Source organism: Nitratireductor sp. J20-h4, assembly GCF_056780505.1.
In genome coordinates, this window is the sequence record NZ_CM165557.1 from 3,146,514 (window position 1) to 3,260,512 (window position 113,999).

General features: G+C 65.4%; 105 protein-coding genes and 1 pseudogene (2 of these 106 cut by a window edge). 53 read left to right on the forward strand and 53 right to left on the reverse strand.

From position 1 onward, the window contains the following. From npdG to ACT2B0_RS15240, 7 genes are all read left to right on the forward strand, one after another. A protein-coding gene (gene npdG, locus ACT2B0_RS15210; protein ID WP_348414186.1) for an NADPH-dependent F420 reductase crosses the window boundary here: on the forward strand, positions 1-293 show its end. Its footprint begins 388 nt before the window's first position; the window shows 293 of its 681 coding nt (coding positions 389-681); its start codon lies beyond the left edge, outside the window; it ends in the stop codon at positions 291-293. Then, positions 293-1,069, forward strand: coding sequence for a coenzyme F420-0:L-glutamate ligase (gene cofE, locus ACT2B0_RS15215; protein WP_473458862.1), 777 nt, complete (start codon positions 293-295; stop codon positions 1,067-1,069). Before npdG ends, cofE begins: the two co-directional genes overlap by 1 nt. Further along, positions 1,066-2,043, forward strand: a complete 978-nt coding sequence (gene cofD / locus ACT2B0_RS15220; protein WP_473458864.1) for a 2-phospho-L-lactate transferase — start codon at positions 1,066-1,068, stop codon at positions 2,041-2,043. The genes cofE and cofD overlap by 4 nt, the downstream gene beginning before the upstream one ends. After that, positions 2,040-2,738: a 2-phospho-L-lactate guanylyltransferase gene (gene cofC, locus ACT2B0_RS15225; protein WP_473458866.1), complete on the forward strand. Its 699-nt coding sequence runs from the start codon at positions 2,040-2,042 to the stop codon at positions 2,736-2,738. The genes cofD and cofC overlap by 4 nt, the downstream gene beginning before the upstream one ends. After that, the gene (cofH, locus tag ACT2B0_RS15230; RefSeq protein ID WP_473458868.1) at positions 2,735-5,191 is read left to right on the forward strand and encodes a 5-amino-6-(D-ribitylamino)uracil--L-tyrosine 4-hydroxyphenyl transferase CofH; all 2,457 of its coding nucleotides are present in this window, start codon (positions 2,735-2,737) and stop codon (positions 5,189-5,191) included. The genes cofC and cofH overlap by 4 nt, the downstream gene beginning before the upstream one ends. A 122-nt stretch (positions 5,192-5,313) precedes the next feature. Then, positions 5,314-6,888 carry a Re/Si-specific NAD(P)(+) transhydrogenase subunit alpha gene (locus ACT2B0_RS15235; RefSeq protein WP_473458870.1) on the forward strand — a complete coding sequence of 525 codons (1,575 nt, stop codon included), beginning with the start codon at positions 5,314-5,316 and terminating at the stop codon, positions 6,886-6,888. 14 nt (positions 6,889-6,902) lie between these two features. After that, complete coding sequence (locus ACT2B0_RS15240) at positions 6,903-8,345, forward strand: NAD(P)(+) transhydrogenase (Re/Si-specific) subunit beta (RefSeq protein WP_473458872.1); 1,443 nt, start codon at positions 6,903-6,905, stop codon at positions 8,343-8,345. Between the two features lie 72 nt (positions 8,346-8,417). Here the strand turns inward: ACT2B0_RS15240 and ACT2B0_RS15245 are convergent, their stop codons facing one another. From ACT2B0_RS15245 to ACT2B0_RS15260, 4 genes are all read right to left on the reverse strand, one after another. Then, the gene (locus ACT2B0_RS15245) at positions 8,418-8,795 is read right to left on the reverse strand and encodes a RidA family protein (protein WP_473458875.1); all 378 of its coding nucleotides are present in this window, start codon (positions 8,793-8,795) and stop codon (positions 8,418-8,420) included. A gap of 194 nt (positions 8,796-8,989) precedes the next feature. Beyond that, positions 8,990-9,706, reverse strand: a complete 717-nt coding sequence (locus ACT2B0_RS15250; RefSeq protein WP_473458877.1) for a GntR family transcriptional regulator — start codon at positions 9,704-9,706, stop codon at positions 8,990-8,992. A gap of 256 nt (positions 9,707-9,962) precedes the next feature. Continuing rightward, positions 9,963-10,430, reverse strand: coding sequence for a DUF4149 domain-containing protein (locus tag ACT2B0_RS15255; RefSeq protein WP_473458879.1), 468 nt, complete (start codon positions 10,428-10,430; stop codon positions 9,963-9,965). A gap of 1 nt (position 10,431) precedes the next feature. Then, positions 10,432-10,902, reverse strand: coding sequence for a group III truncated hemoglobin (locus ACT2B0_RS15260; protein ID WP_473458881.1), 471 nt, complete (start codon positions 10,900-10,902; stop codon positions 10,432-10,434). A gap of 87 nt (positions 10,903-10,989) precedes the next feature. Between ACT2B0_RS15260 and ACT2B0_RS15265 the strand changes: the two genes are divergently transcribed. The 7 genes from ACT2B0_RS15265 (at position 10,990) to ACT2B0_RS15295 (ending at position 18,375) form a co-directional block, all read left to right on the forward strand. Next, positions 10,990-11,142: a GTP cyclohydrolase I gene (locus ACT2B0_RS15265; RefSeq protein WP_473458883.1), complete on the forward strand. Its 153-nt coding sequence runs from the start codon at positions 10,990-10,992 to the stop codon at positions 11,140-11,142. 83 nt (positions 11,143-11,225) lie between these two features. After that, positions 11,226-11,651, forward strand: coding sequence for a DUF5602 domain-containing protein (locus tag ACT2B0_RS15270; RefSeq protein WP_473458885.1), 426 nt, complete (start codon positions 11,226-11,228; stop codon positions 11,649-11,651). Further along, entirely contained in the window at positions 11,648-12,169 is a 522-nt protein-coding gene (locus ACT2B0_RS15275; RefSeq protein ID WP_481658410.1) for a plastocyanin/azurin family copper-binding protein, read from the forward strand. The genes ACT2B0_RS15270 and ACT2B0_RS15275 overlap by 4 nt, the downstream gene beginning before the upstream one ends. 28 nt (positions 12,170-12,197) lie before the next feature. After that, positions 12,198-12,896, forward strand: a complete 699-nt coding sequence (locus ACT2B0_RS15280) for an RNA polymerase sigma factor (RefSeq protein WP_473458889.1) — start codon at positions 12,198-12,200, stop codon at positions 12,894-12,896. Next, a complete protein-coding gene (locus ACT2B0_RS15285; RefSeq protein ID WP_473458891.1) occupies positions 12,896-13,630 on the forward strand; it encodes an MOSC domain-containing protein in 735 nt (244 codons plus the stop codon). Before ACT2B0_RS15280 ends, ACT2B0_RS15285 begins: the two co-directional genes overlap by 1 nt. 422 nt (positions 13,631-14,052) lie before the next feature. Continuing rightward, positions 14,053-15,240, forward strand: coding sequence for an efflux RND transporter periplasmic adaptor subunit (locus ACT2B0_RS15290; RefSeq protein ID WP_473458893.1), 1,188 nt, complete (start codon positions 14,053-14,055; stop codon positions 15,238-15,240). A gap of 15 nt (positions 15,241-15,255) precedes the next feature. Beyond that, positions 15,256-18,375 carry an efflux RND transporter permease subunit gene (locus tag ACT2B0_RS15295; RefSeq protein WP_473458895.1) on the forward strand — a complete coding sequence of 1,040 codons (3,120 nt, stop codon included), beginning with the start codon at positions 15,256-15,258 and terminating at the stop codon, positions 18,373-18,375. A 72-nt stretch (positions 18,376-18,447) separates the two neighbouring features. Here the strand turns inward: ACT2B0_RS15295 and ACT2B0_RS15300 are convergent, their stop codons facing one another. The 10 genes from ACT2B0_RS15300 to ACT2B0_RS15345 all read right to left on the reverse strand — a co-directional run bounded on the left by ACT2B0_RS15300 (position 18,448) and on the right by ACT2B0_RS15345 (position 29,168). Beyond that, a complete protein-coding gene (locus ACT2B0_RS15300; RefSeq protein ID WP_473458897.1) occupies positions 18,448-19,623 on the reverse strand; it encodes an ABC transporter substrate-binding protein in 1,176 nt (391 codons plus the stop codon). A 26-nt stretch (positions 19,624-19,649) separates the two neighbouring features. Further along, the gene (locus ACT2B0_RS15305) at positions 19,650-21,497 is read right to left on the reverse strand and encodes an AMP-dependent synthetase/ligase (protein ID WP_473458899.1); all 1,848 of its coding nucleotides are present in this window, start codon (positions 21,495-21,497) and stop codon (positions 19,650-19,652) included. 87 nt (positions 21,498-21,584) lie between these two features. Then, positions 21,585-22,397 (reverse strand): ABC transporter ATP-binding protein, encoded by an 813-nt coding sequence (locus ACT2B0_RS15310; RefSeq protein ID WP_473458901.1) that lies wholly within the window; start codon positions 22,395-22,397, stop codon positions 21,585-21,587. Continuing rightward, positions 22,394-23,182: an ABC transporter ATP-binding protein gene (locus ACT2B0_RS15315; RefSeq protein ID WP_473458903.1), complete on the reverse strand. Its 789-nt coding sequence runs from the start codon at positions 23,180-23,182 to the stop codon at positions 22,394-22,396. The genes ACT2B0_RS15310 and ACT2B0_RS15315 overlap by 4 nt, the downstream gene beginning before the upstream one ends. Continuing rightward, positions 23,179-24,279 (reverse strand): branched-chain amino acid ABC transporter permease, encoded by a 1,101-nt coding sequence (locus ACT2B0_RS15320; RefSeq protein WP_473458905.1) that lies wholly within the window; start codon positions 24,277-24,279, stop codon positions 23,179-23,181. Before ACT2B0_RS15320 ends, ACT2B0_RS15315 begins: the two co-directional genes overlap by 4 nt. A gap of 7 nt (positions 24,280-24,286) precedes the next feature. Then, the gene (locus ACT2B0_RS15325; RefSeq protein ID WP_473458907.1) at positions 24,287-25,162 is read right to left on the reverse strand and encodes a branched-chain amino acid ABC transporter permease; all 876 of its coding nucleotides are present in this window, start codon (positions 25,160-25,162) and stop codon (positions 24,287-24,289) included. A gap of 98 nt (positions 25,163-25,260) precedes the next feature. Next, positions 25,261-26,301: an alcohol dehydrogenase catalytic domain-containing protein gene (locus ACT2B0_RS15330; RefSeq protein ID WP_473458909.1), complete on the reverse strand. Its 1,041-nt coding sequence runs from the start codon at positions 26,299-26,301 to the stop codon at positions 25,261-25,263. Continuing rightward, entirely contained in the window at positions 26,298-27,281 is a 984-nt protein-coding gene (locus tag ACT2B0_RS15335) for an NADPH:quinone oxidoreductase family protein (RefSeq protein ID WP_473458911.1), read from the reverse strand. Before ACT2B0_RS15335 ends, ACT2B0_RS15330 begins: the two co-directional genes overlap by 4 nt. A gap of 7 nt (positions 27,282-27,288) precedes the next feature. After that, a complete protein-coding gene (locus ACT2B0_RS15340; RefSeq protein WP_473458913.1) occupies positions 27,289-28,527 on the reverse strand; it encodes an acyl-CoA dehydrogenase family protein in 1,239 nt (412 codons plus the stop codon). Next, positions 28,524-29,168, reverse strand: a complete 645-nt coding sequence (locus ACT2B0_RS15345) for a TetR family transcriptional regulator (RefSeq protein ID WP_473458915.1) — start codon at positions 29,166-29,168, stop codon at positions 28,524-28,526. Before ACT2B0_RS15345 ends, ACT2B0_RS15340 begins: the two co-directional genes overlap by 4 nt. Positions 29,169-29,312: 144 nt before the next feature. Here ACT2B0_RS15345 and ACT2B0_RS15350 point away from each other — a divergent pair, with 144 nt between their 5' ends. The 5 genes from ACT2B0_RS15350 (at position 29,313) to ACT2B0_RS15370 (ending at position 32,892) form a co-directional block, all read left to right on the forward strand. Beyond that, positions 29,313-30,134: an SDR family oxidoreductase gene (locus ACT2B0_RS15350; RefSeq protein ID WP_473458917.1), complete on the forward strand. Its 822-nt coding sequence runs from the start codon at positions 29,313-29,315 to the stop codon at positions 30,132-30,134. Positions 30,135-30,144: 10 nt separating this feature from the next. Then, positions 30,145-30,639, forward strand: coding sequence for a MaoC family dehydratase (locus ACT2B0_RS15355; protein ID WP_473458919.1), 495 nt, complete (start codon positions 30,145-30,147; stop codon positions 30,637-30,639). After that, positions 30,636-31,670: a phosphotransferase family protein gene (locus ACT2B0_RS15360; protein WP_473458921.1), complete on the forward strand. Its 1,035-nt coding sequence runs from the start codon at positions 30,636-30,638 to the stop codon at positions 31,668-31,670. Before ACT2B0_RS15355 ends, ACT2B0_RS15360 begins: the two co-directional genes overlap by 4 nt. Further along, positions 31,670-32,446 (forward strand): SDR family NAD(P)-dependent oxidoreductase, encoded by a 777-nt coding sequence (locus tag ACT2B0_RS15365; protein ID WP_473458923.1) that lies wholly within the window; start codon positions 31,670-31,672, stop codon positions 32,444-32,446. The genes ACT2B0_RS15360 and ACT2B0_RS15365 overlap by 1 nt, the downstream gene beginning before the upstream one ends. Before the next feature lie 92 nt (positions 32,447-32,538). Further along, positions 32,539-32,892, forward strand: a complete 354-nt coding sequence (locus tag ACT2B0_RS15370) for a YciI family protein (protein ID WP_473458925.1) — start codon at positions 32,539-32,541, stop codon at positions 32,890-32,892. Here the strand turns inward: ACT2B0_RS15370 and ACT2B0_RS15375 are convergent. From ACT2B0_RS15375 to ACT2B0_RS15405, 7 genes are all read right to left on the reverse strand, one after another. Then, complete coding sequence (locus ACT2B0_RS15375; RefSeq protein ID WP_473458927.1) at positions 32,882-33,826, reverse strand: fatty acid desaturase; 945 nt, start codon at positions 33,824-33,826, stop codon at positions 32,882-32,884. The genes ACT2B0_RS15370 and ACT2B0_RS15375 overlap by 11 nt on opposite strands. A gap of 28 nt (positions 33,827-33,854) precedes the next feature. After that, positions 33,855-34,418 carry a sarcosine oxidase subunit gamma gene (locus tag ACT2B0_RS15380; protein ID WP_473458929.1) on the reverse strand — a complete coding sequence of 188 codons (564 nt, stop codon included), beginning with the start codon at positions 34,416-34,418 and terminating at the stop codon, positions 33,855-33,857. After that, a complete protein-coding gene (locus ACT2B0_RS15385; protein WP_473458931.1) occupies positions 34,411-37,401 on the reverse strand; it encodes a sarcosine oxidase subunit alpha in 2,991 nt (996 codons plus the stop codon). The genes ACT2B0_RS15380 and ACT2B0_RS15385 overlap by 8 nt, the downstream gene beginning before the upstream one ends. Continuing rightward, on the reverse strand, positions 37,401-37,721 hold the full coding sequence (locus ACT2B0_RS15390) for a sarcosine oxidase subunit delta (RefSeq protein WP_473458933.1): 321 nt from the start codon (positions 37,719-37,721) through the stop codon (positions 37,401-37,403). The genes ACT2B0_RS15385 and ACT2B0_RS15390 overlap by 1 nt, the downstream gene beginning before the upstream one ends. A 13-nt stretch (positions 37,722-37,734) precedes the next feature. Continuing rightward, entirely contained in the window at positions 37,735-38,157 is a 423-nt protein-coding gene (locus ACT2B0_RS15395) for a hypothetical protein (RefSeq protein WP_473458935.1), read from the reverse strand. 2 nt (positions 38,158-38,159) lie between these two features. After that, a complete protein-coding gene (locus ACT2B0_RS15400) occupies positions 38,160-39,413 on the reverse strand; it encodes a sarcosine oxidase subunit beta (RefSeq protein WP_348414231.1) in 1,254 nt (417 codons plus the stop codon). A 211-nt stretch (positions 39,414-39,624) separates the two neighbouring features. Continuing rightward, positions 39,625-40,728 (reverse strand): AraC family transcriptional regulator, encoded by a 1,104-nt coding sequence (locus ACT2B0_RS15405; protein ID WP_473458937.1) that lies wholly within the window; start codon positions 40,726-40,728, stop codon positions 39,625-39,627. A 56-nt stretch (positions 40,729-40,784) separates the two neighbouring features. Here ACT2B0_RS15405 and ACT2B0_RS15410 point away from each other — a divergent pair, with 56 nt between their 5' ends. From ACT2B0_RS15410 to ACT2B0_RS15435, 6 genes are all read left to right on the forward strand, one after another. Next, positions 40,785-41,576 carry a class I SAM-dependent methyltransferase gene (locus ACT2B0_RS15410; protein ID WP_473458939.1) on the forward strand — a complete coding sequence of 264 codons (792 nt, stop codon included), beginning with the start codon at positions 40,785-40,787 and terminating at the stop codon, positions 41,574-41,576. Between the two features lie 183 nt (positions 41,577-41,759). Continuing rightward, the gene (rpsU, locus tag ACT2B0_RS15415; protein ID WP_348414228.1) at positions 41,760-41,993 is read left to right on the forward strand and encodes a 30S ribosomal protein S21; all 234 of its coding nucleotides are present in this window, start codon (positions 41,760-41,762) and stop codon (positions 41,991-41,993) included. A 140-nt stretch (positions 41,994-42,133) separates the two neighbouring features. Continuing rightward, complete coding sequence (locus tag ACT2B0_RS15420; protein ID WP_473458941.1) at positions 42,134-42,976, forward strand: tetratricopeptide repeat protein; 843 nt, start codon at positions 42,134-42,136, stop codon at positions 42,974-42,976. A 101-nt stretch (positions 42,977-43,077) separates the two neighbouring features. After that, positions 43,078-43,554: a DUF992 domain-containing protein gene (locus tag ACT2B0_RS15425; protein ID WP_348414226.1), complete on the forward strand. Its 477-nt coding sequence runs from the start codon at positions 43,078-43,080 to the stop codon at positions 43,552-43,554. An 82-nt stretch (positions 43,555-43,636) separates the two neighbouring features. Continuing rightward, positions 43,637-44,302: a helix-turn-helix transcriptional regulator gene (locus ACT2B0_RS15430; RefSeq protein ID WP_473458943.1), complete on the forward strand. Its 666-nt coding sequence runs from the start codon at positions 43,637-43,639 to the stop codon at positions 44,300-44,302. Continuing rightward, the gene (locus ACT2B0_RS15435; RefSeq protein ID WP_473458945.1) at positions 44,286-45,734 is read left to right on the forward strand and encodes an MFS transporter; all 1,449 of its coding nucleotides are present in this window, start codon (positions 44,286-44,288) and stop codon (positions 45,732-45,734) included. Before ACT2B0_RS15430 ends, ACT2B0_RS15435 begins: the two co-directional genes overlap by 17 nt. Positions 45,735-45,886: 152 nt before the next feature. On the opposite strand, the gene ACT2B0_RS15440 is transcribed toward ACT2B0_RS15435, so the two are convergent. The 16 genes and pseudogenes from ACT2B0_RS15440 to ACT2B0_RS15515 form a co-directional block, all read right to left on the reverse strand. Then, complete coding sequence (locus ACT2B0_RS15440; protein ID WP_473458947.1) at positions 45,887-47,284, reverse strand: NAD(P)(+) transhydrogenase (Re/Si-specific) subunit beta; 1,398 nt, start codon at positions 47,282-47,284, stop codon at positions 45,887-45,889. A 33-nt stretch (positions 47,285-47,317) separates the two neighbouring features. Beyond that, positions 47,318-47,713 (reverse strand): annotated as a pseudogene (locus tag ACT2B0_RS15445) (proton-translocating transhydrogenase family protein); the annotation flags it as partial. Beyond that, positions 47,713-49,020: a Re/Si-specific NAD(P)(+) transhydrogenase subunit alpha gene (locus tag ACT2B0_RS15450; RefSeq protein ID WP_473458951.1), complete on the reverse strand. Its 1,308-nt coding sequence runs from the start codon at positions 49,018-49,020 to the stop codon at positions 47,713-47,715. The gene ACT2B0_RS15450 and the pseudogene ACT2B0_RS15445, both read right to left, overlap by 1 nt. A gap of 76 nt (positions 49,021-49,096) precedes the next feature. Beyond that, entirely contained in the window at positions 49,097-49,324 is a 228-nt protein-coding gene (locus ACT2B0_RS15455) for an aa3-type cytochrome c oxidase subunit IV (RefSeq protein WP_473458953.1), read from the reverse strand. A gap of 113 nt (positions 49,325-49,437) precedes the next feature. Beyond that, on the reverse strand, positions 49,438-51,843 hold the full coding sequence (locus tag ACT2B0_RS15460; RefSeq protein ID WP_473458955.1) for a vWA domain-containing protein: 2,406 nt from the start codon (positions 51,841-51,843) through the stop codon (positions 49,438-49,440). 156 nt (positions 51,844-51,999) lie between these two features. Then, a complete protein-coding gene (locus ACT2B0_RS15465; RefSeq protein WP_473458957.1) occupies positions 52,000-52,833 on the reverse strand; it encodes an ABC transporter ATP-binding protein in 834 nt (277 codons plus the stop codon). Between the two features lie 69 nt (positions 52,834-52,902). After that, complete coding sequence (locus ACT2B0_RS15470; protein WP_473458959.1) at positions 52,903-54,198, reverse strand: ABC transporter substrate-binding protein; 1,296 nt, start codon at positions 54,196-54,198, stop codon at positions 52,903-52,905. Positions 54,199-54,272: 74 nt separating this feature from the next. Further along, positions 54,273-55,349 (reverse strand): branched-chain amino acid ABC transporter permease, encoded by a 1,077-nt coding sequence (locus ACT2B0_RS15475; protein WP_473458961.1) that lies wholly within the window; start codon positions 55,347-55,349, stop codon positions 54,273-54,275. Continuing rightward, the gene (locus tag ACT2B0_RS15480; protein ID WP_473458963.1) at positions 55,349-55,729 is read right to left on the reverse strand and encodes a VOC family protein; all 381 of its coding nucleotides are present in this window, start codon (positions 55,727-55,729) and stop codon (positions 55,349-55,351) included. The genes ACT2B0_RS15475 and ACT2B0_RS15480 overlap by 1 nt, the downstream gene beginning before the upstream one ends. Beyond that, positions 55,729-56,730 carry a branched-chain amino acid ABC transporter permease gene (locus ACT2B0_RS15485; protein ID WP_473458965.1) on the reverse strand — a complete coding sequence of 334 codons (1,002 nt, stop codon included), beginning with the start codon at positions 56,728-56,730 and terminating at the stop codon, positions 55,729-55,731. Before ACT2B0_RS15485 ends, ACT2B0_RS15480 begins: the two co-directional genes overlap by 1 nt. Positions 56,731-56,753: 23 nt before the next feature. Further along, on the reverse strand, positions 56,754-57,584 hold the full coding sequence (locus ACT2B0_RS15490) for an ABC transporter ATP-binding protein (protein ID WP_473458967.1): 831 nt from the start codon (positions 57,582-57,584) through the stop codon (positions 56,754-56,756). Then, positions 57,581-59,566: an AMP-dependent synthetase/ligase gene (locus ACT2B0_RS15495; protein WP_473458969.1), complete on the reverse strand. Its 1,986-nt coding sequence runs from the start codon at positions 59,564-59,566 to the stop codon at positions 57,581-57,583. Before ACT2B0_RS15495 ends, ACT2B0_RS15490 begins: the two co-directional genes overlap by 4 nt. A gap of 292 nt (positions 59,567-59,858) precedes the next feature. Further along, positions 59,859-60,533, reverse strand: coding sequence for a Crp/Fnr family transcriptional regulator (locus tag ACT2B0_RS15500; protein ID WP_348506566.1), 675 nt, complete (start codon positions 60,531-60,533; stop codon positions 59,859-59,861). A gap of 70 nt (positions 60,534-60,603) precedes the next feature. Continuing rightward, positions 60,604-61,260, reverse strand: a complete 657-nt coding sequence (locus ACT2B0_RS15505) for an N-acyl amino acid synthase FeeM domain-containing protein (RefSeq protein WP_473458971.1) — start codon at positions 61,258-61,260, stop codon at positions 60,604-60,606. Positions 61,261-61,613: 353 nt separating this feature from the next. Further along, the gene (locus ACT2B0_RS15510) at positions 61,614-63,923 is read right to left on the reverse strand and encodes a putative bifunctional diguanylate cyclase/phosphodiesterase (protein ID WP_473458973.1); all 2,310 of its coding nucleotides are present in this window, start codon (positions 63,921-63,923) and stop codon (positions 61,614-61,616) included. Between the two features lie 150 nt (positions 63,924-64,073). After that, positions 64,074-67,550: an indolepyruvate ferredoxin oxidoreductase family protein gene (locus tag ACT2B0_RS15515; protein ID WP_481658411.1), complete on the reverse strand. Its 3,477-nt coding sequence runs from the start codon at positions 67,548-67,550 to the stop codon at positions 64,074-64,076. A gap of 432 nt (positions 67,551-67,982) precedes the next feature. On the opposite strand from ACT2B0_RS15515, the gene ACT2B0_RS15520 reads away from it, so the two are divergent. Both ACT2B0_RS15520 and ACT2B0_RS15525 read left to right on the forward strand, forming a co-directional pair. After that, entirely contained in the window at positions 67,983-68,564 is a 582-nt protein-coding gene (locus tag ACT2B0_RS15520) for a TRAP transporter small permease subunit (protein ID WP_473458975.1), read from the forward strand. Beyond that, the gene (locus tag ACT2B0_RS15525; protein WP_473458977.1) at positions 68,557-70,365 is read left to right on the forward strand and encodes a TRAP transporter large permease subunit; all 1,809 of its coding nucleotides are present in this window, start codon (positions 68,557-68,559) and stop codon (positions 70,363-70,365) included. Before ACT2B0_RS15520 ends, ACT2B0_RS15525 begins: the two co-directional genes overlap by 8 nt. A 112-nt stretch (positions 70,366-70,477) precedes the next feature. Here the strand turns inward: ACT2B0_RS15525 and ACT2B0_RS15530 are convergent, their stop codons facing one another. Continuing rightward, positions 70,478-71,584, reverse strand: a complete 1,107-nt coding sequence (locus ACT2B0_RS15530; RefSeq protein ID WP_473458979.1) for a TRAP transporter substrate-binding protein — start codon at positions 71,582-71,584, stop codon at positions 70,478-70,480. On the opposite strand from ACT2B0_RS15530, the gene ACT2B0_RS15535 reads away from it, so the two are divergent. Genes ACT2B0_RS15535 through ACT2B0_RS15545 form a run of 3 tightly spaced genes read left to right on the forward strand, consistent with a single transcriptional unit; the run spans position 71,569 to position 74,029 of the window. Further along, positions 71,569-72,015 (forward strand): hypothetical protein, encoded by a 447-nt coding sequence (locus ACT2B0_RS15535; protein WP_473458981.1) that lies wholly within the window; start codon positions 71,569-71,571, stop codon positions 72,013-72,015. The genes ACT2B0_RS15530 and ACT2B0_RS15535 overlap by 16 nt on opposite strands. A 50-nt stretch (positions 72,016-72,065) precedes the next feature. Continuing rightward, a complete protein-coding gene (locus ACT2B0_RS15540; RefSeq protein WP_473458983.1) occupies positions 72,066-72,638 on the forward strand; it encodes a TRAP transporter small permease subunit in 573 nt (190 codons plus the stop codon). Beyond that, complete coding sequence (locus tag ACT2B0_RS15545) at positions 72,638-74,029, forward strand: TRAP transporter large permease (RefSeq protein WP_473466021.1); 1,392 nt, start codon at positions 72,638-72,640, stop codon at positions 74,027-74,029. Before ACT2B0_RS15540 ends, ACT2B0_RS15545 begins: the two co-directional genes overlap by 1 nt. 88 nt (positions 74,030-74,117) lie before the next feature. Here the strand turns inward: ACT2B0_RS15545 and ACT2B0_RS15550 are convergent, their stop codons facing one another. Further along, complete coding sequence (locus ACT2B0_RS15550) at positions 74,118-75,203, reverse strand: TRAP transporter substrate-binding protein (RefSeq protein WP_473458984.1); 1,086 nt, start codon at positions 75,201-75,203, stop codon at positions 74,118-74,120. A gap of 265 nt (positions 75,204-75,468) precedes the next feature. Here ACT2B0_RS15550 and ACT2B0_RS15555 point away from each other — a divergent pair, with 265 nt between their 5' ends. Then, a complete protein-coding gene (locus ACT2B0_RS15555) occupies positions 75,469-76,242 on the forward strand; it encodes a gamma-glutamyl-gamma-aminobutyrate hydrolase family protein (RefSeq protein ID WP_473458986.1) in 774 nt (257 codons plus the stop codon). A gap of 32 nt (positions 76,243-76,274) precedes the next feature. Here the strand turns inward: ACT2B0_RS15555 and ACT2B0_RS15560 are convergent, their stop codons facing one another. The 5 genes from ACT2B0_RS15560 to ACT2B0_RS15580 form a co-directional block, all read right to left on the reverse strand. Continuing rightward, positions 76,275-76,667 (reverse strand): hypothetical protein, encoded by a 393-nt coding sequence (locus ACT2B0_RS15560; protein WP_473458988.1) that lies wholly within the window; start codon positions 76,665-76,667, stop codon positions 76,275-76,277. A gap of 63 nt (positions 76,668-76,730) precedes the next feature. Continuing rightward, positions 76,731-77,702, reverse strand: a complete 972-nt coding sequence (locus ACT2B0_RS15565; RefSeq protein WP_473466023.1) for a 2-hydroxyacid dehydrogenase — start codon at positions 77,700-77,702, stop codon at positions 76,731-76,733. A gap of 226 nt (positions 77,703-77,928) precedes the next feature. Beyond that, positions 77,929-78,951: a LacI family DNA-binding transcriptional regulator gene (locus ACT2B0_RS15570; protein WP_473466026.1), complete on the reverse strand. Its 1,023-nt coding sequence runs from the start codon at positions 78,949-78,951 to the stop codon at positions 77,929-77,931. A 74-nt stretch (positions 78,952-79,025) separates the two neighbouring features. Beyond that, positions 79,026-79,967: a DMT family transporter gene (locus tag ACT2B0_RS15575; RefSeq protein WP_473458990.1), complete on the reverse strand. Its 942-nt coding sequence runs from the start codon at positions 79,965-79,967 to the stop codon at positions 79,026-79,028. A 111-nt stretch (positions 79,968-80,078) separates the two neighbouring features. Beyond that, positions 80,079-80,567 (reverse strand): MarR family winged helix-turn-helix transcriptional regulator, encoded by a 489-nt coding sequence (locus ACT2B0_RS15580; RefSeq protein ID WP_473458992.1) that lies wholly within the window; start codon positions 80,565-80,567, stop codon positions 80,079-80,081. Between the two features lie 151 nt (positions 80,568-80,718). Between ACT2B0_RS15580 and ACT2B0_RS15585 the strand changes: the two genes are divergently transcribed. The 3 genes from ACT2B0_RS15585 to ACT2B0_RS15595 all read left to right on the forward strand — a co-directional run bounded on the left by ACT2B0_RS15585 (position 80,719) and on the right by ACT2B0_RS15595 (position 83,713). Further along, positions 80,719-81,498: a creatininase family protein gene (locus ACT2B0_RS15585; RefSeq protein ID WP_473458994.1), complete on the forward strand. Its 780-nt coding sequence runs from the start codon at positions 80,719-80,721 to the stop codon at positions 81,496-81,498. Between the two features lie 112 nt (positions 81,499-81,610). Next, the gene (locus tag ACT2B0_RS15590) at positions 81,611-82,660 is read left to right on the forward strand and encodes a CobW family GTP-binding protein (protein WP_473458996.1); all 1,050 of its coding nucleotides are present in this window, start codon (positions 81,611-81,613) and stop codon (positions 82,658-82,660) included. Between the two features lie 78 nt (positions 82,661-82,738). Then, on the forward strand, positions 82,739-83,713 hold the full coding sequence (locus ACT2B0_RS15595) for a WD40 repeat domain-containing protein (RefSeq protein WP_473458998.1): 975 nt from the start codon (positions 82,739-82,741) through the stop codon (positions 83,711-83,713). A gap of 27 nt (positions 83,714-83,740) precedes the next feature. Here ACT2B0_RS15595 and otnI read toward each other — a convergent pair whose 3' ends face one another. The 3 genes from otnI to ACT2B0_RS15610 form a co-directional block, all read right to left on the reverse strand. Next, positions 83,741-84,529 carry a 2-oxo-tetronate isomerase gene (gene otnI, locus ACT2B0_RS15600; RefSeq protein ID WP_473459000.1) on the reverse strand — a complete coding sequence of 263 codons (789 nt, stop codon included), beginning with the start codon at positions 84,527-84,529 and terminating at the stop codon, positions 83,741-83,743. Between the two features lie 113 nt (positions 84,530-84,642). Then, entirely contained in the window at positions 84,643-85,947 is a 1,305-nt protein-coding gene (gene guaD, locus ACT2B0_RS15605) for a guanine deaminase (protein WP_473459002.1), read from the reverse strand. Next, entirely contained in the window at positions 85,944-87,170 is a 1,227-nt protein-coding gene (locus ACT2B0_RS15610) for a urate hydroxylase PuuD (protein ID WP_473459004.1), read from the reverse strand. The genes guaD and ACT2B0_RS15610 overlap by 4 nt, the downstream gene beginning before the upstream one ends. Before the next feature lie 139 nt (positions 87,171-87,309). Here ACT2B0_RS15610 and ACT2B0_RS15615 point away from each other — a divergent pair, with 139 nt between their 5' ends. Beyond that, positions 87,310-88,224, forward strand: a complete 915-nt coding sequence (locus tag ACT2B0_RS15615) for a LysR family transcriptional regulator (protein WP_473459006.1) — start codon at positions 87,310-87,312, stop codon at positions 88,222-88,224. Between the two features lie 29 nt (positions 88,225-88,253). Further along, positions 88,254-88,523, forward strand: a complete 270-nt coding sequence (locus ACT2B0_RS15620; protein ID WP_473459008.1) for a hypothetical protein — start codon at positions 88,254-88,256, stop codon at positions 88,521-88,523. Here ACT2B0_RS15620 and xdhC read toward each other — a convergent pair. Genes xdhC through uraH form a run of 4 tightly spaced genes read right to left on the reverse strand, consistent with a single transcriptional unit; the run spans position 88,471 to position 93,569 of the window. Then, the gene (gene xdhC, locus ACT2B0_RS15625; protein WP_473459010.1) at positions 88,471-89,322 is read right to left on the reverse strand and encodes a xanthine dehydrogenase accessory protein XdhC; all 852 of its coding nucleotides are present in this window, start codon (positions 89,320-89,322) and stop codon (positions 88,471-88,473) included. The genes ACT2B0_RS15620 and xdhC overlap by 53 nt on opposite strands. Positions 89,323-89,365: 43 nt before the next feature. Beyond that, entirely contained in the window at positions 89,366-91,711 is a 2,346-nt protein-coding gene (gene xdhB / locus ACT2B0_RS15630) for a xanthine dehydrogenase molybdopterin binding subunit (RefSeq protein ID WP_473459012.1), read from the reverse strand. A gap of 16 nt (positions 91,712-91,727) precedes the next feature. Next, positions 91,728-93,203 (reverse strand): xanthine dehydrogenase small subunit, encoded by a 1,476-nt coding sequence (gene xdhA / locus ACT2B0_RS15635; RefSeq protein ID WP_473459014.1) that lies wholly within the window; start codon positions 93,201-93,203, stop codon positions 91,728-91,730. A gap of 3 nt (positions 93,204-93,206) precedes the next feature. Further along, entirely contained in the window at positions 93,207-93,569 is a 363-nt protein-coding gene (uraH, locus tag ACT2B0_RS15640; RefSeq protein WP_473459016.1) for a hydroxyisourate hydrolase, read from the reverse strand. Between the two features lie 211 nt (positions 93,570-93,780). On the opposite strand from uraH, the gene puuE reads away from it, so the two are divergent. From puuE to ACT2B0_RS15660, 4 genes are read left to right on the forward strand one after another with little or no spacing between them, the layout of a single operon-like run. Beyond that, positions 93,781-95,223 (forward strand): allantoinase PuuE, encoded by a 1,443-nt coding sequence (gene puuE / locus ACT2B0_RS15645; protein ID WP_473459018.1) that lies wholly within the window; start codon positions 93,781-93,783, stop codon positions 95,221-95,223. Between the two features lie 11 nt (positions 95,224-95,234). Beyond that, positions 95,235-96,071, forward strand: a complete 837-nt coding sequence (locus tag ACT2B0_RS15650; RefSeq protein ID WP_473459020.1) for a bifunctional allantoicase/(S)-ureidoglycine aminohydrolase — start codon at positions 95,235-95,237, stop codon at positions 96,069-96,071. Continuing rightward, the gene (locus ACT2B0_RS15655) at positions 96,068-96,580 is read left to right on the forward strand and encodes an ureidoglycolate lyase (RefSeq protein ID WP_473459022.1); all 513 of its coding nucleotides are present in this window, start codon (positions 96,068-96,070) and stop codon (positions 96,578-96,580) included. The genes ACT2B0_RS15650 and ACT2B0_RS15655 overlap by 4 nt, the downstream gene beginning before the upstream one ends. Positions 96,581-96,626: 46 nt before the next feature. Continuing rightward, positions 96,627-97,166: a nucleoside deaminase gene (locus ACT2B0_RS15660; protein WP_473466029.1), complete on the forward strand. Its 540-nt coding sequence runs from the start codon at positions 96,627-96,629 to the stop codon at positions 97,164-97,166. Between the two features lie 15 nt (positions 97,167-97,181). On the opposite strand, the gene ACT2B0_RS15665 is transcribed toward ACT2B0_RS15660, so the two are convergent. After that, positions 97,182-97,805, reverse strand: coding sequence for a YybH family protein (locus tag ACT2B0_RS15665; protein ID WP_473459024.1), 624 nt, complete (start codon positions 97,803-97,805; stop codon positions 97,182-97,184). Between ACT2B0_RS15665 and ACT2B0_RS15670 the strand changes: the two genes are divergently transcribed. The 6 genes from ACT2B0_RS15670 to ACT2B0_RS15695 all read left to right on the forward strand — a co-directional run bounded on the left by ACT2B0_RS15670 (position 97,792) and on the right by ACT2B0_RS15695 (position 105,966). After that, the gene (locus ACT2B0_RS15670; RefSeq protein WP_473459026.1) at positions 97,792-99,807 is read left to right on the forward strand and encodes a CocE/NonD family hydrolase; all 2,016 of its coding nucleotides are present in this window, start codon (positions 97,792-97,794) and stop codon (positions 99,805-99,807) included. The genes ACT2B0_RS15665 and ACT2B0_RS15670 overlap by 14 nt on opposite strands. A gap of 152 nt (positions 99,808-99,959) precedes the next feature. Next, complete coding sequence (locus ACT2B0_RS15675) at positions 99,960-101,549, forward strand: ABC transporter substrate-binding protein (protein ID WP_473459028.1); 1,590 nt, start codon at positions 99,960-99,962, stop codon at positions 101,547-101,549. Positions 101,550-101,564: 15 nt separating this feature from the next. Beyond that, positions 101,565-102,524: an ABC transporter permease gene (locus tag ACT2B0_RS15680; protein ID WP_473459030.1), complete on the forward strand. Its 960-nt coding sequence runs from the start codon at positions 101,565-101,567 to the stop codon at positions 102,522-102,524. Between the two features lie 10 nt (positions 102,525-102,534). Next, a complete protein-coding gene (locus ACT2B0_RS15685) occupies positions 102,535-103,359 on the forward strand; it encodes an ABC transporter permease (RefSeq protein ID WP_473459032.1) in 825 nt (274 codons plus the stop codon). Further along, entirely contained in the window at positions 103,359-105,023 is a 1,665-nt protein-coding gene (locus ACT2B0_RS15690) for an ABC transporter ATP-binding protein (RefSeq protein WP_473459034.1), read from the forward strand. The genes ACT2B0_RS15685 and ACT2B0_RS15690 overlap by 1 nt, the downstream gene beginning before the upstream one ends. Positions 105,024-105,120: 97 nt before the next feature. After that, on the forward strand, positions 105,121-105,966 hold the full coding sequence (locus tag ACT2B0_RS15695; protein WP_473459036.1) for an alkaline phosphatase family protein: 846 nt from the start codon (positions 105,121-105,123) through the stop codon (positions 105,964-105,966). A 3-nt stretch (positions 105,967-105,969) separates the two neighbouring features. On the opposite strand, the gene ACT2B0_RS15700 is transcribed toward ACT2B0_RS15695, so the two are convergent. Continuing rightward, complete coding sequence (locus ACT2B0_RS15700) at positions 105,970-106,953, reverse strand: GlxA family transcriptional regulator (protein ID WP_473459038.1); 984 nt, start codon at positions 106,951-106,953, stop codon at positions 105,970-105,972. Positions 106,954-107,035: 82 nt separating this feature from the next. Here ACT2B0_RS15700 and bcoG point away from each other — a divergent pair, with 82 nt between their 5' ends. The 7 genes from bcoG to ACT2B0_RS15735 form a co-directional block, all read left to right on the forward strand. Next, a complete protein-coding gene (bcoG, locus tag ACT2B0_RS15705) occupies positions 107,036-107,953 on the forward strand; it encodes a 3-dehydrocarnitine:acetyl-CoA trimethylamine transferase BcoG (RefSeq protein ID WP_473459040.1) in 918 nt (305 codons plus the stop codon). Positions 107,954-108,014: 61 nt separating this feature from the next. After that, a complete protein-coding gene (locus ACT2B0_RS15710) occupies positions 108,015-109,052 on the forward strand; it encodes a 3-hydroxyacyl-CoA dehydrogenase NAD-binding domain-containing protein (protein ID WP_473459042.1) in 1,038 nt (345 codons plus the stop codon). A gap of 39 nt (positions 109,053-109,091) precedes the next feature. Continuing rightward, complete coding sequence (locus tag ACT2B0_RS15715) at positions 109,092-110,255, forward strand: acyl-CoA dehydrogenase family protein (RefSeq protein ID WP_473459044.1); 1,164 nt, start codon at positions 109,092-109,094, stop codon at positions 110,253-110,255. 9 nt (positions 110,256-110,264) lie between these two features. Then, positions 110,265-111,002: a DUF2161 domain-containing phosphodiesterase gene (locus tag ACT2B0_RS15720; RefSeq protein WP_473459046.1), complete on the forward strand. Its 738-nt coding sequence runs from the start codon at positions 110,265-110,267 to the stop codon at positions 111,000-111,002. Next, entirely contained in the window at positions 110,999-113,107 is a 2,109-nt protein-coding gene (locus tag ACT2B0_RS15725) for an acetate--CoA ligase family protein (RefSeq protein ID WP_473459048.1), read from the forward strand. Before ACT2B0_RS15720 ends, ACT2B0_RS15725 begins: the two co-directional genes overlap by 4 nt. Positions 113,108-113,121: 14 nt before the next feature. Beyond that, entirely contained in the window at positions 113,122-113,904 is a 783-nt protein-coding gene (locus ACT2B0_RS15730) for a carnitinyl-CoA dehydratase (protein WP_473459050.1), read from the forward strand. Between the two features lie 13 nt (positions 113,905-113,917). Next, positions 113,918-113,999: the start of an alpha/beta hydrolase gene (locus ACT2B0_RS15735; RefSeq protein ID WP_473459052.1), read on the forward strand. It continues 860 nt past the right edge of the window; 82 of the gene's 942 nt are visible here — the first part of the coding sequence; it begins with the start codon at positions 113,918-113,920; the stop codon falls past the right edge of the window.

Genomic DNA, 113,999 nt, shown 5'->3' on the forward strand with positions numbered 1-113,999 from the left:
AGGTGCGGCTGGTAACCGGTTTCCACAGCGTGTCGGCCCAGAAGCTGCGCAAAGGCGAAAAGATCGACGGCGACGTCTTGCTGTTTTCCGACGACGTGGCCGCCCGCGAGACGATCGTGGCGCTGGCGGACCGGATCGGCCTGCGCGGCATCCATGCCGGGCCGCTCGCCAACTCAGTCGCCGCCGAGGCGCTGACGTCGGTGCTGATTGGGATCAACAAGCGCTACAACATTCCGGAAGGCGCCGGCGTGGTCGTCACCGGAATCCGGGACAAGGCCGCCGAACGGGCGTGATGAGCGGGATGGCCCCGATCCAGATCCTGAAGCTGCCCGGCCTGCCGATGATCGGGCCGGACAGCGATCTCGACGCTGAAATCGCGGGTGCGATGGCGCGCAGCGCGATCGCCTTGCAGGACGGCGACATCGTCGTAGTGGCGCAAAAGGTCGTCAGCAAGGCGGAGGGCCGCAAGCGCGTGCTGAACGACTATCCGCCTTCGCCGGCCGCGCGCGACCTCGCCGGCACGGTGAACAAGGATCCCAGGCTGGTCGAGGCCGTCCTGTCGGAAAGCCGCGCCGTCATCCGCGCCGTCCCGAACGTGCTGATCGTCGAGCACAGGCTCGGGCACATCATGGCCAATGCCGGCATCGACCAATCCAATGTCGAAACAGACGGCGCAGACGGCGAGACGATCCTGCTCCTGCCCGAGGATCCCGATGCCTCCGCCCGCGCGCTGCGCGACCGGCTTCGCCCGCACGGTGTGGCACACATCGGCGTCATCGTCTCCGACAGTTTCGGCCGGCCCTGGCGGATCGGCACGACGGGCGTTGCGATCGGCGTCGCCGGCGTGCCGGCCGTCATCGACCGGCGCGGCGAAAAAGACATGTTCGGCCGGGTGATGCAGGTGACGGAAGTCGGCTTCGCCGACGCGGTCGCCGCCGCCGCGTGCCTGGCAATGGGCGAAGGCGCGGAAGCGATTCCGGCCGCGATCGTGCGCGGGCTCGACTGGCAAGCCGCCACATGCAACGCCCGCAACGGGCTGCGCGATCCGGAAAGGGACCTCTTCCGATGAGCCGCACCGCCTCCTCACCCACCATAGATGGCCGCGTCGTCGCGCTGTGCGGTGGCATCGGCGGAGCCAAGCTGGCGCTCGGCCTGTCGCACGTGGTGCCGGCCGACAGGCTGACCATCATCGTCAATACCGGCGACGATTTCCGCCATTTCGGCCTGCATGTCAGCCCCGACATCGATACCGTCACCTATACGCTCGCAGGCCGCTCCAACCGCGACAGCGGCTGGGGCCGCGACGGCGAGAGCTGGCGCTTCATGGAGGCCGTCAAGGAACTGGGCGGCGAGAGCTGGTTCGGGCTCGGCGACACCGATCTCGCCACCAAGGCCGTGCGCACCCAGCGTCTGGCGCAGGGCGCGCGGCTGACCGAGATCACCGGCGAGATCGCCCGCGCCCTCGGTGTAGGCTGCACGATCCTGCCGGCAACGGACGACGCCGTGGCCACGATCGTCGACACCGACGAGGGCGCCCTGCCCTTCCAGCACTATTTCGTCGGCCGGCGCTGGCAGCCGCGGGTCCGCGCCCTGCGTTTCGACGGCGCCGAGCGGGCGCGCCCGACCCGGGAGGCGCTGGCCGCCCTCGGCGCCGAGCCCCTCGCCGCGCTGGTGATCTGCCCGTCCAACCCCTATCTGTCGATCGATCCGATGCTGGCCATCCCCGGCCTGCGCGGCGCGATCCGCGCCGTACGCGCCCCGGTCGTGGCGGTGTCGCCGCTGGTCGGCGGCAAAGCCGTCAAGGGTCCGCTTGCCAAGATGATCGGCGAACTCGGCCACGCAGCAACGCTGCAGACGATCGCCGACCATTATGCGGATTTCCTCGATATCCTGATCGCCGACGAGGCCGACAGCGGCGCCACGGTGACCGGCCCGAAAGCCCTGTTCGCGCCAACGCTCATGCATGGCCTCGAGCAGTCCGTGGCGCTCGCCCGCACAGTGCTCGCAGCAGCCAACGCCCACGCAGCGGACGCGCAATCATGAGCCGTGGCGCCTGGGCCCTGTTACCCGTCAAGGAGGGCGCGCGGGCCAAATCCCGCCTTGCCGGCATCCTGTCGCCGCGACAGCGCGCCGACCTGCAGCAGGCGATGCTGCTCGACCTGCTCGACGGGTTGCGCGCCTCCCAGCTTGTGTCCGGCATCGCGCTCTGCGGTCCCGATCCGGCGACCGCTACCCTGGCCGCGCGATCCGGTCACACCTTCATCCACCAGCCCGCCGGCATTGACGGGCTCAACGCCGCCGTCGCCTTCGCAACGCGCGCCCTGTCATCCAGCGGCGCGCGGATCGTCGCCGTGCTGCCCGCCGACCTGCCGCTTCTGGACGGCGCTGAACTGGACATCGCCATCGCCGCCGCCGCGCTGTCGCGCGCCTGCGCGGTCGTGCCGGACCGGCGCGGCACCGGCACCAACGGCCTCGTTTTCCCGGCATCGACGCCGCCCGAGTTTCGTTTCGGCCCGGACAGTTTCCGTCGCCATCTCGACCGACCCAGCGACCAGCGCCTGCCGCCGAGACGCGCGCTTCGCCTCGCCTCGCTGGCCTGCGACATCGACCTGCCGGACGATCTGGAACAGTTGCGCGACAAGGTATCGGGCGACAGGGCCCGCAGGGCCCACGCCCTGGCGCTAACGTTGCAACGGGAACGCCGGACTCAGACCCCGACAAAGGAGATCGCGCAATGACCACGCTGCCGATCGCACAGTGGAGCGAGCGCCTCATCAAGGGGGGCAGGCTCGACGACGACGAGGCCCTGCTGCTTGCCGCTTGCGATGACCTCGATCGCCTGGTCGCGGCGGCCGGTGCTATCCGCGATGCCGGTCACGGCGCGGTCGTCACGGTCTCGCGCAAGGTGTTCATTCCGCTCACCCAGCTCTGCCGGGACGTGTGTCATTACTGCACCTTCGCGCAGGCGCCGCGAAACTGCGGCGCTGCCTTCCTGACGCCCGATGAGGTGCTGGCGATCGCCGAAGACGGCGTCAGGGCAGGCTGCGACGAGGCTCTGTTCACGCTCGGCGACAAACCCGAGCTGCGCTACCGGATCGCCCGCGAGGAACTGGCCGCGCTCGGCCACGAAACCACCGTCGACTACCTCGCCGCGATGGCCGACATGGTGCTTCGTAAGACCGGCCTGCTGCCCCATATCAATGCCGGCGTGATGAGCGAGGACGAAATCCGCGCTCTGCGCGCGGTCTCCGTGTCGCAGGGCATCATGCTGGAAACCGCGTCCGAGCGGCTGAGCGAACGCGGCGGGCCGCATTTCGGCTCACCCGACAAAAAACCCGCCGTAAGGCTGGCCACGATCGCAGCGGCCGGCCGCGCCAAGGTGCCGTTTACCAGCGGCATCCTGATCGGCATTGGCGAGACGAGGCGCGAGCGCGTCGAGGCGCTGCTCGCCCTGCGCGCGCTCCACGCCGAGCATGGCCACATCCAGGAAATCATCGTCCAGAACTTCCGCGCCAAGCCAGGCACCAAAATGGCCGACGCACCCGAGCCGAGCCTCGACGACCAGCTCTGGACCATCGCCGTCGCCAGGATGATCTTCGGGCCCGACATGGCGATCCAGTCGCCACCCAATCTGCGCGCCGAGGGGCTGAAGCCGCTGATCAACGCTGGCATCAACGATTGGGGCGGCGTCTCGCCGGTCACCCCCGATCATGTCAATCCGGAAGCGCCCTGGCCGGAGCTCGAGCGGCTCGCCGCCGAGACCGCCCGCGCCGGCAAGACACTCGCGCCGCGACTGGCCGTCTACCCGGCCTGGCTGGACGCGGCCGGCACTTGGTTGGCGCCGGAACCGCGTAAGGCCGCTTTGCGCCGTCAGGACACGTCGGGCCTCGCCCATGAAAGCGGCTGGCGCGTCGGCTGGAGCGAACGCGGCCATGATTTCCCGGCCGCCGCCACCCTGCCTTCAGATTCCGCCGCCGCCATACGCGCGATCGATCTGGCCGTCGCCGGCCGGCCGCTCGACGAGCAGGCGATCGTGTCGCTTTTCGAGGCGCGTGGATCGATGGCCGATGCCGTCATCGACGCCGCCGACGCGCTGCGCCGCGAGACGGTGGGCGACACGGTTGGCTACGTGGTGACGCGCAACATCAACTACACGAACGTCTGCACCTATGGCTGCCGATTCTGTGCCTTTTCCAAGGGCCGGACGGCAGACCATCTGCGCGGACGCCCCTACGATCTGGAATTGTCTGAAATCACCCGGCGGGTCGGCGAAGCCTGGGAGCGCGGCGGCGTCGAGGTCTGCATGCAGGGCGGCATCCACCCCGACTATACCGGCGAGACCTATCTGGAAATCTGCCGCGCGGCCAAAAGCGCCGCCCCCGGCATCCACGTTCACGCTTTCTCGCCACTCGAGGTGAGCCACGGCGCGCAATCGCTCAACATTCCGGTGCGCGAATTCCTCGAACGGCTGAAGGAGGCCGGGCTCGGCAGCCTGCCGGGCACGGCGGCGGAAATCCTCGACGACGAGATACGCGCGGCGCTCTGCGCACAAAAACTATCGACGGAGGACTGGCTCGGCGTGATCGAGGCCGCGCACGAAACCGGCCTGCGCACCACGGCCACCATCATGTTCGGCCATGTCGAGCGCTATCGGCACTGGGCACGGCACATTCTGCGCATCCGCGCCCTTCAGGAACGCACCGGCGGCTTCACCGAATTCGTGCCGCTGCCCTTCGTGCACATGGAAGCGCCGATCTATCTCAAGGGCGACGCCCGCCAGGGGCCGAGCTTCCGCGAAGCGGTAATGATGCATGCCGTGTCGCGCCTGGCCCTGAACCCGGTGATCGCCAATATCCAGGTCTCCTGGGTGAAGATGGGCGAGGAGGGCATCGCCGCCGCGCTGCGGGCAGGCGCAAGCGATCTCGGCGGCGTGCTGATGGACGAATCGATCAGCCGCGCCGCCGGCACCCGCCACGGGCAGGAGTTCCCGCCGCACCGCATGGAAGAGACGATCCGCGCCGCCGGCCGCGACCCGCGCCAACGCACAACGCTCTACGGCACGCCGTGCGAGATACAGCAACGCCGGTCGCGTCAGGCGCCGCCGCTGGCCGAGCGCGTCCAGGCGCCGGCGCTCAAACATGCCCGCATCGGCAGCCGGCACGCCCTGGCCGAAGCGGGGCTGGCTGGCTGAACGGCGCTCTTTCCGGCCGCACCGGCCTACGGCCGGCGCACAAACCGCTCCGAACCACGGCCGCGGGCCTGTCGGAGTGTCGTGATCTTCGCCGCCTCCACCAACAATAAGAGGACAAAAAAATGAAAATCGGAACGCCAAGGGAGGTGCTTGACGGCGAGGCGCGCGTCGCGATGACGCCGGACAGCGCCAGGATGCTGCAGAAACTCGGCTTCGCCTGCGCCATCGAGACCGGTGCCGGCGAGAAGGCCGGCTTCACCGACGCCGCCTATGAAGAAGCCGGCGTCGAGATCGTCAAATCCGCCGGGCGCCTGTGGGCGGATGCCGACCTCATCGCCAAGGTTCGGCCGCCGACCGGGACCGAGATCGAGCGGCTGAGCACGGGCAAGGTGCTGATCTCCTTCTTCCACCCCGCCCAGAACGAGGCGCTGATGCGCCAGGCCGCCGACAGAGGCGCGACCGTGGTGGCGATGGACATGGTGCCGCGCATCAGCCGCGCCCAGAAGCTCGACGCGCTGTCGTCGATGGCCAACATCGCCGGCTATCGCGCGGTGATCGAGGCCGGCAACAATTTCGGCCGCTTCTTCACCGGCCAGGTGACGGCCGCCGGCAAGGTGCCGCCGGCCAGGGTGCTGGTGGTCGGCGCCGGCGTCGCCGGCCTCGCCGCGATCGGCACCTCCACCGCGCTCGGCGCGATCACCTACGCCTTCGACGTGCGGCCCGAAGTCGCCGAGCAGATCGAATCGATGGGCGCTGAATTCGTCTTTCTCGATTTCGACAGCGACCAGCAGGACGGATCCGCCAGCGGCGGCTACGCCGCGCCGTCCTCGCCCGAATTCCAGGCCAAGCAGCTCGAAAAATTCCGCGCGCTCGCGCCCGAGATCGACATCGTCATCACCACCGCTTTGATTCCCAACCGCGACGCGCCGGTGCTGTGGACCAGGGACATGGTCGAGGCGATGAAGCCCGGCTCGGTCATCGTCGATCTGGCCGCCGAACGCGGCGGCAATTGCGAACTGACGGTCAAGGACGACAAGATCGTCACCGACAACAAGGTGACGATCATCGGCTACACCGACTTTCCAAGCCGCATGGCAACCCAGTCCTCGACCCTTTATGCCAACAATGTGCGCCAGTTCGTGGGCGAACTTGCGCCCGCCAAGGACGGCACGCTGGTTCACGACATGGACGACGACGTGATCCGCGGATCGACCGTCGCCCATCAGGGCACCGTGACCTATCCGCCGCCGCCGCCAAAGGTGCGGGCGATCGCGGCCGCGCCGCGCAAGGACAAGCCGAAGGAGCCGAGCCCGGACGAGAAGCGGGCGCTCGAAGTTGCCGCCTTCCGCGCCCAGACGCGGCGCCAGGCCGGCCTGCTCGTCGCCGGGGCGGCGCTGATCGCCCTTGTCGGAACGGTCGCGCCGGCCTCCTTCATGCAGCATTTCATCGTCTTCGTGCTCGCCTGCTTCATCGGCTTCCAGGTGATCTGGAACGTCAGCCACGCGCTGCACACGCCGCTGATGGCGGTGACCAACGCCATCTCGGGCATCGTCGTGCTCGGGGCGCTGCTGCAGATCGGCTCGGGCGATTGGCTCGTCGTGACACTCGCGGCCATTTCGATGCTGATCGCCAGCATCAACATTGTCGGCGGCTTTCTGGTCACGCGCCGCATGCTCGCAATGTTCCAGAAATCCTGAGGCGGAGGCAGCACATGTTCGCACAACCATTGGTTACCTCCGCCGCCGTCGCGGCGAGCGTGCTTTTCATCCTGTCGCTCGGCGGGCTCTCCAACCAGGAAAGCGCCAAGCGCGCGGTCTGGTACGGCATCGCCGGCATGGCGCTCGCCGTGGTCTTCACCGCGCTCGGGCCGGGTGTCAGCAATTACGGGCTGATGCTGGCCATGGTGCTCGTCGGCGCCGTGATCGGCACGGTCGTCGCCCGGCGGGTGGAAATGACGCAGATGCCGCAACTCGTCGCCGCGCTGCATTCCTTCGTCGGCCTCGCCGCCGTGTTCGTCGGGCTCAACGCCGAGATGGAGCGGCTGCGCGTTGACGGGTTGCGCGCGGCGGGCGAGAGCCTCGACGGCCTGGCCGCCTTCGCCGCCAGGCTCGCCACCAAGACGCCGACCGAGATCGCCTTTCTGCAGGTCGAAGTCGTGCTCGGCGTCTTCATCGGAGCGATCACCTTCACCGGGTCCGTGGTCGCCTTCGGCAAGCTCGCCGGCAAACTGGACGGCAAGCCGGCGCAACTGCCGGGCGGACATCTGCTCAACGCCGCCGCCGCACTCGCCTGCGTGGTGCTGGCGGTCTATTATCTGGCGTTCGGCGGCATGCTGCCCCTGATCGCGATCACGGTTCTGGCGCTGTTCATCGGCTACCATTTGATCATGGGCATCGGCGGCGCCGACATGCCGGTGGTCGTCTCGATGCTCAATTCCTATTCGGGCTGGGCCGCGGCCGCGATCGGCTTCACTTTGTCCAACGACCTGCTGATCGTCACCGGCGCGCTGGTCGGTTCCTCGGGCGCGATCCTGTCCTACATCATGTGCAAGGCCATGAACCGGGCCTTCGTGTCGGTCATTCTCGGCGGTTTCGGTGGCGCGAGCGGCCCGCAAATGGCGGTCGAGGGCGAAATGATCGCCACCACCGCCGACGAGGCGGCCGCCGCGCTGGACGACGCCGACAGCGTGGTCATCGTGCCGGGTTACGGCATGGCGGTCGCCCAGGCGCAAAGCGCGGTTTCCGAACTCACACGCAGGCTTCGCGCCAAGGGCAAAGAGGTGCGCTTCGCCATCCACCCTGTCGCCGGCCGCCTGCCCGGGCACATGAACGTGCTTCTGGCCGAGGCCAAGGTGCCCTACGACATCGTTCTGGAGATGGACGAGATCAACGAGGATTTCTCCGACACCGAGGTCGCGATCGTCATCGGCTCGAACGACATCGTGAACCCGGCAGCCCAGGACGATCCGAACTCGCCGATTGCCGGCATGCCGGTCCTGGAGGTCTGGAAGGCCGGTACCGTCATCGTGTGCAAGCGCGGGCAGGGAACCGGCTATTCCGGCATCGAGAACCCGCTGTTCTTCAAGGACAACGCCCGCATGCTCTATGGCGACGCCAAACAGTCGATCAACGAGTTGCTGACCAAGATCGGCTAAGCGGTTCCATCCGCAACGAAAAGGCCCGGCGCACGCGCCGGGCCTTTTTTGTGCGCGCGAGCGCGAAACCGGTCAGTCGAGTTCGATCACGGCTTCGACCTCGACCAGCGCGCCTTTCGGCAGGGCGGAGACCTCGTAGCAGGCGCGGGCCGGGTAGGGCTCGGCGAACGCCTTGCCGTATTCCTCGTTGATGGCCGCGAATCCACCCAGATCGGTCAGAAGGATGGTGGTCTTGACCGTACGCGAGATGTCGCTGCCGGCTTCCTTGGCGATCGCCGCGATATTGGCCAGGCACTGGCGCATCTGGCCGACCGCATCCGAGGCCGCGAATTCGCCCGTCTGCGGGTCGATCGGCAACTGTCCCGAAACGAACAGCAGCGGGCCGGTGCGCACGGCCTGCGAATAGGGGCCGATCGCTGCGGGTGCGGCGGCGGTGGAAACTGGCTTCATTCGACTTTCTCCGTGGTTGAACCGGGCCTTCGTCGGGACGAAAGCCCGGGCTGGGTGAGCTGGAATTGCGATGCGGGCCGACCGAGACGGAACACCGTGGGTGTTGCGGCCAGCCCCAATAGGCCCGCCGCGCAGCGATCTTGACGGCAACACCCCCGCATCGGCCGAATGGCCGCGCCCGTCGACCCGGGGATTCAGCGCCCGTTTCCGGCCGCCATGGCCGGGGCGATATTGGCCTCGCTCAGGCTCGAATATTGGGTGATGCCGTCCATCACCATCTGACGCACACTGTCGATATGCGCGATCGTGGTGGCGCGCGCCGTCGCCTTGTCGCCCTGCGCCAGCGCCTCGATCAAGGTGTGGTGCTCGGCGCGCACCTCGGTCGGGCGCTCGCGCAGCACGTAGCCCAGATGCAGGAGCCGTGTCATCTCGTCCAGAATCTGCTCCAGCAGTGCGGTCAGCCGCGAATTGTTGGCCGCGTGCGCAATCTCGAGATGAAACGCCTTGTTGGCGGCGATGAAACGGGCTTCGCTTTCCACCTCGCCCGGCACGTAGCCCTGCGCGCAGCGCGCATCCAGTTCCAGCAGCCGCTCGCGATCGACCCGACCGCAGGCCATCTCGCTGATCGCCGGCTCGACGATGCGGCGCAGCTCGAACAATTCGCGCATCGCCTTCAGTGTGACCGGCGCGATCACATGGCCCCGCCGCGGCTGCGGCATGACGTAGGATTCCTGCGACAGGCGCGACAGCGCCGCACGGATCGGCGCCTTTCCGAAACCGTAGAGAGCGCAAAGCTTGGTTTCGCTGACCTCCTCGCCGGGACGGAGCCGGCACCAGACGATGTCGTCCTTTATCTTTGCGTAAGCCTGTTCACTCAGGCCAATCCGCGGTAGCTCCTCGGACGTGTCCATAGGCCTGTTGGTCTCCTGTCGGCGGGCTTCGAGTCACCGTTCTTAGTATCACTGACCTTGCATCGAGGGCAAACTGACATGTGCAGTTTATTCACGTCGGAGCGTCGATGGCAGACCCTGGGATCACGCAATGGCGAGACACCGTCGGCACCATGCAATGGGAGGGATTTCGACCAAACACATGGTGCGGATCACAACAAAGCCGGGACGATGCTCAACGGTCGCGGATCAATCACCAGGGATGCCGGCCACGGCTCTACCCGGTCCTGCGTCCCCAGCCGAGCCGCCGCAGTGCAAGGACGGCGAGGACAGCGAGCAAGACCGCCTTGGCGGTTTCGGCGACCGCGTAGAGGAGATGATGCCAGCTTGCCGGCTCCGGCCGCCCCTGGATGACGGCTTCGACCCGCGCGTCGAGGGCTGGCAGCAGCCAGATCGCCTCCACCGCGACGAGCGCGAGCACGGCCGCAACAAGCAGCCGGGCGCCGCGTTCCGCGCCGGGCAGACCAACGGAAACCGCGAGCAGAACGGAAAGCACCCACTCGACCCGCGAAAACAGGCCAAAAGTGACCCGGCCGACCTCAAGCGCGACCGGCAGCGCAAGCGACGGCGCCTGGAACTTGACCGGTGTCGCCAGGAAGGACACGCCGATAACCATGCCGAGCCACACGGCCGCCGCAAGCATGGTCAGTGCCAGGGGCAGGCGGGCAGGCATTCGCTCGGCCATCTCAGCCCTCGCGCGACGACGCCGGATCGCCGGGCGACGCACCCCGGGTCGCCGGCAGCCGGTAAAACATCGCCAGTTTCAGGCTTGTGGCGATCCGTTCGGCCCGCTCGACGAACACGGCGGCGAGCGCCGGTTCGCAAGCCTGCGAAACCGTCTGCCGAAAAAGGCCGAGCCAGATATCGAAATCCTCCGGACGCACCTGTTTCAGTTTCAGGTGAGCCGGCACGGGGCGACCATCATAGGCACCGTTGCGCAGGATCACCGAACACCAGAAATCAGTCATCTTTTCCAGATGCGGCTCCCAGGTATGGCCGATCTCGCCGGCAAAGATCGGCCCCAGGCGCGGATCGGCGCGAACCCGGCCGTAAAAGTCGCGCACCAGCCGGCCGATAAAGGCGCGGTCGACGCCTGCGGGAACAGCGAGCTCGCGCGGCGGAGCCGGGCGGACGCGCAACGGAAAATGATCGGACATCGGCGATCCTAAAAGAGATATCTGAAATATAGCTTTTAGCCATCCGGGAGGCACGCCGCAAGTGCGCGTGTGTCGCACCGGCAGGCATTGGCCGTCGTCGTGGAGGCGCAGCACGACTGCATGAATTCGCGCGGCACACGGGCCTGCGGCACCAGCCTGGTGACGAAAGCCATGTCCGGCGCCTATCGCGAGAATGCCGCGTTGCGCGGCGAGTTCCTCGCCTCGCTGCGGAGGCGCTGAAAAGGCCGGGAACCTTTTTGCCCCGCGCCCATCCAATCGGCATCGCTCCACGACGGGGCGGAAAAACTGGAAAGGATAAACCGATGAGAACGATCCTTCCGGGCGCGGTTGCGCTCACCCTCGCCCTTACCGCGCCGGCTCTTGCCCACGGGCCCGACGAGGCGGTCGCGAAATCGCCGCCGGCCGCGCCCTACCAGCAGGTGTCCAAGCTGGTGAAGCTGCCCGACTTCATCCCCGGCCTCGGTCAGCTCTTCGTCGATCCGGCCAGCCTGCCCGCCGGGCCGTTCCTGGCCTATGACCGCGACGGCGCGCTGGTGAGCACCATCTACATGATCCCGGTCGCCGACCTGAACCCGGACACCACCTTCGACGACCTGGCCGTGCCCGGCGGCACCGTCGACCATGTCGACATCTACTACAATGCCGGCCACCCCGGCGTTGAGGTGCCGCACGCCCATATCGTGTTGTGGCATGTCGCGGCCGGCGAGGAGGCACGGGTCGGACAATGACGATCAGCAGACGTCGATTGCTTTGGGCGGGGGGCGGCTTGGCCGCCCTCCTGCCCACCCTCGCGCGGCCGTCCCTGTCGGCCGATATCGTCGAGATCACCATGGGCAGCCGCGACAACGGCGCGCATGTCTGGTTCGACCCGGCAGGACTTCTGATCGAGCCGGGCCAGACGATCCGCTGGACCAATCGGGATCCCGGGAACGCTCACACCGCCACCGCCTACCACCCGCAAAACTATGACCGGCCACGGCGCATGCCGCAGAACGCGACCGCCTGGGACTCCGATTTCCTGCTGCCGGAAGAGACCTATTCGCTCACGCTCACGCAGCCGGGCGTCTACGACTATTATTGCATTCCGCACGAACATGCGGGCATGGTCGGGCGCATCGTCGTCGGCGCCCCAGTCAAGGGCGGATGGACCGAGGACGACAGGAATGGCGACCTCCCCGAGGTTGCGTTGCGCGCCTTTCCGCGCGTCGACGAGATCATGGCGCGCGGCGTCGTGCGGCGCTCGTAACGGCGAAAGGCAAAAAATCGAGGTTGTGATGGAACAGCGTCTTGTCACCCGCACCGAACCGGCCCCGGCCGACGACGCAGCCCTTGTCGCCCGCGCCAGGAGCGGCAGCGAGGAGGCGGTTCGCCTGTTGGTCAGGAAAAACAACCGGCTCCTGTTCCGTCTCGCGCGCGGTTTCGTGCACGACGACGCCGAAGCCGAGGATGTCGTCCAGGAAACCTATGTCCGCGCTTTCAGCCGGCTCGACACTTTTCGCGGCGACGCGGCGGTCTCGACCTGGCTGTCCCGGATCGCCATCAACGAGGCGCTCGGCCGCCTGAGAAAACGCCGGCCCATGGCCGACCTCGCCGAGTTGGAGGGCCGCGCGGCGGGGCCTGCTGGAGACAATGTCGTCATGTTCCCAATCGTGCCGACCGCACCCGACCCGGAAACCGAGACCGCCCGCGAACAGGTCAGGGCGACGCTGGAACGCGCGGTGGACACGCTGCCGGCCGCCTTTCGCGCCGTGTTCATCCTGCGCGACGTCGAAGGCATGAGCACCGAAGAGACCGCCGTCCATCTGTCGATCCGGCCCGAAACGGTCAAGACCCGTCTGCACCGCGCCCGGCGGCTGTTGAAAAAGGCGATCGACAGAGAGCTCTCGGCCGGTTTCGCCGATCTGTTTCCGTTCGACGGCGACAGGTGCGCCCAAATGGCCGACAAGGTCATCGAACGGCTGAGGCAGACTTGATGACGAACACGGCAAACGGGCAAGGCACAAGGTTAAGCTTCGTGGCCGACGCCGTACTCGTCGGCCAGGTCGCGCCGCTCGGGCCAAAGCAGATTGCCAGCGGCATCCGCAAGGCGCCGCTGGCCGGTCCCGTGCGGCTGACCCGCGAAGGCCTGGTCGGAGACCAACAGGGCGACCGCAAGCATCACGGCGGCCCGGAAAAGGCGCTTCACCATTATCCGGCCGATCACTATCCGGCCTGGTGCGACCACCATCCCGACATCGCCGCCACCTTGGCTACGATCGGCGCCTTCGGCGAAAACCTGTCGTCGCGCGGCGTTACCGAGGCCGAGATATGCGTCGGCGACGTCTTTCGCCTCGGCGGCGCGACGGTTCAAGTCTCGCAGGGGCGACAGCCCTGCTGGCGTCTCAACGAGCGTTTCGGCGAACGCCAGATGGCGCGCCGGGTTCAAGAGAGCGGCCGCACCGGCTGGTATTACCGGGTCCTCGAGGAAGGCGACATCCAAGCCGGCATGACGGCCGAGCTGATCGACAGGCCGGCCGGCACCTGGACGCTGGCCCGGCTGTCGCACACGCTCTACCGCGACACGTTGAACAACGACGCGCTTGCCGAGATGGCCGAACTGGCGATCCTGTCGACCTCATGGCGCGATCTCGCACGTCGGCGGCTTGCCCGCCGCGCGGTCGAGGACTGGACATCGCGGCTTTCGACCCCGGACCACGGAGCGGCCTGACGCCGACGGTCAAAGACGGCGCCTTCGATCGCACCCCCCCCCCGCCGATTGCCCGCTTCTCGCGCCATGTCATTGCCGGGGGTACCGCGCTACCCGCCGACCGGGGCCCCTCGGCCGCGCCGTCAGTGATCGCCGAATGCCTGACCGGCAAATCCACGCGAGATGGAAACCGAAAGCGGAAAGCGGGGGCACATCCGCGATGTTGGAAGCGCTGAGCGGCGGCTGAAATCAACGCCGCAAAGGCGGTAAACATGGACAAGATTTAACATTTTTCGGCGTGCAGGCACGCCGGAGAATTGTCATAAAGACAGCCTATTGACCGTTCGCGGAGCCGGTCCGCCTGCGCGCGCATATTTTTTTGGGCGGCGCGATGGGCGCGAGCAAGCCAAAATGGCGAATATCCGGCGGTCCCGGAGTGATGGATGTCGATCTGGAAGCAAATCGGGCTAACCCTGCTGGCGCTGCTTGTCGCGGCGGCGATCTGGGTGCGTTTTTTCCCCGGTGCCGATCAGCAGCTCGCACGCTGGGGTCTGGACTGGGTTCCGGGCTCGGCGACCGAAACCGGCGACAGCGGCGGACGCGGCGGCAGTCCGACCAACGAGCGCCGCGGCCCGCCATCGCAAGGCGGTGTGGTGACCGTGGACGTTCTGGAAAGCACCATCAACGACCGTCTCGCCGCCATCGGGACCGGGCGGGCGGCGCGGTCCGTCACCGTGACACCCTTCACCAGCGGCCGCATGACCGAACTGCTGGTCGAATCGGGATCGGTCGTCGAGGCCGGCGACGTGATCGCCCGGCTCGACGCCGAAGCCGAGCAGATCGCCTTCGACCGGGCGCGTATCGCGTTGCGCGATGCGGAGGCCCGGCTCGAGCGTGCGCGCGCGCTGCGCGCCTCCAACACCGCCAGCGCGGTCCAGGTCACCGATGCCGAACTCGCCGTCGACAATGCGCGCCTGGCGCTGCGCGACGCACAACTGGAACTGTCGCGTCGCTCCGTCGCCGCGCCAATCGGCGGCACGGTCGGCATCCTGCCGATCGCGGCCGGCAACTATGTCACCGCGCAAAGTGAGATCGCCTCGATCGAGGACCGCTCGGAAATCCTGGTCGATTTCTGGGTTCCCGAACGCTACGCGGGCGCGGTCTCGGTCGGCTCGCCGCTGACGGCCGCCGCCATCGCCCGTCCGGGCGAAACAATCCAGGGCAGCGTCAGCGCGGTCGACAACCGCATCGACGCCGAAAGCCGCACCCTGCATGTCCAGGCCCGCCTCGACAATTCCGCCGACCGCCTGCGCGCCGGCATGTCGTTCCACGTTTCCATGCGCTTTCCCGGCGACACTTATCCGGCCGTCGATCCGCTCGCCGTGCAATGGGGCGCCGACGGCGCGTTCGTGTGGGCCGTGCGCAACGGACGCGCCGAACGCGTCGCCGTGCGGATCGTCCAGCGCAATGCCGACAGCATTCTGGTCGACGCGCCGCTGGCGCTTTCCGACGCCGTGGTCACCCAGGGCGTCCATGCCGTGCGCGAAGGCGCGGAGGTGCGCCTTGCAAGCCGTAACGGCAAAGCCGCGGCACCCGAGACGGGGACGCCGCGCCCCGCCAGCGGCTCCTAGAGCGGGCAGCGCGCCATGAACCCCAAAACCGATCCCGAACTCGGCCTGACGGCGCTTTTCGTCCGTCGTCCGGTGCTCGCCTTCGTGATGAACACGCTGATCGCGGTGGCCGGCCTTGCCGCCCTGCTCGGCGTTGAGATCCGCGAATTGCCCGAAGTCGACCGGCCGGTCATCACCATCCGCACCGAATATCCGGGCGCCTCGGCCGAAACCATCGATCGCGAACTGACCGGGCTGATCGAGGGCGCAGTGTCGCGCATCGCCGGCGTGAAATGGATCTCCTCGTCGTCCTCCTTCGGCCGCAGCACGGTGACGGTTGAATTCAACGACACGGCCAATATCGACACGGCCGCCTCCGACATGCGCGACGCCCTCGGCCGGATCGCCCACGAGCTGCCCGAAGACGCCGACGCCTCGCGTATCATCAAGGCGGATTCCAACGCCCAGCCGGTCATGCGGCTCGCCGTCACCTCGGCGACCATGTCGGTCCAGGACATGACGGTGCTGGTCGAAGACGAACTCGTCGACCAGCTTGCATCCGTCGCCGGTGTCGCAGATGTTCAGGTCTACGGCGAACGCGACAAGATCTTTCGCATCGACATCGACCCGGCCCGGCTCGCCAGTCTCGGCCTGACCGTCGGCGACGTCCGCAACGCATTGGCGTCGATGGCATTCGACGCGCCGGCAGGCTCGCTGACCAGCAATACCCAGGACCTGATCGTGCGCGCCTCCGCCACGGTCACCACGCCTGAGGCGTTCGAAAAGATCGTCGTCAAGGCCAACACGCGCCTCGGCGATTTCGCCTCCGTGACCCTCGGCAAGGATCTCGGCGAGACCCAGTTGCGCGCCAACGGCAAGACGGGCATCGGCATGGGCGTCATCCGCGCGGCCCAGTCGAACACGCTCGATATCTCGACCGGCATCCGCGAGGCGGCGGAGCGCATTCGCCAAAACCTTCCCGAGGGCGTATCGATCGACGTGACCAGCGACGACGCCACCTTCATCACCGGCGCCATCAACGAGGTCGAGATCGCGCTCGGCATCGCCGTTTCCGTCGTGCTTTTGATCATCTTCCTGTTCCTGTGGGATTTTCGCGCCACGATCATTCCGGCCGTGGCGATTCCGGTCGCCCTGATCGGAACCGTGGCCGCAATCTATCTCGTCGGCTTCTCGATCAACATCCTGACGCTGCTCGCGCTCGTCCTGGCGACCGGCCTGGTGGTTGACGACGCGATCGTGGTGCTGGAAAACATCGTCCGGCGGCGCAATCAGGGCCTCGGCCCGCGCGCTGCGGCCGTACTGGGCACAGAGGAAGTGTTTTTCGCCGTCCTGGCGACCACCGCCACCTTGATCGCGGTGTTCGTGCCGCTGTCCTTCCTGCCCGGCCAGACCGGCGGCCTGTTCCGCGAGTTCGGCTTCGTGCTGGCGATCTCCGTTTTTCTGTCGTCGCTGGTGGCGTTGTCGCTGTGTCCGATGCTCGCCTCGCGCTTCCTGCGCACCGGCGGGGAGGCGCAGAACCACGGCGCGATGGGTTCGCTCGGTCGCGGCCTGTCCGGACTTTACGCGCGGATGTTGCACGTCTGCCTCGACGCCCCACTTGTGGTGGTTGTCGTGTCAGCCCTGATTGCCGGATCGGCGGCCCTGCTCTATCCGACCATCAAGTCCGAACTGACCCCGCGCGAGGACCGCTCGCTCGCCTTCATGCGGGTCTCCGCGCCCCAGGGCGTCAGCCTTGATTATTTCGCCGAACAGATGCTGCGCATCGAAGCCCTGCTCATCCCGCTGCAGGAACGCGGCGAAATCGAAAGCACGTTTTCCATCGCCGGCTCCGGCGGCTCGTCCAACAGCGGTTTTCTGGTGATGCGTCTGGCGCCCTGGGACGCGCGCGAGCGCTCCCAGCAGGACATCCTCAACGAGGCCAACGCCCTGGTCGCTCAGGTGCCGGGCGTGCGCGCCTTCGCCTTCCAGCCCAACAGCCTGGGCATACGCGGCGCCGGCAGCGGCCTGCAATTCGCCGTCGCGGGCGCCAATTACGCCGTTCTCAACGAAACCGCTTCCGCGATCGTGGCCGAGATGGAAAAAGACCCGCGCTTTCGCCAGGCGCGCCTGTCCAGCGACACCACCCAGCCCCAGCTCGCCATCAGGATCGACCGCGAGCGCGCGAGCGACCTCGGCATCGAGATCGCCGGCATGGGCGAAGCGTTACAGGCCATGCTCGACGGGCGCAAAATCGGCACGGTGTTCATCGACGACCGCAGTTTCGACGTGAAGCTGGTTTCCACCACCAATCCGATCAACGACCCCACCGATCTGGAAAACATCTTCTTGAAGACCCGCGACAACCGTTTCGTGCCGGTTTCGACCATCGCCAGCTTGACGGAAATGGCGGTGCCGCCGTCTCTGTCGCGCGAGCAGCAGATGCGCGCGGTTTCCGTCACCTCGGCACTCGCCGCCGACTTCGCGCTCGGATCGGCCTATGAGCGCGCGCTGGAGATCGCCGAACCGCTGCTGCCGCCCGGCTACCGCATCATCCCGCTGGCCGAAACGGCCACGCTCGGCGAGCAGTCGGAAAGCATGACGACGACCTTCGGCTTCGCGATCATCATTATCCTGCTGGTCCTGGCGGCGCAGTTCGAAAGCTTCGTCAGTGCCCTCATCATCATGGCCACGGTGCCTCTCGGGCTCGCCTGCGCGGTTTTCGCCATGCTTTTGACCGGCACGACGCTCAACGTCTACAGCCAGATCGGCCTGGTCCTGCTGGTCGGCATCATGGCCAAGAACGGCATCTTGATCGTCGAGTTCGCCAACCAGCTCCGCGACCGCGGCCAAAGCGTGCGCGAGGCGATCGAGAACGCCGCCAATGTCAGGCTGCGCCCGGTGATGATGACCATGATCTGCACGATCGTCGGCGGTGTGCCGCTGGTGATGGCGAGCGGGGCCGGCGCCGAAGCGCGGATCGCGCTTGGCTGGGTGATCGTCGGCGGTCTCGGCCTGGCGACGGCGTCGACCCTGTTTCTCACCCCGGTCGCCTATCTGCTGCTCGGCCGCTTCGTCACGCCCAAGGCGGAAGAGGAAGCAAGGCTGCACAGGGAAATCGAGCAGGCGCAGCGCCCGGCCGCAGCTCCCGGCGAATAGAGCCGCCCTGGTCCCGGAAAGAAATGAGGCCGCACGACAATCGTCGCGCGGCCCCTTGTCGGGACTTGCCGATCAGTTCGAGGTCGACGGATCGATGCGTCCGACCTCGACCCACTTGTCGCCCACGATCTTGGAGATGATGATCAGCTCGCCGCCCTGGTGGTCGGGACCGACATCGACCGGGACGTCATTGACCACGTCCTCGAACTTCACGCCTTCCATGGCAGTGCGAAAGCTTTCCGACGTCAGGTCGGGGCCCGCGGCTTCGAGCGCCATGACCAGCGTCTTGGCCGCGCCGTAGCCGAGCTGCGCGGCGGTGTCCGGCGCCTTGCCGGCATAGGCCTCGTAGCTTTCGGCCCACTGCTTGACCTCGGGAACATCCAGCCTGGCCTCGAAATCGACCCAGCCGGCCGCCGCGTAATAGCCTTCCGTCACGCCGCCGGGCACTTTGGCAACGGCGGTGTTGAAGCCGGCCGACGAGCCGATGAAGGCGACATCGGTCCAGCCGAGTTTCTTGGCCGTGCCGAAGGCGACAATGGTCTGGCGCACGCCGAGCGCCGTGGCGACGATATCGCAGCCCGCATCCTTGAGCTTCTGGATCGAGCCGACGAAATCCTGCTCGTCGGGCTTGTGCGTGGTCTCCGCCGCCCAGGTCAGCCCCATCTCCTCGGCCTTGCTCTTGGCGCCCTCCTCGATTTCCTTGCCGAAATCGGAAGGAATGTACATCGCGCACACTTCCTTGGCGTCGTCCTGCTTGACCAAAAACTCCACGCCGGCGCGGATCTGGTCGTAATACGACGAAAAGCCGGTATATTTGTAGGAGATGTCGCCTTCGATCATCTGGCGCGCGGCCGTCAGCGGCGACACGTTGGCCACCTCCTTCGATTCCATGATCTTGAAACCGGCGATGTTGTGCGGCGTGCCCAGATTGAGCAACATGGCGAACACCTTGTCGGAATTCACCAGCTTGTTGAAGTTCTGCACCGCCTTGGGCACCTGATAGCCGTGATCCTCGACGACGAAGCGGATCTTGCGCCCGTGGATCCCGCCCTTTTCGTTGACCTCGTCGAACACCTGCTGCGCCGCCTTGATGGCGCCGACATTGAAGGCGGCGAACACGCCGGACAAATCACCGTTGGAACCGAGCACGATCTCGTCGTCGCTGACGCCCTGCGTGGCGTTGGCGGCCGAGGCCATCCCGGCCGCCATCGCGGCGGCGAGGATGGATCTGGTCAGTGTCTTCCTCATGGGTATTTCCTCCTTGGCAATTATGGTCAGGTTTCTGCATGGCCGGGCTGGCCATACATGTCGTCGATCAGTTTCTTGTGTTTTTGTTCGACAAAACTGCGCTTCAACTTCATCGTCGCGGTCAATTCCTCATCTTCGGCCGTCAGGAGCACGTCGATCAAGCGGAAATCCTTGATCTGCTCCACGCGGGCGAATTCCGCATTCGTCTCCGCAACGATACCGGCAATGAGATCGCGCACCTCCTGCGCCGCGCACAGCGACTTGAAGTCGTTGAACGGCACCCGTCGGTCCTGCGCGAATTTCTCGACATTCTCCTGATCGATCATGATCAGGCTGGTCAGATATTTGCGCTTGTCGCCGATGATCACCGCATCGGCGATGAAGGGCGAGAATTTCAGTCGGTTCTCGATCTCCGCCGGTGTGATGTTCTTGCCGCCGGCGGTGATGATGATGTCCTTGACCCGGCCGGTGATCGTCAGGAACCCCTGATTGTCGAGCCTCCCGACATCGCCGGTCTTGAGCCACCCATCCTCGGTGACGGTTTCAGCGGTCTTGTCGGGCTTGTTCCAGTAGCCCTTGAAGACGTTGGCGCCGCGATACTGGATCTCGCCCTCGGTCGAGATGCGGATTTCGCCGCCAGGCACCGGCTGGCCGACCGTGCCGGTCTTGTTGTTTTCGATCAGATTGACCGAGATCACGCCGGCGCTTTCGGTCATGCCGTAGCCTTCCAGAACGGTGATGCCGACGGCCCGGTACCACTTCAGCAGCGCAGGCGAGATCGGCGCCGCGCCGGTCGTCCCGCGCCTCAACCGGTCGAAACCGAGCATACGGCGCAGATTCTTGAGTACCAGGAAATCCCAGACCGCATAGGAAAGCCGCGTCGACACGGGAACGGTCTCGCCGTTTTCCAGCGCTTCGGCGCGCGCCATGCCCGCCGCCAAGGCGCGGCGGAAGGCCCATTTGCCGAGCGGCGTCGCCTCGTTGGCCATGATGGTGACGCGGGAATAGACCTTTTCCCAGACGCGCGGCACCGCCGTGAACACATGCGGCGAGACCTCGCGCAGATTGTCGAACACCGTCTCGGGGCTTTCGGCGAAATTGACCGTCGAGCGCAGGCCGATCGGTGTGAAGACGCTGATCAGACGTTCCAGGATATGGCACAGCGGAAGAAAGCAGACCTGCTCGTCGCTGTCGTCGACCGGCAGAGTCAGCACCGCGCCGGCGATCGACACGATGATGTTTTCATGGCTGATCATGGCACCCTTGGGCGGACCGGTGGTGCCCGAGGTGTAGACCAGGATCGCGGTGTCGTCGGGTTTCGATTTGGCGATCTCTTCCTCGAAACGCTGGGGATTCTGCTTCAGGAAATCGCGCCCGAGCCGGTAAAGCTCGTCGAGGAAGATAACCCTGTCGTCGGAAAAGCCGTGCAGGCCGTCGGCATCGTAGACGATCACCTTGGCAAGCCCCGGCATTCCGTCCTTGACCGACAGGTACTTGTCGAGTTGCTCGTCGTTTTCCACGAACAGGAAGCGGCTGTCGGAATCGTTGACCAGATAGTGCAGCTGCGTTGCCGAATCGGTGGTGTAGACTCCCGACGCGATGCCGCCCACCGACTGCACGGCGAGGTCGGTATAAATCCATTCCTTGTTGTCTTCCGACAGGATCGACACCACCTCGCCGCGCTTCAGGCCGAGCGCGAGCAGGCCGAGCCCGATCAGCCTTGCATGCTCATAAAAATCCTCCCAGGTATAGGACAGCCAGATACCGAACTGTTTTTCGCGATGCGCGACGCGGCTGCCCAGCTCCTGGCAACGCTGGCCGAACAGCTTGGCCAGCGTGTCGCAGCCGTCGAAGAACTGAGGCCCCGTTGACATATCCGCGTTGAAACTATGCCCGCGGACGGTCTGTTGCGGAGGCAGTTTTTCGGCAATCGTCATTGCTTCCTCCCGTTGCGGCGCGCCTCAGCGCCAGGTCTTTTTCTGCTTCCAGCGCTTCTGGCCGCGCTGCGTCTCCTGCTGGACGCCGAGATAGAATTCCTGCACGTCCTTCGACTGGAGCAGGCGCTTGGCGTCGTCGGCCATGACGATGCGCCCCAACTCCATCACGTAGCCGTAGTCGGCCACTTCCAGCGCAACCCTGGCGTTCTGCTCGACAAGCAGCATCGTCACCTTTTGCTCGCGGTTGAGGCGGCGAATGATCCTGAAAATCTCCTTCACCAAAAGCGGCGACAGGCCGAGGCTCGGTTCGTCGAGCAGCATCAGCGTCGGACGCGCCATCAGCCCGCGGCCGATCGCCAGCATCTGCTGCTGGCCGCCCGACAGCGTGCCGGCGGCCTGCCGGCGCCGTTCGGCCAGGATCGGAAAATAGGAAAACACCATCTCCTCGTCGCGGCGCACTTCGCCCGCGTCGCTGCGGGTGAAGGCCCCCATTCTGAGGTTTTCCTCAACCGTCAGCAGCGGAAAGACCTCGCGCCCTTCCGGCACGTGAACGATGCCCTTGCGCACGATGCTGTCGGGGCTGGCGCCGGCGATGTTTTCGCCGTGATAGACAATCTGTCCCTTTTCCGGGTCCATGACGCCCGAAATCGTCTTCATCAGCGTCGTCTTGCCGGCGCCGTTGGCGCCGAGCACGGTCGCGATCTGGCCCTCGCGGACCTCGAGGCTGCAGCCGCGGATCGCCATGATCGGCCCGTAATAGCTTTCCAGGTTGCTGACCGTCAGCAAGGCCTGCGGCGCCTGGTCTGGATGTGCCTGTGCTGCCGTGGCGCCGCTCATGCGACCTCCTTTTCCGCCGTGTCGTCGGCCGTGCCGATATAGGCCTCGATCACCTTGGGATCGTTCTGGACTTCCGCCGGCGTTCCAAGGGCCAGCATCATGCCGTCGGCCAGCGCAAGCACCCGGTCGCAGACCGAGGAGACGAGATGCATGTCGTGCTCGACCATCAAGACGGTGATGCCCATCTGGATCTTGATGTCCTCGATCCAGAAGGCGACGTCCTGGGTTTCCTCCACCGAAAGGCCGGAGGCCGGCTCGTCGAGCAGCAGCAGCTTCGGTTCGATCGCGAGCGCCCGGCCCATCTCGACCACCTTGCGCACCCCGTAGGGCAGGCCCGCGATCATCTTCTCGCGATAGGGCTGCAGGTCGAGAAAATCGATCACCTTTTCAACCGCGGTGCGGTGGCGCCGCTCCTCCTCGCGCACGAAGGGGGTGAACAGTAGTTCCGAGACGAAGTTGGAGTGCCGGTGGCGATGGCGTCCGACAAGCAGATTCTGCAGGACGGTGGCCTGTTCGAACAGCTCGATGTTTTGGAAGGTGCGCGCGATCCCCAGCCCGGCGATCTCGTGCGGTTGGCGCGTCAGGATGCTCTTACCGTCGAAGCGGATGTCGCCCTCGGCCGGCTCGTAGAAGCGCGAAATCAGGTTGAAGATGGTCGACTTGCCGGCGCCGTTGGGGCCTACCAGCGCGAAAACCTCGCCCGCCTCGACCGAGAACGAGACCTGGTTGACCGCCACCACGCCGCCGAAGCGAAGCGTGACATTGTCGATTTCGAGCAGGCTCATCGCATGCGCTCCGTCTTCAGATAGCTCTTCTGGCGCCTGAACATGTCGCGCCGGTAGAACGGAAAGAGCTCGAAATAGGTCCTGATCTTCACCCAGCGGCCGTAAATGCCCATCGGCTCAAACAGGATGAATCCGATCAGGATGGCGCCGAAGATCGCCGATTCCAGCCCCGGTATGGCGATCGACCCGCTGCCGGTCAGACCGGTGAGGAAATCGCGCCCCATTGCGATCGCTTGCGGCATCAACGCCACCACGATCGCGCCGAAAAACGCGCCGTGGATGGAACCGAGCCCGCCGATGACGATCATCATCAGAAGCTGGATCGAGATGATGATGTTGAAGGTCTCGTTGTTGAAGATGCCGGCGAAATGGCCCATCAGCGCCCCGGCCAGACCGGTGATCGCCGTCGATATGCCGAAGGAGACAGCCTTGGTGCGGGCGATATTGACGCCCATCGCCTGCGCCGAGACTTCCGAATCGCGCACCGCGGCGAAGGAGCGGCCGAGCGGCGAGCGCAGCAGGTTGCGATAGGCGAGCACGACCAGGATCGTGACGATCAGCACCAGCCAGTAGAACCGCTCCGGATTGCCGTAGCGATCGATCTCCAGCCCGAGAATACTGATCGTCGGCGCGAACAGGCCGACCACGCCGTTGGTCAGCGGTTCGGCGATGACGATCAGGTCGTCGGTCAGAATGGAGATCGCCAGCGTGCCGATGGCCAGATAGATGCCGTGCAGCTTGGTGGTCGGGATGGCGATCAGCACGCCGGCCAGCCCGGCGATCACGCCGGCCAGCGGAAAGGACAGGATAAACGGCAGGCCGAGCCTCTCCTGCAACAGCACGTTGGCATAACAGCCGACGGCAAGAAAGGCGGCGTGGCCGAGGCTCGCCTGGCCGGTCTGGCCGACCAGGATCATCAGCCCCATGCCGGCGATCGCCCAGATCAGAAGATTGGTCATCTCGCCGAGCCAGAACGTGTCGAAAAACAGCGGCAGCAACACCGCCAGCACCGCCAGGAGCAAATACCACGCGGCCTGCGCGCCGTGCCGGAAATAGTTGATGTCGGCGTCGTAGGATGTCTTGAAGACGATTCTCATGGCCGCGCTACACCTTCTTCCGGTGGATCTGGGCGAGAATGCCGTGCGGTCGGAAGATCAGGATCAGGAACAACAGCAGATAGGGCATGATCTGCGAGTAGCCAGCCGCGATGTAATAAGACGAGAACGGCTCGATCAGTCCGACGATCAGCCCGCCGAGCAAAGCGCCCGGTAAAGAGCCGAACCCGCCGATCACCGCCGCGGCGAAGGCCTTGATGCCGAGCAGGCCGATCGAGGGATCGATCGAACCCTTCGAGGCGAACAGGATGCCGGCGATCGCTGCGACCGCTCCGGCGAGCGCCCAGATAAGGGAGTGAACCCGCATCACCGGAATGCCCATATAATAGGCCGCGAGCTGGTTCTGCGAGGCGGCCTGCATGGCGACGCCGAGCTTGGTGCGGTTGAAGTAGAAATAGAGCGCGACGGTCAGGATCAGCGTGACGGCGATGATCATCACCTCGTCGAGGCCGAGCACCAGCCCGCCGAAGCGCACGTCCTTGCCGGCGATCGGAGATTCCAGCGAGATCGGCTCATGGCCCCAGATCAGCCCGGCGAAAAAGCGCAGCACGAAGCCGAGCGCGATGGTGAGGATGACGATTGCGATCTGCGACTGGCCGAACATGCGCCTGAGCACGAACAGGTCGAGCAGATAGCCGAAGGCGCCCATCACCACGATCGCGATCGGCACCGACAGCCAGAACGGCCAGCCCAGAAAATCCTGGTTGGTCAGGCCGAGCGCGATGAAGGCGCCGAGCATCATGAAGTCGCCCTGGGCGAAGTTCACGGCTTCGGTCGCCTTGTAGATCAGGACGAACCCCAAGGCGATCAGACCGTAGACGCACCCATTGGCGAGGCCGCTCACAACAAGCTGCAAGACGTCCAAGACGTTCTCCTCCCATCGATGTCACGGTCTTTGCCGTGTTTTTTTAAACCGTAACAGCGACTTGCCTGTCCCCGCAAGCAAACTCGCCAACTCTTTCCTCAGGGCGCGATAAACACCTTGCCGTTCGGCTTGGCGAGTTCGCCCGGCACGCGCGCGATAGCCTCGTCAAGCGGCACGATCGCCGTGACATCGGTCGACCAACGTCCGTCTGCGAAGCGTTTTTGCGCCTCCATGACGACCGCGACCCTGCTTTCGGGGGCGGCGCCGCGTAGCCAATTCGTCAGCCAGAAACCTTCGATGCGCTTATGCATGAAGATCAATTGACCGGGCTCCGGGATCGGCGTCGTCTCCGTGTCGAGCCGCCCATAAACGATCCAGCGCGCCCGTTTCGGCATGGCGTTGAAAATCCGGCCGGCAAGGGGGCCGGTCACCGCGTCGAGAAGAATCCGCGGCTGCTCCTTTTTCATCACCGCCTTCAATGCGGCATCGAAATCGGGCGCGGAGGCGTTGAGTACATGTGCCGCCCCGGCCTTTTCGAGCAGTGGGATCTGGTCGTCGCGGCGCACGATGGCGATCGGCCGATAGCCCTCCTCGGCCGCCACGCCCATGATCAGCTTGCACAGCTGGCTCGCCGCGGCCGTCAGCACGAAGGCCTTTTCGCCTTCTTCCTTGACGATCCCGAACATGGCGAGCGCGGTCAACGGGTTGACGATCATCGCCGCGCCGTCGACGTCGTTGACGCCATCGATCAGCGGAATGCAGGCCGCCGCCTCGGCGACCGCGTATTCGGCCCACGAACCCCAGTTCGACAGGCCGGTGGGAAAGGCGACGCGCGCGCCGACGAGCTTCTGCGCGGCGGCGTCCGAACCGGCCGCCACCACCTCGCCGACTCCTTCGAACCCCGCCGGCTGTCCCTTGTGGCGCGGCTGGCCATAGAGCCCCTTGACGAACATGACGTCCGACGGGTTGATCGCCGCCGTGCGAACCTTCACCAATACCTGGCTCGGGCCGGGCTCGGGCACGCCGATTTCGCTCAATTCGACGAAGGAGCCCATGTCGGCAAGCGAGGCGTCCGACGGTTCGGCGGAATAGCCGTCATGTTTGAGCAAAAGCGCCTTCATCGTGGCTGGTACCGTCATGCGCCGTGCCTTTCGGGTTTCAGGATGAGCTTGCCGGCCGCGCCTCGGTTCATCACCCGCGCAAGCACCGCCGGGGCCTCCGCGAGGCGGTATTCGCCCTCGATTACCGGCTTGACCTTGCCGTCCAGATACCAGCCGACCAGTTCGCGCATGTTCGCGGCGTAGGCGGCGGGCTCCTTTGCTGTGAACGCGCCCCAGAAGACGCCGACGACGCTGAACCCCTTGACCAGGGCCAGATTGACCGGGAAGTTCGGGATCGTGCCGGAGGCGAAGCCGATCACCAGCAACCGGCCGCCCCAGCCCATGGCGCGGGCCAGCGCGTCGAAAGCCTCGCCGCCGACCGGGTCGTAACCGACATCGACCCCCTTGCCGCCAGTCGCCTCCTTCAACGCTTCTTTCAGATTGTCGTAGCCGAGCACGATGTCGGCGCCGGCCTCGCCGGCGATCCGACGTTTGTCCGCGCTCGAGGCGACGGCGATCACGCGCGCGCCCATCGCCTTGCCGATCTGCACGGCCGCAAGCCCCGTCGCACCGGCGGCGCCGAGCACGCACAAGGTTTCGCCCGCCGCCAGCTTGCCGCGCTGCTTGAGCGCGTGGTGCGACGTCCCGAAGCCGCACAACAGCGCGCAGGCGTCTTCGTTGCTCATCTCATCGGGCAACGGCATCACCGCGTCCTCGTGGGCGGCGACCTTTTCAGCATAGGCGCCGAGCGAGGAGACGGACGCGACCCGGTCGCCGACCTTGACTCTGCTCACCGCATCGCCGACCGCCGCCACCGTGCCCGCCACCTCCATGCCCGGCACAAACGGCACCGGCGGCTTCATCTGATAAAGCCCCTGCACGAGCAGCCCGTCGGGATAGTTGACGCCGATCGCCTCGGCCTCGATCACCACCATATGGCCGCTCGCCTCCGGCTCCGGCCAGTCGGCATATTCGAGCCGGTCGAGCGGGGCGAAATCGCGGGCAACGATCGCTTTCATGTCGCCGTCACACCTTTTCCTGCGTGTATTTCTTCAATTCGACCCGTGCCACCTGCCGGCGATGCACCGCGTCCGGTCCGTCGGCAAGGCGCAGCGTGCGCAAATGCGTCCACGAGCGCGCGAGCGGCGTGTCCTGGCTGATGCCCTGGCCGCCGAACATCTGGATCGCCTCGTCGGTCACTTTCAGCGCCACCCTGGGCGCGACCACCTTGATCTGGCTGATCCAGGGCGCGGCGGCGCGCGGGTCGCCCTGATCCATCATCCAGGCGGCCTTGAGACACAATAGCCGCGCCATTTCGATCTCCATCCGGCATTCGGCGATGATGTCGTAATTGGCGCCGAGCTGGGCAAGCGGTTTGCCGAACGCCTCGCGGCGCATGGAGCGCCGGCACATCCGCTCCAGCGCCATCTCGGCCTGGCCGATGGCGCGCATGCAATGGTGGATGCGGCCGGGTCCGAGCCGGCCCTGCGCGATCTCAAAGCCGCGCCCCTCGCCGAGAATGAGGTTTTCGGCCGGAACGCGGACGTTCTCGAATTTGAGATGGAGATGGCCGTGCGGCGCGTCGTCCTCGCCATAGACATGCATCGCCCTGAGCTTGGTTATGCCGGGCGTATCGGCCGGCACGAGGATCATGGAATGGCGCTGATGTTTCGGCCCGTCCTCGGCCGTCTTCACCATCACCACATAGATCGCGCAACGCGGATCGCCGGCACCCGACGACCACCACTTCTCGCCGTTGAGCACGTAGTCGGCGCCGTCGCGCTCGCAGCGCATGGCGATGTTGGTGGCATCGGATGAGGCGACGTCGGGTTCGGTCATCAGATAGGCCGAGCGGATACGGCCCTCCAGCAGCGGCGCCAGCCATGTGCGCTTGTGGTCCTCGGAACCGTAGCGCTCCAGCACCTCCATATTGCCGGTATCGGGCGCGGAGCAGTTGAACGTCTCCGCCCCAAGATGCGCCTTGCCCATCTCCTCGGCGAGATAGGCATATTCGACGGTCGACAGGCCGTAGCCGCGGCTGGAATCGGTCAGCCAGAAATTCCACAAGCCACGCTCGCGCGCCCTGGATTTCAGGCCTTCCAGGATTTCGGTCTGGCGCGCCGTATAGGCCCACCGGTCGCCGTTCTTGCCGACTTCGGCCAGAAACTCCTCGTCGAGCGGCACAATCTCTTCGCGGACCATGCGCGCGACCTTGTCGTGGATCGGCTTCAGCCGCTCGGTCATGCCGAGCTCCATGGTGCTCATATCGGGTTTTCCTGTGTTCCACGCAGCCCGCCCTGGGCGAAATCCACCACCTGGCGGGCTATCGTCTCGATATCGGAGCGGGTCTCGCCGACACGCGGCGAATACCAGAAGATCGGTGAATTGAGCGTCATGAACATCAACTGATTGGCGATGCTCATGTCGTCGAACCGGAATACGCCCTCCTCGCGCCCCTGCAGCAACGTTTCGCGAAACAGCCTGCCATAGGTGCTGCGATATTCCAGCAACTCGTTGAAAACCTCGCGCTGGGCGGGCGTGGTCGCGCCGCGCAGATGCATTTCCACCCCGATCCACACCGCGCGCTGGAACGGTTTGGTGTCGATCATCTGCAGCACATGCACCATCGCCATCTTGCGCCAGCGCGGCAGCGCCGGACCCGGCAGGTGGCGGTAGGGTTCGACGGCCTGGTAGTTCATGTCCATGCCGGCGCGGAAGACCTCGGCGAACAGATCGGCCTTGGACGGAAAATGATGATAGATCCGGCCCTTCGTGGCACCGAGACTGCGCGCCACGTCGTCGATCGACGTGCTGGCGTAGCCGCGTTCCATGAAACAGGTCGCCGCGGCACGCAAGATGTCGGCACGTGAACTGTCGACAACCGGTTCGCGAACGCCAAGCGACATTGCCGGCATGACCTCCCTAGTCCGCCCTCTTATCGTATCGGTTCATGACCGATGGGCTCTTTACTGGCAGCACAATGATGAACATACTACTGAGTATGTTGTCAATGCGGGCTCGCACGGACGGTTCGCGAAAGGGGGAGGACGATGGCTTATCTGGAGGAACTGTTCTCGGTTGCCGGCAAGCGCGCCCTGATTACCGGCGCCGCGAGCGGCATCGGCCGCATGGCGGCGACCGCGCTGGTGCGCGCGGGCGCCCATGTCTACATCGCTTCGCGACGGCCGGAAGAATGCCAGAAGGTGGCCGGCGAACTGAACGCGCTCGGCGCTGAAGGCACCGCCGAGGGTTTCGCCGGCGATGTCGGCAGCGAAGACGGGGTGGACGCGCTCGCCGCGGCGGTGCGGGCTCGCACCGACCATCTGCACATCCTGATCAACAATGCCGGGCTGAGCTGGGGGGAGCCGCTGGATACTTTTCCCTATCACGCCTGGGCCCGGGTTTTGAACGTCAACGTGACCGGTCTGTTTCACCTGACTCGCAATCTCCTGCCACTGCTCGAACACGCCGCGCGCGACGACGACCCGGCCCGCGTCATCAATCTCGGATCGGTGATGGGCACCCAGCCGATCGCCGACGGGGCTTATTCCTACACCGCCTCAAAGGCCGCCGTGCATCATCTGACGCGGACCCTGGCCTGCGAACTCGCCGGCCGGCGCATCACCGTCAATGCCTTCGCGCCTGGCCCGTTCCAGAGCCGGATGACGGCGTTCGCCACCGACACCGATGAAAAGGCCGCCAGGGTCGGAAGCCGCGTGCCGTTGGGAAGAATCGGCAACCCGGATGACATTGCCGGCGCAACGCTTTATCTGTGCGCAAAGGCTGGGCGTTATGTCACCGGCGCAATCCTGCCGATTGACGGCGGGCAGTCGGTCCAGCATGGCATGTCTCTGTTCAAGGAACCGGATTGATACGCGACTGATGAGCAAGGAACCGCTGCAACCCGTCGACACCGACCATCTGACCGCCGTGATCGGGACCGAAATCGGCATCTCGCCGTGGCGAACGGTTTCGCAACGCATGATCGACCAGTTCGCCGACGCCACCGACGATCACCAGTTCATCCATGTCGACCCCGAGCGGGCGGCGAACGAGACGCCCTATGGCGGCACCATCGCGCACGGTTTTCTATCGCTGTCGCTGCTGTCCGCGCTTGCCTACGAGACGCTTCCCCCGCTCAAGAATACCGTGATCGGCATCAATTACGGTTTCGATCAGGTCCGCTTCAAGGCGCCGGTCAAGGCCGGCGCGCGCGTGCGGGCGCGGTTTTTCCTCGCCAATGCCAATATTCGCCCCTCCGGCTGGGTCGAGATCGCCTATGACGTGACGATCGAGATCGAAAACGCGAAAAAACCGGCCCTGACGGCGCGCTGGCTCACTCTTTCCCAGCTTCAAAAACTGGACAAGGCGTCGTGAGCGACCCGAACGACCTCGACGCCGCTGCGCTCGCCCCCTATCTCGAGGAGCAGGTTGCGGGGTTCGAGGGGCTCGAAGAAATCGAGAAATTCCAGACCGGACAGTCCAATCCGACCTATTTGATCAGCGCCAGATCCGGCCGCTATGTGCTGCGCGCCAAGCCGCCGGGCACGCTGCTGAAATCGGCGCACCAGGTCGACCGCGAATTCCGGGTCATGGCCGCGCTCGGCAAAACCGGCTTCCCGGTCCCCAAAGTGCTCCATCTGTCGCCGGAACAGTCGCCGATCGGGCGCATGTTCTACGTGATGGACTACATCGAAGGCCGGATCTTCTGGGACCCGGCCCTGCCGGAGGCCACGGATAATGGCGAGCGTTCGGCGATCTACGATGCGATGAACGCCACGCTCGCAACACTCCACGACATCGATATCGACAAGGCCGGGCTTTCGGATTTCGGCCGGCCCGGCAGTTATTTCGAACGCCAGTACGGCCGCTGGAGCAGCCAGTACCGGGCCTCCGCCACCGACAAGGTGGAGCCGATGGAGCGGCTGATGGCCTGGCTCGCCGAGGCCCAGCCCGCCGATGACGGCCAGGTCTCGCTCGTTCATGGCGACTTCCGGCTCGACAACATGATGTTCGCGCCGGACCGGCCCGTCGTACTCGCGGTGCTGGACTGGGAGCTCTCCACGCTCGGCCACCCGCTGGCCGATCTGGCCTATCAGTGCATGCAGTGGCGTCTGCCGCACAGTTCCGGCTTTCGCGGCCTCGGCGGCGTCGACCGCGCCGCCCTCGGCATTCCGAGCGAGGAGGATTATGTCGCGCGCTATTGCGAACGCCGCTGCATCGGCGCGATCGACGACTGGACCTATTATCTCGCCTTTTCCTTCTTCCGGCTGGCCGCGATCTGCCAGGGCGTCTACAAGCGCGCCCTCGACGGCAACGCCTCGAATCCGGACAAGGCGCGCAAATACGGCGAGGCCGTCCGGCTGCTTGCCAGCCTCGCGATGAAACGGGTGGACGGAGGAGTATGATGGCGCGGTTTTCCGATCAGGTCGTGCTCGTCACCGGCGCCACCGGCGGCTTCGGCCGCCGCACGGTCGAACGCCTGGCCGAGGACGGCGCCATGCTGGTGCTGTCGGATGTCGACGAGACCAGCCTGGCCGAATTCGCTAACTCGCTCTCCTGCCAGACCGCGGCGCTGGCCGGCGACATTGCCGAAGAGAGCCTGTCGCAACGATTGGTGGCGCTCGCCGTCGAACGATTCGGCCGGCTCGACATCGCCATCAACAATGCCGGCATCGCGCAAAGCTATGTCAAGCTTGCGAGCGTGCCGAGCGAGGAGGCTCGACGCATCATCGACATCGATCTGATGGGCGTGTTTTTTGCCATGAAGCACCAGCTCCCGCAGATGGAACGACAGCGGCGCGCCACGGGCCGGGCCGGCGCAATCGTTAACATCGCCTCGGTCGCCGGCGTCGCCGGCGCCCCGCGCCTTTCCGTCTATGCCGCGGCCAAGCACGGCGTCGTCGGACTTACCCGCTCGGGCGCGGCCGAATATGCCGCCAAGGGGATTCGCGTCAACGCGGTCTGCCCCTCCTATGCCCGCACCAACATGGTGCAGGATTTCGTCAGGATGACCGGACTTGGCGAAGACGAGGCGATCGAGCAACTGACCCGGGGCGTGCCGATGAAACGCGTCGCCGAAATCGACGAGGTGGTGGAGGTGATCCTGTTCGCCGCCGACCCGAAAAACAGCTTCATGACCGGCCACACGCTTTCCGTCGACGGCGGCATCGCCGCGTTGTGATCTTGTCGCCGGCGACGCCGTCAGGAGCCGCCCGAGCGCACCCGTAGCAACGGCCATGGTTCGCCCTAACGGGGCGGCGATAGGAGGATAAGATGCAGTTTGCCCTGCTTTGCTACCACTCTCAGGCCCAAACCAGTTGCCTAAGCGACGAGGATGAGGCGGCTATGATGGCACGTGTGCGCGCGGCCGAGGACAAGATCCGCAGCAAGGCCCGGATCGGACCGAGCCTGCGCCTCAAGCCGACGACGACGGCGCATTTCGTCAAGGCCGGCAATGACCCGATGGTGGTCGACGGCCCCTATGCCGAGACCAAGGAACAATTGCTCGGCTTCTGGATCATCGAGTGCGACACGCTCGACGAAGCGATCGAGGCCGGCAAGCATCTGGCACGCGAGCGCGAGGTCGGCGGCATTGAGGTGCGCCCGCTGCTCGCCTTCAATCCCTGACATCCGCGGCACGGCCGCCATCGCCAGAGCCGCGCAAGCCACCCACATAGCGGGCGTGAAAGCGGCGATAGCCGTTTTCCGTTACCTTGAGATGCGCGCGGGCCAGGGCGTGGAAGTGCGGCAGCTTGTGGAACGGCACCGCGGGATAGGCGTGGTGCTCGGCGTGATAGGGCATGTTCCAGGCGATCCAGCGCACCAGGCGGTTGGTGTAGGTGGTGCGGGTGTTTTCCAGCATGTTGGCCACGAACGGACAGCGCCCGTGCTCGGCGAGCAGATAAAGCCGCAGGAAGGGCTGACCGACCACAGCCGGAATCACCCAGATAAATAGGAAGACGTCCGACCCAGCGGCAATCGACAGCCCGGCCAGCAAGCCATATAGCGCCAGCGTGACGCGCGCCTCGCGCACCACCCGGCCCCTGGCATTGCCGGGCACGAAATCGCCGTCGACGCGGCCGGCCGCGTTGCGCGCCAGGGTGATCGCCAGCGACCACCACAGCGGCAGGCCCGACACATGCACCACATACCCGCCCAGGCTTTCGGGTTTCGGCGCGGCAAGCTCGGGATCGCGTCTTGGGTCCTGCGTGTGGCGATGATGGGCGAAATGGAAATAGCGAAACCAGGTGGCCGGGATCGCGATCAAGAAGCCGCAGATTTGCGCGACCCGCTGGTTGAGCCAGCCGGTGCGAAAGGCGGTGCCGTGGATGGTTTCGTGCTCGAGCGTGAACAGGAACACGATCAGGATACCCTGGATCGGCACCAGCACCGACCACAACGGCGCCCGCGCCGCAATCAGCAGGCCGAGCCCGGCGATCGACCCGAAATGTACACAAAGCCGCACGATCCCCGGCCGGTCGGATTTTTCGGTGAGCGCGCGGCGTTGCGCGCGCGACAGCGCGGCAAGCAGCTGACGATGATCGAGGCGGGCGTCGTGCATGAAGACCGGTCCGATTGCCGGACAAAGCCTACACGTCGCGCGCCGCCTCGGCCAGAAACGCGTAGGCGTACTCGGCGAAGGAACGCCACACCTCGACGTGGAAGGTCTGTTCGCCGGTGCGCCACAGCACGATCTCGACCTTGCCCAGAACCGTACGCGAACAGGCCCCGACCGGAAAGGCGGCAAGTGACAAATCCTGCGGGCAGCCGGCGGCAAGACAGGCCTCCGCGCCTTCGCCGGCGACCAGGATCGCGACGTTGCGATGCGACACGTCGACGGCCGAATGGAGCGCCTTCGCCCGGCCGGCGGCGGCCGGCAGATCGGCGCCGTCATCGTCGATCACCAACCATTCGTCCGGCCCCAGCCACAATGCGGCCCGGCCGCCGGATTTCGCCCGCGCCGACGTTTTCGGTTTGCGCGGAACGCTGACGCCGAGCGCCCGCGAGACCGAGTTGAGGGCGTCATCACCCGCGCGTAGCGCAAGCCGCGCCGCCGGCGGTCCAGGCGTGACACTGACGTGCTCGCGCGTCGTCGACAGCCCGGCCAGCCTTTCGCGGCGCACCGCCGGTTCCTTGCTCGCCGCGTCAGCCATGCACGCGCTCCCCTTGTTCGTCGAAAAAGACGGTCGATCCGATCTCCGCCGCGATCGCCCCGCCTGGCATCGGCACATGAACGGTTTCGCCCATCCGCGCGCGGCCGCCCTCAATCAGGGCAAGTGCGATCGAGCGGCCGCAATTCTGCGACCAATAGGACGATGTGACGTGGCCGATCATCGTCATCGGCACTGCCTGTTCCGGGTCGGCGACGATCTGCGCGCCCTCCTCCAGGACGACGTTCGGATCCCGGGTTCTCAGGCCGACGAGCTGCTTGCGCCCGGCGGCCACCAGGTCGGGCCGCTCCAGGCCGCGTATGCCGACGAAATCGGTCTTCTTCTTGCCGATCGCCCAGGCGAGACCGGCATCGTCGGGCGTCACCGTGCCGTCGGTGTCCTGGCCGACGATGATGAACCCCTTTTCGGCGCGCAGGACATGCATGGTCTCGGTGCCGTAGGCGCAGGCGCCGTGCTTTTCGGCCTCGGTCCACAGCGCCTCCCAGACCGCCTCGCCATAATCGGCCGGAACATTGACCTCGAAGCCCAGTTCGCCGGAAAACGACATGCGAAAGAGTCGGGCCGGCACGCCGCAGACCCGCCCCTCGCGCACCGACATGTGCGGCAAGGCGGCCTCGGATAGGTCGATGCCCTCGACGAACGGCGCGATGATGTCGCGCGATTTCGGCCCCTGGACGGCGATCACAGCCCATTGTTCCGACACCGAGGTCAGCCACACCTTGAGATGCGGGAACTCGGTCTGGAGATAGTCCTCCATGTGATTGAGCACCCGCGCCGCGCCGCCGGTCGTGGTGGTGACGTGGAACCGATCTGGCGCCAGCCGTCCGACGACGCCGTCATCGTAGACAAAACCGTCCTCGCGCAGCATCACGCCGTAGCGGCAACGGCCCGGCTCCAGCTTCTGCCAGGGATTGGTGTAAAGCAGCTCCATGAAGGCCGCTGCGTCCGGGCCGACCACCTCGATCTTGCCGAGCGTGGAGGCGTCGAACAGGCCGGCAGCCTGCCGCACCGTGGCGCATTCGCGGTTGACCGCCTCGTGCATGTCCTCGCCCGGGCGCGGATAATACCAAGGCCGTTTCCACTGGCCGACATCCTCGAACACCGCCCGGTGCTTTTCGTGCCAGTCATGCATGGCGGTTTTGCGCGTCGGGTCGAACAGCGCCCCGCGCGCCTGATTGACGAGCGCGCCGAAAGTGACCGGCGTATAGGGCGGACGAAACGTGGTCAGCCCAACCTCGGGCATCTCCTTGCCGAGCGCCTCGGCGGCGATCGCCAGCCCGTGCATGTTCGACGTCTTGCCCTGATCGGTGGCCATGCCGTTGGTCGTGAAGCGCTTGACGTGCTCGATCGAACGCATGCCCTCGCGCACCGCCTGGCGGATATCCTTGGCCGTGACGTCGTTCTGGAAATCGACGAACGCCTTCACCGCCGCGTCGGCGCCGGCGCCCGGCGCGGCGCCGGGCATGCCGCCCGCCCAGCCCTCCGACGCGTCGACCCTTGGCGCCCTGGCCGCCTTGGCCCTGGCGCCCGTCACCCGGCCGGCCCGTTCGCCAGCTGCGGCCGCTTCCTTCAGCACGGCGGCCAGGTCGTCCGTGCCGTTGCAGGCGCCGACCGAAACGCAGTCCTGCGGATAGGCATCAGGCAGGAAACGCTGCGAGGACGCATCGAAGGCGACCTTGCCGCGCGACTGCGAATAAAGATGAACCGAGGGCGTCCAGCCGGACGAGGTCAGGAGCGCGTCGATCGCGATCCGGCGCGACGGCCCGCCGGTGCGCGGCGCAACCGTCATGGAGCGGACCCGTGTACGGCCGTCGACACCGATGACGGCCCGGCCCGGCAAGACGTCGATGCCGATCCCGCGCGCCTCCTCGTAGAGGGCGCCCTTCGGTCTCTCGCGCAGATCGACGATCGCCGCGATCGCCACGCCGGCCCGTTTCAGGTCGATCGCCGCCGCATAGGCGGAACTGTTGCCGGCGTACACGCCGACATTGCGGCCCACGCTGACCCCGTAATGGTTGAGATAGGTGCGCGCGGCGGAGGCGAGCATGATGCCGGGCCGGTCATTGTCGGCAAACACCATGTGCCGCTCGATCGCGCCGGTCGCCAGCACCACCCGCCTGGCCCGCACCTGCCACAGGCGCTCGCGCGGCCGGCCGGCCGGGTCGGCCAGATGATCGCCGACGCGCTCGGCGAGCGCGACGAAGTTCTGGGCGTAATAGCCGAACGCGGTCGTGCGCGTCAGCACGCGCACATTGTCCATGCCGGCGAGCCGGACCACGGCCTTTTGCGCCCAGGCCCAGCCTTCCTCGCCGTCGATGCGCGCGCCGCTTTCAAACCGCATCGCCCCGCCGGGCGCGGCCTGCTCGTCGCAGATGATGACCCGCACGCCGGTCTCTGCCGCGGCAAGCGCCGCCGCAAGCCCGGCCGCGCCGCCACCCACGACCAGCACCTCGCAATGCGCGTAGCGCGCGGCGTAACGGTCGGGATCGGGCTGGTCGGGGGCCACACCCAGCCCCGCCGCGGCACGGATCCCGGGTTCGTAGAGCGCCGCCCACGCCGCCTTCGGCCACATAAAGGTCTTGTAGTAGAAGCCGGCCGAGAAGAAGGGCGAGAACAGGTCGTTGACCGCGCCGACGTCGAAGGCGAGCGACGGCCAGCGGTTCTGCGACACCGCCGCCAGCCCCTCATAGACCTCCTGGACGGTGGCGCGCACGTTCGGCGTCCGGCGCGCGGCGTCACGGTAGACGCCCACAAGCGCGTTCGGCTCCTCCGCGCCTGCCGACAGGATGCCGCGCGGGCGATGATACTTGAACGACCGCCCGACCAGATGGACATCGTTGGCAAGCAGCGCGGAGGCGAGCGTATCGCCCTCCAGGCCCTGATAGGGGCGGCCGTCGAAGGAGAAGGCGAGCCGCCCGGCTGCCGAAAGCCGGCCGGTCCCGGCGATGCGATTGGCTCCGACCATCAGCCTTTGTCCTTTCCGTCCGTCGCCGCGCCGGTGACGCTGGCTGCGTCCGGCTTCTCGCCGCCCGCCTTGTAGGTGGTGTGGAACCGGTCGCTCACCGTGTCGCGCACGGCGTTGAAGAAACGCCCGCAGCCATGGATGTGGCGCCAGCGCTCATAGGCGATCCCGCGCGGATTGGTGCGGATGAAGAAATAGCCCTCGAACGCCTCGTCGCTTTCGGCGCTGATCTCGGCCGGCCGCGCGACATGCGCCTCACCGGCATGGCGGAACTCCAGTTCCGGGCGGTCTTCCTGGCAATAGGGGCAGTGAATGAGAAGCATCGCTTGCCGATCCTCACAATTCTCCCGGACCGAGCACGGTCCCGGGCGGCTGGTCGCAGAGACGTTCGCCGATCACCACATAGGGGGCAACGCGTTCGATCAGGTTCTCGATGCTGCCGGCCGGCGCAAACAGCGTCCGGTTGGCGATGTTGAGCACGGTCAGTTCGATCGGGTCGACCGAGAGGATTACATGGCGTGCGGCCTCCTCGTCGGTATCGGCCTCGTCGATGTCCTCGACAAAAATCGCCAGCGGCCGGCCGGCCGACCAGACACAGGCGATATGTCCAAATGTCACCGAGAACGGCCAGCCACGTTCCCCGTCGGTACGCGCGATCGGCTGGACGCGCACCTCGTCCTCGTTCGGAAGGTGGAAGAAGTCCTGCTCCGAGGCCAAGAGAAGCGGCATGGCCACCACGACATCGGCCAAGCGTAGCATGGTCAGTGCGCCACGGCGGCCGCGGCCGCCTCGTCGATCAGCCGTCCGGTGCGGAAGCGCTCGAGCGTGAACGGCGCGTTGATTGGGTGCGGTTCGTCGCGGGCGATGGTGTGGGCGAAAACATGTCCCGAGCCCGGCGTCGCCTTGAACCCGCCAGTGCCCCACCCGCAATTGACGTAAAGCCCCTTGACCGGTGTCTTGGCCAGGATCGGCGAGCGGTCGGGTGTCACGTCGACGATGCCGCCCCACGAGCGCAGCATCTTCATGCGCGTGAACATCGGGAACATCTCGCAGATCGCGTCGAGCGTGTGCTGGATGATGTGCAGCCCCCCGGTCTGCGAATAGGAGGTGTACTGGTCGGTGCCGGCGCCGATCACCAGCTCGCCCTTGTCGGACTGCGAGATATAGGCATGCACCGTGTTCGACATCACCACGCAGGGAAAGCACGGCTTGACCGGCTCCGAGACCAGCGCCTGCAACGGATAGCTTTCGAGCGGCATCCTGACGCCGGCCATGTCCATCAGCACGGTGGAGTGACCGGCCGCGACCACGCCGACCTTGCTGGCGCCGATAAACCCGCGCGCGGTCTCCACCCCGACGACCGCGCCGTCCGCGCCGCGACGAATGCCGGTGACCGCGCAGTTCTGGATGATGTCGACGCCGCGCGCCGCCGCGCCGCGCGCATAACCCCAGGCGACAGCGTCGTGGCGGGCGGTGCCGCCGCGCCGCTGCAGCGCCGCGCCCATTATCGGATAACGGGCGTTACCGGCAATGTTGAGCGGCGGACAGAACGCCTTGGCCGCATCCGGCGTAAGCCATTCATTGTCGACGCCGTTCAGCCGGTTGGCGTGGATATGACGTTTGAAGACCTGCACGTCGTGCACGTTGTGGGCCAGCATCATCACACCGCGCGGCGAATACATCACGTTGTAATTGAGCTCCTGGGAGAGCCCCTCCCACAGCTTCATGGCGTGGTTATAGATGCCGGCGGATTCGTCGTAGAGATAGTTGGAACGGATGATCGTCGTGTTGCGGCCGGTATTGCCGCCGCCGAGCCAGCCCTTGTCCAGCACGGCGATATTGGTGATGCCGTACTCGCTGGCCAGATAGTAGGCCGTCGCCAGGCCGTGCCCGCCGGCGCCGACGATGACGACATCGTAAGACGCCTTGGGCTCGGGCGACGACCACTGCGCCGGCCAGCCCTTGTGGCCGCGAAGCGCTTCGCGTGCGATGGCGAAAACGGAATATTTGCGCATCGGCTATCCGCCCTGGAAACTGCCCGACCACCGTTCGCGACGATGCTTCGACGCGTACCACTATCGGGTCTGCGGCCGCCGCCTTGCGCTAAATGCGACGGTGTTTGCCGTTTTGCGTCAAGCCGCGACGCCGCACCAAGGCACCGGCCGTCCTGGCCGATGGCGGCGTTTGCATCAGCGAAGCCGACGTCGGAGAGGACCAGGGCGGCCGTCACGATGCCGCGCTGCCGTTTTTGAGGCGCCAGCTGGCCGGCGAAATGCCCGCGAAGCGCTTGAACGCCCGGCTGAAAGCCGCCTCGGATTCGTAGCCGGCTTCATGCGCCACGGCGGCGATCTTCCGACTGCCGTCGGCCAAGCGCCGCGCAGCCCTCTGCATGCGCCACCGCCTCAGATATCGCATCGGCGGACAGCCGATGAGTTGCGTGAAGCGCGCTGCGAGCACCGTACGCGACACATTGGCCTCTCCGGCAAGCGCGCCCAGGGACCACGCGCGCGACGGCTCGGCATGCAGGCAAGTAAGCGCCCGGCCGACCGCCGGATCGCGCAAGCCTGCGAACCATCCGGTCTGCCCGTCGGGAAGTGCCGCCAGATAGCGCCGCAACACTTCTACAAAGATCAGCTCGCTGAGCTTCAGCCGCACGCTCTCCCCGCCCTGTCGCGAACGGCTGGCCTCCTTCAGGGTCAGGCCGATCAGCTTGTCGAGCATGTCGCCCGCTTCCGGCCGTCGGACATGCATGAAGCGCGGCAACGCCGTCAGCAGCGGATTGAACGGCTGAAGATCGCAACCCAGGAAGCCGCACACATATGTTGCACGAATTGGGCCGCCGCCGCCCTCTTCGACAACGAATGGCAGTTTGCCGTCGACCATCTCGCGGAAAAACAGCATCGACTCCTCTTCGCCGAGTTCTGGCGCCCCGTCGGGAACGCTCAGCATCGCGTAGGGATCGGCATGCGGGAATACGAGCACGTCGCCGGCTTCGAAACGTGTCGGCGCCACGCCCGGTATACGCGCCCAGCCCTCCCCTTCGATGACGATATGGTATGAAACGACATGCCGCGAACGCGGCAGGATGATCGGCGCGAACTTGCTCGCATGTGGCACCGCCACACCCCAGGGCGATGTGGCTTCGACCATGAAAAACAGCGCGCCGCTCAGTCTTATTGCCTGCAGGACGTCCGAAAGCGGATCGACCGACGTCGCTGAAAAGAGAGGAGGCGCTGTCTCCGACCGGCTTGCGGCGCGCCACAACTGATCCGCGCGGTCGCGGGACGCCGCGTCAAGAGTTCGGGACGTGCGGTCATGGGCCGCGCTCATCTCGCCACCTATCCTCGCCGCGTTGGAACGCGAACGGACTTTCCCGGAGACCGATGATGATGCGCGCAACCGCCGACCGCAACCCCGCCGCGATCTATGACGAAAAGTTTGTGCCGGCGCTTTTCGGCCCGTGGGGCGAGATCCTGGCCGATATCACCGCCATCGCAAACGGCGAGAACGTCCTCGACGTTGCTTGCGGAACCGGCGCGCTGACCGGGGTTCTCGCCGACAGGGTGGGCGCTGCGGGAAGCGTGACCGGGCTCGACATCAATCCGCAGATGCTGGCGGTCGCGCGGCACAAGCCGATGGCGGTGAACTGGGTCGAGGCGCCGGCCGAGCGCCTGCCATTTGCGGACGCCGGCTTCGACGCCGTTTTGAGCCAGTTCGGGTTCATGTTTTTCGACGACAAGGCGCTGGCTCTCGAGGAAATGTACAGGGTCTTGCGTCCGGGCGGCCGGCTGGCGGTTGCCGTGTGCGGCGCGGTCGCGGAGTCTCCCGGCTACAATGTGTTCGCCAGCCTTCTCGACCGCCTGTTTGGCAAGAGCGTCGGCGATGCCTTTCGCGCCCCTTTTGAGCTTGGCGACACAGAGAAGCTGAAAGATATCTGCGCGGCCGCCGGACTGGACGACGCACAAATCGTGGGCCGCACGGGGCGCGTCCGTTTCCGGTCGATCGAAGATCTGGTTTCGACCGAACGCGCCTGCGCCTGGACGCTGGGCGGCCTGCTAAACGACGACCAGTTCGACCTTCTACTGGGCGAATGCGAGACCGCCCTGCGGCCGTTCACGACCCTCGACGGTCGCATCGAGTTTGCCATGACCTGCCTGATCATCCTCGCGACCAAGTAGTTCTCCAGTCCCGACTTGCAGCCGGCGCGCATGCCGGGCAGCGACTTCGTGCGGCACGCATTTGTCGGTAGACAATACTTGGCGATTCTGCTATCAGCCGCTCCAATTTGCGGCGGTGTCGCTGCAGAGGCGGATAGTATTGGCTAGTCCGCCATTGTTACAACCCGACTGACAGGAACGACCGTGCAGGTACTCGTCCGCGACAACAACGTTGATCAGGCGCTTCGCGCGCTCAAGAAGAAGATGCAGCGCGAGGGCATTTTCCGCGAAATGAAAATGCGCGGGCACTACGAGAAACCTTCACAAAAGCGTGCGCGCGAGAAGGCCGAGGCGGTTCGCCGCGCTCGTAAGCTTGCTCGCAAGCGCGCTCAGCGCGAAGGACTGATGTCCGGTCCGCGTGGTGCCGTGGCGCGTTGACCGCGCCGCTATTTCGTCGATTTCCGGCGTTATGAAAGGTGGGGCGATGAGAATCGCCGCCGCCTTTTTGCGTTCGGCGGCGGGCATTATTCGGGCGTTAACAAAGCGGTTCTCAAGGACCGGACGGGGAACAAGACGGTATGCAGGCATATTCGGGCAACACTCACGAAGGGCGGAAATCGGCCACTCCCTTCGCAGCACTGGTATGCCTGGCGCTTGCGGCTTGCCAGTCGTCGGGACCCGGCGCCGAGATCGCCGCGATCGACACCGCCCAGGGCTCGGCCGAGAACATCGCCTCGCTGACGGCGGTGATCGAACGCAGCCCCAGGGATGCCCAGGCCTACAATGTGCGGGGCTCCGCCTTCGGACGCGCTGGCCGGTACCGCGAGGCGCTGGAGGATTTCGACACCGCCATCCGCCTGAACCCGTCCTACTATCAGGCCTATGCGAACCGCGCGCTCATCCACCGTTTCAAGGGCGATGACGGCAAGGCCGTGGCCGACTACAACAAGGCGCTGCAGCTCAACCCGAGCTACGATGCGGCCTATATCGGGCGCGGCAATCTTTACCGCCTGGCCGGCAGGACGCGCGAGGCGTTCGACGATTTCCAGCGCGCCATCCAGCTAGACACCACCGATCCGCGCGCCTACCACAATCGCGGCCTGCTCTATCAGGCGCAGGGCCAGCACAATCTGGCGCTCGAAGACTTCTCCGCCGCCATTTCGCTCGCGCCCAACGCGGCCGAGCCCTATAATGGCCGCGGCGTGTCCTATCTCGCCCTCGGCGATGAGGAAAACGCATTCTCCGATTTCAACACCGCCATCAAGCTCGACGGCGAGATCGCGGAAGGCTGGGCCAATCAGGCCCTGGTCTATGAGCGGCGTGGCGATATGCAAAAGGCGATACGTTCCTACCGCCAGGCGTTGAAGCTCGATCCCGAGTACGGCCCCGCAAAGGCCGGCCTCGCCCGCGTTCAAGGCTGAGCCTACGGCCGGCAGCCGCCTTGCGCCACGACAAGGCCCCACGCCGCAGGGGACGCTTTCGCGCGCCATCCGTTTAGGTCCCGAACAAAGGAGATGAACGGATGAAGACTTTTCTGATCGCCGCCATGGCCGGCCTGTTTGTCGCAGGGCCCGCCTCCGCCCAGGAAGGCGTAAAGCTCGGCCTGCTCGACTGCGTCGTGGAAGGCGGCGCCGGCTTCATCATCGGCTCGACCAAGGATGTGAGCTGCACCTACAAGCCGGCGGACGAAACCGAACCGACGGAGGCCTATTTCGGCGTCATCCGCAAATTCGGTCTCGATATCGGCGTGACGGGCCAGTCGGTGATGCAGTGGGTGGTGCTTGCTCCGGCCGCCGACGTCTACGAGCCGGGCGCCCTGGCCGGCGACTATGTCGGCGCCAGCGCGGAGGCGAGCGCGGGCGTCGGTGCCGGCGCCAATGTTCTGGTTGGCGGTTCCGGCGAGAGCTTTTCGCTGCAGCCCGTCAGTGTGCAAACGCAGACCGGCGTCAATGTCGCAATCGGCGTCAGTCGCTTCGAATTGCGGTCCGCGGCCGACTAAGGCGTTCAACGCCGCCCGCTGCCGGCGGCGGGCTTGACGCGCGGTGCCTAAGCCGCAATAAAGAAACCAATCAGTTTCCTTATTGCGGTCGGTCATGGAGCAAACTTCCGGTAGTGACGAACCTGTTCTGCGTTTCCTGAAATTCAGGGGACCGCAGTCGACCGGGGACCTGGCGCGCCACCTTGCCGTGACGGGCCCCGGCGTGCGCAAGCTTCTGAACAATCTGCGCGACCGCGGGCTGGTCTCCTACCAGGACGAGGCCGGCGCCGTGGGAAGACCGCGCCGCATCTGGCGCCTGACCGAGGCTGCACAGTCGCGGTTTCCCGACATGCACGCCGCGCTGACGGTCGAGATCATCCAGACAATCCGCAATCTTTTCGGTCAGGCCGGCCTCGACCGCCTGATCGACGACCGCGCCCGCGACACCGAGATGAGATACCACGCCGCGTTGCAGGCCGTGCCCGACCTGGAAACCAGACTCGACCGGCTCGTCGCCCTGCGCACCAAGGAAGGCTATATGGCCGAGTGGGAGCCTGTGGCTCCGGACACCTATCTGCTGGTGGAAAACCATTGCCCGATCTGTGCTGCGGCCCGCAACTGCCAGGGCTTCTGCCACTCGGAGCTGGACATTTTCCGGCGTGCTCTCGGTCCCGCCGCCACGGTCGAGCGCACCGAGCATCTGCTTGCCGGCGCGCGCCGCTGCGCCTATCTGGTTACCGCGCGGGACATCGATGCCAGATCATCCTGAACCCGGAGCCGCGCTCGACTGGCGGGCCCTGTGGGCAAGCGGCGATCTCGCCCGCTTCATCTTCATCAGCCTCGGCATCATGCTGCACGCCACCAACGAGACCATGGTGGCCACGATCATGCCGGCCATGGTGGCCGACATTTCCGGCGTCCAGTTCGTCGGCTGGACGCTAGCCATCTACGAATTGGGTTCCATCACCGCCGGCGCGGCGGCCGGACGCATGATCTCCTACCTGCCGCTGCGCTCCAACATGGCCGGCGCCGCCTTTCTCTACGCCGCAGGCGCGCTGCTCTGCGCCCTGTCGCCCGGCATGGGCTGGTTGCTGGTCGGGCGCCTGATCCAGGGGCTCGGCGGCGGTGCACTGGTGGCGCTCGCCTTCGTCTCGGTCGAACGCCTGTTTCCGCGGCTGTTCTGGCCGCAGCTCTTCGCCATCATTTCGGTCGTCTGGGGCGCCGCCGCCTTTTCCGGGCCGCTGATCGGCGCGCTGGTGGCCGACGCCTGGTCGTGGCGCTGGTCGTTCGGGCTTTTCGCCGGCGGCGGGCTGGCGATGGCTGCGATCAGCTTCATCGTCCTGTCCGCGCCCGGCGCGACGCAAACGCGCGGAGAGGTCGCGCCCCCCTTCCCGGCGGTCGCGCTCGCCTGCCTGGCGCTATCGGTCATGCTGATCGCCTATGCCGGCGTCGCGCTCGAAACCGTGCGCTCCGGCCTGCTGCTTGTGGCCGGGCTGGCCGGCCTCGCCCTGTTCTTCTGGATTGACGCCACGCGGCCTGCTTCCCGGCTTTTTCCGGCGCGCCTGTTCGACGCGCGCACGACGCTCGGCGCCGGCATGATCATGGTGTTCGCCTTTTCGGCGGCAACGATCGCCTTTACCGTCTACGGCCCGCTGCTCTTGACACGGCTGCACGGGGTGTCGCCACTCACCGCCGGCTACATCATCGCCGCCGAGGCGATATCCTGGTCGGTGCTGTCGATCCTGGTGGCCAATGCGCCGCCCCGGCACGAACGGGCGATCATCGCCGCCGGCGCCATGATGATCACTGCCGGCATGGTCGGTTTCGCCTGGACGGTGCCTTCGGGCACGATCCCGCTGGTGCTGGCCTGCGCGCTGCTTCAGGGCGGCGGCTTCGGTATTGCCTGGCCGTTCATCACCCGTCTCATCGTGGCCTCCGCCGCGCCGTCAGAAACCACGATCACCTCTTCGGCCATCCCCACCCTGCAGCGGATCGGCTATGCGCTCGGCGCGGCGATCGCCGGCATCATCGCCAATGCCAGCGGTTTTTCGGGCGGCCTGAGCACACAGACGGCGGCCGGCGTCGCCACCTGGCTGTTCCTGGCCTTTATCCCGCTCGGTGCGATCGGTCTTGCCGCCGGCATCGTCATCGCGCGCGATGCCGGGCGGCGGCAGGCGCCGGCGCTCGAAGGCGGCGCCTGACGCGGCCCTGCCAAGAGCCGGCCGATTCCGGCCTCGGTAAACACGTGCAAGGGCCGCCGCGGAACAGATCTGAAAACGATAACGGCCGGGACGCTTCCGCCCCGGCCTGTCACACGCTTATCGCCAATAAATCCCGATAGGACGGGGATCGCTCAGTGATCCATCGCCTTGACGATGTCCTCGGTCATCTTCTTGGCGTCGCCCAGAAGCATCATCGTGCCGTCCTTGTAAAACAGCGTGTTGTCGATACCGGCATAGCCCGAGCCCAGCGAACGCTTGACGAACAGGCAGGTGCGCGCCTTGTCCACGTCGAGGATCGGCATGCCGTAGATCGGCGAGGCTTTGTCGTCGCGCGCGGCCGGGTTGGTGACATCGTTGGCGCCGATCACGTAGGCGACGTCGGCCTGGGCGAACTCGGAATTGATGTCCTCCAGCTCGAACACCTCGTCGTAAGGCACATTGGCCTCGGCCAGCAGCACGTTCATGTGGCCCGGCATGCGGCCTGCGACCGGATGAATGGCGTATTTGACCTCCACGCCGGCTTCCTTGAGCTTGTCGGCCATCTCGCGCAGCGCGTGCTGCGCCTGGGCGACCGCCATGCCGTAGCCCGGCACGATGATCACCTTTTGCGCATTGGCCATCAGATAGGCCGCATCGTCGGCCGAACCCTGCTTGACCGTGCGCTCGATGCCGTCGTCGGCCACCGCCGCCGTCTCGCCGCCGAAACCGCCGAGAATGACGGAAATAAAGGAGCGGTTCATGCCCTTGCACATGATGTAGGACAGGATCGCACCCGACGAGCCGACCAGCGCCCCGGTGATGATCAGCGCCAGATTGCCGAGCGTGAAGCCGATGCCGGCTGCGGCCCAGCCGGAATAGGAGTTGAGCATCGAGACGACGACCGGCATGTCGGCGCCACCGATCGGGATGATGATCAGGACGCCGAGCGCCAGCGACAACAGCACGATCAGCCAGAAGACCGTCGTCGACTGCGTCGTCACCAGCATGATGATCAGCACGACCAGCCCGATGGCGAGCGCCGCGTTGACCATATGCCGCATCGGCAACATGATCGGCTTGCCCGACATGCGCCCGTCGAGCTTCAGAAAGGCGATGATCGAGCCGGTAAAGGTGATGGCGCCGATGGCGACCCCCAGGCTCATTTCCACCAGTGCCTGGGCATGGATGGCCCCGACCTCGCCGATCCCGAAACTTTCGGGCGCATAAAGCGCCGCCGCGGCGACCATCACCGCCGCCAGGCCGACCAGCGAGTGGAAGGCGGCCACAAGCTGCGGCATCGCCGTCATGGCGATGCGTTTGGCGATGACGGCGCCCGCGCCGCCGCCGATCGCGATGCCGGCCACGATGAGCACGAAACCGCCAAAGGACGGCGTGGCCAGCGCCAGCGTCGTGATGATGGCGATCGCCATGCCGATCATGCCGTAGAAATTGCCCTGGCGGCTGGTGGTCGGGTGCGACAGGCCTCGCAGCGCCATGATGAACAGCACGCCGGAGACGAGGTAGAGGAAGGAAGCGAGGTTCACGCTCATCGACTGGGCCTCACTTCTCTTTTTCTTGTACATGGCCAGCATGCGCTGGGTGACCAGGAAGCCGCCGAAAATATTCACCGAGGCGAGCACCAGGGCGATGAAGCCGAACCCGGTGGCCAGCCCCGAGGCCGAGATGCCGACGGCCAGGAGCGCGCCGACCACGATCACCGAGGAGATCGCGTTGGTGACCGACATCAGCGGCGTATGCAGCGCCGGCGTCACCGACCAGACCACGTAATACCCCACGAAAATCGCCAGCACGAAAATGGCGAAACGGAACACGAACGGGTCGATCGCGCCGCCGGTCGCCGCATGGGCGATGCCGCCGGCCGCTTCGGCCGCTCCATCCGCCTCCTGCAGCGCCAGCCGCGCCGCGGCCGAGGCCTGGTCGAGCTGGTCGAGCGCCTGTTCAAAAGCGGATTTTTCCATCAGGCGTCTCCCTTTGGCTTTGCGTCGCCAGCCGGTTGCGCCGCGGCTGGCTTTTTCGCCGGCGTCTTTTTCGGCGCGGACTTTCCGGCCGCCGGTTTCCTGGTCGCCGGCTTCTTGGCAGCCGGTTTACTCGATGCAGTTTTTTTGGCTGCAGGCTTGTTCGCTGCCGGCGCGGCTTGGGCGCCGGCAAAATTCGGATGCACGACCGCGCCGTCATGGGTCAAAAGCGTCGCCTTGACCAGTTCGTCGTCGCGGTCGAGCGAAAGCGCCTGCTTGTCCTTGTCGATCATCGTTTCCAGGAAAGCGAACAGGTTCTTGGCGTATAGCAGCGACGCGGACGCCGCGATCCGGCCCGGCACGTTCAGATGACCGACGATCTTGACACCGTTCGCGGTGGTGATGACCTCGCCGGCCTTCGCGCCCTCGACATTGCCGCCACGCTCTACCGCCAGGTCGACGATCACCGAGCCGGGACGCATCGACCGCACCATCTCGCCAGACACCAGTCGCGGCGCCGGACGGCCCGGGATCAGCGCCGTGGTGATGACGATGTCCTGCTTGGCGATATGCTCGGCAACCAGTTCGGCCTGCGCCTTCTTTTCCGCGTCCGTCAGTTCGCGCGCGTAGCCGCCCTCGCCGGATGCATCCTTGAGCGCGTCGGTCATGATGAACTTGGCGCCGAGCGACGCGACCTGTTCGCCGGCCGCCGCGCGCACATCGGTCGCCGTCACCACCGCGCCCAGCCGGCGCGCGGTCGCAATCGCCTGCAGGCCGGCCACACCGGCGCCCATGACGAACACCTTGGCTGCCGGCACGGTTCCGGCCGCCGTCATCATCATCGGCAGCGCGCGGTCATATTCGCCGGCCGCGTCGATCACGGCCTGGTAGCCGGCAAGGTTGGCCTGCGAGGACAACACGTCCATCGACTGCGCGCGTGTGATGCGCGGCATGAATTCCATCGCCAGCGCCGAGACGCCCGCCTTGGCCATCGCCTCGACAGCGGCCTCGTTGCCGTAAGGGTCCATGGTGGCAAGCACCACCGCGCCCTTCTTGTAGGTTTTGAGCTCGGCGGCGCCCGGCCGACGGACCTTCAGGACGATATCGGCCTTGGCAGCGTCGCCGGCCTTGCCGATCGCGGCGCCGGCCTTGACGAAATCTTCGTCGGGAATGCGCGACCCCGTGCCGGCAGCCTTTTCCACGACCACCGTAAAGCCAAGCCCGCAAAGCCGCTTGGCCGTATCGGGCGAGGCGGCGATGCGGTCTTCGCCGGCCTCAAGCTCGCGTGGCACGAAAACTGTCTGTCCCACCGCCTACTCCCTTCCGGTTGGAATGCGCCTGCCTTGCGCTGCGGCGACCCTCCCCAGGGTCCGCCGTATCGTCGCGTCAGCGCAGGATATATGCCGCCAAGGCAACCACGATCATAAAAAGGATCGTGGACGCGATGAACCCGCCGCCGGCGAAAAAGCCGAAAGCCATCGCAATCAGGAGCGCTGCACAGACGATAGAGCCGTATTTCGTCAGCGACACGAACATCCCATAGGTCTTTTCGTGCTCGCTGTAGTCCATATCCGCGCCTGTTTCGACCGGACCGGTCGGCATATTCTCAGCCATGTGCAAACCCCGTTAGAGACCTTCCGCTGCGCACATAGCGAAAAGCCGTGCCAAGAGCAATGGCGCGCGCCCCTTGCGGATCGTCGCAGGCAGGATCGCGCGCCCGCCCGCTCCTATTCAACGACCAGCTCGGTCTCGTAGAGCACCACGCGGCTGTGGCCGCTATGGTAGCGCAGCTGATAGGTGCCCGGCTCGGCCGGCGCCTTGATGCGGACGGTCTTGCCGTCATAGTCGCCGCCGATCAGCCGCGCGGAAGCGAGTACCTTGCCCTTGCCGGCCTTGGCCGCCGGGTCGAATAGCTGCACGGCGTCGCGCGCAGCACCCGGCCCCACCCAGGCGACCGCGAAGAACTGCGCCGCCGGCACGGAAGCCGGCGCGTCAAGCGCGACCTCCATCGCCTCAACGACGATCGGGCGCTCGGCAAGCACCTTGCGACCGTCGCCGCTGAAATAACGCAATACGTAATCGCCGGCGATCGCCGGCACCACGAGACGCACGGACTGCGCATCCATGTCGCCGCCTACGATGCGCTGGCTGGTCTCGACCGCACCCTGACCGGCTTTGGCGTTCGGGTCGAAGATCTGGACGGCGTCACGGCGGGCGCCCGGCCCCTGCCATTTGATCTCGACGGTGTGCCCGATCAGCGCCGTGTCGGGCGCCTCCAGCGCGACCGCGATCTCCTCGACGGCGATCGGGCGCGTGGCGAGGACGGTGGAATTGTCGCCGTTATAATAACGCAGCAGATAGTCGCCCGCCGTCGCCGGCGCGTTGAGGGCGACGGTGCGCTTGTCCATATCGCCGCTGACGATGCGCATCGAGGTCAGCACCTTGCCTTCGCCGGCGCGCGCCTGCGGGTCGAAGATCTGGACGGCATCGCGCCGGGCCCCCGGTCCGGTCCATTCAACGGAAAAGCGACGTCCCATCGGCACGGCGTCGGGCGCCGCGAGCGCGACCTCCGCCGCCGCCACAACGAGGGCGCGCGTTGCCAGCACGGTGCGGTTGTCGCCGTTATAATAGCGCAGTTCGTAGCTGCCCGGTTTTGCCGGGGCATGAAGATCGACGCTGCGGGCGTCCATGTCGCCATTCACGATACGGCGCGACTCGACCACCTTGCCCGCGCCGTTGCCGGCTTGCGGATCGAAGATCTGGATCGCGTCGCGGCGCGCGCCCGGCCCGGTCCAGGTGACGGTGAGATGCGTCGCGATCGCCACCTCGTCCGGGGCCTCCAGCGCAACCTCGGCGTCGAGCACCTCGATCTCGCGCGTGGCGAGAACGGCGCTGCCGTCGCCGCTGTAATAATGCAGTTGATAAAAGCCCGGATCGGCCGGCGCCACCAGCGCCACCGTGCGATTGTCGAACTCACCGTTGACCAGTCGACGCGAACGCAGAACCGCATTGCTGCCATCGAGCTTGCGCGGATCCACGATCCGGATCGCATCGCGACGCACGCCGGGACCGACCCAGGCGACGGTGAAGGTTTTCGACAGACCGACCGTGGCCGGCGCGTCGAGCGAGACGGGCGCCTCGGCCACTTCCAACGGCCGTGTGGCAAGCACGGCGCGTCCGTCGCCCCACCAATAGCGCACCTGATAGGCGCCCGGACGCACCGGCGCCAGCAGCGTGACCGCCTGCGCCGCGACGTCACCGTTGACGACCCGGCGCGAGGCCACCACCCGGCCCTCGCCGTTGCGGGCCGCCGGATCAAAAATCTGGATCGCGTCACGACGCTCTCCCGGCCCGTCCCAAACAACCGTCACCGGCCTGCCGATCTCGACACCGTCCGGCGCCTCGAGCGCGGCAGCGGGCAGGTCGGCGGGCGCCGGCGTGGGGTCGGCCTCGGAGGCCAGATCGGCTCCAGCGGTCTCGGCTTCGGCGATCTCGGTCAGCGGCTGGTCGAGCGCCTCGCCAAGTTGGCCGGCGTCCTGGGCGGGCAAATAGAGCCCGCCGGTCTCCTCGGCCAGGCAGGCGACCTGTCGCCCCTCTTCGGCCGACAGGCCGAACCCCACGACATGGGCGGTGAAGTCGACGCCGGTCGCCTCCAGTTCGCGTCCCAGCGCGCACGGATCGGCGTTGCAGGTCTCGATACCGTCGGTGATCAGCACGACAGTTGCCTTGTCTTCGGTAAATTTCAGCGTCTCGGCCGCCAGCCTCACGGATGCCGACAGCGGCGTCTTGCCGAGCGGATTGAGACCGTCGGCGACCGCGCCGATCTCGGCCGCGCTGCCGGTGCCGGGCGCAACGAGCAGCTCGATATCGTCGCACTGACCCTTGCGCCGGTGGCCGTAGGCGATCAGCCCGAGCTCGACCTCGGACGGCAGATCGGCCAGCACGTCCTTCAACACAGCGCGCGCGATGCCAATCTTGGGCTCCTGGTCGATCCGGCCCCACATCGAGCCGGACGCGTCGAGCACGATCATCGCGCGCTCGGCCGCCAGGGACGGCGCCGCGCCAAAGGCAAGACCCGCCATAGCCAGGGCAAACAGGCGCGACGCGCTCTGTGTCAACGTGCGAAGGGTCATGGTGCGATCTCCGGATGCGCGATGTCGATTCGCGTCATACAAGCCATCGCCTTCCGCAGGGTCAAGCCGTACCGGCGTTCAAACCGGAGGTCGTTTCATCCGGCGCATGCTCCATGCGAGACATCGGCTTCTGCCATGGCCCCGCCGCGACGCGTGTCAGGCAAGCCAGCGCTTGCGGCGCTTATAATGCTTGACGTTCTTGAAGGAGCGGCGTCCTTCGCCGCCGATGCCGAGATAGAATTCCTTGACGTCCTCGTTCTCACGCAGCGATTGCGCCTCGCCGTCCATGACTACCCGGCCGGACTCCAGAATATAGCCATATTTCGCGTAGCGCAGCGCAATATTGGTGTTTTGCTCGGCCAGAAGCAGCGAAACGCCCTGTTCTTCGTTGAGTTTTTTCACGATCTCGAAGATTTCCTCCACGAGCTGCGGGGCGAGCCCCATCGACGGTTCGTCGAGCAGCACCATTTTCGGGCGCGACATCAACGCGCGGCCGATCGCCGTCATCTGCTGCTCGCCGCCCGACGTGTAGCCGGCCATCGAGCCGCGCCGTTCCTTGAGGCGCGGGAAATAATCGTAGACCATTTCCAGGTCCCGGCGCACATTGGCCGCGCCGTCCCGCCGTGTGAAGGCGCCGGTCATCAGGTTTTCCTCGATCGTGAGATGGCCAAAACAGTGGCGGCCTTCCATCACCTGGATACAGCCGCGCCGCACCAGATCGCTGGGTGAGGACGACTCGATCCGCTCGCCGTCGAATTCGATACTGCCCTTGGTCACCTCGCCGCGCTCGGCGCGCAAAAGATTGGAGATTGCCTTCAGGGTCGTCGTCTTGCCGGCGCCGTTGGCGCCCAAGAGCGCCACGATGCCGCCGCGGGGCACCGACAGAGACACGCCCTTCAGGACGAGAATGACGTGATTGTAGATCACCTCGATATTGCTGACCGAGAGGATCGTTTCGGCCTCGTTTCTGGCCAGTGCCGCGTCCGTCATGCGCAAATCCCGTCAGGCTGGCGGAAAGGACCCCGGCGGCAAACCGCCGGGGCGATGCAGGAGTCAAGATCAGCTGCCGCAGTCGCGCGGCGTGATGTTGTTTTCCTTGGCGTAGGCCTCTGAATCCTCCTTGATCAGGGCATCGACCACCTCGCGGTCAGCCCCCATGAAGTCGGTGACCAGCGACCAGCTCTTGGCCTCCGCGTCCCATTGCTGGATGGCGCCCAGGCCGGGTCCGCCATGATTGGCGCAGGTGACGGCGATTTCGGGAGCGAAGCCCGGCAGGCCCAGCTCCGTCATGCGCGCCTCGTCGACCTTGAGCGCTTCCATGCCGTCGCGCACCATGTCCGCCGTGAGGTCCTTGGTGTCGTGCATCTTCATGGCCGTGCGCGCCGCCTCGGTGGCGAGCATCGCCGCGTAGAGGCCGCGATTGTAGAGAACCTCGCCGACATGGCTGCCGTCGCCGGCCGCCTTGCCCGCGTCGGTGACGTGTTTCTTGATGTCCTCGAACAACGGGAAGTCCGTCCCCACGCCGTGGAACGTGACCGCCTTGTAGCCGTCGGCGCCGGCGCCGGCCGGCAGCACGTCGTTTTCGGAACCGGACCACCACACGCCGATGAAATGATCCATCGGGAAGCGGATATTCGCTGCTTCCTGGATCGCGACCTGGTTCATCACGCCCCAGCCCCACATGGTGACATAGTCCGGGCGGTCGCGGCGAATCTGCAGCCAGGTGGCCTTCTGTTCCTGCCCGGGATGGTCGACCGGATAGAGCGACAGCTCGAAACCGTGCTTCTTCGACAGTTCCTCGAGTGTGCGGATCGGCTCCTTGCCGTAGGCGGAATTATGGTAGACGAGCGAGATCTTCTTGCCCGAGATATCGCCGCCTTCCTCGTTCATGATGTGCTTGACGATGATGGAAGCGGCGTCCCAATAGGTGCCGGGATAGTTGAAAATATAGGGGAACACGGCGCCGTTGGCCGCCGAGGTCCGCCCGTATCCCATCGAATGGACCGGGATCTTGTCGGCCGTGGCCTTGGGGATCAACTGGTAGGTGATGCCGGTCGACAGCGGCTGATAGACCAGCGAGCCCTCGCCCTTGGTCGATTCATAACATTCCACACCCTTTTCGGTATTGTAGCCGGTCTCGCATTCGATCATGCGGATCGTCTCGCCCTCGATACCGCCGTCGCGTTCGTTGAGCAGCGTCAGATAGTCGGCATAGCCGTCGGCAAACGGAATACCGTTCGGCGCATAGGGGCCGGTGCGATAGCTCAGCGAGGGAAAGACCAGATCGGCCATCGCCGGTCCTGCTCCCACCGCCATGGCGAGTGCAACAGTCGTAAGAAACGTTTTTAGTCTCATTTGAAATCCTCCCATAGTGAGACTTTCTTTCTTGGTCCCGGCCTGGTTTGGCCGGTTGGTATTATTGTATCGCGCTAGTATGGGAATGGCCAAAGCCTGAGTTTTTCTTTTGTCAGGCGCCAGATCTGGGCCAGACCGTGCGGCTCGACGATCAGGAAAAAGATAATCAGCGCCCCGACGGTCATGATCTCGATATGAGCGGCCAGATCCGTCGACCATCCGAGCCCGCCGACCATCACGTTTTTCAGGAACACCGGAAACACAACGATGAAGGCCGCGCCCAGGAAGGACCCCAGGATCGAGCCGAGTCCGCCGATGATGATCATGAACAGCGCGTCGAAAGATTTGTCGATGCCGAACGCCTCGGTCACTTCGGCCGCGCCCAGATAGATGGCGAAGAACATTGCCCCGCCCATGCCGACATAAAAGGAGGAGATGGCGAAGGCCGACAGCTTGGCGTTGAAGGGCGAGATGCCCATGATCTGCGCGGCGATATCCATGTCGCGCATCGCCATCCAGCTGCGTCCGAGCCGGCCGCGCGTGAGATTGCGCGCCACCCAGGCGAACACGAAGACGAAGGTCAGCGAGACCAGGTAGGTCGCCCATGGCGGCGCGTCGGGACCGGTCACCGCCACACCGAACAGCGTACGCGTCGGCATGCTGATCTGGCCCGAGGCGGAGTAGTTGTAGAACCAGCCGAACTTGTTGAAGCACCACACCAGGAAAAACTGTGCCGCGAGCGTGGCGACGGCCAGGTAAAAACCCTTGATGCGCAAGGAAGGCAGCCCGAACAACATGCCCACCCCGGCCGTGACCGCACCGGACAGGATGATCACCAGCACGATGTTGAGTTCGGGAAAGGCGGTCGTCAGCTTGTAGCAGGCGAAGGCGCCGACAGCCATGAAGCCGCCCGTTCCCAGCGAGACCTGCCCGCAATAGCCGGTCAGGATATTGAGCCCGAGCGCGATCATCGACCACACCAGGAACGGCACGAGGATCGATTTTTCCCAATAACCGGTGATGAGGAACGGCACGACACCGAAGCAGAACGCCACGAACAGCCAGAACAGGATGCGTTCGCCGCGAATCGGAAAGGTCTGCATGTCGGCGACATAGGTGGTTTTGAAATCGCCGGCTTCGCGATAGAGCATCAGGCGTCTCCCCACATCTTGGTGCCCTCGGCGAAATCGTCGCCCTGCGGCCCGACCAGGCAAAAGCGATGTCCGCTCGGCGCTTGCATGATGATCCACCGTTCGCGCGTCTCGATCCGGTGCGCGCCGGCGGCCTCCAGCCTGTCGGCCTCGGCCTCGCGGTCGTCTGTCTCGATATCCATATGAATGCGGGGCGCGTGGTCGACGGCCTGCAGCAACAGGCGCGGCGAGCGGTCATAATCTCCGACACGGGCATATTTGCCGTCATCGTCGACGACCACCCGTTCGCCGAGCGCCGTGCTCCAGAACGCCGCCGCCTCCGACAGATCATCCGTCTGGCAATCGATCACGAACACGCCGGGCCTGCTCCTGTGTGCCATCAAACCCTCTCGATGATCTTTTCGCCGAACAGGCCCTGCGGCCTGAACAGAAGGAAGACGAGGGCGACGACATAGGCGAACCAGTTTTCGATCGCCCCGCCGACGAACGGGCCGACATAGAGCTCGGCCAGTTTTTCGCCGACCCCGATGATCAGGCCGCCGACGATCGCGCCGGGAATGGAGGTGAAGCCACCGAGAATGAGCACCGGCAGCGCCTTGAGCGCAATCAGCGACAACGAGAACTGGACGCCGGATTTCGCGCCCCACATGATTCCGGCGACCAGCGCGACGAAACCGGCGATCGACCACACGATCACCCAGATATTGCGCAGCGAGATACCGACCGACATGGCGGCCTGGTGATCGTCGGCAACCGCTCGCAGCGCCCGGCCGGTGGCCGTGTATTGCGAAAACAGCGTCAGCACCAGCACCAGCGCCACCGCCACCAGCGCGGCAACCACATCGAGCTTGTCGATATACATGCCGAAATAGTCGGACCCTTCGGTCGCCCATTCCCGGGTCACGTCCTCGAGCCAGAACGAACCGCCCGAAGGGATGCCGATGTCGAGCGCCTTGATGTCGGCGCCCCACATCAGATCGCCGAACCCTTCAAGGAAATAGGCCAGGCCGATCGTGGCCATGAACAGGATGATCGGTTCCTGGTTGACGAGGTGCTTGAGCACCAGCTTCTCAAACAGATAGGCGAAGGCGACCATCACCACGAGCGTGCCGACGACCGCCACGAAGGCAGGCAGGGTCCAGCCGAAATGATGGAATTCGGTCCCGAAGATCGCATTGATCAGATGCGAGAACGGCACCTGTCCGGTCTGCAGCCCGACCAGCGTCAGCGCCGCAAACAGCGCCATCACGCCCTGCGCGAAATTGAAGATGCCCGACGCCTTGAAGATCAGCACGAAACCGAGCGCGACCAGCGAGTACATAACGCCGGTCATCAGCCCGTTCAGGACCGTTTCGAGAAAATACAGGAAGGCCGGGCTCATGTGACAGCGTTCTCCTGGAGCCGTTATTCGTGCGGAACGCCGAGATAGGCGTCGATCACGTCCTGGTTCTTCGACACCTCGTCAGGCGACCCGTCGCCGATCTTGCGACCGTAATCGAGGACGACGACCCGGTCGGAAATGTCCATGACAACGCCCATATCGTGCTCGATCAGCGCGATCGTGGTGCCGAACTGGCTGTTCACATCGAGGATGAAGCGGCTCATATCCTCCTTCTCCTCCAGATTCATGCCGGCCATCGGCTCGTCGAGCAGAAGCAGCGCCGGCTCGGCCGCCAGCGCCCGGCCCAGTTCCACCCGCTTTTGCAGGCCGTAGGGCAGACGCCCGACCGGCACCTTGCGGATGTGCTGGATCTCGAGGAAGTCGATGATCTCCTCCACGCGATGGCGGTGCTCGAGTTCCTCGCGCAGCGCCGGTCCGCGCCAGATCGCCTGGGCGAAAATGTTGCTCTTTTGCAGCGTGATGCGGCCCGTCATGATGTTGTCGAGCGTTGTCATGCCCTTGAACAGCGCGATGTTCTGGAACGTGCGCGCGATCCCCTGCCGGGCCGCGTCCGTGGTGCGCATGGCGCGACGCTCGACGCCGCGAAAGGTGATCGTGCCTTCCTGCGGCGTGTAGAAGCCGTTGATGACGTTCAGCATCGAGGTCTTGCCGGCGCCGTTCGGACCGATAATGGCGCGGATTTCCCCCTTGCGGACATCGAAGGAGATTTTGGTGATCGCCTTGACCCCGCCGAAGCGCAGCGACACGTCCTTGACCTCAAGCAACACGTCGCCCTTGGCGACGCCGTCGTCGTGGTGAACGTTCAGGTCCCGTGGATTGACGGCCCGGTTCATTCGGCGGCCTCTCTCATCGGCTTGGGGTCGAGGCCGTAGACGTGTGCGTCGACGATCCGCACCAGAGCCTTGAGACTGCCTTTGCGGCCGTCCTCGAAGGTCACCTCGGTCTCGACGCGTTTTTCGCTCGTGCCATCGTAGAGCGCCTCGATCAACTCGCCGTAGCGCTCGGAGATGAACGATCGCCGCACTTTCTGCGTACGCGTCAGTTCGCCGTCATCGGCGTCGAGTTCCTTGTGCAGGACCAGAAAGCGGCGGATCTGCGAGGCCGCCATCAGTTCCTCTTCCGCCAGCGAGCGGTTCACCGCGTCGACATGGGCGGCCATGGTCTTGTAGACGTCGGGATGGCCGGCCAATTCCTGATAGGAGCCATAGGAGACGTTGTTGCGCTCGGCCCAGCTTCCGACCGATTCCAGGTCGATATTGATGAACACGGCGCAAAAGTCGCGACCATCGCCGAATGCCACGACCTCTTTGACGTCCGGATAGAATTTCAGCTTGTTCTCGATATATTTCGGCGCAAACAGCGCGCCCGAGCGCAGCTTGCCGACATCCTTGGCCCGGTCGATGATCTTGAGATGGCCCTCGGCGTCGAACAGCCCGGCATCGCCCGTATGCACCCAGCCGTCTTCCGTCTTGGTCGCGCGGGTCGCCTTCTCGTTCTTGTAGTAACCGATGAAGACGCCGTCGGAGCGATACAGCACCTCGCCATTGTCCGCGATCTTCACATCCACGCCCGGCGACGGCAGCCCGACCGTATCGGCCCTGATCTTGCCGTCCGGCTGCGCGGTGATGTAGACGCAGGCCTCCGTCTGGCCGTAGAGTTGCTTCAGGTTCAGCCCGAGGGCGCGGTAGAAGCGGAACAGTTCCGGCCCGATCGCCTCGCCGGCCGTGTAGCCGACCCGCATGCGCGACAGGCCCATCCTGTTCTTCAACGGCCCGAAGACCATCAGATCGCCGAGCCCGTATTTCACCCGGTCCCAGAACCCGACGCTTTCGCCGTTGAGGATCGGCTCGCCGACCTTGCGCGCATGGGCGATGAAATAGTCGAACATGCGTTTTTTCAGCGGTCCGGCATCTTCCATACGCACCATGATCGCCGTCAGCAGGCCTTCGAAGACACGGGGCGGCGCAAAGAAATAGGTCGGCGCGATTTCCCGGCGGTCCTCCGTCACGGTTTCCGGGCTTTCCGGACAACTCACGCAATAACCGGCGGTGTAGGACTGCGAATAGGAAAAGACATGATCGCCGACCCAGGCCAGCGGCAGATAGGCGATCGTCGTCTCGTCGACGCCGAGATTGTCGAAGGCGTTGCCGTGCAGGGCCGACTTCACCAGATTATCGTTGGATAGCATCACGCCCTTCGGGCGGCCGGTTGTACCGGACGTGTAGAGGATGATGCCAAGATCGCCGCCCGTGCCGGCCGCTACCGACGCCTCCCAGCGTTTCAGAGCGTCGGGCGATGCCGAAACCGCGGCAAGTCCCGTTTCGCGCAGTTCATCAAAGGAGTGCAGATGGGTATGATCGTAGTCGCGCAGTCCGCGCGACTCGTCATAGACGATGTGTTTGAGGCTCGGCACACTGTCGGAAACCGAAAGCAGCTTGTCGACCTGTTCCTGATCCTGCGCGACGGCGAACTTCACCTCCGCGTGGTCGAGCACATAGGCCATCTCCTCGGCGACCGAATCGGCGTAGACCGGCACCGGCACGCCGCCGAGCGACTGGATCGCGGCAAACGACCAATAGAGCCGCGGCCGGTTCGCCCCGACCACGGCTACCTTGTCCCCGCGCGCCAGGCCCAATGTCTCCAGACCCAGAGCGAAGGCGCGCACTTCGGCTAGCTGCTGCGTCCAGGTCCAGCTTTGCCAGATGCCGTAATCCTTGTGCCGCATGGCCGGGCGATTGCCGTACCGATCGGCGTTCAGCAGCAAGTACTTCGGAAACGTATCGAGTGTCCTGTCGGCGTCGGCCGCAGCAACCATTTCCCATTATCCTCCCGAACCCCGCCTTGTTTCTGCGGTTGGTCCACATTTATCGCGCGGCTTGGCCCAGCGCGCAAGTTCACCCATCTCGTCCGTTCGGCTAACCCGGCCGGCTTTTATGCATCCGGTCCGTGGTCAGCGCGTTAAAAGTACAATCACATGAAGGACGGCAGACATTCAATTTCGCGATTGACAGACAAGACCAGCGATGGTCTGGTAGGCTTGCCGAGTCTCTGGTTTCCCAGCTTTCACGATTTGAATTGTCTTGCCGCTATGCGGTCGCGCGCGCCGATCAGGGCTCGTAGCGTTTCAGCCTTTCCAGCTTGAGCACCCGGATGCGGCCGTGCTCGCACTGGAGCAGCCCCTCTTCCTCCAGATCCTGCAAGGCGCGATTGGCGACCGCCCGCGACACGCCGGCAAGCAGGCCGAGTTCCTCCTGGGAAATCTCGATGGCGTCCTTGCCCGTCGGGTAAAGCACCGGATTGAAGAACCAGGACAGGTTGCGGGCGACGCGGGCGCGCGGGCTGAGAATGCGGTCATATTCGATCGTGGCGATGAACTGGCCCATGCGTTCGTTGAGTTGGCGAACCAGGAAACGGCTGAAGCCGCGGCTGTTGTCGTAGAGCCACATGAACGTCGCGCGATGCATCATCGCCAGGCGGGTGTCGCGCAGCACGACGAGATCGTACTGGCGCGGCTCGCCCTTCAGCACCGAACCCTCGCCGAACCAGCTTCCCGAGGTCGCGCCGGCAAAAGTCATCGCCTTGCCGTCGCTCGACACGGCCGATATCTTGGCCAATCCGTCGATGACCCCGGTCCAGTAGTCGAGCCTGTCGCCACGATGGCAGATGTAGCTGCCCTTCGCGAAGGTCTTTTCGATGGTGCCGCGGCGTGCGCGATCGAGTTCCTCGGCGGTGAGTTCTTCAGCCCAGATCGCGGTGCCGACGATGTCTTCCTTCGTGCCCATGTCTTTCCGGACTACCGTGCGACGGTGCCGTTATGGACGCGCGCGCGGCGCAAGACAAGTAAGCAGAAGGTCAGGCGGCGCGTTCCGAACGTCCCGCGGTCGGCAACACGGTCAGCGGTGCGCGCGCGCCTGTGACCGGCCGGTCGAACAACAGTCGCTGCTCCATACGGGTCGACCTGAAGAACGGAAACCGGACGAAGGAGCGCTCCTCTATGGCGTGCACGTTGGCCTGGTACAGCACCACCGGGTAGTTGAGGCCCGGATAGTCGCGCAGCCCGCCGATCTGTTCCGACATGTAGATGCGCCGATAGAAGCCGGTGTGATCTTCCTGGATGGTCGACAGGCAATACGGCGCGTTGAAATGGAAACAGGCCATGCCGGCGATGCGCAGCGTCAGATAGGGAATTTGCGGATAGATCTGCGACCACTCCGGGTCGGCGGCAAAACGGCTCGGATCGATGAAGGTGTCGCCGGCGCGAATCCGTGGCTTCAGTATATCGCCGTAAACCGTGACCGACGGGGACACCGGGTGCGCCTTGTTTACATGATGAATGCGGATGGTCGAAACCAGATTGCCATCGATGTAGACGCCGAACCGGTAACAATTGTCGAGGCCGTCGAGCGAATCGTGGACGGTCTGATCGGCAATCTCCGACACCATATCGGCGGCTCGGTAGGATTTGTAACGCAGCCTGTAGATGTCCTCCAGATCCTCACCGCCCTCCACGCGCCGGTATTCCGTGCGATCGAGTACCGCCAGAACATTCCTGGAGAAGGCCGAAATTTCCGAATGACTTGTCGCAGCTCCCGGGCGCAGCGCAGCGCCCGGTAGTGCCGGATTCGCATTCATGTCAGTCAATTCCCCGTACCTCGTACACTCGACGGTAGCCCATGCGCCGTTCAAGTAAAGCTGAAACTTCTCATGTCGGCGTTTACTTAGCGTTAACGTTAACGGGGGGAGCGCCTATGGCGCGATCACGCCATGACGCAGCGTCAGCCGTGAGAATGACCATTTTTGGGATGAAGAAGGTCCGCCGGGGTTGAACGCCATGTCGAGACACGGCGCCCGTCCGCGGCTGCCTATCGCGCCGCGACTTGCACCGTGCGCAGGTCTTCGGCGAAGGGCCACACCGTGTTCGACATGGTCTCGATGCCGGAGGCCGAAAGCGCCGCGCCGAACAAAAAACCCTGCAGCAGGTCGGGCTTGACCTCCTGCGACAGAAGCCGGAGCTGATCGAAGGTTTCCACGCCCTCCATGGTGACCTTGAGCCCGACCTGGCGCGACAGATGAACGACGCCCTTCAACAATTCGCGCGACCGGTCGTCCTCGGTGACGTCCTTGAGAAAGCTGCGGTCGATCTTGACCTTGTCGAGCGGCAGCGTGTGGAGATAGCTCAGGCTGGAATAGCCGGTGCCAAAATCGTCGAGCGCAATTCGCACCCCGAGATTGCGGATCTCCTGCAGATATTTCCGCGTCGACAGTTTGTCGTCGAGGATCGCCGTTTCGGTGACTTCGATTTCCAGCCGTTCCGGCGCCAGGCCGCTCTCGGCGAGCGCGTTGGCAACGGTGGCGATGATGTCGGCATCACGGAAATCGCGTGCCGACAAATTGACCGAGACGCCGATCGGCTCCGGCCATTTGGCGCATTCGCGGCAAGCAGCCTTCAAGACCTGCATGCTGATGTCGGAGATGATGCCCATCTCTTCGGCCAGCGGAATGAAAACACCCGGTGAAACCGCGCCGAGTTCGGGATGCTGCCAGCGGCACAGCGCCTCGCAGCTTTCGATGCGCATGGATTCCATGCCCACGATCGGCTGGTAAACGACGCGCAGCGCGTTCGCTTCGACCGCGTTGCGCAGATCCGATTTCAGCATCTGTTTTTCGCGGAACGCGGCGTCCATCGACGTCTCGAAGAGTTGCCAGCCGTTCTTGCCGGCCTCCTTGGCGCGATAAAGCGCGAGATCGGCCTTCACAATCATCCCGTCAACATCGCCGAATGCGACCGGCAACAGCACGGCCCCCGCGCTCATCTGTACCCGCAGCAGGTGTCCGGCCACGTCGACCTCGTCGGCAAGCCCCTCGAAAATCCCGTCGAGAATCTGGCCCAGATGAAGCTCGTCGTGAACGCGGTCGAAATAGATCACGAATTCGTCGCCGCCAAACCGGCTGACCTTGACGTCCTCATCGGCGAAACAGCCGAGCTTTTCGGCAATCGCGTAGATCAGACCGTCGCCGACTGGATGGCCAAGCGTGTCGTTGACCGTCTTGAAATCGTCCATGTCGAACACGGCCAGTGCGCAATTGCGTTCGCGGTCGCCACCGGCCATCTGCTCGGCGACGATCTCCTGGAAATAGGCGCGGTTGGGCAGTCCCGTCAGCGTGTCGTACCGGGCCATGTGGCGGATCTTCTCGTCCGCATGGACCCGCTGTGTCACATCCTCGAACGTGATCACGCCGAGTTCGTCATGACCCTCGCGCGCCGAAAACTCCAGATGGCGCCCGTCGGAAAGGCTGACCAGCAGTTTTCGGTCGCGACCCTCGCGCAGGGCGCGGGTGAGCTGGCCCTCGACGAAACCGCAATCCTTGTAGGAGATCAGGCCGCCCGCCGCGCCACGCAGCAGCAGCGACTTGAGAGAACGTCCAACGAGATGGTCGGGCGTGGCCACCGACATCAACTGCGCGGCCTCGGCATTGGCCACGACGACGCGGCTGTCGGGGCCCAGCATCACCAGGCCGTGCGACATGGTGTTGAGCGCGCGGTTGAAGCGCTGTGCGAGCCGGTTGGCCTTCTTTTCTTCCGAAAGCGCCGAAAACAGCACCTCGCGCACCATGTCCGCAAAACGACGAATGGCGAAGAAGAAGGGAAACGCCATACAGCCCAGGATGATATGATAGATGTCGCCGCGCAGGATGAAGCCGATCGAGATCGGCCATGTCATGGTCATGATGAAGATCATCACCATGCGCGGTGATCCGTAATTGCGTCCGGCGATCGACGTCGCGGAGGCCAGGGTCACCGCCACCGAGGCGATTTCGGCGAAACTGTCGTGGGCGAGATAGATGCCCACAAAACAGAAAAAGCCCAGCATGAAGCCATGCATGGACCCGAACACGATATAGTCTCTCTCGCGCGCCTTGGCTTCGGCGCCGGTCGCGGGCGGCGGACGGTTGCTGTATTTGCGGATATTGCGCAACCGCAATATGCCGACCATCACCATGGCGACAGCGACAAGGAGATAGAGCGGATCCTTGGTCTTCCAGTAGCACAGGACGACAAGCAGGGTCTGGGCGACGAGACCGATCGACAGCGTCAACCCGTCGCGGAAAAGGGTTTCCACGAACGGAATGTAGATATCAACCGGGATGTCGCGTTTCTTGATCCTGTCCATGCCATGGTCCGCTCAGGTTCGTGGACTATGGCATGGTCCTGTTAATAAAACGCTTCCCGCGCAATCAACCCGGTGCGCCTTCAATAGTTGTAGTGGCCCCTGAGGTCGCGGGATTGTGCGGCCTGCACGACGATGTCGGTGACGCGTCCGCTACTCCGCCGCTTCCAGCGTCTCGGTCGCATCGCCGGTCTCGAAACGGGCGACCAGCCGCCGCCGTTCCTCCGCCGCCTTGCGCGCATTGGCGTCCTTGACGTGACCGTAACCCTTGATGAGTTGCGGAAGGCTGGCGAGGGCCGCCGCGGCATCGGCGCGCTCGGGTGTCAGACCGGACATCACCATGTCGAGATCGGCCTCGTATTCTGCCAGAAGACGACGTTCCATGCGCCGTTCCTGTGAGTAACCGAACGGGTCGAGCCTTGTGCCGCGCAGTCCCTTCATCGCCGCCAGCAGCCGCATCGCCCGCATCATCCAGGGACCGAATGTGGTCTTTTTCGGCCGGCCGTCGGCGCCCTTTCTGCCCATGATCGGTGGCGCGAGATGGAATTCGAGCCGGTCGTAGCTTTCGAACTCGGCCGAGAGCTGCCTGGCGAACGACCCGTCCGTATAAAGTCGGGCGACCTCGTATTCGTCCTTGATCGCCATCAGCTTGAACAGGTTGCGCGCTACAGCCTCGGTGACCGCGCTCGAGCCGGGAACCGCTTCGGCCTCCTTGGCCTGCACCGCCGCGACCCTGGCGCGGTAGCGCTCGCCATAGGCCGCGCTCTGGTAGGCGGTGAGAAACGCCGTACGGCGCAAGACGATCTCCTCCAGCGTGTCGGCCGGGCTTTCGGCACTCGCGGAGGCGCCGGCCCGTTCGATCAGGTCGCGCACAAAACCCGGTTCGTGCGCGGCACGGCGACCCCAGCGGAACGCATCAACATTCATGGCCACCGCCTGACCGTTCAGCGCGATCGCCTGCTCGATCGCCTCGGCCGAGACCGGCAGCCCGCCATGCTGATAGGCCATACCGAGCATGAACATATTGGCCCCGAGCGAGTTGCCGAACAGCGCCGCGGCCGCGCGTGTGGCGTCGAAGAAATGGGCCTTGTCTTCGCCCGCGGCCGCCCGGATCGCCTTTTTCAGCCTCTCGGCCGGCAGCGAAAATCCCGGCGAGCGGGCAAAGTCGCCCGGCATGATCTCGGCCGTGTTGGCGATGAACACGGTCTCGTTCTCGCGCACGGCGGACAGCACCTTCTTGGAGCCCGAGACAACCAGGTCACAGCCCAGCACCATGTTTGCCTTGCCCGCCGAGACCCGGATGGCGTGGACCGCCTCGGGCGTCTCGGCGATGCGCACATGGGTAAACACCGCCCCGCCCTTCTGGGCCAGGCCCGCCATGTCGATCAGGCCGCAGCCGCGCCCTTCCAGATGCGCGGCCATGCCGAGAACCGCGCCGACAGTCACGACGCCGGTGCCGCCGATACCGTCGATGATCCCCGACCAGCCGCCGGAGAGCGGCGACAGCGCGGGCGCGGGCACGCCCTCCAGCGGATCGGCCGAACCGGCAATGCCGCGCGATTTGCGGATCTTTGCCCCGTGCACCGTCACGAAAGACGGGCAAAACCCGTTGACACAGGAAAAATCCTTGTTGCAGCTCGACTGGTCGATGCGCCGCTTGCGGCCATATTCGGTCTCGACCGGCTGGATCGACACACAATTGGACTGGACGCCGCAATCGCCGCAGCCCTCGCACACCAGTTCGTTGATGATGACGCGCCTGTCGGGATCGGGATAGGTGCCGCGCTTGCGCCGGCGCCGCTTTTCCGCCGCGCAGGTCTGGTCGTAAAGCAGCACCGACACGCCCTTCACCTCGCGCAACTCGCGCTGCACCTGGTCGAGATCGTCGCGATGATGGATCGTCGCTCCGCCAGGAAAGCGCACCGCGCCGGCATATTTGTCGGGCTCGTCAGTGACGATCGCGATGCGCGCCACCCCTTCGGCCCGCATCTGGTTGGCGATCATCTCCACGCTGAGAGAGCCTTCGTGCGGCTGCCCGCCGGTCATGGCGACGGCGTCGTTGTAGAGGATCTTGTAGGTGATGTTGGCGCCTGAGGCGATCGCAAAGCGCATCGCCAGCGATCCGGAATGATTATAGGTGCCGTCGCCAAGATTCTGGAAGATATGCTCGCGTTTTGAGAACGGCGCCTGGCCGACCCATTGCGCGCCCTCCCCGCCCATCGCCGTGAAGCCAACCGTGTTGCGATCCATCCAAAGCGCCATGAAATGGCAGCCGATTCCGGCGCCGGCGATCGACCCGTCCGGCACCTTAGTGGAGGAGTTGTGCGGACACCCGGAGCAGAAATAGGGCGTGCGGCTTGCCACGTCGGTCGTTTCGGCCAGCATGGCCTGGAACTGCTTGAGCCTGTTGACCCGGGCCGCGATTTCCTCAGACGGCCCGATCACTTTCAGGATCCGCTCGCCGATGGCGATTGCGATGTCGTTGGGATCGAGCGCCCCCTTGGCGGGAAACAGCCAGTCGCCGCGCTCGTCCTTCTTGCCGACGACCACCGGCTGCATGGCGGTTCCATAGAGATCCTCGCGCACCTGAACCTCGATCAGCGAACGCTTCTCCTCCACGACGATGATCATCTCCAGGCCACGCGCGAAATCGCGTATGTGCTCGAGGTCGAGCGGCCACGGGCAGGCGACCTTGAACAGCCGCAGGCCGATACGATTGGCCCCGGCCTCGTCGATGCCGATGTCCTCCAGCGCCTGACGGACGTCGAGATAGCTCTTGCCGACGGTGATGATGCCGACCTTGGGGGTCCGGCCGCCCGAATAGACGATCTTATTGAGGTTGTTGACACGGATGAAGGCCGCAGCCGCAGCCCGCTTGTATTCGTGCAGGCGGGCTTCCTGCCCCATCTGGTCGAGTTCGTGGCGGATGTTGAGCCCGCCCGGCGGCATGTCGAACTCGGGCAGGACGACGTTCAGCCGGTCGAGCGCGACATCGACGGACCCGGTCGATTCGATGTTGTCCTTCACGCATTTCATCGCCGACCAGGTGCCGGCGAAACGCGACAGCGCGAAGCCGTAGAGCCCGTAATCGACCAGTTCCTGGACCCCGGCCGGATTGAAGATTGGGATCATCGTGTCGACGAACAGAAATTCGGTGGCGTGCGCGTTGGTGGAGGACTCGGCCGTGTGGTCGTCGCCCATCAGGGCCAGCACGCCGCCATGCCTGGACGAGCCGGCGAGATTGGCGTGCCGGAACACGTCGCCGGAGCGGTCGACTCCCGGCCCCTTGCCGTACCAGAGCGAAAATACGCCGTCGTGCCTGCCTTCGCCCAGCAGTTCGGTCTGCTGCGCGCCCCAGCACGCCGTCGCGGCCAGTTCCTCGTTGAGGCCCGGCTGAAAGACGATGCTGGATTGCTCGAGCTCGGCCTTCGCCCGCCATAATTGCTGGTCGAGCCCGCCGAGCGGCGAGCCGCGATAACCGGAGACGAATCCGGCCGTGTCGAGGCCGGCCAGCCGGTCGCGCTCGCGCTGCATCAAAAGCATGCGGATGATCGCCTGCGCGCCGGAAATATAGATTCGCTGTTTGGCGAGGTCGTATTTGTCGTCGAGCGATACGTCGTGAAGGGTCATCGGTTCCTCCGCGATGCCCGCTGCCGCGCGAACCACCGCTTCCCCGCGGAGTGTTCAATTCCAGAGCCGCCGCGTCAAACAAATTTCGCGAAATCCGGCATCGCGCAACATCGCTACCGCTGCGGACGCGCTGACGGAAGATCGTGACCGTACGCGGGCCGTTGGCGCATTTTTCGCTTTCCGCCGTGCGCCGGCCGGCCGCGAAGCGGCGTCGAGACCGCCACAAGGTAGGAATACCTAATGCGAATTGCGGAGGAGGTTTGAACACCAATCGTCTTTGATTGACCGGTCAAAGCTGATAATCACGGCCATATCCGCCGGCGCGTTTCCGGCGGCAAGCCGGGCGGCCATAGACATAAGAGCCAACAATGGCCACCGCTCGACTCAAGGGGAAACGTCCGCCCGGCGGACGCTTGTAACGGGAGGAAGTGCATGGCGCCTCTGCTCGCGCTCTCACGACTTGTCGACAGGATCAACGAGTTTGTCGGCCGCCAGGTGTCTTGGCTCATCCTCATCGCTGTCTTGATCAGCGCCGGCAATGCCAGCATCCGCAAGGCGTTCGACATTTCGTCCAATGCATGGCTGGAACTGCAGTGGTATCTTTACGGCACGGTGTTCATGCTCGCCGCCGCCTACACGCTGCAGCGCAACGAGCATGTACGCATCGACATCGTGTCCAACCGGCTGTCCAAGCGCACCCGCGACTGGGTCGATCTGATCTGCCACATCACCTTCCTGCTGCCTTTCGTGACGCTGATGGTGTGGTTGTGCTGGCCCTGGTTCTGGCTGTCCTATCGCAGCGGCGAGATCTCGGCCAATGCCGGCGGCCTGGTGATCTGGCCAGCCAAAATGATGGTTCTGGCCGGGTTTATTCTCCTGACAGCGCAGGCGCTGTCGGAGATCGTCAAGCGCATCGCCGTCATTCGCGGCGACATCGACGATCCCACCCCCTCGCACGATCTGCCGCCGGCGGCAGAAGCTGCGATCGAAATGGAGACGAAGGCCCGTGATTGACTTCGTCGCCCACAATCTCGCGCCCATCATGTTCGTGTGCGTGATGGCCATGCTGCTGATCGGCTATCCGGTCGCCTTCACGCTCGCCGCCGGCGGGCTGTTCTTTTTTGCCATCGGCGTGGAGATGTCGGCGGTCTCGGGCGAAATCCGATTGTTCTGGCCCCTGCTGCAGTCCCATCCCGAACGGGTCTACGGCATCATGTACAACGATACGCTCTTGGCGGTGCCGTTCTTCACCTTCATGGGACTGATCCTCGAACGCTCGCGCATGGCCGAGGACCTGTTGGAGACGATCGGTCAACTGTTCGGTCCGGTGCGCGGCGGCCTCGCCTTCGCCGCGGTGCTCGTCGGCGCGCTTCTGGCCGCCACAACCGGCGTTGTCGCAGCCTCGGTGATCGCGATGGGGCTGATCTCGCTGCCGATCATGATGCGCTACGGCTACAACAAAAGCGTGGCGACCGGAACGATCGCCGCCTCCGGCACGCTGGCGCAGATCGTGCCGCCCTCTCTGGTGCTGATCGTCATGGCAGACCAGCTCGGCCGCTCGGTCGGCGACATGTATGTCGGCGCCTTGTTGCCGGCATTGATCATCGTCGCCTTCTATTGTCTCTACGTGCTGATCCTCAGCCTGTTCCGGCCGGAATGGGTGCCGGCTCTGCCCCCGGAGGCACGCACGCTGGGTGGCGGCGTGACCTCGCTGGTCGCCATACTCGTTGCAGCGGTGGCAATCTACATGATCACCTACAACACGATTTTCGCCGACATGCGCTACGAGGTGCGCCTGGTCTGGGCGGCGACCGTGGCCACGCTTGCCGCCTATCTGTTCAGCCTGATCAACCGTCAGTTCAAGCTCGGCATCTTGTCGCGCCTGGCCGAACAGGTGGTGATCGTGCTGATCCCGCCGCTGGCGCTGATCTTCCTCGTTCTGGGTACGATCTTCCTCGGCATCGCCACACCCACCGAGGGCGGCGCGATGGGCGCGACCGGGGCGCTGGTCCTGGCGCTGGCGAAAGGGCGGCTCAGCCTCACCGTCCTCAAGCAGGCACTCGATTCGACCACCAAGCTCGCCGCCTTCGTCATGTTCATCCTAATCGGCGCGCGCGTGTTCGGCCTGACCTTCTACGGCATCAACGGCAATATCTGGATCGAGGAACTGCTGTTGTCCCTGCCCGGCGGCGAATACGGCTTTCTCATCTTCGTCACCATCATCATTTTCATCCTGGGCTGCTTTCTCGATTTCTTCGAGATCGCCTTTATCGCCGTGCCGCTGCTCGCGCCGGCGGCCGAAGCCCTCGGGATCGACCTGATCTGGTTCGGCGTCATCCTGGGCATCAACCTGCAGACCTCGTTCCTGACGCCGCCCTTCGGTTTCTCGCTGTTCTACCTGCGCTCGATCGCGCCGATGCGCGACTGGACCGACACCGTATCGGGCCGGGTCCTGCCTGGAATCAAGACCTTCGAGATCTACAAGGGCGCCCTGCCCTATATCGTGATCCAGTTCATCATGATCCTGATCGTGATCTCGTTCCCGCAACTCGTCACGCACTATAAGTCGGCGCCGGGGGTCGGCGGCGGCGATGTCGAGATCAAGCTGCCTCCGCTCGGCCCACCGCCGGCGAATGGCGGCGACGGCGACCAGCCCGCCCCGTTCGGCCTGCCGCCGCTTGGCATGCCCGACAACGGCGGCGGCGGCGAACAACCCGCGCCGTTTGGCCTGCCGCCGCTCAACCTGCAGCCCGAGGGCACGCCGCCGAAGCCGGACCCGGCAACGGATCTCAGCCAGCCACCGAAGATCGAATAGGCGGAAAGTCCGTTCTTTTCGCGCGGCCGCAGCTTTCGTGCGGATCGCCATAAGAAAACCCCGGGGCCATTGCCCCGGGGTCTCGTGTTCTGGACCGGGAACGGTCCGTGCGTCAGAGCTTACCGGCGCGCTGCTGGATCATCATGAAGGTGTCGAAATTGTATTCTGTGAGCTGAGCCCACAGATACGCATCCTTCTTGAACGCCAGCTGGTTGTCGTAGACCTTCTTGAAGGTGGCGTTCTGGGCGTTGATCTCTTCATAGGTCTCCAGAGCCGCGTTGTAGCAGGCCTCGAGAATCTCCTGGCTGAAGGGACGCAACTGCGCGCCGCCCTGGACGAGCCGCTTGAGCGCGGCCGGGTTCTTGTAGTCGTAATTGGCCATCATGTCGGCATTGGCCGCGCGGCACGCTGTTTCCAGGATGGCCTTGTACGCTTTCGGCAGCTCGTTCCACTTTTCCAGATTGGCGAGCGTGTGCAGAACCGGCCCACCTTCCCACCAGCCCGGATAGTAATAATACTGGGCCACCTTGTTGAAGCCGAGCTTCTCGTCGTCATAGGGTCCGACCCACTCGGTAGCGTCGATCGTGCCCTTTTCCAGCGCCGGATAGATGTCGCCGCCGGCGATCTGCTGCGGCACCACACCGACCTTCTCGATGATCTTGCCGCCCATGCCGCCGATGCGCATCTTCAGACCCTGCATATCGGCCACGGTGTTGATTTCCTTGCGGAACCAGCCACCCATCTGCGCACCGGTATTGCCGCACGGCATGCCGTAGAGGCCTTGCGTGGCATAGAACTCGTTCATCAACGTGTTGCCATCGCCATAGTAGAACCAGGCGTTCTGCTGGCGATAGTTGAGGCCGAACGGAATCGCGGTGCCGAGCGCGTAGGTCGGATCCTTGCCCCAGTAATAATAGGACGCGGTATGCGCCAGCTCGACCGTTCCGGCCGAGGCCGCGTCGGCCGCCTGAAGGCCGGGCACGATTTCGCCGCCCGCGAAGACCTGAACCTGGAAATTGCCGTCCGTGGCCTCATTGACGAATTTCGCCATCGTCTCGGCCGCGCCGTAGATCGTGTCGAGCGCCTTGGGGAACGAAGAGGTGCAGCGCCAGGTGACTTTCGGCATTGACTGCGCGATCGCGGGTGCGGCCAGCGTGGTTGCCGCCGCGGCGCCCGCGCCGGCAACGCCTGCCTTCTTGATAAATGAACGACGATCCATTCTATGTCCTCCCATTCGTGGATCTATCGAAATCCGCCTCGGGCCAAGAGGGCCACTCAACGGTTTCAGCCATCGACAATACACGCTCGAAGAAGTGTGTCCAGCGTTCGGATATCCACCTTTCTGCCAAGGCAACGCAGATAATCCGCTATGTTTTCGACGCTTTCGGCACGGACTTTGCCACGCTCGCGAAGTGGCGAGCACGATGCGGCCGGGCTGCAAATCCCGCAGGGCGACTGACCCGTTTGTCCGGCAACCAAAACGCCGGCCCGCCACCAGGCGTTGTGGAGGCGTATTTTTCGCTTGCTGTTACTTTTGCCACCCGGACAAAGCTGCTAAGCAAAAACCGCCGGCTGGACAAAATCCTCGGCCAACGAAAAGCCGCCTGGCACGTGCCGGACGGTTCGAGGGGGAAACGGGAGATCACATGACAGCGTCGGCCGCAGCGCCAACTCCTCATGGTGCATCGGAGACATAGCCGGTGCAGGCCATCGCTCTCGTCGTACGCGCCATCAGCGCCTTCAACCGCTTCATCGGCAACGTCTTTTCCTGGCTTTCCCTGGCCATCGTCCTGGTCTGCTTCACCGTGGTGGTGCAGCGCTACGTCTTCGCGGTCAGCTATGTGTGGATGCAGGATCTCTATATCTGGCTGAACGGCGCCATGTTCACCGCCGTGGCCGGCTTCGCGCTGCTGCGCAACGACCATGTGCGCGTCGACATCTTCTACCGGCCGGCGGGACGGCGGGCCAAGGCGACCGTCGACCTGATCGGGGTCGTGCTTTTCCTGTTGCCCTTCGCCTATGTCGTCTTCGCCTATGGCTGGACCTTCGTGGCGCGTGCGTGGCGGCTGGGTGAGGCCTCGGCCAATGTCGGTGGCATGCCGGGATTGTTCGTGCTGAAAACGTTCATCCTCGGCTTCGCCGTCCTCATCGCCCTGCAGGGCATCGCCATGGGGCTGCGCTCCGTCCTGGTCCTGACCGGCAACGAGCATCTGCTGCCCGCGTATCTGCGATACGAAAACGCCGGCGCGTCCGTGCCGGAGGTCAGCGGATGATGGACCCCGTTTTTCTCGGCGAGCTCCTTTCGGGGCTGATGTTCGTCGGCATTATCGGCTTTCTGCTGCTCGGCTTCCCGGTCGCTTTTACCCTGGCCGGGGTGTCGCTTCTTTTCGGCCTGACGGGAATGTGGTTCGGCGTCTTCGACCCGTCCAATCTCGGCAGCCTGACCAACCGCTATATCGGCTACATGACCAACGAGGTCCTCGTGGCGGTACCGCTGTTCATCTTCATGGGCGTGATGCTGGAACGCTCCAAGATCGCCGAGCAACTGCTTTTGACCATGGGCAAGCTGTTCGGCAATCTGCGCGGCGGGCTTGCCATGTCAGTGGTACTGGTGGGCGCCATGCTGGCGGCCTCAACCGGAGTGGTCGGCGCGACGGTGGTCACGATGGGCCTGATCTCGCTGCCCGCCATGCTGCGCGCCGGCTACGACCCCAAGCTGGCAAGCGGGGTGATCTGCGCCTCCGGCACACTGGGCCAGATCATCCCACCGTCCACGGTGCTGATCTTCATGGGCGACATGCTGTCGGGCATCAACGCCCAGGTGCAGATGGCCAAGGGCAATTTCGCCCCGGTTCCCGTTTCCGTCGGCGACCTGTTCGCGGGCGCGCTGCTGCCCGGCCTGCTGCTGGTCAGCCTGTATATGGGTTGGGTCGCCATCAAGGCTGTCATAGAGCCCGCCTCCTGCCCGGCGATGCCCGTGGCCGAGGAAGACCGCGGCGCGCTCGGCCGCGAAGTGCTGGTGGCACTGCTGCCGCCGCTACTGCTCGTGCTGGCCGTCCTCGGCTCGATCCTCGGCGGCATCGCAACGCCCACCGAGGCGGCCTCGGTCGGCGCCGTCGGCGCGATGCTGCTAGCCGCGCTGCGCCTGCGGCTGTCCTTCACCGTGCTGCGCGAAACGGTCGTGGCGACGGCGACCATCACCTGCATGGTGTTCATCATCCTGTTCGGCGCATCGGTGTTTTCGATTGTCTTTCGCCTGATGGGTGGCGACAACCTGGTGCACGAATTTCTGACCGGCCTGCCCGGTGGCACGCTCACCGCCGTGGCGATGGTGATGGCGATCATGTTCCTGCTTGGCTTCATCCTCGACACGTTCGAGATCATCTTCATCGTCATCCCGATCACCGCGCCGATTCTGCTGGCCCTGGACGTCGATCCGGTCTGGCTGGGGGTGCTGGTCGGCGTGAACCTGCAGACCAGCTTCCTGACGCCGCCTTTCGGCTTCGCCCTGTTTTACCTGCGCGGCGTCGCCCCGGGCGAGGTTGCGACCTCGATGATCTACCGCGGCGTCTTCCCCTATGTAATCCTGCAGATCCTGGCGATCGCGATCATGTTCGCCTTCCCCGGCATCGCCACCTGGCTGCCACGGCTTCTGTACAACTGATCCGCACCAGCCGCTCCGCCCCGGAACGCAAGAGCCCCGGACGGTGACTGTCCGGGGCTCTTTTGGATCCACGCCGGAGGCGCGATCGTCAGATGGCGAAGAATTTCTCGCGGGCTGCGATGAAGGCACCGTCGGTGCCCTCGGTCCGGGTCCGCAGGATATTGAGTGCCTCAATAAAGCTTTCCGTGGTCTTCTTCGTCAGTGCGTCACCGGAATCGCGCAATTCACCCATGATCTCGGCCGCAGCCTTGGCACCGGCCTCCAGAATGTCATCGGGGAACGCGCGCACATTGACGCCGTGGTCGTTGACCAGAGTCTGCAGGGCGCGCGGGTCGTTTGCGTAGAAATCCGACGCGACCTGGTCGTATTCGGCCTGGCACACATCCTTGACGATGGCCTGCAGGTCCGACGGCAGTTCCTGGTACTTGGCCTTCGACACGACAAGCTCGGTCGCCAGCCCCGGCTCGACGAAGCTGGGGAAGTAATAGTTCTTGCAGACCTGGTAGAAGCCCAGCGCCAAATCGTTGTAGGGACCGACGAATTCGGCCGCGTCGAGCGTGCCCGACTGTAGGGCCTGGAAGATTTCCCCGGCCGCCATATTGGTCACCGTCGCGCCGATCTTTTCCCAGACCCGGCCGCCGAGCCCCGGCGTACGGAAGCGCAGCCCCTCGACGCTATCGAGTCCGCTCAGCTCGTCGCGGAACCAGCCGCCGGCCTGCGTGCCGGTGTCGCCGGACAGGAAACCCTGGACGCCGAACTGGTCGTAGATCTCGTCCCACACTTCCTGCCCGCCCATATAGCGCACCCAGGCGGCGAGCTCGCGCGAGGTCATGCCATAGGGAACGCCGGTGAAGAAGGCGAGACCCTGGCTCTTGTTCTGCCAGTAATAGGCCGCGCCGTGGCTCATTTCGGCGGACCCGTCGATGACGGCGTCGAGCGACTGCAGCGGCGGCACCAGTTCACCGGCCGAATAGACCTGCACGGTCAACCTGCCGTTCGAGGCGGCGGTGATGCGGTCGGCCAGGCGCTGGGCGCCGACGCCGAGCCCCGGGAAATTTTTCGGCCACGTCGTGACCATGCGCCACGTCATGTTTCCCTGCGCGATGGCCGGCGTGGCGAGCGCGGCCGTGCCGCCAGCCAGCCCCGCGGCCTTGATAAACGAACGACGATCCATAAAAAACCTCCCAATATGCCGGTCGTGTTGCAAAAAACGGCTGCCGGACGGTGCCGACAAGGCCCGGTTCCATCCGACTCCGACCCGCATCAATACACGCAGCGCATTCGCCGCAATTGCGCCACAGAGCGGTTGGAAGTGATGGCAAAGACGGTTAGATTCCGGCTCTATTCGCGGGGCTGGACCGGATCTGCGGGCCATACGGGAACCTGCTGCGGACCGCGTCTGGCAACCGCCTCCGGGCGACCGGCATAGGATGGATGAAATGCAACCGGCTCTTGTCGCCGTGTCAACCGATGTGCGCGTCTTCGACCGCTACACCTGGCACGCCACGCCCCACCAATATGTCGAGGCCGCCCTGTCGGGCGCGAACGTCTTGCCGATGCTGTTGCCCTGTTTCGGGGCGCGCATCGATTTCGACGCCCTGCTCGATCAGGTCGGCGGCGTATTGATCACCGGGTCCAAGACCAACGTGCATCCCGCGCTCTATGGCGGCGACGCCACCGAGCGCAACGGCCCCTATGACGAGGCCCGCGACGCCACCACACTGCCTCTGATCCGCAAGGCGATCGAACGCGGCGTGCCACTGCTCGCCATCTGCCGCGGCATTCAGGAACTGAACGTCGCGCTTGGCGGAACGCTGGCGACCGAAATTCAGGAACGCCCCGGCATCATGGACCACCGCGCCCCGCCGAGCGAGTTCCACGACGAGCGTTTCGCCATCCGTCACCGCGTCAGCTTTGCCGAGGGATCGTGTCTGGCCGATCTGTTCGAGACCGGCGCGATCGAAGTCAATTCCGTTCACCGGCAGGCCGTCGGACGTCTCTCGCCACGACTCGACATCGAGGCGGTGGCCGAGGACGGCACGGTCGAGGCCGTATCGGTCCCGGGCGCCAAGGGCTTCGCGATCGGCGTACAATGGCATCCCGAATACTGGGTCGAGACCGACAGCGCCTCGCGCCGCATTTTTCAGGCGTTCGGTTCGGCCGTGCGCGCTTATGTGGCCGAGCGCGGCCACGCGGGGGCAGCGGCCGAATAGGGCTCTGTCGGCTCCATGTCGCTGGCCAAGGGTCAGAATTCGGAAAGAAGCTGGAAGATCGGCGCTTCCGGGCGAACGGATTCGTAAGCGATGCCGTCGGCGACCGCGAATTCGACCACCGAAGAACCATCCTCCGACAAGAAGCTCAAGAGCCCGTCGCCCTCGTCGCGGCCGAAACGAACAAGCGCGAGCCGTTCGTCGACGTCGCCGCAACCGGGTTCGAGGACAAGGCGGAACCGGCCTTGTGCCGCATCGCCCGCGCGCTCGACCAGGCAGCGCTCGGCGCCGCCGACCCGATAGAGCGAATACTGGCCGTCGGACGCGGTCGCGATCTCGCGCGACGCGCCGTCAGACGCCCCGTCCGACGTGACATAGAGGCCGGCCGTGGCGGCAAGCGCCAAGACGAGCACGGAAAGCAGCTTCACCGCGAATCATCCTTGCTTGTACCCCCACGCCTGGGAAGGTGGTGCGAACTGGTTAACGAACGGTTAACCGGGTCGAGCCGCGGTCAATCCGGCGGTTTCGGGAACCGGGGTCAGAACGCGCCCCTCGTCGAACCAGGCAAGCAGATTGTCGACCACCAGATCGGCCATCGCCTCCCGCGTCGCCTGCGAGGCCGAGCCGACATGCGGCAGCAGCGTGGCGTTGTCGAGGTCGAGCAGGGCCTGCGGCACATGCGGTTCGTCGGCAAAGACGTCGAGGCCGGCGGCGCGAATGGTGCCGGTCGCGAGCGCCGCGATCAGCGCCTGCTCGTCAACCGTGCTGCCACGCCCGATATTGATGAAGACACCATCCGGGCCGAGCGCTTCCAGGATCCCGGCATCAACGATCTTGTGGGTCTGTGCCCCGCCCGGAGCCACCGAGACAAGCACGTCGACCGCCTCGGCAAGTCCGCGCAGACTGTCGTGATAGGCGTAGGAGACACCGGCGACCGGTCGGCGGTTGTGATAGGCGATCGGCAGGCCGAAGGCCTCCAGACGATGCGCGATCGCCTGACCGATGCGCCCCAGTCCGAATATGCCGACACGGCGACCGCGCAGGGTGGCCGGCGTCAGCGGATAGCCGCCTTCCCGCGCCCACCGGCCGGCGCGCAGATAGGCCTCGGCCTTTGGAAACTCGCGCACCGTGTTGAGCAGCAATGCGACCGCGGTGTCTGCCACCTCCTCGTTGAGAACGTCGGGCGTGTTGGTCACCATAATCTTCTTCGACGCGGCGTGGTTTGCGTCCACGGCATCGTAGCCGACGCCGAAATTGGCGATGATTTCCAGTTTCGGCAGCGCGTCGATGAACGCCGCGTCGATCGTGGTCATCGCCGCGATGCCGCGAACAGCCTCGGAGGATCGTCCGCTCAACAGACCCGGATCGGCGGCCTCCAGGGGCACCAGTCGGAACGCGTCCGAAATCCGCTTTACCGCGTGGTCATGCAGCCGGCCGGGCACCAGAATGGAAATATCGCGCATGGAAATGATGAACCAGTTTCTCGTTGATGTCGCGCCGACACCGTAAGCATGGCTCGCCCCGCCGGCAAGCATCGCCGGCCCGCTCCGTTCGCCAAGCCGTGATCGGAAAAATCGGGAACCACTTGGCGTGCGAGCGCGCGATGGAAAGCCGCGTCTCCTACGGCACGGCGCCCCCGCCCCTGGGCGCATGTCAACACTATGTGGCGCAGCTTCGCGCGACGCGGTTTCAGTCGCGCTCGACGGGTTTGCCGGTCGATTGCCGCACATGCAACTCCGGCTTGATCAGTTCCTGCGCGGCGGTCACGGGCACCCCGTTCAGCCGGTCGAGCAGGGCGCGCGCCGCGCGGCGGCCAACATCGCGCTGGCCGTTCCACACCGTGGTCAGGGCCGGCGTCGCGATCGCCGCCTCTTCGAGGTCGTCATAGCCGGTCACCGAGATGTCGACGCCCGGCACCAGCCCGGCACGGGCGATGCCGTTCATCAGCCCGATCGCCACCAGATCGTTCCAGCAGACCGCCGCGGTCGGCTTGTCCGGCAGGGCCAGAAACTGCCCGGCCACCTCGAAGCCGCTTTGCTTGGTGCGCGGCCCCGGAATGCGCCAGTGCGGCGCGACGACGAGACCGGCCTTTTCCATCGCCGCGACGTAACCCTGGTAACGATCGCGGCCGGTGGAGGTCTGGTCCGTGCCGCCGATCATGGCGATGCGACGGTGGCCGAGCGAGATCAGATGATTGGTGGCAAGCCCGATCCCGTAGGCGTCGTCGCCGCGAAACACCGGCACTTCCGCGCCCTCGACCGAGCGCGCGATCAGCACGGCGGGAAGGCCGTTTTCCTCGATCAGCCGGATATCCTCGCGCGGCGTGCCGATCGCCGGCGACATGATGACGCCGTCGGCGCCGAGCTGCAGCAGGGTGTCCACGAAAGTCCGCTGCTTTTCGAGCTGGTCGTAATGGTTGGACAACAAGAACGTCTGCCGGCTGCGGTCGAGTTCGCTCTCGATCGAACGCAGGATTTCGGCGAAAAACGGGTTCATGATGTCGTGCACGACCACGCCGACAATGCCGGAGCGGGAGGTGCGCAGGCTGGCCGCGCGGCGATTATAGATGTACCCGATCGCGCGCGCGTGGTCCTTGATGCGTTCGCGTGTGGCGTCGGCGACCAGCGGACTGTCCCGCAGCGCCAGCGACACCGTCGCCGTGGACACGCCGAGTGCCTCGGCGATGGTCGAAAGCTTGATTTTCTGCGCCAGAACGCCCCTCCCGACGATCCGCCCGGGTCGTTTTAAACCGTTTAACCGCGCTTATGCCATTGCCCTACACCATTTCAAAGCCTTTTCGACAGGCTGCCGGTTTCCGCATTCGGCGCCGAAGCCGAGCGCATACGCAACCGGCGTTCGCGATGCACGATGTAAAGCCCGCTCGCCACGATGATCGCCGCGCCGCTGAGCGTGAAGCCGTCCGGCACGTCGCCGAAGACCAGATAGCCGAGCACGATCATCCACACCATTTGCAGATAGGGATAGGGGGCGAGCGCCCCGGTTGTTGCCTGCCTGTAGGCCTTGATCAGCAACCAGTGCCCGAGGCCGCCATAGATGCCGAGCGACAGGAGCACGACCCACTCGACCATCGATGCCGGCACCGAGCCGTAGAACGGGACCGCCGGCGCCATCAGGATCACCGGCGCCAGCGCCGAGTAGAAGATCAGGCTTTCGGCGGTTTCGGTCGCGCTCATCTTGCGGGTCATGATCACGTAGGACGAATAGCTCAGCATCGCGCAGATCAGGTAGAGATGGCCGATTTCGAACACGCCGACCCCCGGGCGCGTGATCACCAGCACACCGGCGAACCCGACAATGATCGCCGCCCAGCGCCGCCAGCCGGCCCATTCGCCCAGAAACGGGCCGGCGAGCGCGGTGATGACCATCGGCGCGAAGAAGAAGATCGACACGGCCTCGGCGAGCTGCAGGGTCTTCAGCCCCTGGAAATTGAAGAAGGTCGCGCCGAACAAAAACATGCCGCGCAGGACCTGAAGCGGCGCGCTGGCGACCCGGAACGCGGCGCGATGGCGCCAGGGGCGCAGGATGAGGACGGCAAGAACCAGGTGAACGGCAAACCGGACCCAGGCGATGAAAGGTGGCGCAAGCCCGGCCGCGCCCAGAAACTTCGCGCTGGTATCGAGGAAGGAAAACAGCACCCCGGCCGCGAACACCAGCAGGATCGCTGCCAGCGGCGTGGCGGTGTCGGTGACGGAATTGTCCTTGCTCAAGGCCTGCAGCCGATCTCGTGGGAAAGCACCCTGCCGTGTCGGCCATACCGTCTCCAAGGGCAAGGCCTATTTGCGAGCGCTCCCCGTTGTGCCGGGCACTCTCGCGCGGCCCTACAACGCCTCGCCCGCTTCTTCGGCGAGTTCGGTCCGCTCCGGGTCCGGAAGCCGCTCCGTGCCCGACAGATTGTCCTCGATGCGCGCCAGCATTTTCAAGAAGGCCTTCTGTTCCTTCTTGTCGAGCCCCTTGAGCGCCATCTTTTGCGTCTTGCGCACCGCTTTTTCGATCGCCTTGATCGCGTCGCGGCCGGCCTCGGTCAGGAAGACGTTCGCCTGTCTGGCGTCACTGTCGGACGGACGTTTGGACAGGAAGTCCTGCGCCTGCAGCCGGTTGATGGTTTTGGTGATCGTCGGCGGACGCACGCCGAGCCGGCTGGCGAGTTGGCCCGGCGTCTGGCCGTCCTCGCGCGCGAGCGCGAGCATGATCTGGTCCTGGCCGGCGTAAAAGCCGTGATCGAGCAGGCGTGCGGCGAGCGCGGTGCGAACCAGCCGCGCCGCCGATTGCAGGCGGTTGATCGCCGCCCCTTTTTCCGTTTTGGCCATTTGCCCCTCCCATGTTCGCCGCAATCGATCTAGATTCGGACGGCCGTCGCTTTCGGGCTTTGACGTCTGGTGTCCGACAAGCGGGACAACGGCATGAAGACCGGGCGACCCATTCGCCGACGAACTTATGGCAAAGGTTGATTTCAGTTCCATGACAAAAAGCGAAGCCGGCAAAGTCGAGCGTGCACGCGCCCGCGCCGGCAAAACCATCGCGGTCCTGCCGCTCGGCGCGCGCGAGCAGCACGGCCCCCATCTGCCCGCCGAAACCGACACCATCATCGCCGAGGCGGTCGCCGCCCGCGCCGGCCGGATGCTGCCGGAAAGCATCGACGTGACCTGGCTGCCGGCCGAGCCGGTCGGCTATTCGATCGAACATCTCGACCTCGGCCGCACCGAAAGCCTGTCCTATGGCGAGGCCGTGGAACGCTGGATCGCGATCGGCGCCGAACAGGCCGCGCGCGGCTGCCGGAAATTCGTCATGCTCAACGCGCATGGCGGCAACGCGCCGCTGATGACGATCGTCGCCACCGAACTGCGCGTGCGCGAAACCATGCTGGCGGTCGCCACGAGCTGGCCGCGCTTCGGGTATCCCGAGGGCCTCGTCGGCGAGACCGAACGGGCCTTCGGCATTCACGGCGGCTTTGTCGAGACGTCGGTGATGCTGGCGCTGCGTCCCGACCTGGTCGACATGGACAAGGCCGCGGCATTCGCTTCCGCGCAGGAGGGGTTTGCCGCCCGCTTCACCCATCTGCGCGCCTACGGCCCGCATGCGTTCGGCTGGACGATGCGTGATCTGTCGCCGCACGGCGTGGTCGGCGACGCGAGCGCAGCCAGCGCGGCGGCCGGCGAGCGTCTGCTCGATCACGCCGCGCGCGGACTTGTCGACCTGCTTGCGGATGTCGACCGCTTCGACCTGGCCTATTTTGCCTGACGGCGGAAAGGGCTGGCGAGATTCGGGCCTTGTTTCGCCGCTGCCAGCGTGCATTGGATCAGCCGCCATCCTATATGGAAATCGATCCGCAATTCGCGCCCCGGGGGACTTGATGTCCGATACGCAAACCCAACTTCCAGTCACCGTGCTGACCGGCTATCTCGGTTCCGGCAAGACCACGCTGCTCAACCGCATCCTCACCGAAAACCACGGCAAGCGTTACGCCGTCATCGTCAACGAGTTCGGCGAGATCGGGATCGATAACGAACTGATCGTGGAATCCGACGAGGAAATCTACGAGATGAACAATGGCTGCGTGTGCTGCACGGTGCGCGGCGATCTGATCCGCGTCGTCGAAGGGCTGATGCGCCGGCCCGGGCGGTTCGATGCCATCGTGGTCGAAACCACCGGGTTGGCCGATCCCGTGCCGGTGGCGCAGACTTTTTTCATGGACGACGACGTGCGCGCCAAGACTCGGCTCGATGCCGTTGTGGCGCTGGTCGACGCCAAGCACCTGCCGCTCAGGCTGAAGGACAGCCGCGAGGCCGAGGACCAGATCGCCTTCGCCGACGTGGTCGTCGTCAACAAGACCGACTTGGTCGACGAGGACGAGCTCGCGGCGCTCGAGGCGACCATCCGCGCGATCAACCCGTCAGCGCGCATTCACCGCGCGACCCGCGCCGGACTGCCGCTTGCGGAGGTGCTCGACCGCGGCGCCTTCGACCTGACGCGCGCGCTCGACAACGACCCGCATTTTCTCGATCACGGCCACCCCGACCACGCCTGCGGACCCGATTGCGATCACGATCATGGCGACCATGCCGGCCACGATCATCACCACCATCACGACGCCTCGCCGATCCACGACGTCTCGGTGCGGTCGATCTCCCTGCGCGGCGGCGCGCTCGATCCGAAGAAATTCTTCCCGTGGATCGAGAAGACGACCCAGATCGACGGCCCGAACATCTTGCGGCTGAAGGGCATTATCGCGCTTGCCGGCGACGACGAGCGCTACATGGTGCAGGGCGTGCACATGATCGTGGAGGGCGACCACCAGCGCGCCTGGCGCGACGACGAAAAGCGCGAAAGCCGGCTCGTCTTCATCGGCCGCGACCTCGACGCCGAACGGCTGAAACGCACCTTCGAGGCGTGCCAGGCCTGACGCCCGACCTCGCTTTGGCGCCGTCGCCTCCGGGACCGGGGCGCCGCAGACCGCACTGACCCAGGAACGCCGACGCTCATGCCCACTGTCGCCCCTCTCGATCTCAACGCCCATTGCCTGAGTGCGCGCTGGATCGCCGGCATACCCCATTTCGCGCTCGCCGACGGCGCCGTCCACCGGCTCGACAACGGACACAAGACGGTCGAGGCGCATGACGGGCTGTTGGCGGCGACACCGGCCGGCGACGGCAAGGCGCTTCTGACCGCCGGTGAGGACGGACGCGTCTGCGCCGTGACGCCTGAGGGCGATCTACGCGAACTTGCCTCGATCGGACGCAAATGGGTTACCGCGCTGGCCGGCGGTCCCCAGGGCGCGGTGGCGTTTGCCTCCGGCCGCACCGCCTATGTGCGTTTCGCCGACGGACGCCTGCGCGACTTCGCCCATCCGCGCTCGGTGGAAGGCGTCGCCTTTGCGCCGAAAGGCATGCGCATCGGCGTCGCCCGCTACAATGGCGCGACGCTGCATTTCCCCGCCGCCGACGGCACGCCGGTGGACCTGACCTGGGACGGCGCCCATACCGGCATCACCTTTTCGCCCGACGGCAATTTTCTCGTCACCACCATGCAGGAAAACGCGCTGCATGGCTGGAAGCTCGCCGACGGCAAGCACATGCGCATGAGCGGCTATCCCGCCAAGGTGAAATCCTGGTCCTGGGCGGCGAAGGGACGCTGGCTGGCCACCTCCGGCGCGCCGGCCGCGATCGTGTGGCCGTTTTCCGGCAAGGACGGGCCGATGGGCAAGGCGCCGGTCGAACTCGGCACGCGCGCCGACACCATGGTTACGGCGGTCGCCTGCCATCCGACCGACGAATTCGTCGCCATCGGCTTCGGCGACGGCATGGTGCTGGCAGCCCGCATCGCCGACCAGAAAGAAGTGCTGCTGCGGCGGCCGGGCAAGGGCGCGATCACCGCGCTGGACTGGGATGGCGAAGGCCGCCGCGTCGCCTTCGGTTCCGAGGCCGGCGATTGCGGCGTCGTCGACATCGCCGGTTAGGCAGGGCCGAAACCGGCGCCTACCAGTTCAGCCCTGCTTTTCGAGATAGTCCCGCGCCCAGCCGAGCCCGTCCTCGGTCCGTCCCGCCGGCAGGTATTCGCAGCCGACGAAACCCGAATAACCGCGCGCGTCGAGCGCCGCCAGGACGGCGCGATAGTCGATCTCGCCACAGTCGGGCTCGTGCCGGCCCGGATTGCCGGCGATCTGGATATGGGCGATCCGCGCACGGTGGCGCTCGAACGTCGCCACGATTTCGCCCCCGGTCCGGCTTTGATGGTAGATGTCGTATTGCAGGGAAAGATTGTCCGAACCGACCCGGTCGAGGATCGCGGCCGCCTCGGCCATGGTCTCCAGAAAATAGCCCGGCATGTCGAACCGGTTGAGCGGTTCGATCACGATCCGCACACCGCACCGGGCCGCCTCGGCGGCGGCATGGGCGAGATTGTCGGTGAAATTCTCCTCCAGTTCGCGGCGGTCGATTTCCTTAGGCGCCACGCCGGCCATGCAGTGGATCAGCGGCGCGCCGAGCACCGCGGCATAGTCGAGCGCCAGGGCGAGAGCCTCGCGAAACCGCGCGCGCTGGCGCGGATCGACTGCGAGCCCGCGCTCGCCCGCCGCCCAGTCGCCCGGCGGCATGTTGAACAGCGCCGGGTCGAGCCGGTTTTCTTCGAGCGCGGCGGCGATCTCACGAGCGTCGTGGTCGTAGGGAAACAGGAACTCGACCGCGCCGAACCCGGCACGCGCGGCGCGCTCGAACCGGTCCATGAACGGGACCTCGGTGAACAGCATCGTCAAATTCGCGGCAAGTCTGGGCATTTTCCCTCCAACGCGCGTATGAAGGGTTCACCCGCACGCGGCAAGATGCCTGTCCGGATAAAGCCACCGGCCGCGGCCGCGATCCACGCCCCCGGCCTGACTGCGGGTCGGCCTCAGCCGCCGAGCTTGGCGGCCCGGCCGGCGATATAGACCTCGCGTACGGCGCGGTCGTCGCCGAGCGTCTGCAGGAGAAACAGTTCCTCAGACAGCGTTTCGACGGTTTCCATCCGGGTGCGCATCGTCGGCGTCGCCCAGGCGTCGAGCACGACGATGTCGGCGTCGGTGCCCGCGTCCAGCGTGCCGGCCCGCTCGGCGATCGACAACGCCTCGGCATTGCCGCGCGTCATCTGCCAGAACGAGGCCAGCGGATTGAGTTTCTCGCCCTGGAGCGCGATCACCTTGTAGCCCTCGTCCAGCGTCCTGAGCATGGAATAGTTGGTGCCGCCTCCGACATCGGTCGCCACCGCCACATGCAGCGGCCGTTCGCGCTTGCGGTAACGCTGATAGTCGAACAGGCCCGAGCCGAGAAAGAGATTGGAGGTCGGGCAGAAAACCGCCACCGAGCCGGTTTCCGACATCGCGTCGGCCTCGCGATCGGTCAGATGGATGCAATGGCCGAAAAGGCTCTTGCGTCCCAGCAACCCGTAACGGGCATAGACGTCGGTATAGTCCTTCGCCTGCGGGTAGAGCTGTTCGGTCCAGCGGATCTCGGCCTGGTTTTCCGAAAGATGCGTCTGGACGTGACAGCCGGGATGTTCTTCCGCCAGCGCCTGGGCCATCTCCATCTGCTCAGGCGACGAGGTGATGGCAAAGCGCGGCGTGATCGCGTAAAGCTGCCGGCCCTTGCCGTGCCACTGCGCAATCAACGCCTTGGTATCGTCATAGCTCGATTGCGGCGTGTCTGTCAGGGCTTCGGGCGCGTTACGATCCATCATCACCTTGCCGGCAATGTTGAGCATGTCGCGGGAATGGCTTTCCTCGAAAAACGCCTCCGCGGAGGCTGCATGCACCGAACAATAGGCGGCCACCGTCGTCGTGCCGTGGCGGATCATGTCGTCGAGGAACAACCGCGCGATCCGGCGCCCGTGCTGGGCGTCGGAAAATTTCGTTTCCTCGGGGAAGGTATAGTCGTTCAGCCAGTCGAGCAGTTCCGCCCCGTAGGAGGCAATGATCTGCATCTGCGGATAATGCGCATGCGCGTCGATGAAACCCGGCAGAACCAGATGCGGCCGGTGATCGGCGACCGGCGCATCGCCGGCCACGGCCGAAACGGTGGCGAAATCGCCGGCGGCGACGATCGCGCCGCGTTTGACGAACACCGCGCCGTCCTCCTCGTACCGGCAAGCGGCAAGGTCGTCGGCCGCCACCGGCTCGCGCAGGAAAGAGAGCACCCGCCCCCTGATCAGGATCTCGCTCATTGCTTCGATCCGCGCGCCTCTTCGAACCACGAAACGATCAGCGCCCGCTCCTCGTCGGTCATGTAGGTGACGTTTCCCGGCGGCATGGCGTGGCTGCGCCCGGCCTGAAGGTAGATTTCGCGCGCCCGGTCCGCGATCGTTTCATCCGTGTCGAGACGGACATTCTTCGGCGTTATGTAGACCCCCTCATAGGCGGGCTCGGCCGTGTGACACATCGAGCAGCGGCCAAGAACCGTGTCGCGCACGGCAGGAAAATGCGCCGAGGCGATGAAAGGTTCCGAAGCGGCGGCCGCCTTGTCCTCGCCCGTCAGCACTTTCGGTACGGTCGACAACCACATGATGATGATGAACAGGATCGTCGCCAGCGCCCAGGTCCAGGTCGGATTGCCTTTTTTGGCATGCACGGTGTTGAAATAATGTCGGATCAGGACGCCGATTAGGAAAATCAGCGATGCGATGACCCAGTTGAACTCGGTTGCGAACGCCAGCGGATAGTGGTTCGACAGCATCAGAAACAGGACCGGCAGAGTCAGGTAGTTGTTGTGCAACGAACGTGTCTTGGCGATCCTGCCGTATTTGGGATCCGGCTTGCGCCCGGCGATCAGGTCGGCGACCACGATCTTCTGGTTGGGAATGATGATCATGAAGACATTGGCCGACATGATCGTAGCGGTGAACGCACCCAGGTGCAGAAAGGCCGCACGCCCGGTGAAAAGCTGCGTATAGCCCCAGCTCATCGCCACCAGAATAACGAACAGAACCAGCATCAAGGTGGTGTCGTTGTTGGCCAGCGGCGACTTGCAGAGCTGGTCGTAGAGGATCCAGCCCACCGTCAACGAGGCGAGCGAGATCAGGATCGCGGTTCCCGCCGACACGTCGAGCACGCTACGATCGACAAGATAGAGGTCGGCGCCTGCGTAATAGACGATGGCGAGCATGGCAAAGCCGGTGAGCCAGGTGGCGTAGGCTTCCCACTTGAACCAGGTCAGGTGCTCGGGCATCTCCGCCGGCGCGACCAGATATTTCTGGATGTGGTAGAAGCCGCCGCCGTGAACCTGCCATTCCTCGCCGAACGCGCCTTCGGGAAGGTTCGGGCCCTTCCGCAGGCCAAGATCGAGGGCGACGAAATAGAAGGATGAGCCGATCCAGGCGATGCCCGTGACAACATGCAGCCAGCGCATTCCAAAGCTCAGCCAGTCCCAGAATATCGCAAGATCGTACATCGGCGCATGCCCTCCTCGTCCAGGCGACTTTACGGCCTCGGCCGCAAACGAAAAGAGGCGCAGTCACCGAGCACTTTCAAAAAAATCTGGAAAATAATAGTCTCCGTCCCCTGTCATCCAGATCGCACCGGGATACTTCATGGCCTATCTCGACAATGTCGCCGTTTTCGTTCGCGTGGTGGAGCTCGGCAATCTCTCCGCGGCGGGACGCGACATGCGCATTTCGCCAGCCGTCGCCTCCAACCGCATCAAGGAACTGGAAAAACATCTGGGCGTGCGCCTGTTCAACCGAACGACGCGCCAGCTCACCCCGACAGAGCAGGGACGCGTCTTTTACGACGGCGCCAAGAAAGTGCTCGACGCCGTCGCCGACGCTGAAGCCGCCGTGAGCGCCCTTTCGGGCCAGCCGCGCGGCACGATCCGCGTCACCGCGCCGCTCGGCCTCGGCCGCCGGCTGCTTGCCTCCGGCATCCCGGAATTCCGCGAGCGCTACCCCGACATCGAGGTGCGGCTCAGGCTGTCCGACCACGACGTCGACATGATGCGCGAGGGGATCGACGTCGCCTTCCGTCTCGGCGTGCTGGAGGATTCCAGCCTGCGTATGCGTGGCGTTCTGGAATGCGAACGGGTGCTGGTCGCCGCCCCGTCCTATCTGGACAAGCGCGGCGAGCCGCAAAGCCCGGACGACCTTCTGGCGCATGACTGCCTGATGTTGCGCTATCCCGGCGCACGCGAGCACTTCTGGACCGTGCGCACGCCCGACGGCCCGCGCAAGCTGGACGTGCGCGGACCCTACGATTCCGACGACGGCGACGTGCTGACCGGCTGGGCGCTCGCCGGGCATGGCATCGTCATGAAGCCGCGCTTCGAGGTCGAGCCGTTCCTGCGTGAAGGACGGCTGAAAACCATTATGACAGCCACACCGCCGATCCCGGTCCAACTCGCCGCCGTCTATCCGCACAAGAAATATCAGGACCCCAAGGTCCGGCTGCTGCTCGACTTCATGGTCGAACGTTGCCAGCGCATGATCCGCGACATTCTCGACGGCCGTTGAACGCCCGCCGGCCGCAAGGGAGACAACCCATGGCCCGCATCATCGCCAAAGCCGCCCTCTTCGGCCTGCTCGGGCTCGTCGTCCTGCCGGTGGTGGTTTTCGTCGGCGTGCTCGCGCTTGGCTATGCCCTCGATCCTTCCTGCGGCACTCCGGGCGCATCCGGGGGCTGTGAAATGGGCGCCGCCGCTTCGGCCATCGCCTCGGCGATCCCCGGCTTCATGCTGTTTTTCCTGGTGTCGCTGCTGCTCAGCGTGAGGCGGAGGAAGAAGGCTGAAACGCCGCCGCAAGAGCCGTCATGATCTCCGCAGCGGCCAGCGCGGCGATGACGGCGGGACGCTTGTCGCGCATGCCGTCGCCGCCGATCGGGGTCACCAGCCGCGAAAACGCGGCCGCGCTGCCGCCGGCGGTTTTCAGGAACCAGCTCCTGAAGGTCGCCTTCTTGGTCGCCGAGCCGATCATGCCGACATAGGCCGCGTCGCCGCGCTTCAGCGCCTCGGACACGATCAGGAAGTCGAGCGCATGGTCATGCGTCAGCACGACGAAGGCGGTGCCGGGCGGTGCTGAACGCACGAGTTCCTCCGGCACGGCGGTCAGGCGGGTTTCGACATCCTGGGGAAATCCGGCGATCGCCTCAGCCCGGGTTTCCACCACCGTCGCAAGAACCGGCAAAAGCACGAGCGCTTCGGCCAACGCCCGGCCGACATGGCCGCCGCCGAAGACCAGCACGCGCGGCAGCGCGTCGTCCTCGGACCGGACGCGGGCGAGAAGCGTGTCGCGCAAGGCTTGATCGACCCGCTCGATCGACAGCCCGACCCGTCCGCCGCAGCACTGCCCGATCTCGGGACCGAGCGGGATGTCGAGCGCCTTCGCCGGTTCCGCCTTGGAGGTTGACGCGCCGCGCAACAAGGACCGAGCCTCGTCGATCGCCATGAATTCGAGCTGTCCGCCGCCGATCGTGCCAAAAATCCTTTCCGGCGCAACCAGCATCCATGCGCCCTTCTCGCGCGGCGTCGACCCTTTCGCGGCAGTCACCTCGACCTTCGCCGCCGCCGGATGGGCGTCGAGAAAGGCTTTCAGGCTTGTGGCCGTCTTCGTCATGGTCGCAACTCTAGCCCGAGATGCCCGTGCCGGCGATCCCCGGTTAGCTTTTGGTCTGGGCGCGGACGCGCTCGACCGCCATCAGCACCCTTTCGGGTGTCGCCGGCGCGTCAAGACGCGGACACACCTTGTGCTCACCGACAGCAGCCACCGCATCCGACAAGGCGTGGAGAACGCACATCCCCAGCATGAAGGGCGGTTCGCCGACCGCCTTGGAGCGGTGCACGGTCGGCTCATGCGCCTCCGGCCAGTCTGCAAGCGTGACGTTGAAGACCTTGGGGCGGTCGGAGGCAAGCGGGATCTTGTAGGTCGAGGGCGCATGCGTGCGCAGCCGGCCCTTGTCGTCCCAGACGAGTTCCTCCGTCGTCAGCCAGCCCATGCCCTGAATGAAGCCGCCCTCGATCTGGCCGATGTCGATCGCGCGGTTCAGCGACCGTCCGGTCTCGTGCAGGATATCGGCACGCTCGACCATATATTCGCCGGTCAGCGTGTCGATCGAAACTTCCGCGCAGGCCGCGCCATAGGCGAAATAATAGAACGGATGGCCTTCACCCTTGTCGCGGTCCCAGCGCACCTTCGGCGTCTTGTAGAAGCCGGTCGCCGAAAGCTGGACACGGGCCATATAGGCCTGCTGGGTCAACTCGCCGAAGGCGATCTCCTGGTTGCCGACCCTGACCCGGTTGGGCAGGAACTCGATCTGCTCGCGCGGCACGCCGTATTTCTCGGCGGCGAAATCGCACAGCCGGTCGCGAATCGTGCGAGCGGCGGCCTGGGCGGCCATGCCGTTGAGATCCGAACCCGCCGAGGCCGCCGTCGCCGAGGTGTTGGGCACCTTGCCGGTGGTGGTCGCGGTGATCTTGACGTGGTCGATGTCGATCTGGAACTCCTCGGCCACGATCTGCGCAACCTTGACATAGAGCCCCTGCCCCATCTCGGTGCCGCCATGGTTGAGATGCACCGACCCGTCGGCATAGACATGCACCAGCGCGCCCGCCTGGTTGAAATGGGTCGCAGTGAAGGAAATGCCGAACTTCAGCGGCGTCAGCGCCAGTCCACGCTTGACCACCGGCGAGCCGGCGTTGAAGTCGGCGATCGCACGCCGCCGTGCCTGATAGTCGGCGCTCTCTTCGAGCTCGTCGACGATCCGGTGGATGATGTTGTCCTCCACCGTCTGGTGGTAGGGCGTGACGTTGCGATCGCTGGTGCCGTAAAAATTCTTCCTGCGGATCTCCAGCGGGTCCTTGCCGAGCGCGAAGGCGACCTCGTCGACCACGCGCTCGCAGCCGATCATGCCCTGCGGGCCGCCGAAACCCCGAAACGCGGTGTTGGAGACGGTGTTGGTGTAGAGCGGCGCCGATTGGGCGCGCACGGCCGGATAATAATAGGTGTTGTCGCAGTGAAACAGCGCCCGGTCCGTCACCGGACCGGACAGGTCGGAAGAATACCCGCAGCGCGCCGCGTAGAGATAATCGACGCCCAGAATGTTGCCTTCGTCGTCGAAGCCGACCTCGTAATCGATGACGAAATCGTGCCGTTTGCCGGTTGCGGTCATGTCGTCGTCGCGGTCGGGCCTGATCTTGACCGCCCGGCCCAGTTTCTTGGCCGCGACCGCGGCGATCGCGGCGAACTGGTTGCCTTGCGTCTCCTTGCCGCCGAACCCGCCGCCCATGCGCCGGATTTCGACGGTGACGGCATGCGAGGGCACGCCCAGCACATGCGCCACCATGTGCTGCACTTCGCTCGGATGCTGGGTCGAGGAATAGACGGTCACGTCCATGTCCTCGCCCGGCAGGGCCATCGCGATCTGTCCCTCGAGATAAAAATGGTCCTGGCCGCCGAGCCGCATTGTGCCCTTGATGCGCCGCGGTGCGGACTCGATCGCGGCCGCTGCGTCGCCGCGCTTGAGCGTCAGCGGATCGGTGACCAGCTTGCCCGTCCGGCGGTCCATATCCCAGATATCTGTGGCGAAGGGTTTTTCGTCGTATTCGATCTTGGCCAGCCGACAGGCGCGGCGGGCCTGTTCGCGCGTCTCGGCGATCACGACAAAAATGGGCTGGCCGAAAAACTGCACCGTGTCGGCGGCAAGCACCGGCTCGTCGGCGCGTCCGGTCGGGCTGATATCGTTGGAGCCGGGCATGTCGGCGCCGGTCAGGACATCGACCACGCCGGGCGCGGCGCGCACGGCCGACAGGTCCATCGCGCGGATCGCGCCATGCGCCACCGTCGACAGGCCGAGGCAGGCGTGCAACAGCCCCGCCGGCTCGGGCATGTCGTCGATATAGACAGCCGCACCGGTGACATGTTTGTGCGCGGAATCGTGGCGCTGATCGGTGGCGACCCCACCCAGAATGCGGGTCGCCTTGAGGTCGGCCGTGGCGTGTTTGTTCATCGGTCTCTCCCTTGGCCTAGGCCGCCTCGTAACGTGACACCTGCACCGGTGTGCCGCGCGTCGTTGTTTCCAGATAGAACCGACGAAGCAGGTTGCGGGCGGCCAGCATGCGATAGTCGGCCGAGGCGCGCATGTCGCTGATCGGGGCGAAATCCTGCGCATAGGCCTCGATCGCGGCATCCACCGTGTCGCTCGACCACGGCTTGCCGGTGAGCGCGGCCTCCACCGCCGCGGCGCGTTTGGGCGTCGCAGCCATGCCTCCATAGGCGATCCGCACCGACGCCACCGTGCCATCCGCCGCGAGCGTCAGATGAAACGCGCCGAGCGCGGCCGTAATGTCCTCATCGCGCCGTTTGGTCAGCTTGTAGACCGCGTAGTGCGTGCCTTGGTCGGGCACCGGTACGTCGATGCGTTCGACGAACTCGCCCGGCCGCCGGTCCTGCTTGCCGTAATCGATGAAGAAATCCTCGAGCGCGATGGTACGCCGGGTTTCGCCCTTGCGCAGGGTCACGGTGGCGCCGAGCGCGATCAGCGGCGGCGGCGTGTCGCCGATCGGCGAGCCGTTGGCGATATTGCCGCCGATCGTGCCCATATTGCGCACCTGCTCGCCGCCGATCCGGTCGATCAGCGGCCCGAAGGCCGGAATGCGGCGCGACAGGAGCGAAAACGCTTCCGTATAGGACACACAGGCGCCGATCGAGATGACGCCGTCCTTTTCCGTCATGGCGTGCAACGCGTCCAGGTGGGCGATGAACACCACCGGCGCGATCTCGCGCATGAACTTGGTCACCCACAGCCCGACATCGGTCGAGCCGGCGACGATCGTCGCCGTGGGTTCGGCCTCCAGAACCGCGGCCAGATCGTCGACGCTGGCCGGAATGACGAGACGCTGACCGTCCTGGCCGATCTCCACACGCGCGCCGTCCCTGAACGCGTTCAGCGCCGCTTCCACGCGCGCCCGCTCGCCGGCCAGCACGTCGCTGTCGACGCGGCCATAGCTTGATATCGCGAGCGCGGCCTTGACGATCGGCTGGTAGCCCGTGCAGCGGCACAGATTGCCTTGCAGTGCCTTTTCGATATCGGCCTCGGTCGGATCGGCGCGGCGCATCCACAAGGCATAAAGCGACATCACGAAGCCCGGCGTGCAGAAGCCGCATTGCGAGCCGTGGAAATCGACCATCGCCTGCTGCACGGGATGCAGCGCGCCGTCCTGCCCTTTCAGATGTTCCACGGTGACGACGTGGCATCCGTTGACGGAGCCGAGGAAACGGATGCAGGCATTGACGCTTTCATAGATCAGTCCGTCCGGCGTCAGGCGGCCGACCAGCACCGTGCAGGCGCCGCAATCGCCTTCCGCGCAGCCTTCCTTCGTCCCCTTGAGCGAGCGCCTGAGGCGCAGATAGTCGAGCAAGGTCTCGTCGGCGCGCACATCCGGCAGCGCGGTTTCCACGCCATTGAGCATGAAGCGGATTTCGGAACGGATTTCAGTCATCGTTCAACTGCCCCTGTAAGTCGAGTAGCCGTAGGGCGAGAGCAGCAACGGCACGTGATAATGGGTCGTCTCGGCCATGCCGAACCGCAACGGGATCTCGTCGAGAAAGGCCGGCTCCGGCAGCTCCGCACCGTTGGCGCGCAGATAGTCGCCAGCAGCAAACACCAGTTCGTACTGGCCGGTCGCGAATGCGTCGCCGGCCAGCATCGGCGCATCGCAGCGCCCGTCGGCATTGGTCGAGACGGTCTTGAGATGGGTGCGGCGTTCGCCCTCGATGCGATAGAGCGCGATCGACAGACCGGCCGCCGGCTTGCCGGTCGCCGTGTCCAGCACATGCGTTGTCAAACGTCCTTCACTCGCCGCCATTCCTCGCCGTCCTCTCCCATCGTCGTCAACTGGCCGAGGCTTTCACCCCAGCATTGCGATTGTGCAGCAAATCGCGGTCGCGCATAAGGTTCAACCGGCGGAAGCGCTTTGAAAAGACTTTCAAATTTTTTTGGGGCAATCACGCCACGGCCCTTTGATACTCTGAACATGAAGAGCTGAAATTTCCGTCCGGAAGGAAGACAGTAAAGCGATGCAGCCGACCAGATATCCTCGTGACATGCGCGGCTACGGCGCCAACCCGCCCGACCCGGAATGGCCGGGCGGTGCTCAGGTGTGCGTCCAGTTCGTGGTCAATTACGAGGAAGGCGGCGAAAACTGCGTGCTGCATGGCGACGCGGCCTCCGAAGCCTTTTTGTCGGAGATCGTCGGCGCGGCGCCATGGGCCGGCATGCGTCACTGGAACATGGAATCGATCTACGAATATGGCGCGCGGGCCGGGTTCTGGCGCCTGCACCGCCTGTTCACGCAGGCCAATGTGCCTGTGACCGTCTACGGCGTCGCCTCCGCGCTCGCACGCTCGCCCGACCAGGTCGCCGCCATGCGCGAGGCCGACTGGGAGATCGCCACACACGGGCTGCGCTGGATAGACTATCGCGACCATGCGCCGGCCGACGAACGCGCGGATCTCGACGAGGCGATCAGGCTGCATACCGAAGTGGTCGGCGAGCGCCCCGCAGGCATCTATCTCGGCCGCACCTCGGTCAATTCGGTCAGGCTCGCGGCGGAGGAAGGCGGCTTCGCCTATGTTTCCGACACCTATGACGACGAACTGCCCTATTGGCTCGACCATGACGGCCAGGGCAACGCGATCGCGCCGCAACTCGTCATCCCCTATACGCTCGACGCCAACGACATGCGCTTCGCCACGCCGCAGGGCTTCAACTCCGGCGACCAGTTCTTCGCCTATCTCAAGGACGCGTTCGACACGCTCTACGAGGAGGGTCGCAACGGTCGCCCCGGCATGCTCAATATCGGCCTGCATTGCCGGCTGATCGGCAGGCCCGGCCGCGCCGCCGCGCTGAAACGCTTCATCGACTATGTCACCAACCACGAGCGGGTCTGGATCGCACGGCGCATCGACATTGCCCGCCACTGGGCCGAGCATCACCCCTACCGGGCCCCGGCGCTGCGCCCCTCGCGCATGGGCGGCGCCGAGTTTGTCGAGCGCTTCGGCTCGATCTTCGAGCACTCGCCCTGGATCGCCGAGCGCGCCTTCATGCTCGAACTCGGCCCGGCCCACGACACGGCCGGCGGCCTGCACAACGCGCTCTGCCGCATGTTCCGTTCCGCCAGCCAGGACGAACGCCTCGGGGTTCTGACCGCGCACCCCGACCTTGCCGGCAAGCTCGCCCAGGCCAAGCGTCTGACCGCTGAATCCAGCAAGGAACAGGCCTCGGCCGGGCTCGACGCGCTGACCGACGCCGAACGGGCCCGCTTCACCGAGCTCAACACCGCCTATGTCAAGAAGTTCGGCTTCCCCTTCATCATCGCCGTCAAGGGGCTGACCAAGGACCAGATCCTGGCCGCGTTCGAGGCGCGGATCGACAATGACCGCGACATCGAATTCGCCACCGCCTGCACACAGGTGGAGCGCATCGCGCTGCTGAGGCTGAGGGACCTTCTGCCGCTATGAGGGATGTCACGATGAGCAACCGCCCCTATTACGCGCCGCGTGGCGGCCTGCCCCCGCAAACCGACTTGCTGACCGGCCGTGCGGTGTTCACCGACGCCTACGCGGTGATCCCCAAAGGCGTGATGAGCGACATCGTCACCAGCCTGCTGCCGTTCTGGGACGAGACCCGCTGCTGGGTTCTGTCGCGGCCGATGTCGGGTTTTTCGGAGACTTTTTCGCAATATATCATGGAGGTCGCGCCGGGCGGCGGCAGCGACCGCCCCGAGCCCGACGCCGGCGCCGAGGGCGCCCTGTTCGTCGTCGAGGGCGAACTGACCGTCACCGTGGGCGGCGACCGCCACACGATGGGCCCCGGCTGGTTCGGCTACCTGCCGCCCGATTGCGGCTGGAGCGCGCGCAACGAAAGCGGCGCGCCGGTGCGGTTCCACTGGATCCGCAAGGCCTATGAGCGCGTCGAGGGGATCGACGTGCCCGAGGCGTTTTTCGCCGACGAGGCCGCGATCGCCCCGACACCGATGCCCGACACCAACGGGGTGTGGGCCACCACGCGTTTCGTCGATCCGGCCGACATGCGTCACGACATGCACATCACCATTGTCACGCTCGAGCCGGGCGGGGTCATTCCCTTCGCCGAAACCCATGTCATGGAGCACGGGCTCTACGTGCTGGAGGGCAAGGCGGTCTATCGGCTGAACCAGGACTGGGTCGAGGTCGAGGCGGGCGACTTCATGTGGCTGCGCGCCTTCTGCCCCCAGGCCTGTTACGCCGGCGGGCCGGGCAAGTTCCGCTATCTGCTCTACAAGGACGTCAACCGCCACATGGCTCTCGGCGGGATCGCGCCGCGATGACGCGCGCCGTCACCGCCCAGCCGCTGACCCGCGAGGCCTTCGCCGCCTTCGGCGACGTGCTCGACACCGACTGGCCGAACCATTTTTCGATCAATAGCGGCAAGTGCGAACGCTATCACGATCTCGCCCGGGTCGAGGCCACGGGCCCGAACGCGCGCGTTCTCGTCTCGCTGTTCAAGGCCACGCCCTACGCCTTTCCCCTGACGCTCGGCATGGTCGAACGCCATCCGTTCGGCAGCCAGGCCTTCATGCCGCTGTCGCCGGCGCCGTTTCTCGTCGTGGTGTGTGCCGACGGGCCCGAGGGACCCGGCGCGCCGCATGCCTTCGTGACCGCCCCAGGCCAGGGCGTCAATTACCGCCGCAACACCTGGCATGCCGTGCTGACGCCGATCGGCGCGCCGCAGGACTTCCTGGTTGTCGACCGCGGCGGCGACGGCTCCAACCTGGAGGAATTCTTCTTCGACGCGCCGTGGGAAGTGCGCCTGCCGGAGGCCGTGACCGGTGACTGAGGCCGCACTGATCGCGCGCTTGCTCGATGTGATCGAGCAGGACATCATGCCCAAAACGGCCGAGGGCGTCCGCGCCGGCAACAAGCTGTTCGGTGCGGCGATCTTAAGGAAATCCGACCTCTCGGTGGTCGTCGCAGAGACCAACAACGAGATCGAAAACCCGCTCTGGCACGGCGAGGTGCACGCGCTGAAGCGGTTTTACGAAATGCCGCAGGAGCGGCGTCCCGATACCGCCGACTGCATCTTCGTGGCCACGCACGAACCGTGTTCCTTGTGCCTGTCGGCGATCACCTGGACCGGTTTCGACAATTTCTACTTCCTGTTCAGCCACGAGGATTCGCGCGATTCCTTCGCCATCCCGCACGATTTGAAGATTCTGAAAGAGGTCTTCACGCTCGATCCCGGCGGCTACAACGCCAAAAACGCCTACTGGACCGGCTACGCGATCCGTCGGCTGGTCGAGGCCTTGCCCGAGGCCGAACGCGCCGTTCTGCAAGAGCGCATCGCCGCGATGGCCGCCGGCTATGACGCGCTCTCGGCGGCCTATCAGTCCGGCAAATCCGGCAACGACATTCCGCTGAACTGACGCGTGACGCCGGCGCTACTTCGAGACGCCGAGCACGTGATAGATATCGCGGTCGAGCATCCAGTCCTCGCCCACCTTCTTCCAGACATGCAGGTAGCGGCCGTGGACGGTCCGCCCGCCGGCCTTGACGCTGGTTTCGCCGATCTCGACCGCCGTCGACGGTCCGACCTGGTCGATCTCGAGTATTCTGACTTCGAGCGCGCCCACGCCCTGGCCGAACGCCGACGCATAGTGCGCCGCGATCGGTCCGCGGCCGACCAGCGCCTTGCTCTGCGGCGGCAGCAGCGCGCCACGTTCGGTATAGAAGCCGGCGATACCTTGCGCGTCTTTCGCGTTGTAGGCGGCCCGGAACGCCTCGATGCGCGCGACAATCGGATTGTCCTGCGCGGCCGCCGGCATTGGGGCGAGGACCACAAGCAGACAGACGGCGATCAGTTTCCAATACCGCATCGGTTCCCCCTGGATATCCCGGCGATCATGCGGCGAGGGTTCGAAAATTTCAATTCCCCGGCCGCGCCAACCGCCCGCGCCTTGCCCCATGCGAGACAGGGCTTGCGCAAGACGCCTGGCGCATGCCTTGCTGAACAACGGCTTGTTGACAGGCTGGGCGTGGAGCGAAGCGGGCATGAAGACAGTCACCGAATTTCCCCGGAAGGTCGTCGAGTTTGCCGATATCGGCATCGCCATGCCCGACGGCTGCCGGCTGTCGGCACGCGTGTGGATGCCCGAGGACGCCGAGGCGGATCCGGTTCCGGCGATTCTGGAACACCTGCCCTATCGCAAGCGCGACGGCACCACCGCGCGCGACTGCCTGACCCACCCCTATCTCGCCGGCCACGGTTATGCCTGCCTGCGCGTCGACATGCGCGGCAACGGCGATTCCCAGGGCCTGATGGCGGATGAATATACCGAACAGGAACTCAGCGACGCCTGCGCGGTGATCGCCTGGGCGGCCGCGCAACCCTGGTGCAGCGGCCAGGTCGGCATGATGGGAATCTCCTGGGGCGGCTTCAACGCCCTGCAGGTCGCCGCCCTGCAACCGCCGGCGCTCAAGGCGATCATCACGCTGTGCTCGACCGACGACCGCTATGCCGACGACATCCACTACAAGGGCGGCCTGCTTTTGAACGAAAACCAGGGCTGGGGCGCGACCATGCTGTCTTATTCCTCGCGTCCGCCCGACCCCGCCCTCGTCGGCGAAAACTGGCGCGCCATGTGGCTCGACCGGCTCGATAACGAGCCGTTCCTGCCGGCGATCTGGCTCAACCACCAGACCCGCGACGCCTATTGGAAACACGGCTCGGTCTGCGAGGATTATTCCGCCATTAGGGCCGCCACCCTTGCCGTCGGCGGCTGGGGCGACGCCTACAAGAATGCGGTGTCGCGACTCGTTGGCGGCATCGAAAACGCACCGGTCAAGGGCATTGTCGGCCCGTGGATCCACAAATACCCGCATTTCGCCATCCCCGAACCCGCGATCGGGTTCCTACAGGAGGCGCTGCGCTGGTGGGACCGCTGGCTGAAAGGGCGCGCCACCGGCGTCGAGGACGATCCGGCGATGCGCCTCTACCTGATGGAGTCGGTGCCGCCGCGCGACTGGTACGACGAGCGGCCGGGGCGCTGGATCGCCGAACCACACTGGCCGTCGCCGGCGATCGCGCCCCGCGACCTGTTTCTCGATGAAGCGTGCGGGCTCGCGGACAAAGCCGCGCCAGCCTTCGAGGCGAAAATCGCCTCGCCGCAGGATTGCGGATTGTTCGGCGGCGAATATTGCCCGATCTGGCTCGGTCCCGACCTGCCCGGCGACCAGCGCCAGGACGATGCACGGTCGCTGTGCTTCGACGGCCGAGCGGCGGATACGACCGTCGATATCGTCGGGGCGCCAATCGTCTCGCTGACCCTTTCGGCCGATCGGCCGCGCGCCATGATCGCGGTCAGGCTGTGCGACGTCCAGCCCGACGGCGCGTCGACCCGCATCAGCTATGGCGTGCTCAACCTGTGCCACCGCGCATCGCACGACCATCCCCAGGACATCGTTCCCGGCGAAATAATGACGATTACGCTGCGGCTCGACGACATCGCCTATGCGCTCAAGCCCGGCCACCGGCTGCGCCTGGCGGTCTCCAGCGCCTATTGGCCTCTGGTCTGGCCGTCGCCCGATCCGGTCGAACTCACCCTGCACGGGGGCCGGCTCGCGCTGCCGGTGCGCGCACCCGCCACGGGCAAGAGCAATGAGGTAGACTTCCCCGGGCCCGAAGGCGCGCCGCCGTGGCGGGCCGAGACCATACGCGCCCCCACCAACAGCCGCCGGATCGAGCGTGATCCCCGCACCGGGACCGCAACCGTCATCATCAAGGACGATTTCGGCGCCTTTCGCGACTGCGAGCACGGCCTGGAGACGGGTAGCGCGGCGCGTGAAAAATGGTCGATCAATCCCCACGATCCGCTGTCGGCGCGCGGCGAAACCCACTGGACCGAGACGCTGCGGCGCGGCGACTGGTCGGTGCGCACAGAGACGTTCACGACAATGCACGCCGACCGCGAGTATTTCTTTTTGTCAGGGCGCATCGAAGCGTATGAGAATGAGAAGTTGCACTTTACGCGAGAATTTGCCAATAAAATCAAACGCAACTTCATCTAGCGGAGACGTCGCCTGCAAAGGCCCCCTCGCCATTTACGCCAGGGAATGTCGCATTCGGTCTTGCGATATGCGCGGCGATAGCGCCAATATTCCCGTCAAATAGAGGCCGGATAATCGGTCCGCGGGCAACCAAAAAGAGTGAGGAACAACCCATGTCGCAAGAACTGAAATATTTGAGCCGTCACGTCGCTGCCGGCAAGCTGAGCCGGCGTGACTTTCTGGGCCGGGCCGCCGCTCTCGGCGTCACGGCATCCTTTGCCAACACGCTCTTGAGCAGCGCGGCCAGGGCCGCCGGTCCGCAGAAAGGCGGCATCCTCAAGGCCGGCATGCAGGGTGGCGAAGCAACCAACAGCCTCGATCCGGCGAGCTTCCTGTCGCAGGTGCCGTTCACTTTCGGCAAAAGCTGGGGCGAATATCTCGTCGCGCTGACGCCTGCAGGCGGGCTCGAAAACCGCATCGCCGAGGAAATCGGTGCCTCCGACGACGCCAAGGTGTGGACCTTCAAGATCCGCGACGGCGTCGAGTTTCACAACGGCAAGACCGTCACCGCCGACGACGTGCTCGCCACGCTCGAGCGCCATTCCAATGAAGATTCCAAGTCCGGCGCGCTCGGCATCATGAAGGGCATCGAATCCATGAAGGTCGACGGCAAGGATGTCGTCGTCACGCTCAAGGAAGCCAACGCCGACCTGCCCTACCTGATGGCGGATTATCATTTGATCATCCAGCCGAACGGCGGCAAGGACGAGCCCGACGCCGGCATTTCGGCCGGTCCCTACAAGGTCACCGTCAACGAGCCCGGCGTGCGCCATGGCGGCGAACGCTTCGCCAATTACTGGCAGGGCGACAGGATGGGCTTCGCCGATCAGATCGAGATCATCGTCATCAACGATGCGACGGCGCGCACCTCCGCCCTGCAGGGTGGCCAAGTCCACCTGATCAACCGGGTCGAGCCGAAAATCGTCGATCTGGTCAAGCGCGTGCCGGGCGTGACCATCCGCAACGTGTCGGGTCGGGGCCATTACGTCTTCATCATGCATTGCAATACCGCGCCCTTCGACAACGCCGATCTGAGGATGGCGCTGAAATATGCGATGAACCGCGAGGACATGGTCGAAAAGATCCTGCGCGGCTACGGCTCGGTCGGCAACGATTTCCCGATCAATGGGGCCTACCCGCTGTTTTCCGACGATATCGAACAGCGTCCCTACGACCCGGACAAGGCCGCGTTCCATTTCAAGAAATCCGGCCATGACGGACCGGTCCTGCTGCGCACCTCCGACGTCGCCTTCCCCGGCGCGGTTGACGCGGCCCAGCTCTATCAGCAGAGTTGCGCCAAGGCCGGCATCACCATCGACGTCAAGCGCGAGCCCGGCGACGGCTACTGGTCGGAAGTGTGGAACAAGCAGCCGTTCTCGACCTCGTACTGGGGCGGCCGGCCGACACAGGACCAGATGTACTCCACCGCCTATCTTTCGTCGGCGGACTGGAACGACACCCGGTTCTTCCGTGAGGATTTCGACAAGCTGATCATCGCCGCAAGGGCGGAGCTCGACGAGGCCAAGCGCAAGGCGATGTATCGCGACGCCGCGCTCATGGTGCGCGATGATGGCGGTCTGATCTTGCCGATGTTCAACGACTTCATCGACGCCTCGACCGACAAGGTCGACGGATGGGAACCTCATCCGGCGGCCGAAATGATGGACGGCTACGCCCTTGCAAAGTGCTGGCTGACGGCCTGAGAGGGCCGTTGACCAATGGGTTCATCCATCGCAACGCTCATCGCCCAGCGCATCGCGCTGGGCGTCCTTCTCCTCCTTGCCGTGTCGGTTCTCATCTTCGCCGGCACCCAGATTCTTCCCGGCGACGTTGCCCAATCGATCCTCGGCAATCAGGCGACCCCGGAGGCGCTCGCCAATCTGCGCAAGGAACTGGGCCTCAACGATCCCGCCATCGTGCGCTATTTCGCCTGGCTTGGCGGCGTTCTGACCGGTGATCTCGGCACCGCGCTGACCACGCGTCAGGATATCGCCACCACGCTGCTGCCGCGGCTGTGGAACACGCTGTTTCTGGCGTTCTGGGCGGCGGTGGTCTCGGTCCCGCTCGCCATCATCCTGGGCCTGCTCGCGGTGCGTTATCGCAACGGCCCGATCGACAAGGCGATCTCCGGTTTCGCGCTCGCCTCGACCTCGCTGCCGGAATTCTTCGTCGGCTACCTGCTGATCTTCTTCGTCGCCGTCAAACTGCAATGGTTTCCCTCGATCTCCACCGTCTATGACGGCATGCCGCTGCTGTCGAAACTGCAGGCGATCGTGCTGCCGGCAACCGTTCTGGTCCTCGTGGTGCTCGCGCATATGATGCGCATGACACGCGCCGCGATCCTCAACGTCATGCAGTCGGCCTATATCGAAACCGCCGAACTGAAGGGGCTGTCGGCCTTCGACATCATCCGCAAACACGCCTTTCCCAACGCGATCGCGCCGATCGTCAACGTGGTCATGCTCAACCTCGCCTTCCTGGTGGTCGGCGTCGTCGTGGTCGAGGTCATCTTCGTCTATCCCGGTCTCGGCCAGTATCTCGTCGACCATGTCGCCAAGCGCGACGTGCCGGTGGTGCAGGCGGTCGGTCTGATTTTCGCAGCGGTCTATATCAGCTTGAACATCATCGCGGACATCACGGCGATCCTCGCCAATCCGCGCCTCAGGCATCCGAAGTGAGGGCAGCCGCATGTTCACGCTGACACGCATCCCGTTCGCCGCCGCCCTGGGACTGGTCTTCACCGCGCTATTCCTGTTCGTCGCGATCTTCGCGCCGCTGATTGCGCCCTATCCGCTGTCGCAAATCGTCGGCGACGTATGGGAACCGATGTCGTCCACCCATCTTCTGGGAACCGACAATCTCGGCCGTGATCTGCTGTCGCGCATGATCTTCGGCGCCCGCACCACCATCTTCATCGCCGTAATGGCGACGGCGGTCTCCTTCATCACCGGCGCCGTGCTCGGTTTCACGGCCGCCGTCGTCGGTGGCTGGTTCGACACCATCATGTCGCGTTTCGTCGATCTTTTGATGTCGATCCCAACATTGATCTTCGGCCTCGTCGTCCTGTCGGTGCTGCCCTCGACCATTCTCACGCTCGTCCTGGTCATGGGTATCCTGGACTCCACGCGGGTCTACCGGCTGTCGCGCGCCGTCGCCGTCGACATCAACGTGATGGACTTCGTCGAGGCCGCGAAACTGCGCGGCGAACGCATGGGCTGGATCATCTTCCGCGAGATTCTGCCCAACGCGCTCTCGCCACTGGTTTCCGAACTCGGCCTGCGCTTCATCTACGCCGTTCTCTTCCTTTCGGCGCTGTCCTTCCTCGGCCTTGGCGTGCAGCCGCCCGAGGCGGACTGGGGCGGCATGGTCAAGGAAAACAAGGAAGGCATCGTGTTCGGCATCCCCGCGGCATTGATACCGGCGGCGGCGATCGCCGTGCTGGCAATCTCCGTCAACCTGGTCGCCGACTGGGTTCTCAACCGGACGACGAGCCTCAAGGGAGGGCGTGGCTGATGGCCCGCACGCAGGCAAAACCGACCACGGACGGGCCGCTGCTTCAGATCCGCAATCTGCGCATCGAAGCGACGGTCTATCCGCCCGGCGAAGCTCCGCACGACATCACCATCGTCGACGACGTGTCGCTGAAGCTCGAAAAGGGCAAGGTGCTCGGGCTGATCGGCGAATCGGGGGCCGGCAAGTCGACCATCGGCCTGTCGGCCATGGGTTACGGTCGCGGCGGCGTCAGGATCACCGGCGGTGAGGTCTTCCTCAACGGGCGCGACATCCTCAAGGGCGGTCTCGGCGGCCTGCGCCGGCTGCGCGGGCGCGAAGTGTGTTATGTCGCCCAGTCGGCCGCCGCCGCCTTCAACCCGGCCCACAAGCTGATGGACCAGGTGGTGGAGGCGGCGCTGCTGCACGGCACTGCCTCGCGCGCGGAAGCCGAGAAGCGGGCGATCAATCTGTTTCGAAAACTCTCGCTGCCCAATCCCGAGACGATCGGCGAACGCTATCCCCACCAGGTCTCGGGCGGCCAGCTCCAGCGCGTGATGACGGCGATGGCGCTCTGCCCGGAGCCGGACCTGATCGTCTTCGACGAGCCCACGACCGCGCTCGACGTCACCACCCAGATCGACGTGCTGGCCGCCATCAAGGACGCGATCCAGGACACCGGCGTTGCCGCGCTCTACATCACCCATGACTTGGCGGTCGTCGCCCAGGTTTCCGACGAGATCATGGTGCTGCGCAACGGCAAGCTGGTTGAATGGGGCGAGACACAGCAGATCATCACCGAACCGCGGCGCGAATACACCAACCAGCTCGTGTCCGTGCACCAGATCGCGCATCAGGAAAAGGACGCGCTCGGCGAGCCGCTTTTGAAGGTCGAAAACGTCACCGCCGCTTATGGCGGCGGCATGGTGGACGTGTTGAAGAACGTCTCGGTCGAGATCAGGCCGGGCCAGACGCTGGCGGTGGTCGGCGAATCGGGATCCGGCAAGTCGACACTGGCGCGCGCCATCACCGGCCTGTTGCCGCCGCGCCAGGGCACGATCACCTTCGAAGGCCGCGAACTGCCGGCGAGGCTTGCCACCCGCACCCGCGACGATCTGCGTGAATTGCAGATGATCTACCAGATGGCAGACGTGGCGATGAACCCGCGCCAGACGGTCGGCACCATCATCGGCCGGCCGCTCGAGTTCTATTTCGGCATGCGCGGCGCCGAACGCGACAAGCGCGTCGGCGAACTTCTCGAGGAAATCGAGATGGGCACAGGTTTCCTCGACCGCTATCCGGCCGAGCTTTCCGGCGGCCAGAAGCAGCGCGTATGCATCGCCCGGGCGCTGGCGGCCAAACCGAAGCTCATCATTTGCGACGAAGTAACGAGCGCGCTCGACCCGCTGGTCGCCAACGGCATCCTCAAACTGCTGTTGAACCTGCAGGAGATCGAGCACGTCGCCTACCTGTTCATCACCCACGATCTGGCGACGGTGAAGTCGATCGCCGATTCGATCGCGGTGATGTATCGCGGCGAGGTGGTGCGCTACGGCCCGAAATCCGAGGTGCTCGCGCCGCCCTTCGACGACTATACCGACCTGCTTCTGTCCTCGGTACCCGAGATGGAGGTCGGCTGGCTGGAAAAGGCGATCGCCGGCCGCAAGATGCAAAGCGCGGGAAACTGACACTCCCGACCGGGCGGAAACGTGGCGGCGACGGCCGGAGTGCGTTCCGGCGCGCCCTGCCGACCGGCCCGGCCAACACATTGACGAAAGCGTTACCATGCCTGTTTCATCGAAACTTCTCCTGATCATTCTCGACGGCGTGCCGTGGCGTAATTGGCGGCGCCTGTTCGGCAATCTCGAAGGGTGGGTGCAGTCCGGCGAGGCGCGGGTGTGGAAGATGCGGGCCGTGCTGCCGTCGATGTCGGCCTGTTGCTACGCCTCGATCCACACCGGCGTGCCACCGCAGGTGCATGGCATCCTGTCCAACGAGGTGCGCTTCCGCGTCGCCCAGCCCGACATTTTTTCCGAGGTGACCAAGGCCGGCGGCACGACCGGGGCCGTCACCCATTCCTACTGGTCGGAATTCTTCAACCGTCATCCCTTCGATTTCGTCGGCGACATCGAATATGACGAACCGGGCGGGCCGATCACCCACGGCCGTTTCCACACCATGACCGGCTACGGCCACGACAACCAGATGACGCCGTCTGACGCCGATTTGTTCGCGACGCTGTCGATGCTCGCCGCCCGCCACGGCATCGATTACGGTATCCTGCACACCTGCACGCTGGATTCGATGGGCCATCGTTTCGGTCACGACAACACGCCGATGGACCATGCCTGCGCTGTCATGGACGGCATGCTGGCCGCCTTCCTGCCGCGCTGGCTGGAATCCGGCTACGAGGTGATCGTCACTGCCGACCACGGCCAGACCGACCGCGGCCACCATGGCGGACGCGAGGATCTGCAGCAGGATTTCGCGCTTTATTATTTCGGACCGGCCGCCGGGCCCGACGACGACATGCTGCTCGACCAGCTCCAGCTCGCACCGACCATCCTGACGCGGCTCGGCGTGCCGGTCCCCGAAACGATGAGCGCCCGGCCGTTCCTGCGCGGCGGCTGATAGTCAGCGCCCGCCGCGCATCGCCGAGGGCGGGCGACCGAACGCCACGGCAAAGGCCCGGCTGAAGGCGGAGGCGGAGGAAAAGCCGCTCCGCGCGGCAATGTCGGCCATCGGCTCGCTCGTGTCGAGCACCAGCCGCCGCGCCGCCGCCAGGCGCAGCCGCAGATAATAGGCGCCGGGCGTTTCGCCGACCGCGTCGGCGAACAGCGTTTCCAGCCGGCGCGCGCTGACCCCACAACGCCGCGCCAGCGCCGAGACCGGCAAGGGCCGGTCGACATGGCTTTCCATCAGCCGGATCGCCTGGGCCACGCGCGCATCGTAGCCGTCGAGCCGGCCGAGTGAGACCAGCGGCTGGGCGTCCGTCGCCGCCCGCGCCTGGTCGTAGATGAACACGCTCGCCACATCGAGCGCGACCGCCATGCCGAGCCGCGAGCGCACCAGGTGCAGCATCAGGTCGAAGGTCGGCGAGGCGCCGCCGGCCGTAAACACCGGCCCGTCGATCACATACCGGTCGGGACGCACCTCGCAACCGGGAAAACGCGCGGAAAAATCCTCCAGATCCTCCCAATGGGTGGTCGCCGCCCGTCCCTCCAGAAGACCGGCCGCGCCGAGCAGCCACGATCCCGCCTCGATGCCGCCGACCGCGCGTGCCTGCCGGGCGGCGCGCCGCACCCCGGCGATCAGTCCCGGCGTCGCGGCAAGCCTGGTGCCGAAGCCGCCGACCACGATCAGGGCGTCGCTGCGGCGCGCGGGGTCGAAGCGGCCGGCCACGGCAACCGGCAGGCCGCAGGTGGTGACCGGCGCGTCTCCGTCGGCCGACACGATGGTCCAGTCGAACAGCGTCTCGCCGGCGATGCGGTTTGCCGCCCGCAGCGGATCGATCGCCGAGGCCACGCACATGATCGAGGCGCCGGAAAAAACCAGAAAGGTGAGCGCGAGCGGCGCCCGTTCTGGCTGGAAGATCGAAGCGACTTCGTTTTTCATCAATAACAATTCGTAAATCGTGAAGCATCTCTCTGCAAGCCGGGCGATGCTTCCGCCCGGATCGGACGCGAACCGGAGGATCGCCATGCCCCTTACGATGAACCGCGAGGTCTTCGTCACCTGTGCCGTCACCGGCTCGGGCGGCACGCAGGACCGCAGTCCGCACGTGCCGCGTTCGCCCAAGGCGATCGCCGAAGCGGCGATCGCAGCCGCCAAGGCTGGCGCCGCGATCGTGCATTGCCATGTGCGCGACCCCGAAACCGGCGCGCCGCGCCGCGACGTCGCGCTCTACCGCGAAGTGACCGAACGCATCCGCGACGCCGAAGTGGACGTGGTCCTCAACCTGACCGCCGGCATGGGCGGCGACATGGTGTTCGGCCCGACCGACAAGCCGCTGCCGCTCAAGGAAAACGGCACCGACATGGCCGGCGCCGCCGAGCGTGTCGAGCATGTGCGTCAGTGCCGGCCGGAGATCTGCACCCTCGACTGCGGCACGATGAATTTCGCCGAGGCCGACTACGTGATGACCAACACGCCCGGCATGTTGCGCGCCATGGGCGGCCTGATGACCGAGATCGGCGTCAAGCCGGAGGTCGAGGCGTTCGACACCGGCCATCTGTGGTTCGCCAAACAGCTTGTCGAAGAGGGTATTTTGAAGCCCGACGCGCTGGTGCAATTGTGCATGGGCGTGCCGTGGGGCGCGCCCGACGATCTCAATACTTTCATGGCGATGGTCAACAACGTGCCCCGGGACTGGACCTTTTCCGCCTTTGCGCTCGGCCGCAACCAGATGGCCTATGTCGCCGCCTCGGTGCTCGCCGGCGGCCATGTGCGCGTCGGGCTCGAGGACAATCTCTGGCTCGAAAAAGGCGTCCTGGCGACGAACGCGCAACTGGTCGAGCGCGCCGTGTCGGTCGTCGAGGCGATGGGGGCGCGCATTCTCGGTCCCGAAGAGGTGCGACAGAAACTCGGCCTGGAAAAACGCCCGCCGCTGGCAGCCTAGTCCCGCGACTTGAGACAATGGGCGAGATAGCGTGCAGCGTTCGTGAACCGGAGAGGTTTTCATGACCATCACAAGAGCCGCATGTATCGGCGGGGGCGTCATTGGCGCCGGCTGGGTGGCCCGGCTGGTCCTCAACGGCATCGACGTCGCCGTTTTCGATCCCGACCCGCAAGCTGAGCGCAAGGTCGGCGCGGTGCTTGCCGGCGCGCGCCGGGCCTATGAGCGCATGGCCGGACAAGACCTGCCGAGACAAGGCGGGATCCGCTACGCGGCAAGCATCGCCGACGCCGTCCACGGCGCGACGCTGATCCAGGAAAGCGTGCCCGAACGGCTGGAGCTCAAACACGCGGTCCTGGCCGAGATCGACGCCCATGCCGAAGCCGACGCCATCGTCGGCTCCTCCACCTCCGGCATCAAGCCGAGCGACATGCAGACGGCGATGCGGCGTCCCGAGCGCCTCGTCGTCGCCCATCCCTTCAACCCGGTCTATCTGCTGCCGCTGGTGGAAATCGTCGGCGGTGAAAAGACCGCTCGCGAGCATGTCGAGCGAGCGAGCGCCCTCTATGCCTCGATCGGCATGAAGCCGGTCGTCGTGCGCAAGGAAATCGAGGCCTTCGTCGCCGACCGGCTCCTGGAAGCGATCTGGCGCGAATCGCTGTGGCTGATCAAGGACGGCATCTGCACCACCGAGGAGCTTGACGACATCGTGCGGTACGGCTTCGGCCTGCGCTACGCCCAGATGGGCGTGTTCGAGACCTATCGGATCGCCGGCGGCGAGGCCGGCATGCGCCATTTCATGGCCCAGTTCGGGCCCTGCCTCACGTGGCCGTGGACCAGGCTGATGGACGTACCGGAGTTCAACGACGAGCTGGTCGATCTGATCGCCGACCAATCCGACTCCCAGTCGGGGCAGTGGTCGATCCGCGACCTCGAACGGATCCGCGACGACAATCTGGTCGCGGTGATGGAGGCGCTCTCGAGCCAGAATCAGGGCAAGGGCTGGGGCGCGGGCGCGCTGCACAAGGATTATGTGGCACGCCTCGCCGAAGCCGCACGGCCGGACAAGGATGCGCGTGACGGCAACGGGAGCCAGACATGAAAAGGCGCGATCCCACCACGCCGGACGGGAGGTAAAGGCATGCATTTCGGCCTGAGCGAGGAACAGACGCTGATCGTCGAGACGACACGCGCCTTCGTCGAAAACGAGCTTTACCCGCACGAACAGGCGGTGGAGCGCAGCGGCCACCTGCCGATGGAGCTGATCCGCGAGCTGCAAAAAAAGGCGATCGCCGCCGGGCTTTACGCGGCAAACATGCCGGCCGAGGTCGGCGGTGCCGGCCTCGATACGCCGACATGGCTGCTTTATGAAAAAGAACTCGGCCGGGCCAATTACGCGCTGCACTGGACCTGCGTGGCCAGACCCTCCAACATCCTGCTCGCCGGCACCGACGCGCAGAAGGAAAAATATCTCTATCCCTGCATCCGCGGCGAAACCTGGGACTGCCTGGCCATGACCGAGCCCGGCGCCGGCTCCGACCTGCGCGGCATGAAGGCGAGCGCGGTGGAGAAGGGCGGCGACTGGGTCTTGAACGGCACCAAGCACTTCATTTCCCATGCCGACATCGCCGGCTTCGCGATCGTCTTCATGGCGACCGGCGAGGAGGAGACTCCGCGCGGCAAGCGTAAGAAGATCACCGCCTTTTTCGTCGACAAGGGCACGCCGGGCTTCACCGTGCGCGACGGCTACCGCAACGTCTCGCATCGCGGCTACACCAACGCCGTGCTGGAATTCGACGATTGCCGCCTGCCGAAGGACCAGGTGCTGGGCGAGGTGCATCGCGGTTTCGAGGTCGCCAATTCCTGGCTCGGCGCGACCCGGCTCCAGGTCGGCGCGACCTGCCTCGGCCGGGCCGACCGGGCGCTCGCCCACGCCATCGACTACGCCGCCCAGCGCGAGCAGTTCGGCCAGCGGATCGGCAAGTTCCAGGGCGTGTCCTTCAAGCTTGCAGACATGGCGACCGAACTGAAAGCGGCTGAGCTGATGGTCATGGAAGCCGGCTGGAAATACGACGCCGGCACGGTTACCGACCAGGACATGGCGATGGCCAAGCTCAAGGCGACCGAGATGCTCGCCTTCGTCGCCGACGAGGCGATCCAGATCCATGGCGGCATGGGACTGATGGACGACCTGCCGCTCGAGCGCATCTGGCGCGACGCCCGCGTCGAGCGTATCTGGGAAGGCACCAGCGAGATTCAACGCCACATTATTTCGCGCGCGCTGCTGCGGGCCGTGGGAGGATAGGACGACACGATGGCCGGCACGAGGATTCGCGAGGCCGACCTCTATGCGCCGGTCAAACGGCTCCTGGAGGCCCAGGGCTACGCCGTCAAGGGCGAGATCGGCGCGGCCGACGTGGTTGCGGTGCGCGGCGACGAGCCCCCGGTGATCGTGGAGCTCAAGGCCGGCTTTTCCCTGTCCCTGTTTCATCAGGCGATCGACCGCCTGGCGATCACCGACGCCGTCTATGTCGCCATTGCGCGCGGTCCCGGCCGCGCCTTTCTGCGCGCGCTCGCCGCCAACACCAAACTGTGCCGGCGCCTCGGGCTCGGACTGATCACCGTGCGGCTGAAGGACGAATTCGTCGAGGTCCACTGCGATCCCGAACCCTACCGGCCCCGGCAATCGGCGCCGCGGCGCGCGCGGCTGTTGCGCGAATATCACCGCCGCGTCGGCGACCCCAATACCGGCGGCACGATCCGCCGCAATCTGGTAACGGCCTACCGCCAGGACGCGCTGCGCTGCCTGCGCGTGCTCTCCGAAAACGGGCCGACAAAGGCCTCCGAGGTCGCCAGGCTTGCCAGTGTCGAGCAGGCGCGGCGGCTGATGGCGGACGACCATTATGGCTGGTTCGACCGCGTCCGCACCGGCATTTACGACCTGAGCCCGAAGGGTCGCGCCGCGCTCGCCGACTATGCCGACGAGATCGGCAGGATCTCCGCGCCGCCGCCCGAGGCGGCCGGGCAGAGCACGGGAGCGCCCGGTTCATGAGCGCACGCCGCGATTTCTCGCGCCTGCTGCGCCCGCGCTCGATCGCCGTCATCGGCGGCGGCTTCTTCGGCTCCAATGTCGTGCGCCAGTCGCTCAAGATGGGCTTTGCCGGCAACATCTGGCCCGTGCATCCGGTCAAGAAGGCGGTGGAAGGCGTTCCGGCCTTTGCCTCCGTCGCCGACCTGCCGGGCGCGCCCGATGCCGCCTTTATCGGCGTGAACCGCCACCTGACCGTCGAGATGGTCGGCGCGCTTGCCGCGCGCAGGACCGGTGGCGCGGTCTGCTTCGCGTCGGGCTTTCTGGAAGCCGGCGCCGAGGACGCCGACGGCGCGCGCCTGCAAGAGGCGCTCATCGCCGCCGCCGGTGCGATGCCGATCATCGGGCCGAACTGCTACGGCCTGATCAACTATGCCGACGGCGCCCTGTTGTGGCCCGACCAGCATGGTGGCGCCCGGCTCGCCGAGGGCGGCCGCGGCGCGGCGATCGTCACCCAGTCCTCCAACATCGCCATCAACATGACGATGCAGCGACGCGGCCTGCCGCTCGCCTATGTCATGACCGCCGGCAACCAGGCCCAGACCGGCCTGTCGGAAATCGGCCTCGGCCTGATCGAGGACGAGCGTGTCTCCTGCCTGGGATTGCATGTCGAAGGCTTCGATTCGGTGGCCGGCTTCGAGCGTCTGGCGGCGCGGGCGCGCGAGCTCGGCAAACCGATCGTGGCGATGAAGGTCGGCCGCTCGGCCGCCGCCCGCGCGGCGACCGTCTCGCACACGGCCTCGCTCGCCGGCTCCGACGCGGCCGCCGAGGCGTTTTTTGCGCGGATCGGCATTGCCCGCGTCCATTCGATCCCGGCCTTTCTCGAAACACTCAAGCTCTTGCATGCGGTGGGGCCTCTTTCCGGCCCGCGCCTGTCGTCAATGAGCTGCTCGGGCGGCGAGGCCTCGGTAATGGCCGACGCCGCCGAAGGCCGTTCGGTCGGCTTCCCGCCGCTTGCCGAACCGCATCGCGAGCGCGTCAAGCAGACGCTTGGCCCGTTGGTCGCGGTCGCAAATCCGCTCGACTACCACACCTTCATCTGGAACGACCGCGAAGCGATGACGGCGACGTTTTCGGCCATGATCGCCGGCGGGTTCGATCTCAACATGCTGGTGCTCGACTTTCCGCGCCGCGACCGTTGCACCGACGACGACTGGTGGCCGACTGTCGACGCCTTCGCCGCCGCCCTCGCGGCCAACGCGGCCAGCGGCGCGATCGTCGCCTCGCTGCCTGAAAACCTGCCCGAGGATTATTGCGCGAGCCTTTTGGCGCGCGGCGTCGCGCCTCTGTGCGGCACGGCCGAGGCGCTTGACGCGGCCGAAGCCGCGGCGGCGATTGGCGAGGCCTGGAAGCGCCCACTTCCGCCACCGGTCGCTCAGGCGCCCCCTGCGCGCCTCTGCCCACCGGGACCGGCCGGCGGCATCCCCGACGAGGCAGCGGCGAAATCGCTTCTCGCCGAAGCGGGCCTGGCGATACCGCCCGGCCGTGTGGTGGAAAGCGCCGAGGAAGCCTCGTTCGCCGCCACCGGGATCGGCTTTCCCGTGGCGCTCAAAGCGCTCGGCATCGCCCATAAATCCGAGCGCGGCGCGGTGCGCCTCGGGCTGACGGACGGTGCGGCCGTACACGACGCCGCGACCACGCTGCTGGCGCTCTCCGACCGGCTCTATGTCGAGCGCATGGTCGACGGCGGCATCGCCGAACTGATCGTCGGCGTCACCCGCGACCCGCTGTTCGGCCCGGTGATGACGGTCGGCTCCGGCGGCGTGTTGGTCGAACTCCTGCGCGACACCGAAACGCTTCTGCTGCCGCCGACACGCGCCGAGATCGAGGCGGCGTTGCGCCGGCTGGAGCTTTTTCCGCTGCTCGACGGCTATCGCGGCCGGCCCAGGGCCGATCTCGAAGCGGCCATCGACATTATCGCCGGCGTCGCGGACTTTGCCGGGGCCCACGCCGCCACACTTGATGAACTCGACATAAACCCGCTGATCGTGTGCGCCGAGGGCCAGGGAGCCTGGATCGCCGACGCGCTGATCGTGTTCACCCCGCCTTCCCCTCGAGGGGAAGGCTGAAGCCGGAGACAGCCATGTCCGATATCGTCAAGACCCGAAGCGAAGGCGCGATCCTGGAAATCACGCTCGACCGCCCCAAGGCCAACGCAATCGACCTGGCCACTTCGCGGCTGATGGGTGAGACCTTCAAGGCGTTCCGCGACGATGACACGCTGCGCGTCGCGATCGTCAGGACGGCGGGCGGCAAATTCTTCTCCGCCGGCTGGGATTTGAAGGCCGCCGCGAGCGGCGACGCGGTCGACGGCGATTACGGCGTCGGCGGGTTTGGCGGCCTGCAGGAACTGCTCGACATGAACAAGCCGGTGCTCGCCTGCGTCGACGGCATGGCGGTCGGCGGCGGCTTCGAGTTGGCGCTGTCCTGCGACCTGATCTACGCCTCGGACCGTTCCTCCTTCGCACTGCCCGAGATCCGTGCCGGCACGCTGGCCGACGCCGCCACCATCAAGCTGCCGAAGCGCATCCCCTATCACGTGGCGATGGACATGCTTTTGACCGGCCGCTGGATGGATGTCCAGGAAGCGCATCGCTGGGGGCTGGTCAACGAAGTGCTGGCGGCCGACCGGCTGGAAGAGCGGGTCTGGGAGGTGGCGCGCCTGCTCGCCTCCGGCCCGCCGCTGGTCTTCGCCGCCATCAAGGAGGTGGCGCGGGCGGCCGAGGCGATGAACTTCCAGGACGCGATGAACCGGGTCACCAAGCGTAAGTTCCGCACCGTCGACACGCTTTACGCCTCCGAAGACACTATGGAAGGGTTCCGCGCGTTTGCCGAAAAGCGCGATCCGGTGTGGAAAGGGCGATAGAGGAAAGCAGGTCATGACCGACTACGCCAAGCTCATCGACGCGCAGACCTGGGCCTTCATCGAGCGGACCAACTCGTTCTACCCGCCCGATACGG

Bases quoted from the DNA above. Each gene is read 5' to 3' on its own strand.
- cofE (WP_473458862.1), top strand. From the start codon at position 293: ATGAGCGGGATGGCCCCGATCCAGATCCTGAAGCTGCCCGGCCTGCCG.
- cofD (WP_473458864.1), top strand. From the start codon at position 1,066: ATGAGCCGCACCGCCTCCTCACCCACCATAGATGGCCGCGTCGTCGCG.
- cofC (WP_473458866.1), top strand. From the start codon at position 2,040: ATGAGCCGTGGCGCCTGGGCCCTGTTACCCGTCAAGGAGGGCGCGCGG.
- cofH (WP_473458868.1), top strand. From the start codon at position 2,735: ATGACCACGCTGCCGATCGCACAGTGGAGCGAGCGCCTCATCAAGGGG.
- ACT2B0_RS15235 (WP_473458870.1), top strand. From the start codon at position 5,314: ATGAAAATCGGAACGCCAAGGGAGGTGCTTGACGGCGAGGCGCGCGTC.
- ACT2B0_RS15240 (WP_473458872.1), top strand. From the start codon at position 6,903: ATGTTCGCACAACCATTGGTTACCTCCGCCGCCGTCGCGGCGAGCGTG.
- ACT2B0_RS15245 (WP_473458875.1), bottom strand. From the start codon at position 8,795: ATGAAGCCAGTTTCCACCGCCGCCGCACCCGCAGCGATCGGCCCCTAT.
- ACT2B0_RS15250 (WP_473458877.1), bottom strand. From the start codon at position 9,706: ATGGACACGTCCGAGGAGCTACCGCGGATTGGCCTGAGTGAACAGGCT.
- ACT2B0_RS15255 (WP_473458879.1), bottom strand. From the start codon at position 10,430: ATGGCCGAGCGAATGCCTGCCCGCCTGCCCCTGGCACTGACCATGCTT.
- ACT2B0_RS15260 (WP_473458881.1), bottom strand. From the start codon at position 10,902: ATGTCCGATCATTTTCCGTTGCGCGTCCGCCCGGCTCCGCCGCGCGAG.
- ACT2B0_RS15270 (WP_473458885.1), top strand. From the start codon at position 11,226: ATGAGAACGATCCTTCCGGGCGCGGTTGCGCTCACCCTCGCCCTTACC.
- ACT2B0_RS15275 (WP_481658410.1), top strand. From the start codon at position 11,648: ATGACGATCAGCAGACGTCGATTGCTTTGGGCGGGGGGCGGCTTGGCC.
- ACT2B0_RS15280 (WP_473458889.1), top strand. From the start codon at position 12,198: ATGGAACAGCGTCTTGTCACCCGCACCGAACCGGCCCCGGCCGACGAC.
- ACT2B0_RS15285 (WP_473458891.1), top strand. From the start codon at position 12,896: ATGACGAACACGGCAAACGGGCAAGGCACAAGGTTAAGCTTCGTGGCC.
- ACT2B0_RS15290 (WP_473458893.1), top strand. From the start codon at position 14,053: ATGTCGATCTGGAAGCAAATCGGGCTAACCCTGCTGGCGCTGCTTGTC.
- ACT2B0_RS15295 (WP_473458895.1), top strand. From the start codon at position 15,256: ATGAACCCCAAAACCGATCCCGAACTCGGCCTGACGGCGCTTTTCGTC.
- ACT2B0_RS15300 (WP_473458897.1), bottom strand. From the start codon at position 19,623: ATGAGGAAGACACTGACCAGATCCATCCTCGCCGCCGCGATGGCGGCC.
- ACT2B0_RS15305 (WP_473458899.1), bottom strand. From the start codon at position 21,497: ATGTCAACGGGGCCTCAGTTCTTCGACGGCTGCGACACGCTGGCCAAG.
- ACT2B0_RS15310 (WP_473458901.1), bottom strand. From the start codon at position 22,397: ATGAGCGGCGCCACGGCAGCACAGGCACATCCAGACCAGGCGCCGCAG.
- ACT2B0_RS15315 (WP_473458903.1), bottom strand. From the start codon at position 23,182: ATGAGCCTGCTCGAAATCGACAATGTCACGCTTCGCTTCGGCGGCGTG.
- ACT2B0_RS15320 (WP_473458905.1), bottom strand. From the start codon at position 24,279: ATGAGAATCGTCTTCAAGACATCCTACGACGCCGACATCAACTATTTC.
- ACT2B0_RS15330 (WP_473458909.1), bottom strand. From the start codon at position 26,301: ATGACGGTACCAGCCACGATGAAGGCGCTTTTGCTCAAACATGACGGC.
- ACT2B0_RS15335 (WP_473458911.1), bottom strand. From the start codon at position 27,281: ATGAAAGCGATCGTTGCCCGCGATTTCGCCCCGCTCGACCGGCTCGAA.
- ACT2B0_RS15340 (WP_473458913.1), bottom strand. From the start codon at position 28,527: ATGAGCACCATGGAGCTCGGCATGACCGAGCGGCTGAAGCCGATCCAC.
- ACT2B0_RS15345 (WP_473458915.1), bottom strand. From the start codon at position 29,168: ATGTCGCTTGGCGTTCGCGAACCGGTTGTCGACAGTTCACGTGCCGAC.
- ACT2B0_RS15350 (WP_473458917.1), top strand. From the start codon at position 29,313: ATGGCTTATCTGGAGGAACTGTTCTCGGTTGCCGGCAAGCGCGCCCTG.
- ACT2B0_RS15355 (WP_473458919.1), top strand. From the start codon at position 30,145: ATGAGCAAGGAACCGCTGCAACCCGTCGACACCGACCATCTGACCGCC.
- ACT2B0_RS15365 (WP_473458923.1), top strand. From the start codon at position 31,670: ATGGCGCGGTTTTCCGATCAGGTCGTGCTCGTCACCGGCGCCACCGGC.
- ACT2B0_RS15370 (WP_473458925.1), top strand. From the start codon at position 32,539: ATGCAGTTTGCCCTGCTTTGCTACCACTCTCAGGCCCAAACCAGTTGC.
- ACT2B0_RS15375 (WP_473458927.1), bottom strand. From the start codon at position 33,826: ATGCACGACGCCCGCCTCGATCATCGTCAGCTGCTTGCCGCGCTGTCG.
- ACT2B0_RS15380 (WP_473458929.1), bottom strand. From the start codon at position 34,418: ATGGCTGACGCGGCGAGCAAGGAACCGGCGGTGCGCCGCGAAAGGCTG.
- ACT2B0_RS15385 (WP_473458931.1), bottom strand. From the start codon at position 37,401: ATGGTCGGAGCCAATCGCATCGCCGGGACCGGCCGGCTTTCGGCAGCC.
- ACT2B0_RS15390 (WP_473458933.1), bottom strand. From the start codon at position 37,721: ATGCTTCTCATTCACTGCCCCTATTGCCAGGAAGACCGCCCGGAACTG.
- ACT2B0_RS15395 (WP_473458935.1), bottom strand. From the start codon at position 38,157: ATGCTACGCTTGGCCGATGTCGTGGTGGCCATGCCGCTTCTCTTGGCC.
- ACT2B0_RS15400 (WP_348414231.1), bottom strand. From the start codon at position 39,413: ATGCGCAAATATTCCGTTTTCGCCATCGCACGCGAAGCGCTTCGCGGC.
- ACT2B0_RS15405 (WP_473458937.1), bottom strand. From the start codon at position 40,728: ATGAGCGCGGCCCATGACCGCACGTCCCGAACTCTTGACGCGGCGTCC.
- ACT2B0_RS15410 (WP_473458939.1), top strand. From the start codon at position 40,785: ATGATGCGCGCAACCGCCGACCGCAACCCCGCCGCGATCTATGACGAA.
- ACT2B0_RS15420 (WP_473458941.1), top strand. From the start codon at position 42,134: ATGCAGGCATATTCGGGCAACACTCACGAAGGGCGGAAATCGGCCACT.
- ACT2B0_RS15425 (WP_348414226.1), top strand. From the start codon at position 43,078: ATGAAGACTTTTCTGATCGCCGCCATGGCCGGCCTGTTTGTCGCAGGG.
- ACT2B0_RS15435 (WP_473458945.1), top strand. From the start codon at position 44,286: ATGCCAGATCATCCTGAACCCGGAGCCGCGCTCGACTGGCGGGCCCTG.
- ACT2B0_RS15440 (WP_473458947.1), bottom strand. From the start codon at position 47,284: ATGAGCGTGAACCTCGCTTCCTTCCTCTACCTCGTCTCCGGCGTGCTG.
- ACT2B0_RS15455 (WP_473458953.1), bottom strand. From the start codon at position 49,324: ATGGCTGAGAATATGCCGACCGGTCCGGTCGAAACAGGCGCGGATATG.
- ACT2B0_RS15460 (WP_473458955.1), bottom strand. From the start codon at position 51,843: ATGACCCTTCGCACGTTGACACAGAGCGCGTCGCGCCTGTTTGCCCTG.
- ACT2B0_RS15465 (WP_473458957.1), bottom strand. From the start codon at position 52,833: ATGACGGACGCGGCACTGGCCAGAAACGAGGCCGAAACGATCCTCTCG.
- ACT2B0_RS15470 (WP_473458959.1), bottom strand. From the start codon at position 54,198: ATGAGACTAAAAACGTTTCTTACGACTGTTGCACTCGCCATGGCGGTG.
- ACT2B0_RS15475 (WP_473458961.1), bottom strand. From the start codon at position 55,349: ATGCTCTATCGCGAAGCCGGCGATTTCAAAACCACCTATGTCGCCGAC.
- ACT2B0_RS15480 (WP_473458963.1), bottom strand. From the start codon at position 55,729: ATGGCACACAGGAGCAGGCCCGGCGTGTTCGTGATCGATTGCCAGACG.
- ACT2B0_RS15485 (WP_473458965.1), bottom strand. From the start codon at position 56,730: ATGAGCCCGGCCTTCCTGTATTTTCTCGAAACGGTCCTGAACGGGCTG.
- ACT2B0_RS15490 (WP_473458967.1), bottom strand. From the start codon at position 57,584: ATGAACCGGGCCGTCAATCCACGGGACCTGAACGTTCACCACGACGAC.
- ACT2B0_RS15495 (WP_473458969.1), bottom strand. From the start codon at position 59,566: ATGGTTGCTGCGGCCGACGCCGACAGGACACTCGATACGTTTCCGAAG.
- ACT2B0_RS15500 (WP_348506566.1), bottom strand. From the start codon at position 60,533: ATGGGCACGAAGGAAGACATCGTCGGCACCGCGATCTGGGCTGAAGAA.
- ACT2B0_RS15510 (WP_473458973.1), bottom strand. From the start codon at position 63,923: ATGGACAGGATCAAGAAACGCGACATCCCGGTTGATATCTACATTCCG.
- ACT2B0_RS15515 (WP_481658411.1), bottom strand. From the start codon at position 67,550: ATGACCCTTCACGACGTATCGCTCGACGACAAATACGACCTCGCCAAA.
- ACT2B0_RS15520 (WP_473458975.1), top strand. From the start codon at position 67,983: ATGGCGCCTCTGCTCGCGCTCTCACGACTTGTCGACAGGATCAACGAG.
- ACT2B0_RS15535 (WP_473458981.1), top strand. From the start codon at position 71,569: ATGAACGACGATCCATTCTATGTCCTCCCATTCGTGGATCTATCGAAA.
- ACT2B0_RS15530 (WP_473458979.1), bottom strand. From the start codon at position 71,584: ATGGATCGTCGTTCATTTATCAAGAAGGCAGGCGTTGCCGGCGCGGGC.
- ACT2B0_RS15545 (WP_473466021.1), top strand. From the start codon at position 72,638: ATGGACCCCGTTTTTCTCGGCGAGCTCCTTTCGGGGCTGATGTTCGTC.
- ACT2B0_RS15550 (WP_473458984.1), bottom strand. From the start codon at position 75,203: ATGGATCGTCGTTCGTTTATCAAGGCCGCGGGGCTGGCTGGCGGCACG.
- ACT2B0_RS15555 (WP_473458986.1), top strand. From the start codon at position 75,469: ATGCAACCGGCTCTTGTCGCCGTGTCAACCGATGTGCGCGTCTTCGAC.
- ACT2B0_RS15565 (WP_473466023.1), bottom strand. From the start codon at position 77,702: ATGCGCGATATTTCCATTCTGGTGCCCGGCCGGCTGCATGACCACGCG.
- ACT2B0_RS15580 (WP_473458992.1), bottom strand. From the start codon at position 80,567: ATGGCCAAAACGGAAAAAGGGGCGGCGATCAACCGCCTGCAATCGGCG.
- ACT2B0_RS15585 (WP_473458994.1), top strand. From the start codon at position 80,719: ATGACAAAAAGCGAAGCCGGCAAAGTCGAGCGTGCACGCGCCCGCGCC.
- ACT2B0_RS15590 (WP_473458996.1), top strand. From the start codon at position 81,611: ATGTCCGATACGCAAACCCAACTTCCAGTCACCGTGCTGACCGGCTAT.
- ACT2B0_RS15595 (WP_473458998.1), top strand. From the start codon at position 82,739: ATGCCCACTGTCGCCCCTCTCGATCTCAACGCCCATTGCCTGAGTGCG.
- otnI (WP_473459000.1), bottom strand. From the start codon at position 84,529: ATGCCCAGACTTGCCGCGAATTTGACGATGCTGTTCACCGAGGTCCCG.
- guaD (WP_473459002.1), bottom strand. From the start codon at position 85,947: ATGAGCGAGATCCTGATCAGGGGGCGGGTGCTCTCTTTCCTGCGCGAG.
- ACT2B0_RS15610 (WP_473459004.1), bottom strand. From the start codon at position 87,170: ATGTACGATCTTGCGATATTCTGGGACTGGCTGAGCTTTGGAATGCGC.
- ACT2B0_RS15615 (WP_473459006.1), top strand. From the start codon at position 87,310: ATGGCCTATCTCGACAATGTCGCCGTTTTCGTTCGCGTGGTGGAGCTC.
- ACT2B0_RS15620 (WP_473459008.1), top strand. From the start codon at position 88,254: ATGGCCCGCATCATCGCCAAAGCCGCCCTCTTCGGCCTGCTCGGGCTC.
- xdhC (WP_473459010.1), bottom strand. From the start codon at position 89,322: ATGACGAAGACGGCCACAAGCCTGAAAGCCTTTCTCGACGCCCATCCG.
- xdhB (WP_473459012.1), bottom strand. From the start codon at position 91,711: ATGAACAAACACGCCACGGCCGACCTCAAGGCGACCCGCATTCTGGGT.
- xdhA (WP_473459014.1), bottom strand. From the start codon at position 93,203: ATGACTGAAATCCGTTCCGAAATCCGCTTCATGCTCAATGGCGTGGAA.
- uraH (WP_473459016.1), bottom strand. From the start codon at position 93,569: ATGGCGGCGAGTGAAGGACGTTTGACAACGCATGTGCTGGACACGGCG.
- puuE (WP_473459018.1), top strand. From the start codon at position 93,781: ATGCAGCCGACCAGATATCCTCGTGACATGCGCGGCTACGGCGCCAAC.
- ACT2B0_RS15650 (WP_473459020.1), top strand. From the start codon at position 95,235: ATGAGCAACCGCCCCTATTACGCGCCGCGTGGCGGCCTGCCCCCGCAA.
- ACT2B0_RS15655 (WP_473459022.1), top strand. From the start codon at position 96,068: ATGACGCGCGCCGTCACCGCCCAGCCGCTGACCCGCGAGGCCTTCGCC.
- ACT2B0_RS15660 (WP_473466029.1), top strand. From the start codon at position 96,627: ATGCCCAAAACGGCCGAGGGCGTCCGCGCCGGCAACAAGCTGTTCGGT.
- ACT2B0_RS15670 (WP_473459026.1), top strand. From the start codon at position 97,792: ATGAAGACAGTCACCGAATTTCCCCGGAAGGTCGTCGAGTTTGCCGAT.
- ACT2B0_RS15675 (WP_473459028.1), top strand. From the start codon at position 99,960: ATGTCGCAAGAACTGAAATATTTGAGCCGTCACGTCGCTGCCGGCAAG.
- ACT2B0_RS15680 (WP_473459030.1), top strand. From the start codon at position 101,565: ATGGGTTCATCCATCGCAACGCTCATCGCCCAGCGCATCGCGCTGGGC.
- ACT2B0_RS15685 (WP_473459032.1), top strand. From the start codon at position 102,535: ATGTTCACGCTGACACGCATCCCGTTCGCCGCCGCCCTGGGACTGGTC.
- ACT2B0_RS15690 (WP_473459034.1), top strand. From the start codon at position 103,359: ATGGCCCGCACGCAGGCAAAACCGACCACGGACGGGCCGCTGCTTCAG.
- ACT2B0_RS15695 (WP_473459036.1), top strand. From the start codon at position 105,121: ATGCCTGTTTCATCGAAACTTCTCCTGATCATTCTCGACGGCGTGCCG.
- bcoG (WP_473459040.1), top strand. From the start codon at position 107,036: ATGCCCCTTACGATGAACCGCGAGGTCTTCGTCACCTGTGCCGTCACC.
- ACT2B0_RS15710 (WP_473459042.1), top strand. From the start codon at position 108,015: ATGACCATCACAAGAGCCGCATGTATCGGCGGGGGCGTCATTGGCGCC.
- ACT2B0_RS15715 (WP_473459044.1), top strand. From the start codon at position 109,092: ATGCATTTCGGCCTGAGCGAGGAACAGACGCTGATCGTCGAGACGACA.
- ACT2B0_RS15720 (WP_473459046.1), top strand. From the start codon at position 110,265: ATGGCCGGCACGAGGATTCGCGAGGCCGACCTCTATGCGCCGGTCAAA.
- ACT2B0_RS15725 (WP_473459048.1), top strand. From the start codon at position 110,999: ATGAGCGCACGCCGCGATTTCTCGCGCCTGCTGCGCCCGCGCTCGATC.
- ACT2B0_RS15730 (WP_473459050.1), top strand. From the start codon at position 113,122: ATGTCCGATATCGTCAAGACCCGAAGCGAAGGCGCGATCCTGGAAATC.